This window comes from Plantactinospora mayteni (genome assembly GCF_016862935.1).
GTDB lineage: Bacteria > Actinomycetota > Actinomycetes > Mycobacteriales > Micromonosporaceae > Plantactinospora > Plantactinospora mayteni.
On sequence record NZ_BONX01000004.1, the window covers coordinates 287,137 to 402,479 of the forward strand.

The following is a 115,343-nucleotide window of genomic DNA, read 5'->3' on the forward strand; positions in this document are numbered from 1 at the left end:
GCCGGGTTCACGGCCGCGGTGCACGACCGCAGCCTGGACGCCCAGGATGCCGTCCGGCTGGCCGCGTTGGCCGCGCAGGCCCGCGCCGAGCAGGCACTACGGGCCAACGAGGTCCGCTTCCGGCATCTCGCCACCCACGACGCGTGGACCGACCTGCCCAACCGGACGCTGTTCGCGGAACGGCTGGACCGCGTCTTCGCCACCGGGCCGCCGTCGAGACGGGTGGGCATGTGCTGCATCAACCTGGACGAGTTCGCCACGGTCAACGACATCCTCGGTCACGACGTGGGCGACCGGCTGCTGGCGGCGACCGCCGACCGTCTGCGGGCGCTCGCCGAACCGTCGGGCCACCTGGTCGCCCGCTTCGACGGCGACCAGTTCGCGATCCTGATCGAGGGCACCACCTGCGCCGAGGACGCCGTCAAGGTCGCCGACCAGGCGCTGACCGCGCTGGCCGAACCGTTCCACATCGACAACACCGAGATACCCGTCACCGCCAGTGCCGGAGTCGCGGAGCGGTCCATCGGGTCCGGCGACACCGCCGAGCTGATCCGCGCCACCCAGATCGCGCTGCACTGGGCAAAGGCCGACGGCAAGGCCAGGTGGATGCTGTTCGCGCACGAGCGTAGCGCCGCCGACGCCGAGCGTTACCGACTCTCCGCGGCCATGCCGGCGGCGCTGCGCCACGGTGAGTTCACCCTCGCGTACCAGCCGTTGGTCGACCTACGCGACGGTCACATCGCCGGCGTCGAGGCGCTGGCCCGCTGGCACCACCCGCGCCTCGGCGTGCTGGGCGCCGGGCAGTTCATCGAACTGGCGGAGCACACCGGGCTGATCGTGCCGCTCGGGCGCCGCCTGCTGGAGCAGGCATGCCGGCAGGCAAGCGCCTGGCAGCAGGACGGGTACGGCCTCTACGTCAACGTCAACATCGCGGTCCGGCAACTCCACCAGACCGGGCTGGTGGCATCCGTCGCCCAGATCCTCGACCGCACCGGCCTGGCGCCGTACCGCCTCCAACTGGAGGTCACCGAGCACGCGGTCATCGAACTGACCGACCAGATCCGGGCCACCCTCGCCGCTCTGGTCGAACTCGGTGTGCGGATCGTGATCGACGACTTCGGCACCGGGTACGCCAACCTGGCCAACCTGCGCGCCCTGCCGTTGCGCGGGCTCAAACTCGATGCCAGCTTCGCCCGGCCCGCACCACGGATCGGGAAACCGCCACCGCCGGCCGTGCGCCGGCCGGACGACGCGGCCTTCCTGGCCACCGTCGTCGCCCTGGGTCACACCCTCGGGCTCACCGTCACCGCCGAAGGCATCGAGACCGCCAGTCAGGCCCGGCGGATGCGCGCCGCCGGCTGCGACACCGGCCAGGGCTGGTACTTCGGCCGACCCGTACCGCCGGGCGACATCACCCGACGCGTCGCCGGCCAGCGCCGCTGACCGCCAGCCCGGTGGCCCTGACTGAACCTTTTTCCACCTGAACCGCGCGGCGCTCACACACCGCCTCCGACCTTGCGCTCCGACGGACCGCAAGGGGAGGTTGAAAAAGGTTCACTGCCCGGACGATCGACAGCGAACCTTTTCCCACCTCCCATGGGCTCCGCCGGTGTCGGACACGGTGCCCGAGCGCCACGCGGTTCAGGTGGAAAAGGGTTCAGTGACTCACGCCATAGTCGGTCGGTGTCAGGAATCCGGGCGCTGTCTCGTTCAGGGGGCACGCGAACAGACGGGAGCAAGAACATGCGGCACCGCATAAGCGTCCTCGGGGCCGGATACGCCGGAGCGTGCGCAGCCGGGTACCTCGCTCGCCACCTCCACCCCGACGACTTCGAGATCACCGTGGTCAACGCCGAACCCGATTTCGTCGAGCGGATGCGCCTGCACCAGCTCGCCGCCGGACAGGAACTGCGCCGCATTGGATTGGCGGAGATGTTCGCGGGCACGGGCATCCGGCTGCGACTGGCACGCGTCACCGCCGTCGACGCCGGGCAGCGGACCGTCACTGTGACCGGCGGCGAGGGCAGCGACCGGATCGAGTACGACAGCCTTCTCTACACGCTCGGCAGCACTGTCGGCGACCACGGCGTTCCCGGGGTGGACGAGTACGCCTTCCACGTCACCGGCCGGCCAGCGGCGCTACGCCTGCGCCTGCGCCTGGACGAGTTGGGCGAGGACGGGACGGTGCTGGTCGTCGGCGGCAACCTGACCGCGATCGAGGCCGCAACCGAGATCGCCGAATCCCGGCCCGGCCTCCGGGTCACGCTCGCCACCAGCGGCGAGCTGGGCGGTTGGTTGGCTCCGAGGAGCCGCCGTCACCTGCTGCGCGCCTTCGACCGGTTCGGCATCGCCGTCCACGAGCACACCACCATCGCCCGCGTCGAAAAGGCCGGTGCCGTCGCCGCCGACGGCACCGCCTACGCCTCCGACGTGACCGTGTGGGCGGCCGGCTTCGCCGTCCACCCCATCGCCGCCGCCAGCGGACTCGGTGTCGAGGACGACGGCCGGATCACCGTCGACCGCATGATGCGCTCCGTCTCGCACCCGGAGGTCTACGCCGCCGGTGACAGCGCCTACGCCATCGGCGGGAACGGTCGGCCGCTGCCGATGTCGTGCGCTTCGGCGGGATTCACCAGGATTCAGGCGACGGCCGCGATCATCGGGGACCTCACCGGCCACAGGATCTCGAAGACCCCGCTCGCGTACCTCGGCAACTGCATCAGTCTCGGAGGAAAGGACGCGATCTTCCAGGTGGTCGACGGCGACGCGCGGTCGAGGTCCTGGTCCCTGCGCGGCCGTCCGGCCGCGCGCTTCAAGGCGTTCGTGCTCAGCGGCGCGGCATGGAGCATGAGCCACCCGACCTACGGACTGCCGACTCGCAAGCGCCGCCTGACAACCGCGCCACACCGCCTTGTTCAGGCGGTCGCGGGCTAGCGTGGCCCGCATGGACTCCGCCAACGTGGAGCGTTTCGAGGCCAACCGGGACCGGTTGGCCTCGCTCGCGTACCGTCTGCTCGGCTCGGCCGCCGAGGCCGAGGATGCGGTGCAAGACACGTTCCTGCGCTGGCATGCCGCCGACCGGGAACACATCGAGATACCCGAGGCGTGGCTGACCAAGGTAGTCACCAATCTCTCGCTCGACCGGCTCCGTTCGGCCAAGATGCGGCGCGAACGCGCGGTCGGCGACTGGCTGCCCGAACCGCTTCTCGACGGCGACCCGATGCTCGGTCCGGCCGACACCGTCGAGCAGCGCGAATCGGTGACCCTGGCGGTGCTGACGCTCATGGAACGCCTCACGCCGGTCGAGCGGGCCGTCTATGTGCTGCGTGAGGCATTCTCCTACAGCCACGCCGAGATCGCCGAGATCCTCGACATCACCGAGTCCGCGAGCCAGCAGCACGCCCACCGGGCCCGACGCCGGGTCGCCGTCGCGCACACCGTCAGTGAAGTCGACCGCTCCTCCGCACGCCGAATCGTCGAGGCGTTCGTCGACGCCGCTTCCTCGGGCCGCACCGAACGGTTGGTGGCGTTGCTCACCGACGACGCGACCGCGATCTCCGACGGCGCCGGGCAGACCAGGAAACTGCTGCGATACTCGGTCCCCGAGCAGATCGCCAGCGCCATGCGAGCCGCCTTCAAGCCGACTCCGGCGAAACGGAAACTGGTCGGCGGCTCCCCAGCGATGCACGCCGGCGTGATCAACGGCTGCCCCGCCATCATCGCCGCGATCGAGGAGCGGGTGGTGGGCGTGGTGGTCCTGGACGTCCGCGGCGGCAAGGTCGCGGCCGTGCGCGGCGTGGCCGATCCGGACCGCCTCGGCCGCGTCACCGAGAGATGGCGGCGACGCGAGCGAGACGACTCCTTCATCCAATCGTGGTGATCGAGGCCGCATCGGCCTCTTGTCGGCCCCGCCGGTGGCCATGATCCGGGGCGCGATCCGGCGTACAGGCAGCGCCGATCGACGGCGTGCGGCGCGCAACCGGAGGGCGGGAGGGGGGCCCGGCCACGGGCTGGCAACCGGGGCCGCCTGACCCACCAGCGCCTCGTAGGTGGTGATCTGCTCTCGGCGACGGTTCCGGTCAACGCGAGAATCAATCGATAGTCGTTGATACTTTGCCCGATAGATGTGATACTCGCTGGAAGCGCTCCCACCCTCGTCCCGGGGTGCCTCAGAACGGAGGATGCACAGTGCGTTCACACCAGAACCATCAATCCGGCCGGCAGTCCCGGTCGGCCGTCCGCCAGCCCCTTCGAGTGCTTGCCCTGGCACTCACCATGGTGGTCGGCATGCTGCCCTGGGCCGGACCCGCCCAGGCCCACGGCACCGTCATCAACCCGGCAACTCGCGCCTACCAATGCTGGCAAACCTGGGGTAGCAGGCACATGGACCCGGTCATGCAGACGCAGGACCCGATGTGCTACCGGGCGTTCCAGGCCAACCCCGACACCATGTGGAACTGGATGAGCCAGTTGCGGGACGGTCTGGCCGGTCAGTTCCAGGCCCGTACGCCCGACGGGCAGCTGTGCAGCAACGCCCTCTCCAGGAACGACTCCCTGAACCAGCCGGGAGCCTGGAAGGCGACCACCGTCAGCCGCAGCTTCACGCTCCAGTTCTACGACCAGGCCAGCCACGGCGCTGACTTCTTCCGGGTGTACCTCACCAGGCAAGGGTTCAACCCGACCACCCAGCGCGTCGGATGGGGAAACATCGACCTGATCACGACGACCGGGCGCTACGCGCCGACGCAGAACATCTCGTTCAACGTCTCGACCTCTGGACGCACCGGACAGCACGTCCTCTTCGTGATCTGGAAGGCGTCGCACATGGACCAGACCTACATGTGGTGCAGCGACATCAACATCGTCTGATCCGCAAGGCTGACAGCCACCGCACCACTCCGGCCCAGGACGATGTCCTGGGCCGGAGTATGGGGATCGCGGAGCCCTCGTCGCCGACGAATCGTCCAGAGCCGCGGACCACGTCAAGACCGGACGCGTCGAGCCAGCAGCCTGCCGCGAGCGGCCGTTGGCGCAGGCTGCCCGCGCAGCAGCAGGCGCTGATCGGGGAAGATCACTTCGTCGGAGCGATGGTCGGCCCGGCGGCGAGGATCTGGGCATTGATGGATGCCCGCTCGTCGTCGGTCACCCGATAATTCTGCATCGCAGTCACCATGGCGTCACCCGCGTCCGTGAGGCTGCGACTGGTTTCGTGCAAGATGTCAGCGAGCTCATCTGCGGCCTGGTTGAACAGCGGGATCGACCGTGGGAAGAACGTGCTCAGGGAGCCCGGGACCTGGCAACCATCCATGTACCTTGCCGACAGGCTGTATTGCTGCGCGGCAGTCGGCAGGTTATGGGTTCCGGCCTTGCCGAGTTCGACCAGGTTGGCGACGGTCTGATTCTTCCCGCCGGGGCGTTCTATGAGATCGAGCTGTTTGTATGTCCCTGCGCTGATGCGTGGCTTCGGCACCCTCAGCTCCGGGCTGTCGAACGCCTGAGCACTGGAGATATCTGCTTTCAGCCCTGCGGCCAGCAGCCCGTCCTGGTCGGCGATCCACTCCTCCAGGCTCTTCAGCGCGTTTTCCGCGCTAACTATGACGTTCATTGGCGAACTGTTCGGCTCCAGCGGCAAGATTTGCAGGTTTGGCTCCGTACCTCCGTGTTTCGCCACGCCGTAGAGGCCGCTGGCCAGGCCGGCAGCGCCGACGATGAGCGCCGTCCCACCGCTCGCGAACAGACCGATGACGCCCAAGACAATACCGACGGCCTCGACCACGGCCTTCCCCGGCATGTCCTTCGACGTATCGGCGAAGCCCAGCTCGGCCTTCGACTTCGATATCCCGTCCAATGCGGCCAGGCAGCTTTGGGCGACGAACGTGACCGATCTCCCGCTTCTGCTGGAGGCCACCTGGAAAGCTGCTGCCGCGGTCGCCATCTCTCTGGCGTAGAACCGCTGGCACTTCGACGCCCGATCGAACGGCGCGAGGAAGTTCTTCTCAAAGTTGGTGGCGGCATCGCCGAGCCACAGACCTTCGTTAATCATGTTGGCGACGGGCCTTACGTCTTCTTCGGCGGCGAAAACACTCCCGTCCACCGTCCCGCCGATGGGCCGGGCGTTCGGCCCGCCACCCCCGCTGGCGTCGGCCAACTGGTCGACGTTCACCTTGAAGTCGTGCGCGTCGAGAACGTAGTACCGGCGCAAACGGTTCAGGAGGTCATCGACTGAGCCGAAGAACTCGTTCGTTTCCTTCTGAGCGTTCGGGTCGACCGCGTTCGGAGCATCCGGTTCCGTGGCCTGGCCGGTTCGCATTCTAGACTGGATGTACTCCCTCCACTTCTGCTCGGCCTTACTTCTTATCTGGCCCAGAATCGGCTCAAGTTCATGCTGAAGCTTCACGCGTTCGTCTTCCTTCCGCTGCCGATGCGACTCCACGGCACAGTTTCTGTCCCGGCTCCTTGCCACATCCCTGCCAGTACGCTTGCCACGTCCCTACGGCACGGTTACGGCTATGACACAGACTGCGGTGGAACGTGTGATCCTCCGCCTTCATCTGACCGTCGGTAGTCTCCACGACCTGCCGCCCAGAATCCGCACACATTCCGCCCACGGGGTCACCGAAGGCGACCAGCGGCCGCACACCGGCTACCAGACCTGACGGCGTGGACCGGTCCTCCGACGAGGCGGACCACCGGGGATCGTTGCCAACGGGCGTCCGCCAGGGCGGACAGCGCTCTGCGCGTCACGTCAACGGCGGCCGCGCTCCCCTGCACGAGTTCGGGAAGGACAGGGGGTGGGTGGCCGGGACGCTCGCTCCGGCATCGCTCAGAGGTTCTGCGGGAAGCCCAGGTGGAGACCGCCACGGCTCGGGTCAAGCCAGCGCGAGATCACGACCTTGCCCCGGGTGAGAAGTGCACGCCTTCGGTGCCGTGGGCGTGCGTGTCGCCGAGGAGGCTCTGCTTCCAGCCGCCGAACAAGTAGTAGGAGACGGGGACCGGGATCGGCACGTTGATCCCGACCATGCCGACCTCCACCTCGCGCTGGAAGCGGCGGGCCGACGCCGACGACTCCGACGCGCGGCGGCGCCAGGTTCAGCGTTCCTCCTTCTCGGTGCGCGCCGCGGGACCGTCGCGTTGTCCGGTCTCGCCGCGCAGTTCGGCGCCGAGTTCCTCGAGTTCCTGACCGCCGGCCATCTCGGTGGTCAACCGCGCGAGCGTGAGCTCGTCGCGCCGGGCGTCGAGGGCCACCTGGCCGAGCTTGAGGATGACGAAGTGGTCGCCGACCAGGTACGCCTGCTGCGGGTTGTGCGTGATGAAGATGACGCCGAGGCCGGCGTCACGGGCCCGGAGGATGTACTTCAGGACGACGCCGGACTGCTTGACGCCGAGGGCGGCGGTGGGCTCATCGAGGATGATGACCTTGGCGCCGAAGTGGATGGCCCGGGCGATGGCGATGCACTGGCGTTGGCCACCGGAGAGCGAGGCCACCGGGCGGTCGAGGTCGGGCACGATGATCCCCATCCGCCGCAGCTCCTCGGCACAGATGCGCTTCATCCGCTTGATGTCGAGGGTGCGTAGCGGCCCTCTGCGGATCTCGTTGCCGAGGAAGAAGTTCCGCCACACCGACATCAGGGGCACGAGGGCGAGGTTCTGATAGACGGTGGCGATCCCGCTGCTCTGGGCGACTCGGGGCGAGGCGAACCGGCACGGCTGGCCGTCCAGCCGCATCGCCCCTTCCGTGTAGTCGTGCAGGCCGGAGATGATGCTGATCAGAGTGGACTTGCCGGCACCGTTGTCGCCCAGTACGCAGGTGACCTCGCCCTGGCGGACGTTGAGTGTCACGCCGCGCAGGGCATGCACGTTGCCGTAGCTCTTGCCGACGTTGTCGAGCTGTAGCAGGGGCGGTGCCGGGTCGGTGGCCTGCCGAGGTTCGATGGTCGTGGTCGTCACCGCAGGTCCGCCCTTCGCTTGACGTACAGGTTGACGATCGTCGCGAGCAGCAGCATCAGGCCGAGGAAGGCCCGGAACCAGTCGGGGTTCCACCCGGCGTAGGTGATGCCGAGCTGGGTCATCCCGAAGATCAACGCACCGATCGAGGCGCCGACGACCGAACCGTAGCCGCCGGTGAGCAGGCAGCCGCCGATCACCGCGGCGATGATGAAGATGAACTCCTTGCCGACACCCTCGCCGGACTGCACGGTGTTGAACTGGAACAGCAGATGCATGCCGGAGAGCCAGGCACAGAACCCCACGGCCATGAACAGTCCGATCTTCGTCGCCCGTACCGGCACACCGACGGCCCGCGCCGCTTCGGCGTCACCGCCGACCGCGAAGATCCAGTTCCCCACCTGGGTACGCAGCAGGAGGTACGCCGCGACGCCGGTCAGGACGATCCAGTAGAGGACGGTGACCTTCAGGTTCACCGGTCCGAGGCTGACCTCCGACCCGAAGATCTTCTGCGCGCTGTCGAAGCCGTCCATGTCGCTGATCGTGGAGCTGGCGACATTGCCGGTGAGCAGCCGGGTGACGCCGAGGTTGACGCCCTGCAAGATGAAGAACGTGCCCAGCGTGACGAGGAAGCTCGGCAGGCCGGTCTTGAGCAGCAGCCACCCGTTGAACGCGCCCACCGCCAGGGAGAGGGCCAGCGCCAGGAGGACACCCACCCAGACGTTGAGACCGAAGTTCCAGGCGAAGAGGGAGGCGGCGAGGCCGGAGGTGGTGACCGCGACGCCGGTGGAGAGGTCGAACTCACCGCCGATCATGAGCAGTGCCACCGGTACCGCCATGATGCCGATGGTCGAGGCGCCGTAGAGGATGGTCCCGACGTTGGCGACGTTGCGGAACGGCTCCGCCACCGCCATGAACAGCAGGAAGATCACTATTGCGCCGATGAGCGACCCGACCTCGGGCCGGCTGATCAGCCGGGCCAGCAGGGGGCGGGTGGCGACGCGGTCGTCTCGAGCCCCCGCCAGCCTGTCCGGTTCCATCGCGGTGGCAGTCACGTCCGATCACCTCGTGCCGTTCGCGGCGAACTTCTCGACCGCGGCGACGTTGGAGCTGTCGACGAATGCCGGGCCGGTCAGCGTCGCCTGGCCACCGCCGATGGTGTTGCCGTTGGTCCGGTAGAGCCACAGGCTGTCGACCGCGAGGTAGCCCTGTAGGTAGGGCTGCTGGTCGACGGCCCATTCGACCTGGCCGGTCTTGATGGCGCCGACCAGTTCCTGGTTGGTGTCGAAGGTGACCACCTTGGCGGAGCCGCTGGCCTCCTGGACCGACTTGACGGCGGTCAGCGCGAACGGCGCACCGAGGGTCAGTACCCGGTCGATGCTCTTGTCCTGCTGCAACTTGGCGGTGATGGCCGCCTGGACGCTCGGCATGTCGGTACCGGTGACGTAGATCTTCTCGGTGTTCGGGAAGGTGGACCTGGCGCCGTCGCAGCGCGCCTCCAGCCCGACGTGGCCCTGCTCCTGGATGACGCAGAGCGCCTTCTTGGCGCCGTCGCGGGTGAGCCGCTCGCCGGCCGCCTGGCCGGCGAGCTTCTCCTCCTGGCCGAAGTAGCCGAGGACGCCCATGCTCTTCCAGTCGCCGATGCCTCCGTTGAGCGCGACGACGGGGATGCCGCTCTGGACCGCCTTGGTGACGCCGGCCCGCATGGCGTCGGGCTTGGCGAGGGTCACCGCGATGCCGTCGACCTTCTTGTCGATCGCCGACTGGACCAGGTTGGCCTGGTTGGCGCCGTCCGGGTCGGCCTGGTATTGCAGGTCGACGTTGTCCTTCTGCGCCGCGGCCTCGGCACCCTTACGGACCAGGTCCCAGAAGGTGTCGCCGGGAGCCGCGTGCGTGATCAGGGCGATGGTCATCCGCGGGGTGTCGGCAGTCCTGCCGGTGCCATCGCCATCTCCCTCGGTGGACTGCCGACCGCCGGTGGAACTACAGGCGCCGACGGTGAGCGCCAGCGCGACGCCGGCTGCGATCACGGAGATGCGGAATGTACGGGAGGTGCGGATCATCGAACCTTTTTCCACCTCCCCTTGCGGTCCGTCGTGGTCGCAGGTGGAAGTCGGGGCGCACGCGCCGCGCGGCTCGGGTTGGAAACTGTTCATTGTGGCGTGACCACCTTTCGCGATCCGCCGCGCGGACGCGGACTGGGACGGGTTGGTGTGCTGCGGTGATGAGCGCTTGGTGTGGGTGGTGGGGGGATGTGCCGCCTCGCTGTCAGCGCAGCGGGCCGCAGGACCGGAGGTAGGCCAGGGTCCGGGTGGCGATGGGCAGGGGTTGGTCGGGCGGGCAGGGGTACATGTCCTGTTCGACGATCGCGAACATCTCGACGTCGAGCCGGGCAAGGACGTCGAGAATGGGAGACAGCTCGGGCAGCCCGTTGGGAGGCTCGCACATGACACCGAGTCGCACCGCCTCGCCGAACCCCGTACCCTCGGTCCGCACCGTGGCGAGGACCACCGGGTCGACCTGCTTGAGGTGTACGTAGCCGATCCGCTCCGGATAGTCGTGGATCAGCTTGAGGCTGTCCCCGCCGCAGTACGCGAGGTGCCCGGTGTCGAGGCACAGGCTCACCAGGTCGGGGTCCGTGGCGTGGAGGAACCGCTCGACGTTGCCGTGGGTGTCCACGTGCGTGTCGGCGTGCGGGTGGAACTGGATCCGCAGGCCGAACTCCTCCCGGAGCTGGCGGGCGAGCCGGTTCACCCGCGCGGCGTACGCCGGCCACTGCTCGTCGGTGAGCTGCGGGTCCTCGATGACCCTGCCGGTCTGCGGGTCGCGCCAGAAGTCGGGGATGACCACCAGGTGCTCGGCGCCCATCGCCGCGGTCAGCGACGCCGCCGCCGACACGTCCCGCCAGGTGGTGTCCCACGAGTCCGGCCGATGCAGGTGTTCGAAGATCGTGCCGGCGGTCATGGTCAGCCCGCGCCGGTCGAACTCCTCCCGCAGCCGCAGTGGGTCGGTCGGCAGGTAGCCGTACGGGCCCAGTTCGATCCGGGTGTAGCCGGCCGCCGCGACCTCGTCGAGAAAACGCGCCCACGGGGTCTGCCGGGAGTCGTCGGGAAACCACACCCCCCAACTGTCGGGGGCGCTGCCGATCATCGCCGGCTTGGTCATCGGGGTCTCCTCTCGGTCGGCGCCAGATGTGGACGCTGGGTGGCCCGGTGCGTGACGTAGGACTGGTACGCCCGCCGGGTGCTGTCGAGTTCGCTGACCTGGCTGACCGGCACGTCCCACCACGAGTCGCTGTCGGGGCCGTGGACCGTGGGGTCGGTCTCGACGTGGATGACGACGGGTCCGCCGGTCGCGGGGGCGGCCTTGGCGTCCTTGATCGCCTGGTCGAGTCCGTCCGGGCTCCGTACCTCGATGACGGTGGCGCCGAGGCTGCGTGCGTTGGCGGCGAGGTCGACCGGCAGCCTCCCGCCGTCGAGCCGGCCGGTGGCGTCGTCGCGGTAGCGGTAACTGGTGCCGAACCGCTGCGAGCCGAGCGATTCCGACAGCGAGCCGATGGAGTGGAAGCCATGGTTCTGGACCAGGACGACGATGACCTTGACGCGTTCCTGCACCGCGGTGACCAGCTCGGTCGGCATCATCAGGTACGAGCCGTCGCCCACCAGGACGAAGACATCCCGCTCGGGATCGGCCAGCCGCACCCCGATCCCGCCGGGGATCTCGTAGCCCATGCACGAGTAGCCGTACTCGACGTGGTACGCCCTGCGGTCCCGGACCCGCCACAGCTTGTGCAGGTCACCCGGCATGGAACCGGCGGCGCACACCACCACGTCCCGGGGGTCGGACAGCTCGTTGACCCGACCCAGCACCATGCCCTGGGTCAGCACGCCGGGGGCGAGGGCGTCCAGCACCTCGGGACCGGGGCGGTAGGTCGCCTCCACCCGCGCGTCCCAGTCCCGCCACAGGCTCGCCTGCCGCCGCCGGTGGTCGGGGGGCACCGCGTACCCGTCGAGGGCCGTGCCGAGCGCGGTCAACGCCTCGCGGGCGTCGGCCACCATCGACAGGCCGGCGTGCTTGCCGGCGTCGAAGCGGGCAACGTTGATGTTGACGAAGCGGACGGCCGGGTCCTGGAAGGCCGTCCGCGAGGCGGTGGTGAAGTCGCCGTACCGGGTGCCGATCCCGATGACGACGTCCGCCTCGCGGGCGAGCGCGTTGGCGGCGGTCGTACCGGTCGAGCCGACGGCACCCATCGCCTGCGGGTGACCGTACGGCAGCGAACCCCTGCCGGCCTGGCTCTCGCCGACCGGGATGCCGGTCGCCGCGGCGAACGCCGCCAGGGCGTCCTCGGCACCGGAGTAGTGCACCCCGCCACCGGCGACGACGAACGGCCGGCGGGCCGACCGGATGATCGCGGCGGCGTCGGCGACGTCGACCGCCTCCGCCGGCGGCCGGGCCACCCGCCAGACCCGCTCGACGAACAGCTCCACCGGCCAGTCGTACGCCTCGGCCTGCACGTCCTGCGGCAGCGCGATCGTCACCGCCCCGGTCTCCACCGGGTCGGTCAGCACCCGCATGGCGGCGAGCAGGGCCGAGGGCAGTTGCTCGGGCCGGTTGATCCGGTCGAAGAAGCGGGACAGCGGACGGAAGGCGTCGTTGACGGTGAGGTCGCCGGCGTACGGCACCTCGATCTCCTGGAGTACCGGCTCGGCCACCCGGGTGGCGAAGGTGTCGGAGGGGAGCAACAGCACCGGCAGGCGGTTGACCGTGGCCAGTGCGGCGCCGGTGAGCATGTTGGTGGAGCCGGGGCCGATCGACGCGGTGCAGGCCCAGGTCTGCAGGCGGTCCCGCTGTCGGGTGTAGGCGACCGCCAGGTGGACCATCGCCTGCTCGTTGCGGGCCAGCACGTAGGGCAGGTGCTCGGTGCCGCGGGCGAGTTCGTTCTGTAGCAGGGCCTGGCCCACCCCCGCGACGTTGCCGTGGCCGAGGATGCCGAGGCAGCCGGCGAAGAGCCTCCGGCGCTCGCCGTCGCGTTCGCTCCACTGGTTGGCGAGGAAACGTACAACGGCCTGGCCGACGGTCAGGCGAACGGTCGTGGCGCTCGCGGTCATCGATGCCCTCCCATCGGCAGTCTCGGGTCCACGGACTGCCCGGCCCATGCCTGGCGCACCCACCCGTGGGCCGGGTCGTCACAGATCAGCCAGGCCCGGGTGGCGCCGGGGCCGGCCATCACGTTGAGGTAGTAGAGGTCGTAGCCGGGCGGGGCCATCGCCGGGCCGTGCCAGCCGTGCGGTACGAGGACCACGTCACCGGAGCGGACCTCGGCGAGGACGTCGATTGGACGCTGCGGGGTGCCGTAGACCCGGTGGTAGGCGACCGGGTCGGCACCGTCGACCGGCGGGTCGCCGTCCTCGGCCCGGACCTCGAAGTAGTAGATCTCCTCCAGTTCGGTCTCCACACCCTCGCGCTCCTCGTCGTGCTTGTGCGGCGGATAGGAGCTCCAGTTGCCGGCGGGCGTGACGACCTCGCAGGCGATGATCGAATCGGCGTCCAGCACCGATGGGATGCCGAAGTTGCGTACCTCGCGCGAGGCAATGCCGGCACCGCGAAGCTCGACCGGCACGTCGGCGGCGGCCACCTGACACACCGGCAGGGGCGCGGCCCGCTTCGTCGCCCTCGCCCCCGCCAGCGCCACCACGGCCGGCACACCGCCCGGGTTGCGCACCGTGAGACGCGCCTCCCGGGGTACGTAACACACGTCGGTCGGGCCGGCGAAGACACTCTCCCGGCCGGCGAGCCGGACGTCGTGCCGTACCCCGGCATGGTCGACGATCTCGACGCCCGGGCCGCCGCGCAGCGGAACGACGATGATCTCGCTGGGGCCGGTGGCGAGGTCGACCTGACCGGCCGGCGGCAGCGTGGCCACCCGAAGGCTGGTGTGCTGCCACCCGTCCAGGGCATCCGTGATCGCCACCTGGAAGTCGCCCGCGCCGGCCGTGCCGTGGCGGTGGACCCAGCGGCTGGTCGTGCTCATGCCGGCTGCCGGTGGACGAGGCCCGCGGCGATGTCGACGGCGGTCGCCACGTCGCCGTCCGGTGGGAAGAGCAGCGCGCGCCCGACGACCAGCCCACGTACGGCGGGCAGGTCGAGCGCGGCGCCCCACCCGGCGTACATCTCGTCGGGTCGGCCGCTCGGGTCGCCGCCGAGCAGGAGTGTCGGCAGGGTGGTGGCGTCCATCACCCGGGCCAGGTCCTCGACGACCGGCAGCTTCAGCCAGGTGTGCTGGCTGGTCGCCCCGAGCGCCGAGCCGATGTGGATCGACGCGACGACCGACTCGGGGTCCAGCAGGTTGCGGACCCGGCCCTCGACGCGGACGGACAGGAAGGGCTCCACCATCGCCATCAGGCCGCGCCCGGCAAGTTCCGTGACCGCTCGGCCACTCGCCTCCAGGGTTGCCGGTGTCGCCGGATCGTCGAGGCAGATCCGGGTGAGCATCTTGCCCCCGTCGAGACCGCGGGCGGCGATCTCCGCGACGCTGTAGGCGGTGAAGCGGTCGTCGAACTCGAAGACCGAGCCCTGGAGACCGCCGCGATTCATCGAGCCGATGACGATCTTGTCGTCGAGCGCGCCGAGCAGCAGCAGATCGTCAAGGACGTCGGGGGTGCCGAGCACCCCGTCGACACCGGGCCGGGACAGCGCGGTGACCAGGCGTTCCAGCATCTCGCTGCGGGACGCCATGGCCTGCCGGTCGTCCCGTACGCCGAGCGCACCGCGGGCGGGGTGGTCCGCGGCCACGATGAGCAGGCGGCCGTCGGGGCCCACCAGGTGGCGACGCCTACGGACGGCCCACCCGGCGGCGATCCGCTGCGGCTCACGCACCCGCACCTCGGTCAGCGCACGGATACGCGGCAGGTTCGAAGTCGTGATCATCGTGGCACCTCCACTGAACCTTCTTCAACCTGAACCGCCCGGCGGGTACGCCCCGACTTCCACCTGCGACCACGACGGACCGCAAGGGGAGGTTGAAAAAGGTTCACTGTCCGGTCGCCGACGAGGACCTCGACCTCTAAACGCTTGACGTCCTCAAGCCCCACACCGTGCTCGAGCGGATAGATGTCGACCCCGGTCCGGCCCATGGCGACCAGGTCGTACGCCGTCACGGCAAGATCACCTGCCGGCATCGGTCCACCTCCCGACGAGGTCGCTTCGGTGCGAACAGTGGCCATAACCTCAATTCCCCTTGATCTGGGCGAGGGCGACGGGGCGGCGCTCGGCCCGGGACAGTTCGCACGCCTCGGCGACCCGGAATGCTTCGAGCGCGTCGTGCACGGTGCACGGCGAGGGGCGAACGCCGCGGGCGACATCCGCGAAGGCGATGAGTTCGGCCTCGTACGCCGGCCGGAAGCGCTCCAGGAAAGACCAGTTGCGCGGCCCTCGGGGAAAGTCGACGTCCGCCTCGGCGGAGTCCATCGCCAGCGAGTGGTCCAGCCCGACCGCGATCGTGGCCCGCTCACCGAAGATCTCCATCCGCACGTCATGGCCGCCGCCGTTGTACCGAGTCGTGGAGACCAGCACGATGGTGCCGTCGTCCATGGTCAGCAGCGCTCCGCCGGTGTCGACGTCGCCGGCGGCCGAGAAGAAGTCGGCGCCCTTGTTGCCGCCGGTCGCGTAGGCGGTGGCCACCTCCCGCCCGGTGACGAACCGCAGGATGTCGAAGTCGTGGACGCCGCAGTCGCGGAAGATTCCGCCGGAGGTCGGGATGTAGGACTCGTGCGGCGGCGCCTGATCATGGGTGTTGGCCCGGATCGTGTGGACGAAGCCGAGTTCGCCCGCCTGGACCGCCTGCCGGGCCCGCTGGTAGCCGTCGTCGAAGCGCCGCTGGAAGCCGACATGCACGGGAACCTCGCTGGCCGCGACGAGGTGGGCGAGCTCGATCGTCTCATCGAGGGTCGCCGCCACCGGCTTTTCGCAGAACGTGGGTACGCCCGCGGCGATGCTCTGCCGCAGCAGGGGGGCGTGGCCGGGGGTGGCCGTCGCGATCACGAAGCCGTCGACGCTCGAGGCGAGCAGCGCCCCGACGTCGCGGGCGACGCTCGCCCGAAGCTCGTCGGCGACGGCCCTGGCGGCCTCGACGTCGGCGTCCGTGACGACGAGGTCGTCGACGAAGTCCAGAGCAGCCAGTGTCCTGGCGTGAAAGGCGCCGATCCGTCCGACGCCCGCGAGCCCGATACGCATCCGTGTCCCCTCCCGTGCATGGAGGTATGCCCCGCTCGCTACGCGACCCCGGCAGGGCCGCCAACGTTGCCCGAGAGCCTGCCTGGGGGTAAAAGCTCTGTCAAGGATTTGTCCTGACATAGTCACGTGCTGTCTTACTATCAGAGCGGGTGCAGGGTTCGGCCGTGGCGATTCAGGTCGGCATGCTGATCGAACAGCGCTGACCAGGCCACACCTCGCCCATTTTCGGCGTACGAGTCTTGGTGCCCAGGTAGGTACGGCTGGACGTACGGTCGGATCGGCTCAACGCGGTCGCCGTCGGCAGAGACGGCTCGTGGTCATGCGCCGGCAACGGGGGGGTGCCGGCGCATGACCACGAGGTTCGAGGGGCGGTTACATGGCGCACATCCCGCCGCCTCGGTTGCACGTACGGCCGTCGCCGGTGGTGTACGTGTTGTTCGGGCCCGGCACCGACCGCTTCGGCGGCGGTGCCTGCGAGGCGCGCCGCTGGGGCGGGGTCCGGTGGTAGTCCGGCCAGGTCGGGGCGCGCACCGCGCGGACACCCTGCCCCGGGATCGGGCCGGTGAAGGTCGGTGGGTACACCTTGGCGCCCGGCGGTGGACTCCAGGCCAGGAGGCTGGGAAGCCACGACGGCTCCGCAGTCTTGGGCCCGGGGTCGCAGAGCTGGACGATGGACACACAACTTGCGCCAGGCTGCCCGGCCGCGGATCCCCCGCTGCCGTAGCAGTCCACTGTCTTGATGCCGCAGGTGGCGTAGTAGTACGTGCCGGCGAAATACCCGCCGGCCTCGATCAGCTCGCTGCGTTCGCCGATGGTCTCCCGGCTGAGCCACTGGGATGGCCGGCTACCCAGGTGCCCGACCTCGTCGCCGAGCTTGCCCATCTCGCGGAAGGTCCGGTACGAGCCCGTGCTCGACACACCGCTCGTGAGGCGCGAGGCGTTCAGCGCGTTGCCGGCGTACCTGGCCGCCCCCACCGCCAGTTTGCCGACACCGGGCGCCAACTCCAGGACATGGGCGGCGCATCCCAGGGCCTTCTTGTCCCCGAAGCAGCTACTGACCGTGTTGATGCCACCCGCGACGAGAGCCGCGACCGCCAAGGCACCGCCGATGGGCGTGGCCGCGAACGCCATGGCCGCTATCCCGACCACCGGTGCGGCGTGCTTGGCGACCGTCTTGATGCCGTTCCACACGCTCTTCGCCGCCTTCTTCAGCCAGCCCCAGAGCAGACCGGTGGGGTCGGAGAAGGTGACCGGGCTGTTGTTGCTGTAGGTGTAACCGTGCATCTGCTGCGGGTCGGACAGGTCCAGCACCGGGTCGACGGAGATGAACCTGCCCAGTTGCGGGTCGTACTGGCGGGCACCGAGGTTGGTCAGGCCGGTCGAGGAGTCCAACGTGCCGCCCACGAAGCCCTTGTCACCCGCCCACGGCACGGGCGTGCCACGCGGCGCACCGAACGGCGTCTGGCGGCGCTGACTAACCTTCTGGCTCTCGAAGTCGATCGCCACCTGGGCGGTGTCCTGGTGGTCACCGGCCTCCCAGCTCACGCCCGCCGCCGTTCGCGTCGCCACTGTGGAGTCGCCGTGCTGGTAGTAGCGGGTCGCGGTCAGCTTGCCGGTGGACTTGGTCAACTTGAGGTCCTGCCCGCCCAGGTACAGCGTGATGGTCGTCGGGTCCTCGCGAAGCAGCCGCTCGCCATCCGCGTCGTACACGAAGCGGGTTTTCTTGTCGCCCTCGCTGACCTGCTCCAGCTTGCCGAGCGGGTTCCAGTCCAGTTGCTGTCCGGGCCGGGTGGACATGTTGCCGATGCTGTCGTAGGTGAAACTCTCCGTCTTCGCCGCCGCGCCGGGCGCGGTCGTGGTCACCGACTCCACCTTGTGGGCGCCCGCCGCCGGGTACCCGTAGGTACGCACGGTGTCGCCCGCCGAGGCGTGCTGGGTCTCGGTGAGCCGGTTGCCGACCGCGTCGTACGTGTACGAGTGCCAGTACGGCGCGGCCCCGCCCAACGAACCCACGCCCGGCGCGGCGGCGCAGTCGCCGGTCGGGGTCCACGCCTCGGTCAGCCGCCGCAGGTGGTCGTATCGGAAGCACTGCGCGTCGTGCGGCAGGTCCTTCGGAGTATTGGCGATCGAGGTCACGTTGCCGGCCGGGTCGTAGGTGTAGTTGACGTCGGTCTGCATCGGGCGCGGCACCTCGGCGTCCACGATGGAGCGCGTGAGACGACGGGTGCTGTCCTCGTAGTAGTACGACAGCCACGCCCGCTTGCCGATCGGGCCCAGCTCCAGCCGGGCCGTCTCGCCGAACCGGGTGTACTCGCTGCTGGTGACGTACTCGAAGGTCGGTGACTCCGCCGGCCCGCCGGTGAGCGTGGTCGGGTTGCCGAGGTCGTCGTACTCCTGGGAGACGGTTTCCTTCTTCAGGTCACCGATCTCCGGCAGGGTCATGCCCTTCGGCGTGCCGTCCCAGTTGAGCGTGCTGTAGGTGGTGTAGGTGCCGGCGAGGGTCTGCGTCCGTGGGGACTGCGGGATCGTTACCTTCGTCTGGTACGGGTGGTACAGCTCGGTGTAGTAGTCGAAGGAGGTCGTGTACGCGGCGCCGTCGACGTACCGGGTGGCGGAGGCGAGCTGCCCCACCCCACCCGTGGCCGTGTCGTACGTCCATTCGGCCAACTGCGTGTCGCCGGCCTTGACGGTGCGCTTGCGCCCCAGCGGGTCGTAGCTGCTGGTGAGGGTGACGTCGCGGGCGTCCTTGACGGTCAGGAGCTGGCCGGCGTCGTCGTACGTCATCGTCGACACACCCCGGTCCGGGTCCTCGGACCGGATCTGGTTGCCCCGGATGTCGTACTCGTATCGCCAGACGTTGCCGCTCGGGTCCTTTACGGACTTCCGCTGGCCCGCCTCGGTGTGGGTGTACGTCGTGGAGTCGTACGCCCCGGTGGGCGTCGCACCACGGTACTGGCGCAGCTCGACCGTCTGGCCGCGTGCGTCGGAGATCACGGTGGTGGCCGTGCCGCCCCGGGGCGGCGTGACGTGCACCCGGTCGCCCCCGTAGGCCGTGCTCGTACGCCACCGCTCCTCCACGCCCGCCTTGTAGATCTCGGCGATCGGGCGGCCGGCGCCGTCGTGCGTCGTCAAGGTGTGGCCGGGGATCTGGGCGTCGCTGGCCACCCAGATGTTGTCGTCCAATGCCGCGTTGTTGAAGTACGGCTGGGTCGTCCGGTACGCCCGGCCCTGCGAGTCGTACCGGGTGTCCGTGAGCAGCCGTCCGCCACCCACCGCCGGCACCTGCTCCTGCCGCAACCGCAGCAGGCCGTCGTAGATCTCCTTCGTCGTGACGTAGTTGCCCTTCGCGTTGAGCACCTCGCTGGTGACCACGGTCGGCGCGTCGCCCCGGATGAGGTAGCTGAACCTGGCGCTCGCGTCGTCCTGGTACGTGGTCCGGGAGCGGTTGGGCAGCCACACCCGGGCGGTGCGGCCGAGCGGGTCGTACGCGGTCTCGGTCAGGCGCTGGTTGGCGTCCAGGACGGCGGTCGGCAGACCCCACGCGGGTGTCAGCGTCGTGCTGACCGTGTGCCCGAGCGGGCCCGTCACGGTCGTCCGCGTGACGGGGCCGCCGTTGGTTGGCGTGTAGGCGGTCCTGGTGAGCCGGCGGAGCGCGTCGCGCGACTCGGTGACCCGGCCATGCAGGTCATACGTGTTGGTGGCGGTGGTGTAGTACCCCGGTGCGCCGGACGACGGACGGGCCGACAGGCTCTTGCTGGTAATCAGGTTTCCCACGCCGTCGTACTCGGACAGCACGTCGCTGATCGCGTTGTCCGGGAAGACCGGGGTCGCGCCGCAGCGCACGGCTACCGTCTCGGCCCGGGACGGCAGGTTCATCAGCCAGGCGCCCTCGTTCCGGGCGTACCAGGTGCTCGTGCAGCGGTCGTCGGCGGCGGTGGAGGTGTCGCCGAGATCGCTGACCGTACGCACCAGGCCACGTTCGTCGAATGTGGACTCCGCTCGGGTGGTGCGCCAGTCGCCGCCCGCCAGCGCGGTCCACGACTCGGTCAAGCCGGCGCGAACGATGTACGACTTCAGCGCGTCACGGGTCGCGGTCGGCCCCTGCCAGGTGGGCGTGTTGATCTCGGTGGCGACAACCCGGTCGGTGTCGCCGTCGTAGGTGGTCGTCTCCAGCGGGGTGCCGTTGAGCCAGTCCTCGTCGTCGCGGGCCGGTCCACGGGTGCCCTGGACCTGAACGCCACGGGTGCCGGTCGGCAGCTTGTCGCCGTGCATGCCGCGGTAGAACCGCCGCTCCGTCATGCCGACCGGGCCGCTCGGGTCACCCGGCACGCCGGTACGGATCCGCACCTTGCCGTAGCCGCGGAACTCGTCCCAGGTCTTCTTCTCCGCCTTCGTGAACTCGGACCGGTCGTAATGCCAGGCCGCCCCGTCCAGGTACTCGTACGTGGTGACCTGCTGGATGTTCGCGGTGATCGGCACGGGTAGGCCGCTGAACCGGTCGGACTGGGTGACGCTCTCCACGACGTACTTGTGGAAGTAGTCGGTGCGCTCGGCGATGTTGTCCTTCTGCCAGCGCACCGGAAAGCACCGCAGCGTGTTGGTCTCCGGGTTGGCCGGCATCGAGCTGCCCTCGACGCAGTTCGCGCCGGCGTACTGGACGGCGATCGAGCCGCCGGCCTCGGACAGCACCCCGGTGACCCGGTACCGGTGCAACGGCGCGAGACCATCCACCTTGTACACCCGGTTCGGCAGCGCAATGCCCTCGAACGTCACCGCCGGCAGCCTGACCTCACCGCCCACGTGTCCGGTGTGGACGATGCCGCGCAGCCACAGCGTGGCCTTCTCGCTCTGGCCGTCGCCGGTTTTGGGGAACAGGTGCTCCAGCGTCCACGAGTCCACGTCGGTGAACCCGCCGCCGTTCCGCACCCGGGTGACCACCTTCGCGAGGCGCTTGGTCGACCAGAACGTCGGCGACGCCTTGCCGGAGCAGGTGGCCGTATCGCACTTCTCGTCCCACGGCACGTCCGGCCAGTTCTCCTTCTTGTCCGGGGTGCAGGTGCTGCCCGGCACGCAACGGTCCGCCACGACGAACTCGACCTGGCCGCTCGCCGGTTGACCGTCACGCATCCCGTACTCGACGGTCCGCAGGGTGCCGCCCCGCACGTACGAGACCGCCGCGTCCTTGCCGTTCAGCCCGTACGAGTTCGTCTCGGCGTCGTAGCCGTACAGCATCAGGTTGCCGTTGCGGTCGACGACCTTGTCGAGGTTCCACCGCCATGCCTGGGTGCAGTACGACGCACCAAAGCCCGCGGCGTTGTTGCAGGGCTCGTTCCGGTCGTCGCCGAACACCGGCACCGTCCACGTCGACTTCGCCTCGGGGCGGGAGCCGAAGAAGAGCTGTGTGCCGTCGACCGTGGTGATCTTCCAGTGCTCGCCGTCGTTGTCGCCGTTGCCGGCACCGGGCAGCCGCTCGATCCGCGAGCCGTCGTCGTTCTTGAGCCGCCACCGGTTCGCCCCGTCGCAGCAGACCAACTGCCCGCCGCCGCCGTTGAACGAGGCGACCGCGTTGTCGCTGCGCCAGCAGAGGTCACCGTTGTCGGCCGGCGGGGTGGTCCCGCCCATGGTGTCCTCCGAGCAGGCGCCGTAGACCCGCTCGATGAATCCCGGTGACAGCTCCCAGCCGTCGCCGACCCACGACGCCTGGTTGTTGGTCGCGCTGGTCCGTCCGTCCACAGCGGACGACGAGTACGAGAGGGCGAGTTCCGGCTCCAACCCACCCGGCGCCGGCGGCACCCGCAGCGGGTAGGACCAGGTGAAGTCTCCCATCTGCGCGGAGACCTCCCAGGTGGCCGACGGCGACAGCGACGTCGCCTTCGGCGTTCCGGCGCCCTTGGCCGGCGTGCCGCCGGGACGCTGGTCGCCGTTGAGCGCGTTGCTGCTGGCCTGGTCCTGGCCCCGACCCGTCACCGTCTCCCGAGTGACCGGGGTGGAGGGCGTGGTGGGCAGCGGCACGGAGGGCTCGATCGCGGCGAACGCCGGCTCCGGCGTGGTGACCGTGCTGATGAACGTGGTGGCGAGTACGGCCACCAGGGCGGCGGCCACCCGGCTGCGGAATGCGCTCATTCTGTCTCTCCCGTCTACCGGTTCTTCGGTGCCGCGGCCGGCGCCTGCAGGGCCGGATACGAGGTGTAGAGCGCCCAGACGCGGTCGCTGTCCAGCACTCCTGCGTAGAGGCGGACGTCGTCAGCTCGGCCCTTCCAGTACTCTCCGGCTCTCCCGTCCGGTCCGATGCCGCGGCCGATCCGCACCTCGCCCCTGGCCGGCCACGCGGCGTTCAGCGTCCCGCTGCCGATGCGGTTGCCGTTGACGTAGAGCCAGTACGTCTTGGACGGCGCGTCGTACACGCCGACCAGGTGCACCCACCTGTCGAGGTCGGCCGGCTCGGTGGTCACCGCCGCCTTGGTGGCCGGGGCGCCCCTGGTGTCCGACGCGGGCATCTCGAAGATCCACGCGCCCAGCTGGCTCTGTCCTTTGTCGACCACGTGGCCGAGCCGGAACTTGCTGGTGTTCGCGCCGTCGATCGAGACGAGGTCCACCTTGCACTCCGGCTGGACTTTGAGGTCGCAGTCCTTCGCGGTGAGATACGCCCACGCCGCCACCGTGAAGCTGGCGTCGGTGCGCAGGTCCACGCCCTGCGTGGACACGTCCCCCGTGCCGGGGAGCGTGACCCCGTTGCCCACCCGACCGGACGTGAACGCCGCGCCACCGGCGAGCGTGCCGGGACGGGCGCCGACCGAGTCCCCCGCGCTCGTACCGCTCGGCTCGTTCAGCGCCCAGTTGTGCACAAGAGACAGATCGCGGCCGGCCAGCACCCGGATCTCCTCGGCGAAGAGCGTCCGGCTGTAGAGCGCCACGTCGTCGATAACACCGGGGAAGTAGTCGAACATCGTGCCGGCCCACCTGCTCCGCCCGATCTGCACCCGCCCGGTCGGGTAGTCCCAGGCGTTGCTGTGCTGCTGTGTCGCCGCCAGCACGCCGTTGACGTACAGGTGCATCCGCCCGCCCTCGGCGTCGTAGACGGCGGCCAGGTGAGTCCAGACGCCGACCTGCGCGGCGCCGCCGATCGCCCGGCGAGCCTCACCGCCGCCCTCGACGTCCCGGGTGAACATCACGAACGACCACTGCTTGCCGGGCTCCGCCTCGATCCGGAACGACGAGACCGTCTGTCCGTCCTGGGAGACCACGCCGAGATGGTGGTCGCCCACCCGGTCCAGCCGCACCCAGGCGGTAGCCGAGAAGCTGCGGTTGGTCCCGACCGCGTGGGGTGCACTGGCGGCACCCGTCGCACCGTCGAGCCGGAGCGCCTTGTCGGACGGGTCCGGGTGGGTGCTCTGCCCGCCGACCAGCGTTACACCGCCCTCCACCTTGCCGGTGAGGCCGCGGCCGGACGAGTCGGGGATCTCGAGGCCAGCGCCGTCGATGCTGTCCAGCCGCCACTGGCCGGCGGTGACCGCGCTCTGGGTGACGATGCCCTGGATCTCGGCCGCCGACAGCACGCGGCTGTACGCCCGCAGTTCGTCCACCGCGCCGTTCCAGGTGTTGCCGACGGATCCGTTCATCCGCATCCGCCCGACGACGAGCTCGCCGGTGGCGTTGAACCCCGCGGCGCGCGTCGCGGACGCGGCGAGCCGGCCGTCGACGTAAAGCTCGATCCGTTTGCTCTCGGCGTCGTACACGCTCATGACGTGGGTCCACTGGCGCGGCTTGGCCGTACCGGCGGCACTGATGACCGCCGAGTCCGCCGGCCGCGTCACCGCGTCGGCCGACGGCAGGTAGAACTCCCACCGGCCGCCGTCCGAATGCCGATAACCAAGGTAGAAGCCGCCGTTGACCGCACCGTCCTGGGTCACCGCCGTCGAGGCGCCGCCCGCCACCGTGGGCACCTCGTCCAGCCACAGCCAACCCCCGACGGTGAAGCTGCGATCCGTCCGCAACACCGGCGTTCCGGTACCCACGTAGTCGTCGGCCCCGCCGAGCTTGACCGCCCCGTTGTTCGGGCTGGTGATGTAGCGGGCGCCGCCGTGCAGCACCGCCGAGGTCCCACCCGGCACCGCGTTCGGGGCGGCCCTGCCCCCGTCCCTCGGCGGGTCGAACTTCCAGTGTCCAAGCTGGACGTTGTCGCGGGTCACGTCGGCGTTCACCTCGGCCACGGAGAGGGGGCGGTCGTAGACCTTCACCTCGTCGATGCCGCCGGCCATGCCGGAGCCGATCTCCAGCCTGCCCTCGGTGTGCCACGGCGCGATGTGCGGGGTCGTGCCGGCCAGCCGGCCGTTCACGTAGAGCCTGATCTTCTGCTCCGCGGCGTCGTAGACCCCCGCCAGGTGTGTCCACTCCCCCGCGATCGCCGGCGCGGTCAGGAAGGACCACCCGGGTGGGCTCGCCTGGTCGGCGTGCGGCAGTGCGAACGTCCACCCACGATCCGGCATGTACTGGAGGCAGAACGCGCAGTTGTTGGCGCCGTGCTGGCTGACAAGCCCGTACGTGGCGCCGTCGGCCCGGTCGAGCCGTACCCACGCCGTCACCGAGAAACTGTCGTCGGTCCGGACAGTGCTCGGCGTGCCCACCTTGCCCGTACCGTCCAGCCGCAGGCCGGGCCCAACCGCGCCGTTCCCGTACGCGACCGGGCCGGTGGCGGTGCCGTCCCGGTCGCCGAGGAAGCCGGTGTCCCGGAGGTTGCCGTCCAGCGACCACTGCGCCAGCGGGCCGTTGCCGGCGCGCACGTAGAAGCGGTGCATCCGCGGGTCGCTGCGGTTACCGGCCCGGTCGACGCTGCGCACGAACAGGGTGCGCGCGCCGTCACCGATTGGCGCGATGCTCACGGTCGCCGGCCCGCCGAGCGAGGACGCGTCCACCTTGTTGACCGTCTGGTCGTCGAAGCCCCACTGGTAGTGGTCGATGTCGTTGACGTTGACCCCGGTCTCGCCCGGCGCCACCGGCAGGAACGTGAACCTCCCCGGCACCCCCACGCCGCCGTGCCATCGGTTGTCGTCCTGGTACAGCGCGGCGACGACCCCAGGTGCGGAGCCGGGCCGATCCAGGTCCACCACGAAGGGTTGCCCGCCGCCGGCAGCGCTTTCCAGGTAGCCGTCGTGGCCATGCATCCACCACTCGACCCGCTTGCCGTTGTAGCCGGCCAGCGAGATCGGGGTGCTGTGCCGGTCTCCGTTGGCCATCCAGCCGCCGTTCCAGGCGTTCTCCACCCCGCCGACCCGGGTACGCCAGGCCGCGTAGAGGTTGTCGCCGTCCTGATCGGTCAGCGTGGCCTCGAAGCGGACGTCCGGCTGAGCGACGTACGGGATGCCGCCACACCAGCGGCACGGCTGCGGCAGCGGCGGGTCCATCCCGAGGGCCCGCGGCAGGTCCGGCTGGCTGTTGTAGGTCACCCGCATCACCGAGGCCTCGGCCTTGTACCGCCGCCAGGCGTACTTGTCGGTTTCGTCGGCGGCTTTGAGGAAGTACGTCGTGATCCCGCCCGCGTTGACGTGCCCGCGCACGTCGAAGCCGACCGGCTTGTCTCCCGCGCAGCCCTCGTAGTTGCTCCCCACGTTCTGGGTGGCGATCACGTCACCCTGTGGCGCGTTGTTCCACGTCGTCCCGCCGTAGATGCCGCTGCGCGCCTTGAGCAGTTGGTGCGGGCGGGTGTTGCACGACGGCCCGTACCCGACGAGCGCGTCGAACGTGGCGTGCAGGATCTGCTTGCCGGCCAGGAAGTCGGTGAAGAACTGGAAGTAGGAGCGAGCTACCCCGACGTCGTTGCAGGCTGCCCAGTCGCATTTCCCGACCTTCGCCCACTGGTCGTCGGAGTTGCCGTTCCAGTACGCCATGTCCGGATAGCCGGTGAAGACCTTCGTCCAGCCGTCCCGCGGCGGGTCGCCCGGCCTCGGGTCGATGGTCACCGGAAACCGGGTCCTCGGGTCGCGCAGCAGCGCCTGGTCCGGCGTCAGGACCAGCGCGGAGCCGGCCAACGCGACGCCGACGCGCGCCACCTTCCCCGCGCTGTCCCACATCACCGACGGCGGCGCCGTGACGACGAGGGTGCCGCTGGCGTCCCGCGCCTCCAGCGCCCCCGCACGTGTCGCCGTCACCTTGAGGTCTTGCGTGGACAGTCCCAGGCGGATCCGCCGCAACGCCGGCTGCCTGGCCGCCACCGCGCTCTTGACCACCAGGTGCTGGCTGTACCCGTCGACCTCGGCCCGCATCACGAGGTCGACACCGGGGAGCACCTCGGGGTACGTGGCGACCGCGCCGGCCAGCACCGGCGCCGGCAGCGTGCCTGGCCAGGCCAGCGCCATCCACCGGCCATCCCGTCCGTACCGCACCAGTGGCGCCGTGCCACCGCCACCGGACAGGACCAGATCGGATCCCACCGCCCGTGGCCGCACCGTCTTGTCAGGATGCCGGACGAGCGCGGTGTCGAGATCGAGCCATCGTCCGTCGCGCGGCACTCGCTGTGGGTACGCGTGCAACGTCGCGGTCATCGTGCCGTCGGGCCGCGCGTCGACCACCCGGGTCGGGGTGGTCATGTTGGCCACCCGGACCGGGGTCCCTTGCGCGGCCGCGGCCCGAACCGCACTGCCCGGGTCGGGCGTCTCCCGCACCAGCGGCGCGCTCCCGCGATCCGTTTCCGGCGTGGACGTGACCGCCGAACCGGCCAGCGGCACCACGGCCGTCAGCAGCACGGCGACCGAAGCGACGAGACCCCGGCGTGAGAGGAACCGCAGGGACGATTGGCGCAACATGAACCCCCCGATCAAGGCTTGTGGGTCGCCAGTGTGCCGACAGGGTCCTTTCAGAATCCTTTCAGCGGACTGGCGGGTCAGCTTCCGGCGCTTTACATGACTGAGTCAGTCAATTAGCATCGGGGAATGGATGATCGGGACGTCAATCTCGTCGCCGCGCTCGTGCTCGGCCTGGCGGACGCGCTTGAGCGGGCCGCCGAAGAGGCCGGTGCACCGGGTTCGACCGTGGCGTCGGCGTTGACGACGATCCTGTTCAACCCTGGGGAGCGGATCGACGACCTGAGTCGTGTACTCGGGATCACCGGCTCCGGGACGGTCCGGCTGGTCGACCGGCTGGTTCGTGACGGGCTGGTGGAACGGCGGCACGGCACTGACCGGCGCAGCGTGGCGCTCTGGCTGACCGCCGCCGGCGAGACCTCGGCTTGGCAGATCGTCGCCGCCCGGCGCGAGGTGTTGCGGCGGGCACTCGCACCGGTAGACGAGGCACAACGGCAGACCCTTGCCGCAGCGGCCGAGTCGGTGCTGGCCGGCCTCGCCGTCGACCGGCAGCGCGCCGACCGGATCTGCCGGCTCTGCGACTACCTGGCCTGCCCGCAGGACCGCTGCCCAGTGGAACTGGCTGTCTCGTGATGGGAGCATGAACATGACCACCTACGGACTACTGCTGTTCGAAGCCGTCGAGGAGCTCGACTTCGTCGGCCCCTGGCAGGTATTCACGACCTCCTCGCTGCGCCGCAACCACGCGGACACGGTGGTAACGATCGCCGAGCACAGCGGCCCGGTCCGGTGCAACCGAGGCATGCGCGTGCTGCCCGACCACACCCTGGACGACCACCCCGCACTGGATGTCCTGCTCGTGCCCGGCGGTGGCCACAGCCGCATCGAAGCGGAAATGAAAAACCACACGCTCACCGACTGGATCCGCCGCACCGCAGCCGCGGCCAGCTGGGTGACCAGCGACTGCACCGGCGCGTTCCTGCTGCACGCCGCCGGCGTCACGCGCGGCCGCCGGGTGGCGACCGAGCGGGCCAACGAGGACGTCCTGGAAGCACTCGGCGACGTCACCGTGGTCCGCGACGCTCGCTACGTCGTCGACGGCAACCTGGTCACCAGCCAGGGCGTCTCGGCGGGCATCGACATGTCCCTGTGGCTGATCGGGAAGCTGCACGGCCGCGCACACGCACGTGACGTCATCCGCACGATCCAGTACGAGCCGGCACCGCCCTACCAGGCCGACGACGTGTGACGGCTGGCCGGGCGCGGGGATTTGTCGCCGGTTTTCGGCGTACGGGTCGGAGTACACGGCTAGCCCCGCGCCTGGATCCGGCGCCTTAGCGTGGCAGGGTGGCAGTCCCCCGCATGCCGCCGCCGTCGGAGATGAGCCGCCGGCTGACGTTCCTGTTCGCGTTGGCGGCGGGAGTGGCCGTCGCCAACCTGTACTGGGCGCAGCCGCTGCTCAACGTCATCGCAGGCGATCTACGCGCCGCGACCGCGACGGCCGGTTGGCTCGTCACCGCGACGCAGGTCGGGTACGCGGTCGGCGTGCTCCGGCTCGTGCCGCTCGGCGACGTCCTGGACCGCCGCCGGTTCATCCCGGTGATGCTGCTGACCTCGGCCGCCGCACTGCTGCTGTGCGCGCTGGCGCCGTCGATCGGCGTACTCCTCTTCGCGCTGGGTGTGCTCGGCGTGACGACGATTGCCGGGCAGGTCCTCACACCGCTCGCCGGGGACCTGGCCGGCGACGCCCACCGCGGTCGGATCGTCGGCGTTGTCGGGTCCGGGACCCTCACCGGTATCCTGGCCTCCCGCACGATCAGCGGGCTCGTCGCCGGCGCCGTCGGGTGGCGTGCGATCTTCGCCCTCGCCGCAGTTGTCGCCGTCCTGCTCGCGGTCCTGCTCTACCGCGCGATTCCACCGCTGGCACCGCGCACACGCATGCCATACCCGCAGCTCATCGCCTCGGTCGGCGCGGTGGTCATGCGCGAGCGTGCGGCCCGATGGACCCTGGTCCTGGCCGCCACCGGGTTCGCCGCGTTCTCGCTGTTCTGGACGGCGCTGACGTTCCTGCTCGGCGGCCCACCGTTCCGGTACCCGGTAGCGGTGATCGGGTTGTTCGGGTTGGCTGGCCTCGCTGGTGTCCTTTCCGGCCTGCACGGCGGTCGTCTGCACGACCGCGGTTGGTCGCTTCCGGCCACCGGCGCAGCCTGGGTACTGGCCCTCGGTGCCTTCGTCGTCGCGGCGTTCGCCGGCCGGTCCGTCGCACTTGTCATCATCGCGATCATCATGATCGATGTCACCCTCCAGACGCAGGCCCTCCTCAACCGGGCGCGGCTGTTCGCCCTCTCCCACGAGGCCCGCAGCCGGCTCAACACGGCGCTGGCTACCGGCAACTTCATCGGCGCTGCGCTCGGCTCCGCCGCCGCGACCACGCTCTGGTTCGCCGGCGGCTGGACGGCGGTCACGATCACGGGAACGGCGCTCTGCTGCTTCGCGCTCACCGTGTGGGCGCTGGGACGTCGTGGTCCACTCGTGATCCGCTTCGCCGTGCCGGACGGCGCTGCGCCGGACCGCAGGGAAACCTCCCTCAACCGCACGCCATCAATACGCAGTGCTCGTAGTGCTGCGGACAGGATTCGGCGGAGCAGGAGCGCGAAGCCGGCCGGCTGCTCTACGTCACCCCGGAACTCAGCGCCTCCCATACATTGATCGCGCCGGTGATCAGGGAGTGCCGGGCGGGCAGGTCGCATCCTTCCGCCCTCGGCGCGGTCAACCGCTGAGGTGTCGTTTGACCGACTTGCCTACGGTGTAGCTGTCCATCCGTGGACATCGCTATTTTGTCATCGCCTGATCCCGACAGGAGCCCCTGCAAGCCGGTGAATCCTGGCTGCCGGGCCGCCGTCGAGAACTCGACGGGAGAGAACCGATCACGTTGAGAGGAGCAGCCGTTGTTGACCGAGGCATTGGCGGTACTGGCCGCCAACGGCGGGGCGGCCCTGGTCGCGGCCATGGCCACCGACGCCTGGCAGGCCGCCCGCAACGGTACGGCCCGGCTGTTCGGGCGCCAGGGGTCCCAGCGTCAGGCCGCCATCGAAGCCCAGTTGGATGGCAACATCGTCTTGGTTGAGCGGGCCAGCGATCCCGCTCAGGCGCGGCATGGGCTGGCGCCGTTGTGGCAGATGGAGCTGATCCGGCTGCTGGAAGAGCACCCCGAGGCCGAAGCCGAACTGCGGGAACTCGTCACCCACATACGTGATGCGCTGCCCGCCGCGCAGCAGCAGTGGACGCAGGTGGTGATGACCAACATCGCCCGCGACAACTCCCGGCTGTTCGCCGCGCTGGGGGGCAACGTCATCTACCACGAGTACCCCTCGTCCACGGCCGGCGGAGAGCACCCCTCACCGCCGTCGGGTGCGGCAGTCGACAGCTCGGACTGACTGCCGTGGACGGCGTGTTCGGGCAGCTCGGGCGGGTACAGAGCGCCCATCAGCAGGTGTGGGTCGAGAATGGCTTCGGCTACGGGGTGATTGGCGCGGACCTGCACGTCTTCGGTGACGGCAGACCGGTGTACCTGCTCACCGAGGCCGGCGGGCGGGCGGACCTGAGGCTCGCGGTGGACGAGCACGGGTTGCCGGCTCAGCCGAGCCACCTGCTCAACGCCCGCCACGCCGTCGTGGACTTCACCGGCCGCAGCCGTGAGGTCGACGACCTAACCGCCTGGCGCGACGGCGGTGGCGACCACGCGGTCCGCTGGCTACACGCCCCGGGCGGCCAGGGCAAGACCCGCCTGGCCAACCACATCGCCGGGTTGGCCGCCCGCGAGGGGTGGAAGGTGATCGCCGCCGAACACACGCCAGCCCGGGTGGTCGACGCCGAGGATCAGACCAGCCACGACCTGCGCGTCGGACCCGCCCGCGGGCTGCTGATGCTCGTCGACTACGCCGATCGGTGGCCACTGACCCACCTGACATGGCTGTTCAGCAACAAGGTACTCAACCAGGACGTGCCGGTGCGGATACTGCTCCTCGCCCGCAACGAGCACGTCTGGCCCGCCCTGCGCCACGCCCTCGCCCAGGCCGGCTGGCCGCCCGATAGCTGCACCAGCCAGGCGTTGGGGGCCCTGCCACGGGTCCGGGACGCCCGCCGCAGCATGTTCGTCGCCGCCCGGGACTGCTTCGCCCGCCACTACGGCACGGCGAACACGACCGCGATCAGCGTGCCCGACTGGCTGGAGCGCGACGAGTTCGGCCTCACCCTCGCCGTGCACATGGCGGCGCTGGTCGCCGTCGACCGCCACGCCCGCCGCGCGCCCGAGCCGCAGGCGCCGCCCGAGGGCATGACGGCACTGACCGCCTACCTGCTGGAACGCGAGAGCCTCCACTGGTACGCCCTCCACGACACCGTCGACACCGTGGCGGGCGGGCGTACGGCGTTCCGCACCGACCCGCGCCAGATGCGCCGAGCCGTCTTCATCGCCGCCCTCACCGGGCCCCTGGGCTACCGGGACGCCAGGGCGGCGCTGGACAGAGTCGGTGTCGGCGGCGACGCCGACCAGGTGCTCACCGACCACACGTTCTGCTACCCGCCCACCGACCCCCGGACAGTCCTGGAGCCCCTCTACCCCGACCGTCTCGCCGAGGACTTCCTGGCCTTGTGCCTGCCCGGCCATGGCACACCCGGTCACGAGTCGGACGCCTGGACCCACGGCACACCCGAGGTGTTGCTCACCCCAGCAACCGGCGACAAGCCGCTACCGCCGTATGCCGCCCGTGCGATCACCTTCCTCACCGCCGCCAGCGAGCGCTGGCCCCACCTCATCGCCACCCTGGAAGGACTGGAACGCCTCCTACCACAGGACCCGAACGACGCGGCCGGTGACCTCACCGTCGCAGGGGCCGACCTCACCGACCGCCTCGCACGACACCGCCTGCCAACCCTCACCGATCCCGCCGTACGCGCCGAGTTGCACGATCTCCTGGGTCGCTGGCTCGACCGGGCCGACCGGGACGAAGAGGCGGCCACCGCGCTCGGCGAAGCCACCCGGCTCTACCGCCCACTGGCCGCGGTCGAACCGCAGGTTTTCGGGCCCAAGCTCGGCTGGTCAGCGCTGAACCTCGCCCAGGTTCTGGTCGGCCTGGGCATAGTGCCCAGCCCGGACGACGTCTGGCAGCTGTCGACCGGCGGTAACGCGATACGACCCCGCTCGGCCCGTCCAGACGAGGCGTTGGGAGCGCTCCGCGAGTCGGTCGAGATCTTCCGCCGACTGGCGCGCGACTACCCCGCCGAACACGAGGAAAATCTCGGCGCGGTGCTCTCCGCAGCAAGCGTCTACGTGCCGCATCTGGGCACGGCCGAGGAATCGCTGGCGTACGCCCGTGAGTGCGTCGACCTCGCCCGCCGGCTGGCGCGCAACTACCCAGAGAAGTACGCGGATGCCGTGCCACTTACGCTGGCGAATCTCGCGAGCAACCTGGTGTCCTCGGAACCGGAACAGGCCGTGGTTCTCGCCCGGGAGGCTGTCGACGGTGCCCGCCGGGTGGCCCGCGATGCTCCCGCCGAGCCCGAGCCAGAGGATGATCCTTACTTCCCGCTCTACTTCACGCTGGCCGTCCAGGCCGGAGTGCTGCTACGACTGGGCCGCGCCGAACCGGCCGTCGCCGTCCTCGACGAGGCTGTGCGGACCTGCCTGCTGACTCGGCGACAGGACGATCCGGACGGCTTCGATGCCTGGACTGAAACGGTCTTCCTGACGGTGGCTCTGATGTGGGTGCAAGGACCTGTGCACGACGACGCGGAGGTCGGCCTGGAGGCGGCTAGACAGGTAATTCGCCGGGAGGCGCAGGTCAACCCCACCGCCCACGGGGAAGGGCTGTATCGCGCCTTTCTCATGCTCGACTACAGGTCGCGCTGGCTGGAGCGATGGGAACTGTTCCTTGCCGTGCAACGCGACATGATCGACCTCCTGCGATCCTCCGACCACGCACTTCGATGCGACGCTCTCACCGGGGTGTTGGCCACCCACGGTTCCGTCCTGCTGATGCTGGGGCGGTGGGACGAGGCTCTGGACGTGATCGGCGAGATGGCCGAGGAACTCGTGTGGCAGGGCGTCGGTGGGCTCGAGTACTGCCTTGCGGGAGCGCTGACCGCGGTGGCCGCCGACGGCTCAGACCATTGGCGTGACAATCCCGGCTACGAAGGGGTGGCGCAGGACGAGGCCGTCGTCAGGATGAGCCAGATAGCGGCGGCGTACCGTCAGTCGCATCGCGGCGAACGACACGAGCGCGATCACGGCCTTGCCGTAACGCTGAAGCTGCTGGCCGAGGCACTGTGGATTATGGACCGGCCGTGGGAGTCCCTGACCGCGAGCGGGGAGGCTGTGGAGGCTCGCCGGCAGCTGGCACGTGGCGGATCCGCCGAACACCAGGAATATCTCGCGTTCGCGCTGCAATACCACGCCCGGAAGGCAGGGCGCCTCGGAGAGCGTCAAGAGGCGGCAGTCGCGGCGAAGGAGGCGGCGCACCTCTACGACCGACTCGCACGCGAGGACTTCGCCACGCATGCGCCGACCCTCGCCGCGACGCTGCACATCCTGGCAGTCAACCTGTCGTGGTTGCACCCGGCGGAGGCACTGGAACCGGAACGACGGGCGGTCGAGATCCTGGACCGGCTGGCCAGCAGCGAACCGGCCACGCACCAAGCCAATTTCGCCAACGCACTGGACGCGCTCGCCAGCCTCCTCCACCAGTTGGGGCGGGAGCAGGAAGCGCGCGCTGCGGAGAGCCGGGCAGCCGAGCTACATGGGCGCCTTGCCGCCGGTGGCAAGCCGCCCACCTGAGCCGCGAGAACCCAGAACCGGACGGCAGGAATCCGCCCCCACCGTGCAGCGGACGCGCCATGCTCCGATACATGGTCCGATCGGAGGCGGCTTCATCGGCCCCGCCACTTCGTTGTGCAGACCGTCAAGCGACAACGGTGCTCCCGGCAACCCGCTGGGGCAGCCGGCCCACGGCTGCGACGCTCCCGGTCACACAGCCGAGATTCCGTGTCAGGTTGGCCTGGCTGGTGGGCGGGTATGCCGCCCGACTTGACGCATGCCGTTATGGGTATACGATGGCCGCCATGGCACGAGCAGCGACGACGTCGGACGTCTTCAACGCGATCGCCGAGCCGCAGCGCCGGGAGATCCTGGTGCTGTTGCGGGCGGGTGAGCGGCCGGTGACCGAGTTGGCCCAGGAACTGGGGATGACCCAGCCGGGGGCGTCCAAACACCTGCGGGTGCTCCGGGAGGTCGGGCTGGTACGGGACCGCAAGGCAGGCAAGCAGCGCCTGTACGGGCTTGACGCCCGCGGGCTGCGACCGGTTCACGAGTGGACCGGCGGGTTCGAGCGGTTCTGGAACGAGAGCTTCGACCGGCTGGACGCGTACGTGCAGGACCTGAAGCAGGCAAGGCAGGAGGAGTAGCTGATGAGCGAGATGGGACGAGGAGCGCCGGCGCAGTCCGCGACGGCTGACCGCGAGATCGTGATCTCCCGGGTCATCGATGCCCCACGGGAGCTGGTGTTCGAGGCGTTCACCGAGGTGCGGCACCTGTCGCGGTGGTGGGGGCCGGAGGGGTTCACCACCACCACGCGGTCCTTCGAGTTCCGCGTCGGCGGTGAGTGGGACTTCGTGATGCACGGACCGGACGGGACGGACTACCAGGAATGGATCACCTGGACCAAGATCGTCCCGCCGGAGGGGATCGCGCTGCTCCATGGTGAGTCCCGCGACGACCCGAACGCCTTCGAGTCGGTCCTGACGTTCGCGCCCGACGGGGCGGCGACCCGGATCGAGATGCACACGGTGTTCCCCACCAGGGAGTTGCGCGACGAAGCGGTCGAGAAGTACCACGCGATCGAGGGCGGCCAGCAGACGCTGAGCAACCTGGCGGCCTACATCGCCGAGATCACCCAGAAGAAGGATGGCCGCTGATGGCCGGGAAAGTGTTCTTCAGTGTGTCGATGTCGCTGGACGGGTTCATCGCGCCCGAGTCGCTCGGGGAGTTGATGGGGCGGCAGTGGGTGGAACTCCAGGCGTGGGTCTTCCCGCAGCGGTTCTTCCGGGAGAACCTGAAGCTCGGCGGGGGCGGCGAGGAAGGGCGCGACAACGACATCGTGCGGGAGACGTTCGAGCGTACCGGCGCGAGCGTCATGGGCAAGCGCATGTTCGATGCCGGCGAGCAGATGTGGCCGGAGGAGGCACCGTTCCACACGCCGGTCTTCGTCGTGACGCACGAGAAGCGTGACCCCTGGGAGCGGCCGGGCGGGACCACCTTCCACTTCGTCAACGACGGCATCGAGACCGCGCTCGACCAGGCCCGCGAGGCCGCCGGTGATCGCGACGTCCGCATCGCGGGCGGCGGCGCGACGATCCTGGAGTACGTGAACGCCGGCCTGATCGACGAGTTCTCGATCGCGCTCTCGCCCGTGCTGTTCGGCGCCGGAATCCGCCTGTTCGAGGGCGTGGACGCCGGCCGCGTGGCCCTGGAGCCGGTCCGCACGGAATCCTCCCCGAGGGTGACGCACCTGACCTACGCAGTCCGGGAGCGGTAACTGTCTCGACCTCAGCGCTCCCCCGCCGAGGTCAGCAACGCCGTGAGATCCTCGACGCGCTGATCGGGCCGTCGAGAGCGAACGCCCGCTTGGCGAAGCGTTCCGCGATGCGGCGGTGGGTGCGGGCGTCGGGGTGGAGCTGGTCGGGCAGCGGCAGCTCGGCGAAGTCGACCTTGCCGTAGAGGTCGAGGCCGTCGAGGTGGTACAGGTGCGGATCGTCGGCCGCTCGCTGCGCGGTGATCCGGGCCAGCTCGTCCCGGATGACGACGAGGGTCAGCTTTCCGCTCGCCCGCTCCGCCGGATCGCCGGTAGCCCGGAACCGCAACTGTCCGGCGTCGAGGGCGGCGAGGTCGAACGTGCCGGGGCCGGGTGTGTCCTCGTGGATGGGGCAGTAGATGGGTGAGACGACCAGCAGTGGTGTGCTGGGGTGGCCGTCCCGGATGGTGTCGAGGAAGCCGTGCACGGCCGGGGTGAAGGCGCGGAGCCGCATCAGGTCGGTGTTGACCAGGTTGATGCCGATCTTCACGCTGATGATGTCGGCGGGGGTGTCCCGCAGGGTGCGGGCGGTGAACGGGTCGAGCAGGGCGCTGCCGCCGAGGCCGAGGTTGACCAGGTCGACGCCGCCGAGGGCGGCGGCGAGGGCCGGCCAGGTGGTGGCGGGGCTGGCGGCGTTGGAGCCCTGACTGATCGAGCTGCCGTGGTGCAGCCACACCCTTCGGCCCGGGTTGGTTGCGGGCGCGACGGGGGCGTCGGTGCGCAGGGCGACGAGTTCGGTGGCCTCGTTGTACGGCAGCCAGATCTCGAGGTCCTTCATCCGGTCGGGTAGGTCGGTGAAGCGGATGGTGCCGGGCGGACCAGTCCGATGCTCGGTGGTGCCGGTGGTCATGTCGATGGTCAGCGTGTCACCGCCGGTCACGCTGGCCTGGCCGGTCAGGTGACCGTCGACGAGCAGGTCGTACACGCCGACCGGGCGGGGCGGGAGGCCCTGGTAGATCCGCCTGGTGGGCAGCGCGTCCAGTTCGACCGCGGTGGCGCGGGTGCGGATGGCCAGCCGTACGCCGGCGGGTTGGGTCTCCACCATGGCGAGCTGTCCGTCGGTGTTCTGGGCGCGGGCCCAGGCGGGCAGCCGGTGCGGTAGCACTCCTCTGGTGGTGTGTTGCAGGTCGAGGGCGCCGTGCAGAAGGTCCGTGGTGATGGGGGTGGTGATCCAGGCGGGAGGCATGTTCTCGTTCCGTCGGTCGATGTCGGACAGTGCTGGAGGGCGGGAACCGTCCAAGCCACCGTTCACAGCCAGTCGTGTTCGCGGGCGTAGCGCGCCGCTTCGTGGCGGGTCCGCGTCTGGGTCTTGCGCATGGCGTTGGAGAGGTAGTTGCGTACGGTGCCCGGCGCGAGGTGGAGTCGGGCGGCGATGTCGGCGACCGAGTAGCCCTCGCCGGTGACCCGCAGCACGTCGGCTTCGCGGTCGGTGAGGGGGCAGTCCTCGGTGACGGCGAGCGCGGACACGTCCGGGTCGATCCAGCGTTTGCCGGTGTGCAGGGTGGCGATGACGGAGGTGATGTGGGCCGGTTCGGCGGATTTGCTGACGAAGCCCTGGACGCCGAGCTTCAGGGCCTTGCGGAGAACGCCGGGGCGGGCGTGCCGGGTCAGCATGAGGACCACCTGCTCCGGCAGCGTTCGGCGGATCTCCGCGACGGCGCCGAGTCCGTCCACGCCCGGCATCTCCAGGTCGATGACCAGTACGTCAGGGCGGTGCCGCAGGGTGGCTGCGATGGCCGTCTGGCCGTCCTGCGCCTCGGCCAGGACGGTGATGTCGCCCTCCAACGGCAACAGCGCGGCCAGGGCCGTGCGGAGCAGCACCTCGTCGTCGGCGAGCACGATGGTAGTCATCGGCCATGCTCCCCCGGGGTCGTCGGGGCCGCGTCGACACGAGCGGGTGGGAAGACCGCGGCCGTCAGGAACCGCTCGTCCTGCTGTTCCACGGTCAGCTCTCCTCCGTCGCCTGCCACCCGTTGCCTCAGCGCCGACAGCCCCCTGAGCTCGGGGAGCCTGTCGGCCGCCACTCCGTCGTTGACGATGGTGATGCCCGACCCGGACAGCGTGATCTGCACCTGGGTGGCTTGCGCGTGGCGGAGGATGTTGGTGGTCGTCTCGCGCAGTACCTGGCCGAGGAGTTCGCTGGTGCGGGCGTCGACCTCGGCCTCCCGGGTCACCCGAACCCGGATGCCGGCGGCCTCGAACAGGTTCTTCGCGTTCTCGATCTCCGCGGTCAGGTTGAGTCGCCGTTGGGCGTACGCGAGTTCCTTGGTCTGGGCGATGGTGTCGCTGACCAGGGCGTACGTCTCACGCAGCTCCTTCTCCGCCCGTCCGGTGTCGCGGAGCAGCAGTCTCTGCGCCAGCGCGATCTTCAGCTTCACCACGTGCAGGGTGTGGCCCTGGATGTCGTGCAGGTCGCTGGCGAACCGGACCCGTTCCCGGACGACGGCCAGCTCGGCTTCGCGCTCCCGGGTCTGTTCGAGCTCCCGGATGAGGTCGTAGAACCGCTCGCCCACCATCGTCATGACCGCCACCAGCACGGTAAGCCCCGTCGGGATGAGGACGTAGGCAACCAGGACGTCGCGGACGTCGTCCCGCTGCACCAGCAGCCGCACCGCGCCGACGACGGCGACGTAGGAGAACAGCCCGGCCACCACCAGAGCCCGACGCCGCCGTACCTGGCGCAGGGCGAGGGAACCCACGGCGCAGACACCCCAGTACGCGTTCGGGCTGCCCGTCAGCAGCACCCCCAGCGGCCACACCGCTCCCGCCACGATCACGCAGGGCAGCACGACCCGGGCCAGGTCGTTGGCCGTCCACCGCTCGAAGGCCACCAACGCCGCACCGACACCCGGCGCCAGGACGACGACGTGCCACCAGGTGTGCGTGTCGATGTACAGCAGAACCACCGCGGCGATCACGATCGGCGGCAGTGACGTCGCCAGATTGAGCCGGCGCAGCCGTCCCTGCGTCGTCTGAGTGAAGCGCGGCGATCTTGCGGTCACCATCCCAGTATCCGGCGGCAACCGGCCACGACCAGTGACACCACGTCACATGCGCTCGTGACACGGCGCCACTGACGGGTCGGCTGCGCCCGCGCTGTCATGGTGGCATGTCCACCACACCAGTCATCGAAGTCGAACGCCTGAACCTCAGCTACGGCGACTTCCACGCCGTGCAGAACCTCTCCTTCCAGGTACGGCCAGGCGAGCTCTACGCGCTGCTCGGCACCAACGGAGCCGGGAAGACCTCGACCCTGGAGACCATCGAGGGACACCGGACGCCGACCTCCGGCACCGTACGCGTCTTCGGGCACGGCCCGGACGACCGGCGCACAGTACGTCCCCGGATGGGCGTCATGCTCCAGGAGAGCGGATTCTCCCCGGACCTCACCGTCCGCGAGTCCGTCGACCTGATCGGCCGGCTCACCCGGCGGACCGACGACGTCGACCGCGTGCTCGACCTCGTCGGCCTCAGCGACCGGGCCGGCAGGAAGGTCGCCCAGCTCTCCGGCGGCGAGAAGCGTCGACTGGACTTCGCGACCGCCGCCTACGGAACGCCGGAGCTGCTCTTCCTGGACGAGCCGACCACCGGCCTGGACATCCAGTCCCGGGATGCACTCTGGGCCACAGTGGACCGGCTCCGCGAGGACGGCGCCACCATCGTGCTCACCACGCACTACCTGGAGGAGGCACAGCAGCGCGCCGACCGGATCGGGCTCATGCACCAGGGGACCCTCCACCGCGAGGGCACCGTCTCCGAACTGACCCGCACCCTGCCGGCGGTCATCCGCTTCTCCCTCCCCGCATCAGTGCCGGCGCTGCCGCTACAAGCCGTCGTCGACCGCGACGGCAAGGCCCTGGTCGAGACGTTCACCATGCAGAAGGATCTGCACCTCCTGCTCGGCTGGGCGCAGGACCACGCGGTGGAGCTGCGGGACCTGGAGGCCGGGCCGACCCGGCTCGACGACGTCTTCCGCGCCATCGGCAGTGCACCCAGCCACGCCAACTGACCCGTCCGTGAGAGGAACGTGACCGTGCTTTCCATCGCTTCCAGCGAACTGATCCAGATCTTCCGGAACCGGCTGGTGCTGATCACCAGCTTCATCATCCCGGTGGCCGTCTCTGCCCTCTTCGTCCGCCAACACGAGACCTTCGCGGCCATCGGCAGCCTCGGCTACATCGCGGCGATCGTGATGTTCACCGTTGCCGCGTTCGGGCTCTACGCCACCGCCGTCACCACCCTGGCATCGCGGCGGCAGAACCTCTTCCTGAAACGACTGCGGTCCACCGCCGCCGCCGACTCCACCATCCTCGCCGGCCTGCTGCTGCCCCCCACCGCGATCGCCGTGGTGCAGGTGGCCGCGATCCTGACCGCGCTGGCCATGGTCGCCGGTGAGCCGGACAACGTACCCCTGCTGGTGGTGGCGGTCCTCGCGACCCTGGCCATGATGATCGGCCTGGGCCTGGCCACCGCGGGACTGACCAACTCCCCCGAGCACGCCCAGGTCACCACCCTGCCCGTCACCCTCGGCGTGATCGCCGTGGCCAGCTGGGTGGGCATCAGCGGCACCGAGGACCTCACCCTGCTCAAGCGGCTGCTCCCCGGCGGCTCCGCCACCGAGCTGACCGTGAACGCCTGGAACGGCGGCATCGCCGTGACCGACTCCCTCCTGCTGCTGGCGCCGACGCTGGGCTGGGTCGTCGTCGCCGTCGTGCTCGCCACCCGACTCTTCCGCTGGGAGCCCCGCCGGTGACCGGTCCGACAGGTTCCACTCGACGAAAGGCACGACCGATGCCCGAACGACCCGCTGATTCCTTCGACCGCCGGGCCGAAACGTCCGGCGCGGCGGGCTGGTCGGACCCCCCGACCCTGGCGGAGGATCTCCTGCTCCTCCTGTTCCAGCCCCGTTCCGGCTCCATCGCGGGAGAGAACACCCTCTTCTACGTCCTCGGCGGTTCCGTGCTCGCGGACCTGGCCCTCGGCGGTCACCTGACCACGGCGACCCGGGGGCGGATCAGGAGCGTGGAGGGTCAGGCACCGTCGGATGACCTCCTCCGCTCGGCGTGGGGCTACCTCTCCATGAAGCCCCGGGGTGTGCAGACGGCCCTCGCGGCGATCGGCCCCCAACTGCGCGAGCCCGTGTTGGAGCGCCTCGTCGGACGGGGCGACATCGACCGAGAGAACCGCAAGGTGCTCGGCCTGTTCCGTACGACCGCCCTCCATGAGGGTGGAAGCGGACGCCGAGCCGGCCTCCTGGCGGAGGTCCGGCGGGTCCTCGTCGACGGCGCTGAACCCCTGGCCCGGATTGCCGCACTCGCGGCACTGCTCTCGGCGAGTGGGACCCTCCCACAGTTCCACCACGAGATCCCCTGGAAATCGTCCGTGATCACGCGGGCCAAGGAACTCGAGCGAGGCAACTGGGGCGCCGCAGCCGCAGCGGAAGCCGTGACCCGAACCGTGACCGCAACCGTCATCAACAACGTCGTCGCCGTCACCGTCCTTCCCCGAAGCTAGACCACCCCGCCCCCCGCGCTCAATGCCGAACTCGAACCGCCCGGACCCACACGTAGGCGACGGCGGTAGGCCCTGGGTCGTCGCCGGTGTCCTCGTCACCATCGTCACGGCACCTGCGCCGCCGCCGTCGGAATCCTGGACAAGGCCACGAGCGCCTTCCCGCTCACCGACGGTTGAGAAACCGTCGGCCCCGCGTGGCTCACTTCCCGTACGGCCACCATGAACTGGGAACGCGAGCCCGGCGAGAAGGTCGAGGAGTTCGTCGCCGCCCTGCTGCTAGTCACCCGCCCACGCGGGAAACCGCATCGCTCCCTCCCGCGGTAGTCGCATCCGGCGTCGCGTACCTCAACCTCGAGGCGCAGGGCTGGGCGGGCACCGCGTTGAGCCTCGACGTGAAGCTGAAGGTGTACGACCCGAGCGGCGCTGCCGGTGTCAACATCGACCTCGTCCGCATCGCCGCCAGCGCACGGCGCGCCGAGCGTGGCGGCTACGCCACCGAGGCGACCCCGCTGCTCAAGTCCCCGCCGGGCAAGGCCGTCTGACGCGCCACGGCACGATCCGGAGGGCCTCATACGTCGACAGCCGTCGACAATACGCCGTGTCGATGGCGGATCCTCGATGGAGATCGCTGCAGGCTCGTCGCCGCGAGACGGGCCCGTGGCCGATGATCCAGCCGTCACCCCCGTACCCGCGAATAGGTTGCCCTCGTGGCTGACCCGCGTCGAGAGGCTCAGCTCACCCGATGCGGCCGATGCCGCCGAAGAGGTAGACCTCCGGCTCGTCGGACTCCGGGTCGGGGCGCCAGCGCGAACACGTAACGACGCCGGGCTCCAGCAGATCCAACCCGTCGAAGAAGCGTTCGAGCTCCATCTTCGTCCTGGCTCGGATTGGCGTGCCGCCGCGCTCGGTGGTTTCCCGCATCACGCGCAGCATCGGCTCGCCGTGGATCTCCGCAGTGGAGTGGGTGAGCACCAGGTAGCTACCGGTGGGCATCGCCTGCACCAGCTGCGCGACGGAGCCGTACGCCACGTCGTCGTCCATGAGGTGGTTGACGACGCCGAGGAGCATGAGCCCGATCGGCTGCGAGAAGTCGAGCGTCTGCCGCGCGGCCGCGAGTATCGTGTCCGGCTGCCGCAGATCAGCTTCGACGTAGTCGCAGCTGCCTCCCGGCGCGCTGGTCAGGAGCGCACACGCATGCGCCATGACGAGCGGGTCGTTGTCGATGTAGACCACCCGGCAACGCGGGTCGAGGGACTGCGCGACCTCGTGGGTGTTGTCCGCCGAGGGGAGCCCGGTGCCGACGTCGAGGAACTGACGGATGTCGGCATCCTCGACGAGAAACCTGACCACGCGCTTGAGGAACGCGCGCTCGGACTTGGCCCCGATGGGGATGTCCGGGATGTGTGCGATCACCTCATCGCCGACGGCCCGGTCGACCGCGAAGTGATCCTTGCCGCCGAGCCAGTAGTTCCAGACCCGCGCCGAGTGCGGAACCGTGGTGTCCAGTTTGGAGTTTGAAGGGAACCCCCGGTCCTCGGTCATGAGGGCATTCTTCGCACCGAAGGGGCGGTGACGCAAGTCGGGCGGCGGTCCGACGGCAGCGTTACCACAGCCCTGACTGACCGCCGTCGTGTCTGCGGTGTCGTCGCAACACCGAGAGATGACTGACCGTGGCTATCGGACCCTGCCAGCGCTCCGCGGGGTGCGGTGCCGACCCCGGCGATAGCACCGGCCGCCGCGAACCCCGCGACGAGGAGCACGGCGACCACGACGGCCAGGTGCCGTACCACGATCACGGTGATCGGGATCCGGCCGGCCGCCAGCAGGTTCCAGCGGCCGGCGTCTTCCTCACCGCGGGTGATCCGGGTGGCGGCGAGCAGCCCTCATACCCTGGCGAGGACGGCGAGGATGGTGCCCGTTCGCCAGACAGTGAACCCACCCGGATCGTCCAGCGCGACCGGCTGGCCGAAGAGGGTACGGATAGCCGGGTTCTCGGCCAACGCGGCAAGCGCCGTCCGGTTCCTGGCCGGCTGTCGACGCCGGGCGGTGGTGTGCGAACGGCTGCTGCCGGTGGCTTTGGACGAGGCGGCATCCTACGGCACGCTCGGTGAACTGGAGCACCGGTTGCGGCGTCACGCCGAGCCGGAACCGGTGTGTCCGGTCGTGCTGCACCTGATCTGGACCGGCGCCCTGACGGCGGACCTTCACCGTGGACCGCTGAGTGTGAGCACGCCGCTGGCTGTCGGGACGCCGCGGTCGGTGTGGTGCTGGTCGGGCTGACTGCGAAACAGCGCGAACAGGTAGCGCAGCGGGGCAACCCGTCAGATCGGCGGCGCCGGTGGCTCGGGCGGCTTGCCCCACGCCCGCCGCGCATCGGCGAGGGCCACCCCGGCCAGCACGACCCCGGCTGCGACCAGCACGACCAGCGGCGGCGCCCAGAGCAGCGCTGGGAAGAGCAGGACCAGCGCACCGATGGCGACAAGCCGGGACGGGGATACTCGACCGAACACCTCGTGTTCGAAGCGGGACCGGCCCACCATGTACACGGCCGGCCCAGCGAGGATCGCCGCGATCCACACGGCCGGGGCATGCCCGAGCGGACGGGCGATCGCCAGCTCGTAGCCGATCGCCATGGTGATGACACCGGCGATCATGATCATGTGGGAATCGGCGGCAGACTGCCCGATGCGTGCCGGAGTCGGGCTCGCCTGGACCGCCTCGGCGAGGATCTGGCCGGCGCGGTAGAAGTAGATCCGCCAGATCAGGATCGACTTTCCCACGGCGATCGCGAAGGCCACCGTCGACGCCAGGGAACGCCCCTCGCTCACGTAGGTCAGCCCGGTGACCAACACCACCTCGCCGAGAGCCACGAGGAAGAACTGCTGGTACCGCTCGGCCAAATGCGCGCCGGCGATGGACCATTGGGCGGGAGCCGAACGCCCGAGGCCGGGCACCGGCCAACCGAACCGGTTGGCCAAATACTCGATGGCCAAGGCTGGTCCCCAGAAGAACAACCGAGCTCCGGACCGCGCGAACAGCACGCCTGAGATCCACAGAACCGCCGTCGCCGCGTAGGTGATCAACATCCGCACCTTGAGTCGCTGCCGCTCGTCGCCGCGGAGCGCTATGGCGAGCAGCAGCGGCCGGCTCACCTGAGCGATCACGTAACCAGCCACGAAGGTGGCCGCGGCGTTGCGAAAGGCATGCGGGATCCCCACTCCCATCACCATGCTGGCCACCAGCGCGATCAGCACGACGAGCTGGATCATCGGCTGGTACGGGTCGTACCGGCTGGTCGTCCAGGCGGTGCCCTGCCAGACCGCCCAGAGGACGAGCAGCAGGAAGATCGTTTTGACGGCGCTGACCACGTTCAGGCCGAAGTCGTGCAAGCCATGAGCCATCGTGAGGCTCTCCACGCCCCGGGACACCACCTGGGTCAGCGCGAAGACGAAGGCCAGGTCGAAGAAGAGCTCCAGGAACGAGGCGCGCCCCGTCGCCTCCTTGGGCAGCAGCTTCCTCGGATCTCCCAGCATGATCCACCCGTCCGCGGGGTGCCGTCCCGCTCAGGCAGTCGTAGCGCATCTGGGGAACGAGCGTCGCCACAACCCGCAAAGGCAAATGCGGCTGGCAAGGAAGTGGTAGGCGGTTCACCTGGAGCGCCCGGGCGGCTTACCCCACGTGCCGTACCTCAGCCCACCACGGTGACCGGCAGGCGAGATGGGGCGACGACCGGCCGTCCAAGATCGCCACATCCTCCTCGCCGCCGACCGGGCGCTCTGTCCGGATCCAGGTCCGGGCGGCTCCGTTCTGGTCAGGCGGCGTCGGCGCCGTTCGAGAGGGCCGCCGAGCGGGTTCAGCCCGAGCGCGTACGCTCCGACGCTCACAGCAGGGCGATGCCGGCGCCGTGCCCCCAGTCGCCGACCAATACCGGCGGATCGGACCACACGTCCAGCGACAGGCCGGCGAGCGCGACCGCAGTGCCCGCCTCGATCGGCCGAACGGCCCACAGCAACCAGGATGGGCCGGCGGACTCGTCGTCCTGGGCCAGCCCGACCTGCGGCGCCCCGAATCAGAACATCCCGAGCAAACCAGCAGCGCGCTGCCGCTGGCCGGCCCGGCAACCGGCAAGCTCGTGCAGGAGCACCCGGACCAGCACAGGGCCGTCGAATGCCGGGCCGACGCGGTAGCGGGCCTCCCGTGCCGTGGCGAGCGGATACGCCACCAGCACGCCCACCCGGTCAGCAGCACCCCGAGCGGAACCGCCGCCGCCAGTGCGATCGCCTGGCAGTGGCGGCGGACCAGGGCGGTACCGGCCAGCAGCTGTGCACCGAGGACCCGAGGTGTCGCTCGGGAATACAGCACCTCACCATGCCGTCCGACAGTGCCGTGCCGTAAGGCAGTTCGCCGAGTGTCCTGCCGGAACCGCTGGTGATCGTGATTCTCGGCGTGTCGAAGCCGAGTTCGCTGACGTCGAGATCCAGTGCGCGCAGCGCGTCGAGCGCGTTCACCGCGAGAGTCAGAAAGACGCCCGCGTTGTCCGCGGTTCGGTCGTATGCCTCGTAGACGACTGCTCTGATCCCCGCCTTGTGCAAGGCGATCGCGCTCGCCGATCCCGAGATGCCACCACCGACGATCATCGCTGTGTATGTCATGCACTGAGTGCATGACATACACTTGAGGGGAGTGCAAGCCGCTGCCCGAGCGCGAATAATGTGGGGGCGATGAACGACAAGCTGCCAGCTGGGCTCGATCTGCTCTGGGGGCGACTGGACGAGCCGGCGCCGGAACCCAGGCAGGGTTTGAGCCTGTCCCGCATCGTGCGCGCGGCGGTGGAGGTGGCCGACACCGGCGGCCTCGAGGCGGTGTCGATGGCCAGGATCGCCGAGCGGCTGGGCTTCACCACGATGGCGCTCTACAGGCACGTCAAGAGCAAGAACGAGATGCTGCTGCTGATGCTGGACTCGGTCGCGTCCGTGCCCGCCGAACTCGACGAGCCCTGCGACGACTGGCGACTCGGCCTACAGCGCTGGTGCCGGTCACAGTGGCTGATGCTGCACGCCCATTCCTGGATCGTGCAGCTGCCCGTCACCGGGCCGCCGATCACACCCAACCAGTTGACGTGGACCGACCGCGCCCTGCGCATGCTGCACGACACCGGACTCACCGAAGCCGACAAGGCCGGCGTGGTCCTGCTGGTCGCCAACTACATGCTCACCACCGCACGGCTGAGCACGGACCTCGGCCCAGCCGCTTCGGGAGAATCGGTCGCCGCCTACAGCACTCTGCTCGGTGGTCTTGTTGACGCGCAACGGTTTCCCGCACTGCGTACGGCCATCGACGCGGGCGCGTTCGACTATCCCCCGGACGCCACCGAGGAAGAGCGGCAGTTCGACTACTCGTTCGGCCTCGACCGCATCCTGGACGGCGTGGAAACGCTCATCCGACACCGTGCCGGATGAGCGCGGCAGCCCGGGGAAGAACCAGGTGGAGATGGCGCCAGAGCGCGGCGACTGCCGGGACCCGTGCCCAGGATCATCCCCGCGACGCCGCACCATTTGGCGGTGGACGAGCGCGAGGCATCTGAACAGCGACAGCCGGATGGCCCGTCGCCCTCGCCTTCACGCCGTGCGCGCACACCTGCTGGAGATGGCGGGCGACCATGCGGCCGCCCGCCGTTGCTACCTACCGGTCCCGCACCGTACGGCCGGCCTTCCCAAGCGGCGTCACCTCCAGAACCGGGCTTCCCGACCGCCGTCGGAAGGCCCGTGGCGGAAGGTTGTCACCTGCCCGCGCCCACGAGAGCGGGTTCGGGGTTGGACTCGCCGGTCGGCGGCTGGGGGTCGTCGTGGTGTTTGGACAGCTTGCTGGGCCACCACATCCATCGACCCGCATCCACAGTCAGGGCGGTGACCAGCACCGAGCGGACGATCATGGTGTCCAGCAGCACGCCGAACGCCACCGTGAACCCTAGCTGCGCCGCGAAGACCAACGGCAGTGATCCCAGCGCCGCGAAGGTACCGGCCAGTACCAGACCCGCCGAAGTGATCACACCGCCGGTGGCGGACAGTCCGGTCCGCGCGCCGTTCCGGGTGCCGTGCAGTTGCGCGTCTTCCCGTACCCGGGTGACCAGGAAGATGTTGTAGTCGATGCCCAGGGCGACCAGGAACACGAACACCAGGAGTGGGAAGTTCGCGTCCGCCCCGGCGAAGCCGAACACGTGGTTGAACATCAGAGCGCTCACGCCGAGGGCCGCTCCGAACGACAGCACCACCGTCGCCATGAGCAGCAGTGGTGCGACGATCGCCCGTAGCAGCAGCGTGAGGATGAGGAAGACAACGATCAGTACGACGGGGATGATCACCTTGGCGTCGCGGGCGGCCGACTGTTGTGTGTCGAGTGCGATCGCCGTGCTGCCGCCGAGCCGGGCATCCGCACCCTCGATCTTGTGGACTGCGGTTCTGGCCTGCTCGACGGTGTGCATCGCGGCCTTGCTGCCGGGAGCGTCCTCGAGCGTCCCGAGAACGAAGGCGTCACCATCCTTGATCATGGGCGTCGCGACGTCGGCGATCCCTGGTACGGCTGACAGCACGGTCTTGACCTGCTCCGCCGAGGCGGCCTTGGCCACGACGTAGATGGGGTCACCCGACCCGGCCGGGAAGTGCCTGGACTGGATCTCCTCGCCGACGACCGCCTGCGGCTCATTGGTGAACTGGCCCTTGCTCGGGATCCCATCGGCCTTGAGCCCCGTCACCCCGATCGTCATGACGCCGAGGACGAGCGCGGTGCCGACCCACACGATCCGCGGCCGGCGGGAGATGGCGGTGCCGATCCGCGTCCAGATGCTGTCCTTGGCCGTCCCGACGGAGCCGTACGACGGCTTCACCGGCCAGAAGATCCAGCGGCCGCAGATGACCAGCAGGGCCGGCATCAGGGTGACCATGGCGAGCAGCCCGACAAGGATACCGATGGCACAGGCCGGGCCGAGGCCCTTTGTGGAGTTGAGAGTGGCCAGCAGCAGCACCAGCAGGCTGACAGCGACGGTCGCGGCGCTGGCGATGATCGCGGGGCTGGAGCGGTACAGGGCCTCCGCCATCGCCTCGTGCCGGTCCTCGTGTCGCCGCAACTCCTCCCGGTACCGGGAGATGAGCAGTAGCGCGTAGTCGGTGGCGGCGCCGAACACCAGTACGGTCAAGATGAGGCTGGTCTGCGTGTTGACGGTTAGCCCGGCGTTCTTCGCCAGCAGGTAGATCACCGCTTCCGCCGTAACCAGGGCGCCGCCAGCGGTCAGCAGCGGCAGCAGTGGCAGCAACGGGCTGCGGTAGGTGAACAGCAGGATGACGACCACCACCAAGGCGGTGATCATCCCCAGGGCGCCTCCTCCGCTGAAGGCCGTTATGGAGTCGGATGCGTAACCGGCCGGTCCGGTGACGTGGAACCCGAGACCGTTGGCGTTCTGTTCGCCGATCTTGGTCATCGCGTCGACGACCTCGTGGGCCCCGTCCCAGCCCTCGTTACCGTCGTCAACCTGGACCACGGTCTGGATGGCCTTGCCGTCCTGGGACTTCAATGGGCCCTGTGGCTGCCCCACGACCTTGTCGATGCCCTTGAAGGCGTCAGCGTCGGCGTGGGCCTTGGCCATGTCGGCCGGGGTGACACCCTCGGGCCGGTCGTAGATCACGATCGCGGGCAGGGTCTCGGCGGGCTGGAACTTCTTGGCCTGGTCCAGGACCTTGGTCGCCTCCGCGTTGCTGGGCAGCCACGCCGAATTGTCGTTCTTCTCGACGTCGCCCAGGTTGCCGGCCAACATGAAGGCTGGCACCAGCAGGGCGATCCAGACGGCCACGATGGCCCATTTCGTGATCCTGCCACTGGGCAAGGTCATTACTTTTCGCAACATGGGGATTCCTCATTGTTCAGTCGACGTGGGAGAGCCTGTCGGGATCGATGGCGGCGTGGATTCCGCACACCTGGCTGTCACCCCGAAGTGAGGTCGGGGACGACGACGGCGAAGGGGGTGTCGTCGGCGGGCAGCAGCGCCGAAGGGTCGCCGTTGACGCTGCGGTAGACGACATCGAGAGCCTTGCCGAGGTGGGGGTGACACCGGCGAGTTCGGCCGTGCAGAACGTACGCGATGCTGACCTGGTTCGCGGTGGCTTGTCGGCTCCTTAGCGGCTGATCTGCCGCGGGACCGTCATCGCGGCGAGTTTGTCTGGGTTGCGGATGGCGTAGAAGTTGGTGATCTTTCCGTCGATGATCTCGATCAGGAGGACACCTTGAGGGTGGTCGCCGCCGAGGTGGGCGACCATCGCGGGCGCGTTGTTGCAGTTGGCCAGTTGGATCCGCATCCCCGGCACCTGCCGGCTTGCCCGAAAGAGGTCCATGAGGACGGCGGCCACCTTCTGCGCACCCACCACCGGCCGGCGCGCTGCGGTGGCCTTGCCGCCGCTGTCGGCGGTCCAGGTGACGTTCGGCGCGAGCAGAGAGAGCAGCCCTGCCATGTCACCGGTGGCCGCCGCAGTCATGAACTCCTCGGTGACCTGCGCGGTCTTCGCGGCGTCGGCGGGCTGGAATCGCCTGCGTCGCGCCCGCACGTGCTCGCGGGCGCGGTGCGCCATCTGGTGCACCGCCGTCACGGATTTGCCCACCGATGCGGCGATTTCGTCGTAGCCGAAGCCGAACACCTCGCGCAGCACGAACACCGCACGCTCATCCGGGCTGAGTGTTTCGAGCAGTACGAGCATCGCCATCGACACCGACTCGGCGAGCACCACATCGACCGACGGGTCGTTCTCGTCGAGCAGCAGTGGTTCGGGCAGCCACGGGCCGACGTAGTCCTCGCGACGGCGCGCACTCGCCCGCAACGCGTTGAGCGTCTGACGGGTCACCAGCCGTGCCAGGTACGACCTGGTGTCCCGCACCGTCGCGAGGTCCACCTCGGCCCACCGCAGATAGCTGTCCTGCAACACGTCGTCGGATTCGGTGGCCGAGCCGAGTATTTCGTAGACGATCGTAAACAGCAGCGGCCGCAACAGGGTGAACCGCTCGGCATGCTCGTCGGTGGTCACGGGGACGTGACCGCCCGCGCGGCCGAGGCCGACTGCTCCAGCCGCCGACCGCCCTTGACCCACGCCGTGGAACCCGGCTCGCGGGCCTCGCGACGGATCCTCGACACCGCGACCTTGCAGGTAAACTCCTTGATCGCGGCGCCCAGCCGGCCACCGATGTAGAGGTTCACCGCAGTGTCATCCTTGCGGGCGAGCTGTCGCATGGCGGTGTGCCGGCCGAGGCTGACGCACGACCCGGTGAGGGCCTGGTCAATCACCGCCGGTGCGGTCCCCGCGATGTGGCTCAGCACGGTGTTGGCGGCCTGGGCCCCCAGCGCCCCGGCGGCCTGGCAGCTCATCCGCAGCGGGTGGCCCGACGGTGCCGCAGCGTCGCCGGTGGCGACCACCCGGTCGTCGTCGACACTGGCCAACGTCTCGTCGGTGAGCAGTCGGCCGAGCGTGTCGGTGCGCAGCCCGCTCGCGACCGCCAGCCCCGGCACGCCGAAACCGGTCGCCCAGATGGTCAGTACGCTCGACCGCACCGTACCGTCGGCGAGGACGACCGCATCCGGCCCGACCTCGGTTACCACGTCAGCTTCGAGCACGGTGACACCGTGCCGGGACAGCCACCTGGCGGCGTATCGGCGACCGGGCGCACTCCAAGACGACACCATGGCTCCCCCACACACCAGGGTGACCGCGCGTCCCTGCTCGGCCAGCTCGGCCGCCGTCTCGACGCCGGTCAACCCGCCGCCGACCACGGTGACCGGAGCGTCGACGGGCAACTCCGCCAGCCTGGCGCGCAGCCGCCGCGCAGCCTCGAACTCCGCGACGGGGAAAGCGAACTCGGCCGCGCCAGGCACCGACGAGGGTACCGCCGCGGTGCTGCCGACCGCGTAGATGACGTAGTCGTAGCTCAGCGCGCGGCCCGACGCCAACCGCACCGCCCGGGCGGCGGTGTCGATGCGTGTGGCGCTGTCGACCACCAACTGGATGCCTTCGCCGAGCAGTGTGCCGTAGTCGATCGTGGCGTCGCCGGTGCCGGCCACGAACTGGTGCAGCCGCACCCGTTCGACGAAGTCCGGCCGGGGATTGACCAGCGTGATGTCGACGTCGGCGCGCATCCGCAGATGGTTAGCCGCGAGCGTTCCGGCATAACCACCGCCGATGACGACGACCTTGTGACGTGTGTCGTGCTCAGTCATGCCCCCAAGACACCGCGGAACGCCGACACCTGACACGACGTGATGCACGTCACCCCACCTCGATGACGCGGCAACACACCGTACCGGCCGCGCAGCGCCTTTCCCGGCACCAGCCGGGTGCCGACGGCCGCGAGCGTCCACTGACCCTCGGGCACGCAGGCCCGGCCGTCCGGCAAGCGCTGCTCGGGCGTACGCGATCCTTCGCCCGGTGCGGGGACCGGGCGCAGCCGCCAAGGGGTGTTTGCCTGCCAGCCGACGGTCGATTAGGGCGTTTGTCGACCTGGAGTCGATGTTGATCGGCTTCCTTCCCGAGCATTACCATGATCATGGTTTCGGGCCTGATCGACTACCGCCGGTACGTCGGGTCGCGGTTCACCGACAGGGGTGTGGTTCAGTGCCGGCAGGCCCGCAGCCCAGCCATGATGACCTCCACGAGCCGTGCCCTGGTGTCGGTGTCGATGGGCTCCGCCGGCTGCCACGGGGTTAGCGGGCGCAGGTAGGCCAGCCCTACCAGGCAGTCGGTGGCCAGGTCGACGTCGAGGTCGGCGGGCAGTTCGCCCCGCTGGACGGCGCGCTGGAGCAACCGGGCGGCTGCGGCACGTCGGGGTTGCTCGGCGATGGTGTGTATTGCTTCCGCGAACGGGCGATTGCGGGTGGCCTCGGCGGTCAGATCAGCGAGGATGCGGATGGCACCCAGGTCCGCCCGCAGAGCGGAGGCGTAGGCCACGAACCTGGTGACGTCCTCACGGAGCGTCCCCGTGTTCGGGAGTGGAACGGCCTGGTCCGCGAGACGGGTGAGGAGGTCGAGCACCAGGGGTTCCTTGGACGCCCAGCGGCGGTAGATAGCGGCCTTGCCGACGCCGGCACGGCGGGCGACGGCGTCCATGGACATCCGCGCGTACCCGCCCTCGGTCAGCTCGGTCAGAGCAGCCTGCACGATCGCGTCGGTGACCTCGGCACGCAGCCCGGCTGCGCCGGCTGCCCGGCGGGAAGGGCGGGTAGCAGCGTCAGCCATGCGCCATCCTCGGGAGACGGAACGGTTGCGTTCCATCGTATGCCGACCTAGTGTTGGCCGCCATGGAACGGAACCGTTCCGTTCCTCGCGTGACATGGGCGCTGGTGATGCAATGACCGGATCTGCTGACGTCCTGGTCGTCGGAGCGGGGCCTGCCGGCCTCGCGCTGGCCTGCGCCCTGCGGCTGCACGACGTGGATGTCCGGGTAATCGACCAGGCACCGGGGGCGGCCACCACCTCACGCGCCAACCTCCTGCACGCCCGAGGCGCCGAGGTGCTCGACCGGCTGGGCGCGCTGGGCGACCTGCCCGACCGGTCCGCCCCGGCGCTCGTTCTCACCACCTACATCAGCGGCCGACCAGCAATGACGATCCGCTTCGGCGACCCGGGCCTGGGCACCGCCCGCCCGGCACTGGTACTGCCCCAAGCCGACATCGAGGCCGCGCTGCGCGACCGTCTCGTCGAGTTGGGCGGCACGGTGGAATGGAGCAGCACGCTGGTCGACCTCAACCAGGACGCGGACGGCGTGACCGCCGTGCTTGACAGTGGGGAGACGATCCGGGCCGGTTGGTTGGCCGGTTGCGACGGCGCGCACAGCACGGTCCGCAAGCTGGCCGGCATCGGCTTCCCCGGCGCACCGCTGACCGACCAGTGGCTGCTGGCCGACGCACACGCCGACTTCGGCCTAGACCGCGCCGGCGGGCACGGCTGGGCCCACCAGGACGGGCCGCTGTTCATGATGCCGATGCCGTCGGTCGACGGCGCCGACAACGTGTGGCGGCTGATGGCCTACCTGCCGGGCTCCACCGACGAAAAGCTCCAGGAGCCGGAGATCATGGAGCGGTTCCGGCGACTGCTGCCCAAGCGTGCGGGCCTGGCCGGAGACCGGCTTCGGGACGCGATCTGGACCTCGGTCTACCGCGTCCACCGGCGCCTTGCCACGGACTATCGCCAGGGCCACATCCTCCTGGCCGGCGATGCCGCCCACATCCACAGCCCCTCCGGCGGTCAGGGCATGATCACCGGGATCGGCGACGCGGAGAACCTCGGGTGGAAGCTCGCGTTGGTGATCCACGGCCGCGCCAAGGCGGCACTGCTGGACACCTACGAGGCCGAGCGTCGCCCGCTCGCGACCGAGGTGTTGCGCACCACCAGCACCATCGCCCGGCTACAGATCGGCAACGGCCCGCTGGTTCGTCTGCTCACCAGATGGGTCCTGATGCCCATCTTCCGCCAGCCGGCAGTGCAACGCCAGGGAACCCTGGTCGCCTCACAGCTCAACGTGAACTACCGCCGAGGCCCGCTCGCCGGCCGTATCGCCCGGTTCAGCCGACACCCACGACCCGGTGACCGGGTAGCCGATCTTTCCTGCCAGCGTCACGACGGCACCACGACCCGGCTGCATGCCGAACTCGGTGGGCGCTGGGGGCTGCTCGCCGCCGGTAACCGCGCGCAGGCCTGGCACGAGGAGGTCAGCGCCCGGCTTGGCGACCGCGTCGTGCCGCTCGCGCCGATCGACCGGCAGGGCGGCCCCAACGACGAGGTCTGGCTGATCCGTCCCGACGCCCATCTGGCCTGGCGTGGCCAATCAGGCGCAGACGGACCGGGGCGCTGGCTAGATGCCGCGCTGCAACAGGGACGCGTCTGAGTTCGCAGCCGAGCCGCCTGAGACCTGAAACAGCGTGCGATCCGGCGTGATCGTAGTGATCACATCGTCCGGCCGGCCGTAGACGCACTCACCCACGCACCACCATGCGCTACGACCGCGCCCGCAAAAACCTCGACCGCCACCCCAACTACATCCTCGCCGCCTACATGGCCTCCGGAACCTCTTTCGTATCGGAGTTCCGCGTCCTTATGTGTTGATCTTTCCTAACATGGCGATTCCCACCAATCTCAACCGATTCCGGGCAGCACTCCTGGTGATTAGTGGTTTACCCGGAACGGTTCAGTCCCAGTTGTCGTGCCGGGTGCCGAAGGCGTCCCGCTCGGACTCGCTAATCTCCAGCGAACCATCGCGCAGCTTGAGGAGGGTTTCGAAGTACTCCTCTCGGGGCGCGCCCGGCGCGAACAGCAACAGCATCGACGCCGGCTCACCGGACTCGTTGCGGAACCCGTGTATCCCGCCAGGTGGTACGTGCAGGAAGTCTCCGGCGCCGGCGTCGACCCATCGGTCGCCGGAGTACAGCCGGATGTTTCCGTCAAGGACGAAGAACGACTCGGAAAGGCCGCGGTGGAAGTGCGGGCCGGGTCCGCTTAGCTCCGGGCTGAAGTCCCACCGGTAGAGGCCGAAGTCGCCGAACGTCTCCGTTCCGCGCGCGAGGTAGGTGACCTTCACCCCGTTTGGATAGGTGATGTCCGGTGGCTGGTCCGCTCTTCTGAGGTGCGTGCGGCTGTGACCGTGTTCTCCGTCGTAGCGCGAAGGTGGGTAGGCGGGTAGCGACAACGCGGTTCCTTCCCATTGTGTCTGAGCCAGGGTGCCGGTGACGGGTTCCGTCGCCGAGCCTAGAACCTCGACGAGTCGGCAACCGACCGGCCGGACAGGTCGCGGGCATAGGAAGTTGTACCGGGGGTGACCCGGGCGAGGCGTGGACGATCTTTGGTGCGTGGGGCGTGAGGTGAACGAGCGGGCGAGGGCAGGGAGTACACGTCGTGAGTGAGACACGAGACGGTCCGGCGGGGATGCCTACCGCGTACGCGATGAGCAAGGATCTGGGGAGTTGCTCGTTGATGCACGCGGTCGAGCGCAACGAACGACGGGGCGTCGCCGCCCTGCTGCCGGGTGACGCCGCCATCGACACGGTCAGCGCCGACGGCATGACCGCGCTGCAACTGCCGCGGCTGGCAGCGTGATTGGCGCTGGTACTCGAAGCGGCCACGCGATGACGCGAGGGCTGGTGTCGGGGTGGGCGGACATGCCGACGGTCGGATGGCCGTGCTGGACTTCATCGGGCGGGGGTGGTCAGGTGGTGCAGGAGTTTGCGTGCCAGGGCGTCCAGGGTGGTCAGTTCTCGGGGCGTGAGGTTGGCCAGCAGGGCGGTGACGTTGGCGGTGTGCTGCGTCATGGCGGCGTCGACGGTGTCGTAGCCCTGTTCGGTCAGGCGGATCTGGAAGCTGCGCCGGTCGGCGCGGTCCAGGGAGCGTTCGATCATTCCGGCGGACTCCAGCCGGTCCAGCCGGTTGGTCATCCCTGCTCGGGAGAGCATCAGCAGGTCGGACAGATGTGAAGGGCTGAGGGCGTACGGGGCCCCAGATCGGCGCAGCGCTGCCAGGACGTCGAACTCGCCGCGTTGCAGGCCGAACTTGGTGAACACCTGCTCCTGGGCGGGGCCGAGGAGCAGGTTCACGCGGCCCAGCCGGCCGACCACCGCGATCGCGGTGAGGTCCAGGTCCGGGCGTTCCCGCTGCCAGGCGGTGACCACCGCGTCCACCGCGTCCGGGGCGGCTGTCGGATTGTTCCCGCGCGTGGCGGGAGCAGTGTCGGGTGAGGTGGAAGCGGGGGTGTGGTCATACCTGTTTGCGGCGCTCATGCCCTCACTCTAGTTCGAGGTCAGATACAAGCGCCATCTTATAGTTTGACATCGTACTATCTGACGTGCAATCATCTCTGGCATGAGCGGAACGCACCCGCCGGGGACGCCTCCGGCCGAGCAGCCCGGGTTCAAGCCCCTGGTGGTACACGCGCAGGACGCTGAGTTCCTTGGCGCAGGGTCAGACACCATCGCGCTGCTGGCCGACGCGTCGGCCACCGGTGGCCTACTGGGAGCCAGTCGCACAACCTTGGGGCGAGGCAGGGACGGCGCGACCCCGCACTATCACCGTGGCTCGGCCGAGTTGTTCTTCGTCCTGGACGGGCGGCTGCAGGTCCTGGCGGGCGAGGAGGTGGTGGAGGTCGAGGCCGGCGGCACCCTCGTGGTCCCGCCGCACACCGTTCACGCCTTCGCGGCCGCTTCGGGGTCAGGTGCCGACGCGCTGATCGTGATCACCCCGGGTGTGGAGCGGTTCGCCTATTTCCGCCTGCTGGAACGCGTCCGCCACGGCCGCGCCGACCCCCAGGATCTGCTGGCGGTCCAAGACCGCTTCGACACCCACTTCGTCGACAGCACCCCTTGGCGACGAACTCGCGCAGCCGCCTGACCGCACCCTCAACCCGTATCAACACCTAGCTGCACACACTCCTAGGGAGACATCATGCGAAAGATCATCGCTTCCACCTACACCACCCTCGACGGCTTCATCGACGACCCGCACCTGTGGTCCATGCAGCACAACAGCGAGGACGCCATGGCGTACGCGCTGAACCTCACGCTCGGCTGCGACGCGCTCCTGCTCGGCCGCGCCACCTACGAAGGCATGGCCCAGGCATGGCCAGCCATGGGCGGCAACCCCTACGCCGACCACGTCAACAGCATCGCCAAATACGCCGTGTCCTCGACCCTCGAAAAGCCGGCCGAGTGGGACAACTCGCACCTCATCCCGGGCGACAAGCTCATCGAAGCCGTGACCGCGCTGAAATCCGAAGCCGGCAAGGACATCCTCATCTGGGGCAACGGCCGACTCACCGACGATCTGGCCAAGCACGGGCTCCTGGACGAATACAAAGTCTGGATCTACCCCGTCATCAAGGGCGGCGGCGAGGCCCTCTTCCGCCCCGAGAGCGTCACCACCGTCGAACTCGTCGACAGCACCACCTTCACCTCGGGCGTCGTCGTCCTGACCTACCGCCCCACGCGCCCCTGACCCGAGCCACCGCAAACCGACCGTGGCATAACTGAAGCATCCGAGGGCCGTGGGCCGCCAGCAATGGCGACTCACGGCCCATTCTTCTTCTCCGAGAAGGGCCAACCCGTGAATCCCAGCCTCGTACTCGCTGCTATCGTCTCCACGCTCGCTCCCACACCCGCACCGTCTCCCACCCCGTCGGCACCCCCCGTTGCCCGGACCTTCCGCTTCCTACGCCACGAGCACTACTTCGAAGACCTCAATGGCTTCGGAACGCGGATGACCGACCGCATGACCATCAGCGCACCCTTGGGGCCGTTGGGCGCGGTGGTGACCCGGGCACTGATCGCGCCGTACCAACGACGCCTGTTGAAGCGAAGGACAGCCCACATCAAGTGCCTGGCAGAAGCCCGCAACAGGACGTGACGATCCCGCGAGGCATCCGCAACTGCCGCCGCCCGTGCGGCGCCGCCCCAGCTAGAGCCGTCACCCTTCGCGACCGACCTGCTGCGAGATCGATGCCCAGACCCGCCGACGAGCGCGCACGGCCGGTCTCAGATCGGCTGGCGAAGCAGTTGCCATCCACGCGTCAGCCAGGGCCTGCATCACCTGACGAAGATCGAACCAGAAGACACCACCAGGACGTTTAATCTTGTGGAGACGCACAGCCTCCGTGGTCTCCCCGGCGCTCACACAAGCACCCTAGGCGAGAGCAAGTAGGTGCTTGGCCGCACCGGTCCGCTCGGCGGCGTTCAGCCGAGCTGTTCCGCCAGTCCGACGATGATGCCCTCGGCGCCAGCGGCACCGTCGTCCACCGCGCCTCGGGCATCGACCGGAGGCTGGCTGGGCGGCCGGTCCCCCTCTAAACTCCCGGACGATCAAGAGATTCGGGGAAAGCGAGCTGGAGTGGTCGAATCAGTACCAAACCAGGAAGCTATCGGATGCCCCCGCCCTAATCAGGCGACCACGCCGGAAGAATTCGTCGCGGCGCTGCGCGAACTTCGGGCGTGGGCCGGGATCACCTACCGCCAGCTCGCCGCCAAGGCACAGACGGCCGGTGACCTCTTGCCGGCCAGCACGATCGCGTCGACGTTGAGCCGCTCGACCGTGCCCCGGCCCAGGTTCGTCGAGGCGTTCGTCCGGGCGTGTGGCGGTGACGAGGCGACTGTGGCCAGTTGGGTAAGGGCACGAAACGCGGTGGCGGCCCGGACCGTCACGACTCCGGACACCGCAGCCACGGTGTCGAGCGCCGCACCGGTGACACCGGAGAACGTCTCCGTCGCTTCGCGTCCCGCGCCCGTACCGCCCGCTGCCGGATTGTGGCCGGCACCCGTCGAGTCGACGCCGGCGGAACCTCCGCCGCTCCGATCGACCTGGTCGGTGCCGGCGTCACTGCCCGGCGATATCGCCGACTTCACCGGCCGGGTCGCACACATCGATTACCTCCGCCGGCTGCTCACCACCGCCGAAGACGACGGCGAGGCGGCGACCGCGCCGGTCATCGCCGCGCTGTCCGGGATGGGCGGCGTCGGCAAGACCGCGCTCGCGGTACGCGTCGCGCACCTGGTCGCCGACGAGTTCCCGGACGGTCAGCTGTACGTCAACCTACGCGGCGCGGAGGCCGTGCCGCTGGACACCGGTCTCGTGCTGGCCCGCTTCCTACGGGCGCTCGGGGTGGACGGGCGGGCAGTGCCACACGACCCGGACGAACGGGCCGAGGTCTACCGCGACCGGCTGGCCGGCCGCAGGGTGCTCGTGGTCCTCGACAACACGCGGTCCGAGGAGCAGATCAGGCCGCTGCTGCCCGGCACGGGCAACTGCGCGGTCCTGGTGACGAGCCGCGCCCGACTGACCGGCATCGAGGGCGCCAGGTTCATCGACCTCGACATGTTCTCCGCCTCGGAGGCCACGCACCTGCTGTGTCAGATCGCCGGACCTGATCGCGTCGCCGCGCAGGCCGCCGACGCCCGGGAGATCGTCGACCTGTGCGCCGGGCTGCCGCTCGCGGTCCGGATCGCCGCGGCGCGGCTCGCCGCCCGGCGTTCCTGGCCACTGGCCACGGTCGCGATCATGCTGCGCGAGCAGAGCCGGCGACTCGATCGGCTGGCCACCGGGGATCTCGCGGTCCGCGCCTCACTCGAGTTGAGCTACCGAGGGCTGGATGTACCGCTGCGACGGCTGTTCCGCCGGCTCGGCCTCTTCGACATGCCGGACTTTCCGTACTGGCTTCCCGCGCTTGTGCTCGGCTGCCCGCCCGAGGAGGCGATCGAGTACGCCGAGGCGTTGGTCGACGCGCAACTGCTCGCCGTGGCCGTCCCCGACGTCGCCGGTCAGCTCCGTTACCGGTTCCACGACCTGGTCCGCCTGTACGCGCGGGAACGCGCGGTCATCGAGGAACCGGAGGAGGACCGACGACGGGTACTCGAACTCGGACTCGGCGGGTGGCTGGCCTTCGCCGAGCGGCTGGCGACCGGAATCCCCGGGCCGTCGTTCGCGGAGATCAGGGGTTCGGCGATCCGGCCGGCGATCGACTGGGCCGACGGCGTGCTGCGGTTGGTAGACCCGGTCCGCTGGTTCGACGCCGAGCGGGTGGCGCTGCTCGCCGCGGTACGCCAGGCGTGCCAGCTCGACCTCGACCCGCTCGCCTTCGACCTGGCCGGCTGCCTGGAGAAGTACTTCGACCTGCGCGGCCTGTACGCCGAATGGGCCAGCACGAACGACGCGGTGCTGGCCACGTGCCAGCGAGCCGGCAACCGGCTCGGCGAGGCCGTCATGCTTCGCGGGCTGATCGACGTGCTGACCTGGGCGCTCGGCGCCCGTGACGGGGTGGCGATGGCCCGGCTGCGCAGCGAGGCGTTCCGGCTGCTCGACATGTTCACCGAACTCCAGCACGAGGCGGGCAGCTCGGACGCCGCGGTGATGTGCTCGTGGGCGATGATCGCTGCGGGTGATTATCGGTCCGCGGTCTCGCTGGCGATCCGGGCGCTCCGCCTCGCCGAGTCGTCCGGGCATCTCGGCGGGCGGGTGCGTGCCTGTCTGGGGCTGGCCGTCGCGAATTTCGAGCAGGCCAGATACGAGCCGGCGGTCCAGTACGCCGCTGCCGCGCTGGAGCATGCCCGCGCGCTCGGGAACCCCCGGTCCGAGGCGACCGCCCTACAGTTCCTCGGAATCGGCTACCAGGGACTCGGCGACCTGGAAACCAGCGAACGGATGCTCGACGACTCGCTGGCGATCACGCGACGTTACCGTGACCACTACACGGAGGTGCTGACCATCCTCGGGCTGGCGCGCGTGTACCTCCGGCGCGGCAACTCACGAGCCCGCGCGGTCGCCGAGTCGGCGATGCTGTTGAGCCGCGAATACAACATGAGCCACCACCTCGCCGAGGCGCTGGAGATCCTGGGCGAGATCGAGTTGGCCGAGGGACATGTGCGGCGGGCGATCGGCCTTCTGGAGGAGTCGGTGGCGCTGTGGCGTACCCGCGGCTGGCACTCGTATCAGGCGAAGGCCCTCACCACCCTGGGACGGGCGTACGCGGGCGTGGACCCCGAGGCGGCACACACCGCGTTCGACGAGGCCCGCCGACTGTTCGCCCGGATGGGGGACGCCGAACGGGCAGCCGACCTGGCGCGGCTCGTCGAGCCGGGCACAATATCGGCGAACGCTCGTTCCGAGGCGGGGTGATTCTCATCTACGGGCGCGACCGCCGGGTGATCCCGCAGCCGGCCCTCGTCGAGAACCGGGCCAGCAGCTGGCCGCCGACGATGCCCTGCGGCACACCGGTCGTGCCGGACGTGGCAGCCAGGTAGATCGCGCTACCCGCTGGGCCGGCCGGTAGCCGTAAGGCGGGCGGCGGGTACCGCGTCGATCACCACGTCGAGCCCTTGTGGACAGATGTACCGCAGTGCGGCCGGGACGTCGCCGGCCGCGGGATCACGCACACCTGTCGCGGCGGTCGCCGACCGCCGCCGCTCGGCCGGCCGCTCGGCCGGATATCCGGCGTGGAGAACGGTAAATCGGCGCCGGCGCGTCTCCGCACCGTACCGTCCGACGTTGTTCGAGTCCGTTCCGAACAGTGCGAGTCGGTTGTTGGGCAGTCGCGCCGGTGATGTACTTCGCCATCGGCAGTTCTGACGACTACCGCCCCTACACATCCGGGTGGTGGCCGTGTATTCCGCTGCGCCGCGGTTAGCGCTGGCGCGCGGGAAAACACGTACCACGTTCGACACGCATGTGGAGCTCGACCGGCGTCGCCGCTCGTGGCTGCAAGCGGTTGAAGTGGCAACAACGACGGGGAAGGGGTTCAGATGATTACAGTGAGCGTTTTCGGCGCGTGCCCGATATATGTACACGGCTTGACCGTCACGTTGGGCGATAAAGGTTTCGCGGTACGTGACGTGACGCGCTCCCCGCTGAGTTCCCGATGGTTTACCGACGTCTTCCTGATCGACCTGGCCACGCTTCAGGACATGACATTGGACGATCTGTTGGCCATGGACGCACCGGCCGCACCCGTCACGGTCCTCGTCGACGACACCAGCGCCGAAAGCATCGACGGTTTCGTCCGGGCGGGCGTCGCCGGAGTCCTCGACCACTGTGCGCCGGTCAACATCGTCGCGGAGGGGCTGCGGGCGGTCGCCGGTGGAAAAAGCTTCATCGGCACCTCGGTCGCCGCTGACATCAGCGGCCGGCCCGGCCCCGGCCCGCAACCCGACGAGCCGGATGCGCTGTCACCAAGGGAGCTTCAGGTGCTCACCCAGATCGCGCGCGGCCTCACCCACCGGCAGGGCGCCCGCGCCCTCGGCATCAGCCAGCACACCTTCGACACGTACATCAAGCGCATCAGGTCGAAGCTCGGGGTCGGGAACAAGGCGGAGCTGACGCGCGCCGCCGTCATGCGCGACCTGGGCCGGGCGAGCTGAGGTGGCCGTTCCTCCCCGTGACACCCTCTCCCCCGACGAACTGCTGACCACCACCCGCAGCGTGCGGCGACGGCTGGATCTGACGCGCCCGGTTCCCGCGGCGCTGATCGACGAATGCATTGCGGTCGCGGTGCAGGCACCGACCGCGCAGAACGCCCAGAACTGGCACTGGATCGTCGTCACCGACGCCGATCTTCGGCGCCAGATCGGCCACTACTACCGGCGGGCATATTACGCGTACCTGGAGGAGGGGGTCCGGGAGCGCCTGGCTGCCGGTACCCACGGCGGCGGCGCCGGCCAGAGTCCCGCCGAGCAGCGGCAGGCACACAGTTCCCGCTACCTCGCCGACCACATGGGCGAAGTGCCGGTGCTGGTCATAGCGGCCATCGACGTCGGCCAGCCCACGCTGCCGCCGGGCAATCAAGCGGGGTTGTGGGGGTCGCTGCTGCCGGCCGCCTGGTCCTACGCGCTGGCGGCTCGGGCACGCGGTCTCGGTACCACGTGGACGATGCTGCACCTACGCCACGAACAGGAGATCGGCCACTTGCTGCGGCTGCCGGAGACCGTGTTCCAGGGCGTACTGCTGCCGACAGCGTATTTCCTCGGCGACACATTCCGGCCCGCCCGGCGCACACCACTCTCCACGGTGATACACCGCGACGGTTGGTGACCGCCTGGTGGCTTTCGGCGCTGCCGACCTGCACCGACCCGGTGTCGGTGCGTACTGCCGGTGGAACACACATGCCGGACACGATCGGTGCGGTGGCACGGGTACGCCGCCGCACCGTCATGGCCCGGCGGGACGGCTTCACCTGGACCCGCTTTCCTCCAGCGCCGGGTCGCGCACGCCGTCCAGTTCCGCCACCACGCCGGCAACCGTCGGACTACCCAGCATCCTCATCAGATCGAGGTCGACGCCGAGGGACGAGTTGATCCGGGCGACGAGGCGGGTTGCCAGGAGGGAATGCCCGCCCAGCTCGAAGAAGTCGTCGTCGAGGGAAACCGACGGGATCCCGAGGATCTCCGCGAAGAGGCTTCCGACAACCCTCTCCCGCAGTGTCGTCGGGGCCCGACCCGTCGACCGGGCGCCGTAGTCGGGGACCGGCAATGCCCGCCGGTCGAGCTTCGCGTTCGGGGTCAGCGGCAACGCGTCCAGCGCCACGAACGCGGCCGGCACCATGTAATCGGGCAACACCCGGGCCAGGTTCGACCGCAGTTGGCTGAGGTCGACGTCGACGCCGCCGACGGTCGCCAGGTATGCGACCAGGCGCTTGTCGCCCGGTGTGTCCTCCCGGACGATCACCGCCGCCTCCGTGACCGACGGATGGGTGCGGATGGCGTTTTCGATCTCCGCCGGTTCGATCCGGAAGCCGCGCAACTTCACCTGGTCGTCGGCGCGCCCGGCGAAGAGCAGGAATCCGTCGCTCGTCCACCGCGCCAGGTCTCCGCTGCGGTACATCCGCTCGCCCGGTGTTCCGAACGGGTTCGGCACGAACCGGGCCGCCGTCATTCCCGCACAGCCGAGGTAACCGCGGCCCAGGTTGGCACCGGCGAGATAGATCTCCCCCAGCATCCCGGGAGGAACCGGATTGAGGTACTCGTCCAGTACGTACACCCGGGAGTTGAACACCGGCCGGCCAATGGTGGGGCGGTCGTACTCGGCGAGCCGGCAGCCGGTCGCCTCCACGCCGAACTCGCTGGGGCCGTAGTAGTTGAACGCGGTGGTGCGCGGCGCCGCGCGGAGGTCGTTCCACAGGGCCTGACCGACCGCCTCGCCGCCGAGCATCAAGGTCCTGGGTGCGTTGTCACCGGCGACCACGCCATGCGCGACGAGCTGCTGCGCGAAGCTGGGTGTGACGTCGAGCTGCCCGACGCCGTGCGCCACGACGTACTCGACCATCCGTGCGGGATCACGTCGGTGCAGCTCATCCAAGAGATGCAACTCGTGTCCGGCGATCATCGCCAGCACGCCTTCCCACGAGGTGTCGAACGACAGCGAGGCCGAGAGCGCCACCCGGAGCCGGTGCCCGGACGTCGCGGGCGGTGGGAAGGTGACCTCGGCGTGGTAGTGCCACAGGTTCGCCACCGCCCGGTGCAGCACCGTCACCCCCTTCGGGCGCCCGGTCGAGCCGGAGGTGTAGATGACGTAGGCCGCGTGGTCCAACCGGAGCGGGGCGCGGTCGGCGTCCGTGGGGTCGTGTTCGGGGCGGGCTCGCTGGTCGTGGTCGGTGACCAGGACCGGGCTGGCCGCCACCCCGTCGACGGCCGCCGCGAGGGACTCGGTCGTCACCAACGCCACCGGCTGTGCGTCGGCAATGACGGCGCGGATGCGGTCGATCGGGAGGCACGGGTCGATCGGCGTGTAGACCCCGCCCGCCTTCCCGACCGCCAGCCAAGCGACGACGGCCTCCGCCGTCCTGGGCAGCGCGACGGTGACCAGCGAATCGGGGCGTACCCCGATGTCGATGAGGTGGTGGGCGAGCCGGTTGGCCCAGGCGTTGAGTTCGCGGTAGCGGAGCCGTACCGCTCCGCTGACCAGCGCGGTAGCGTCCGGAGTCGCCTCCACCCGCTCCTCGAAGATCCTGGTGATCGTCTTGTCGGGTAGCGCCACGCCGGTGTCGTTCCAGGCCCGCAGCAGTTCCTGTTCCGCCGGGGTCCGGACGTCCAGCGTCGTCAGTTCGCGGTCCGGCTCGGTGCCGAGCATGTCCAGCCAGTGGACGAACCGTTCCGCCAGTACCGCGGCCGTCTGCGTGTCGAAGAGGTCGATTGCGTACTCGACGGCTCCGCTGATCCCTTGTGCGGTCCCGTCCGGCGTCGTCCGCTGCCGCATCACGAGGCTCAGATCGGCACGCGCCGCGGTCATCGCGCGCAGCTCGACCTGCGTGTCGACGGCTGGCAGGTCCAGCGCCAGCTCAGCGTCGTGAACCTCGACACCGACCTGGGCCAGCGGGTAGAGGGAACGGGACCGGGCGGGCTTGAGGTCCTCGACAAGCCGCTCGAAGGGCACGTTCTGGTGCACGGCCGCGGCGAGGCTGAAGTCGCGGACCCGGCCGACGAGGTTCCGGAACGTCGGGTTGCCCGACACGTCCACCCGGAGGACCACCACATTGCCGACCAGGCCGACCAGGTCAGCCAGCGCCTCGTCGGTGCGGCCGGCGACCGGGACGCCGAGCGGGACATCCGTGCCGGCACCCAACCTCGACAGCATGGCCGCGACAGCCGCCTGTAGCACCACGGCCAGGGTCGTCCGAGCCTGCTCGCCGATGACCCGCAGCGCCGCGTGGGTACCCGGTGGGATGTCGAAGCGGATCTCCCCGCAACGGTTGTCGGAGGTCGCCGGTCGGGCACGATCGGATGGCAGCGCCAACTCCTCCGGCAGCCCGGCCAGCGTCTCCCGCCAGAAGCGCAGCCCGGCCGCCATCGGGCCGTCCTCGTCCTCGGTGCAATCCAGCAGGTGCCGTCGGCAGAGGCTGAACTGCGTGTACGGCACTGCCGGCGGTGGCAGGGCGGGCACTGCCCCGCGCAGCCGCGCCCGGTACGCCACGCCCAGGTCCCGCAGCAGCGGAGCGATCGACCAGCTGTCGGCGACGATGTGGTGCAGGACCAGCACCAGCACGTGTTCGTCCGGCGCCAGCCGCAGCAACGATGCCCGCACCGGCAGGTCTACGGCCAGGTCGAACGGGGGCGACGCCGCAGCGCGTACCTCGTCGTCGAGCTGCGGCGGAGCGCATTCCACCACTCGCAGCGACAGGGGCCGCTCGGCCGGCGGCAGCACCGTCTGGTGTGGCTCTCCCGCTGCTTCCGTGAACCTGGTCCGGAGGCTTTCGTGCCGGCCGACCACATCCGCCAGGGCCAGCTCCAGAATTGCCACCTCGACTGGCCCGCGCATTCGCACCACGACCGGTAGGTGGTGTGTGGCGCCCGGCCCAGACAGCCGATCCAGATACCACAGCCGCTCCTGGGCGGACGACAACGGGAACACCATCACCCTCCACCGCAGCTCGTGCCGTTCCGAAAGCCAGGCCGGACCAGGAACAAGATATCCAGCTCGATGATCCAGCGACCTGTCGCAGGTTTCTGGGACCCCTCCGGCCGGACACGGCGGCCCCGATCCGTGACAGCCTCTATCACTGAATCTCTTTCAACCTGAACCGCGCGGCGCGTGCGCCCGACTCCACCTGCGACCACGACGGACCGCAAGGGGAGGTTGAAAAGGTTCACCGGCTTCGTCGGTGTCGACCCGGCCCCGCACCGCTCCGCACGACCTGGCGCATCGACCCGAAGCCGTCCGATCCGAGATGCCTGCCACGGAGCTGACGCAGTGTCCGAGACGACAACCGCGCCGCAGCCGGAGATACTCTTCCAGCGCGCCCGGGTTACGCCCCACGACCAGCGGGTCTTCGTCGTCAAGCTCGTCGTCGCGCTGGCCATCACGTTCACCGGGATCGCCTTGGTGCTGGTCGGCAACGCCGTGACGATCGTCGTCGGCATCATCGTGCTGGGTGCCGTCTACACCCACATGGTCGAGCTACAGCATCAGTGCCTGCACCACTCCGCGTTCCTACGGCCCGCACCACACCGGGTGGTGGGCCTCCTCCTGGGGCTGCCGATGCTCGTCTCGTACAGCCATTACCGGGTGCGCCACCTCCAGCACCACCGACACCTCGGCACCGACAGGGACACCGAGTTCTTCGGCTTCGACAGCCGGGGGCCGCTCACCATGGCCACCCTCGTGCACGGGCTGTTCGACTACCGCCGGCTCGTCATCGTCATGGTCGCCAGTTGGCGGAGTTGGAGGGGCAACTGGCGGTACGAGGACGGGCAGATCTCGGAGCGGCTCCGCCGGGACTGCACGGTCGAGTACCGCCTGATCGGCGGCGCGATAGTCGGCGCTGTGCTGGCTCCGGTCGGCGGCCTCGGCGAACTCGTACTGCAACTGTGGGTCGCTCCGCTCCTGCTGGTGGCGGTCCCCCTCCACTTCGCCGTGGAACTCCCCGAACACGTCATGTGCGACGACACCCGGGACGTACTCCGGAACACCCGCTCGATCACCGGCAGTCGACTGAGCACCTGGTTCACCAACGGCAACAACCTGCACATCGAGCACCACGCCGCGATGACCGTGCCACTGCACCGGCTGCCGGAGCGGCACCCGCGGGTCAGGCAGATCGCCAAGTACGTCGAACGCAGCTACTGGTCGTTCTACCGGGAGGTGATCCGGGAGGTAGCCGGTACCCGGCGGCGCCACGCGCGCGAGATCCCCCCGTAGTGCCCGCACATCGCAGGGTCGGACCGACCCCACCGGGGGCTGCTCGCGCGCCCCGCTGACAGCCACGGGAGCAGGTCGCCACCGGATCGATCGTCCGGCGGACGGTCGTCGCGGTCGGAGGATCCTCGGTGCGAGCCGGCGTCATCGGCTCCGGTGCGTACCACGGGCAGCGAGACGGCGCTCCCGCAACGTGCCGATGTTCCGACCGGGCCGCCAGCCCGCCGTGCCGACGGACGCACCGGCCGTGAAGTGCTGGGCCAGCGCGCGCACCGTGGGGTGTTCGAAGAGCAGGGTGACCGGCACGCTGCGGCCGAGTCGCTCCTCCAACCCGACATGCAGGACCGCCATCAGCAGCGAACTGCCGCCCAGGTCGAAGAAGTTCACGGTCACCGCGACCTGGTCGACGCGGAGGACTTCGCACCAGAGCGCGGCGATGGTCCGTTCCATTTCGGACACCGGCGCGGTGTGGCCAGGGTGGCGGACCGGCGGCGGCTCGGGAAGCGCACCCCGATCGACCTTGCCATTGCCGCTCACCGGGATCGCGTCCACGACGACGATCCGCGCCGGCAACACCGGCTCGGGGAGCACCGTGCGGAGGAACGCACGGATCCCTGGTTCGTCCGGCTCCGCGCCTGGCGCCGCGACGACGCCCGCGATGACGACCGGTACGCCCGCCTGCCCGCTCCGGACCGCGGCGACGGCATCCGCCACCGCCGGATGCTCGCGTAGCCGGCGCTCGATCTCCGCCAGTTCGAATCGGACGCCGTTGATCTTCACCTGGTCGTCGGGTCGGCCCAACACGGTCACCGTGCCGTCGGTGCCGTACCGGCCCAGGTCGCCGGTGGCGAACCGACGGTGCCCGGGCACCGGGTCGCCGGTGAAACGGCCAGGATCCGGACCGCGCAGGTAGCCCTCGGCCAGGTATCGGCCGCGGATCACGATCTGCCCGCGCTCGCCGACCGCGGCCGGCCGACCGGCCCCGTCGACAACGAGCAACTGCGTGCCCGGGGCGCCCGCACCAACCGGCGCCGGACCGTCGACAGGCTCGCCGGAGCACCGCTGCGGGACCACGGCCAGCGCGGCGACCTGCGGCGTCTCGGTGGCTCCGTAGGCGTTGACCACGACGGCGTGCGGCGCCCACGAGCGCACCCGCTCGACATCGGATCGTCGCATCGTGTCACCGCCGAGCACGATCAGCCGGGCCGCCGACGTCGGCGCGCCCCGCGGCCGGGCCAGGAGTCTGGCCAGCGGTGGGGTCAGGTGCACTACGGTGACCCGCTGGTCGGCGAGCCACCGACGCAGGGCGGCCGGGGCCAGCAGGAGTTCTCCGGGAGGCACGCACGCGGTTCCCCCCACCCACAGCGGGGTCAACAGGTCACGCAGCAGTGGATCGTGGGCCAGACCGGACAGGACCGCGAACCGGTCGCCGGGTCCGAGGTCGAACCGGTCGACGTACCAGCGCAGGAAGTGGGCGACCGGGGTGGCGCCGCCGACGATGCCCTGCGGTACGCCGGTCGTGCCCGAGGTGAAGGCCACGTACATCGCCGGATCGGCGGGGGCCGGCCCCGGGCTGCCGTCGACCGGCGCCGCCCCGTCCGCCACGTCCAGCCACTGCGGGCAGACCCGCCGCACCGCCGACGGGAGGTCACCGGCCGCGGGATCACGCACACCGGTCCGGGCATCCACCTGCCGCAGCTGCTCGGCAAGCCGCTCGGCGGGGTACCCGGCGTCGAGAACGGTGAATGCGGCACCGGCGGCCATGATGCCCAGGAGCGCAGGAACCAACGCCGGCGTTCGGGCGGCGAACACCGGGACCACGTCGCCCGGTCCGACGCCGGCGGCGAGCAGCCTGCCGGCCAGCTCGACGGCACGGTCGTACACGTCGGCGTAGCTCAGGTCACCGCCACCACCGGTCACCGCCGTCCGGCCGGGACAGCGTTCCCGGACCGACCACAGGGTCGCCAGCAACGGCGGTGCCGGGTCGGGCGCCAGGTCCAGGGCCTCGTCGGGTAGCGCCCTCCGGCTCGCCGGTGTCCGCACGTCGTGCTGGCCGACGGGTACGTCCGGGTGGGTGCAGACCGCGTCGAGCAGCAACAGGTACTGGTCCGTTAGCTCGGCGGCGTGCCCCGCGTCGATCACACCGGTGTCGTGTACCAGCCGCAGCCGGTAGCCGTCCGGCTCCTCGGTGAGATAGACGTTCAGGTCGAAGAGGGCACCGGTTGCCGGCGGCTGCGCGAACTCGGTGTGCAGACCCGTCATCTCCGGCGCCGCTGTCGGCGAACCGAGCAGGTTGAACCAGGCCCGGAACAGCGGGCTGCGGCGCGGGTTCCCGCCGAGACCGAGATCCACGACGATCCGGTCGAACGGCGCCTCGGAGTGGGCCACCCCGGCCCCGACGGCCTGGCCGACCCGTCGCACCGCGCTGGTGAACGTCATCTCCCCGGGGATGCGGAGCCGCAACGGCAGCGTGGTGACGAAGAAGCCGACGACGAGGTCGAGCTCTTCGCGATCGCGGGCGGCGTGCGGCACGCCCACCACCAGGTCCGGCCGCCCCGACCAGCGACCGAGCAACGCGGCGAACGCGGTGAGCAGCACCGTGTACTCGGTTGTCCGGTGGCCGCTGGCAGTGGCCCGGATCCGTGCGGTCAGCGCCTCGGAGAGCCGCCGGGAAACCTCGCCCAGGGACCCGCCGCCCGGGCCCTCCGGGTCGGGCAGATCCAGCGGCGGCGGCAGGTCCGACAGGTGCTCACGCCAGTATTCAAGATCCGCGTCGACCGTCCCGTCGGCCAACCGTCGCGCCTGCCAGGCCGCGACGGCGGCGAAGCTGACCGGCAGTGCCGGCAGGTCCGGTGCCGCTCCGGCCACCAGTGCGGAGTACACCTGGCCCAGCTCGCGAACGAGGACGCGTTCGGACCAGCCGTCGAAGACGATGTGGTGCACGACGATCAGCAACTCGTGGCGATCGGGAGCGTGGCGCAGCAACGCCACCCGGATCGGCGGCCCGGCGGTGAGGTCGAAGGGTACTCGGATCCGTTCCTCGACGAGGTCGGCGGCGGATCGGTCGGCGACCTCGACCAGCTCGACCTGGAGCGGCCCGGACTGGACAGCGTGTTGCCGCGGAGCGCCGTCGCTGCCGGCGGTGATCCTCGTCCGCAGCGCGTCGTGGCGCTCGACCAGCAGGGCGAGGGCACGGTTGAGGAGGTCGCGGTCCAGAGAGCCGGTCAGGCGCACCAGGGCCGGAATGTGGTACGCCGGATTGTCGGGCTCAAGCCGGTGAAGAAGCCAGATCCGTCGCTGCAACGGGGAGAGCGGCGTCGCCCTGCCCGGAGGCCCGGCGGTTTCCTTCGGCACGGCGCTGGCGATTCCGCCGACGGTGGGCGCGGCGAACACCTCGGCGTCCGACACGTCGGTGCGCAGCGCCGCGCGGACGGCAGCCGCGAGCCGCGTCGCCGTGATCCAGCTGCCACCGGCGTCGAAGAGGTCCTCGTCGTCGGTACCGGGCGGCTGACCCAGCAGCTCTCCCCAGAGCGCCCCGATCACGGCGGCTGGGGAGGTGTCGCCCAGGTCCACGCTGGACTGTCGGACCAGCTCCTGTCGATCGAGCCCGCCGCCGGGGGTGGCCGGCAGCCGATCCCAGAGCCGCACCGCGACCGGCACCATCGCCGGGGGTAGCGTCGCCGCGGCGTGGTCCCGCAGCCGCTGTTCGAGCCCTTCCTTCGCGCCGACCGGAACGACGTGTGCGACCAGCACGGCGTCACCGGTTCGCCGCACCAACACCGTCGCGACGGACGAGACACCGCGATGGCGGGCCAAGGTCGCCTCCACCGCGCGCAGCGATCCTCGTACCCCGCGAATCTCGATCTCGTCGTCGGCGCGGCCGACAGAGACCAGGGCGCCGTCGGGCCGCTGCCGGACGAGGGCGCCGGTCCGGTACATCCGCTCGCCCGGCGGTCCTTCGGGGCACGGGACAAACCGCTCCGCCGTGGCGACCGGATGCCCGTGGTACCCGCGGGCGGCCGTCGGGCCGGCGAGATACAGCTCGCCGGTACGACCAGCGGGAACCGGCCGCAGATCCGCGTCGAGCACGAGGGCCCGGACGCCGGGGAACGGGCGGCCGATCGGCACTCGGTCGCCGTCAGGCTCGCCGGCCGTGACGTCATGGGACAGGTTCTCGACCGCCGTCTCGGCGGTGCCGTAGACGTTGTGCAGCCGAGCGTCGGGCGCCACCCGCAGCAGCCGCAACGACTGCGCCACCGGCCAGTCCTCGCCCCTCACCAGGATCTGCCGCAGCGGGATGGTGCGGCCGGTCCGCTCCGCGTGGTCGACCAGTGGGCGCAGCACGGTGGGGGTGAAGACGGCGTGCTGCGCGCCGGTCCGCTCGATCAGGTCGAGCAGCCGCGGCGGATCCAGCACCTGGTGGGTGTCACAGAGGACCAGCCGCCCACCGGATCCCAGCGCCCTCACCAGGTCGCCGACGTAGACCTCGAACGACGGCGTCGCCACGCAGAGGTAACCGCCCTCCCGGTGGCCGGGGTCGGACCGAAGGGCGACGGAGTCGACGGCGGCCAGGATCGCCCGGTGTGGCACGGCGACCGGTCTGGACTCCCCGGCCGTTCCGAGGGTCGGCACGAGATAGGCGAGGTGGTCCGGTGTCATCGGCACGGCTGGCGGGTGCACCGGTTCGGCCGCGAGTTCCGCCCGGTCGACATCCAGCAGCACCGTCGCCGCGCACCGGTCCGCGTACGGCAGCACCGCAGCGGCCGTCCCGACCAGGGCGCGGGCGCTGGCGGCGGCCAGCATCGCCGCTACCCGCACCGGCCGGGTCCGTGGGTCGATCGGTAGGTAGACCCCGCCCGCCGACCAGATGCCGAGGGCGGCGACCGGCCCGTCGGCGCTGTCCCGGTCGACGATCACGGCGACGACGTCCTCGGTACCGACGCCGAGGCGCCGCAGGCGGTGCGCCAACTGGTTCGCGCGGATCCCCAACTCGCGGTAGGCCAGTGCCCCGGCCGTGCCGACCACGGCCACGGCGTCGGGGCGCGCCACGGCGTGCTGCGCGATCCGTTGGTGGACCAGGTGCGCCACAGCCGGGTCCCAGGTCATCCGCGATGCTCCGCTCTCGATCACCGGCCCGTTCGGCACCGCCACCTCCCTGCCGACCACATCCTCCCGGTGCCTCCGATGCCGTACACGTCCCTGAAAACGAGTACCGCGCCGCGCCCCGAGCTGGCGGCGGGCCACCCCAGGGTGCGGCGGACCATCGCGGTGCTGGCGGGTTCATCACCGCCGTCCCGAGTTCTGGCGACAGGGGCGGGCGACGGCGCGGCCGTAGCATCCGGGAAGACGTAGGACACCGCGCCGCCGCGCGTTCATGGCACGTCTCCTGCCCGGGATCGTGCTCACCAGTCACAGACCTTGGAACGCGGCCTGGCCTCCGCCAACCGAGCGCCGACATGCCCGCCGGTTGGCGGCGCGGGGTCCCGGTGCTCTCCCGAGGAGTTGATTGTGTTCGACGACGAGGACCGCACGTTCCAGGTCGTGGTCAATGACGAGGAGCAGTACTCGATCTGGCCCGCCGACCGCGAGATACCGGCCGGTTGGCGGTCGTCCGGGCCGAGCGGGCCGAAGGCCGAGTGCTTGACGTACATCGACGAGGTGTGGACCGACCTGCGGCCACTGAGCCTGCGCGCCGGAATGGCTGCCGGAGACTGCGCCGCGGATTGAGCGCGTCGAGGGGCACCTCGACAGGACCGCGCCTACGCCACGGACGCGAGATCGGCCACCGCTAGCGGCCGTCGGTGCTGCCCACCGGCACGGACTCGGCGGCGGGCCCGCCCGCTGGGGTGGCAACGGACCGCAGCGACTCCGCGAGGCGCACCGCGATCTCCGCGTTCCGGATGTCCGCCTCCGCGCGTGGCGCCTGAAGGATCAGTGTGGTGATGCCCATGTCGAGGTAGCGGGCGAACGTCCGAGCCACCTCAGCATGGCTGCCGACGAGGTACGGGCAGTACTCCCGGCCCGACCGGAGTGGATACAGCCAGTAGCAGTCGTCCGTGCTGAGCCGGGTTTCGGCGTCCGCCTGGAGCCTCCGGTACCAGTGTGAATCGGTGGAGCGGGAGGCTATCCGCGCCAGCCGTTCGGCCACCGGATCCTTCGGGCAGCGTTCGTGGGCGACCCGCCACGCCTCCTCACCGGTGTCCCGGGCGATGATCCCCACCCGGATGCCGGCGCCGGCGAGCGCCGACGACCCGGGTTCGTACTCGCTCAACGCACGCGGATACGTGAGCCGCACGACGCCGAGTTCGCGGGCCGCCCGATGACATGCCTCCGACGCACCCGCCACGAAGATCCGGGGCATCAGGTCGGCCGGCAACGCGGGTCTCAGCAGGGCCTCCGGCATGTCGTAGTGGCGTCCGGCGTGGCTCATCGGCTCCTGGTCGACCAACAGTGCGGTGATGATCCTGCCGTACTCGACGAGCTGGTCGTACCGCTCGTCGTGGTCCAGCCGGCAGCCGAGGGCGCGCAGGTGATCCGGGTGGCCGCCGGTCACCAGGTTGAGGTCGACCGGCCGGCCGTACAGGAAGCTCATGGTGCTGACCAGGCGGGCGGCGGTGAACGGGTGCATGTACACCGGCTGTGCGGCCACCAACGGCACGAGCCGCTCGGTGCGTTCCAGGAGGAACTGGCCGAGGGCCCACGGATCGCCGGCATGGTGGTCGGTGAAGATCAGCAGGCCCCGGCACGCCGAGGCTTCCGCCCACCGCGCCACCTCCAGCGCCCGCTCCCGGTAATGCGTGGGGGACGGCTCGTCCGCCCGCGGGCTCGTCGCGTACAGCTCCAGCACTGAACCGCTACCTTCCCGGAGTCGGTGACGGCTGGCAGAAGTCGCCGAGTACGGCCGCACGGGTGAGGTCGGCCTTGTTGCCCAGCGCGAGCTTTGCCCGGATGCGCTTGACGTAGGTGTCGACGGTGTGGCCGCTGATCCCGAGCAACCGGGCGATCTGACTGTGGGTGAGGCCGCGGGCGATGTGACGTAGCACCTGTCGTTCCCTCGGGGACAGCGCCGGCCGTTCGGCGTCGGACGCGGTCCCGAAATGGTGACCGCCCTTGACGACGACCCGCGTCGCCTCGCGTACGGCGTCCGGGGCGGCGGCGCGACCCACGAATCCCGCGACACCCGCCCGCAGGTACCGTGCCACGTCCTCGTCGGCGGCGGCCGGAAGCGTCAGCAGCACTGGCGCCACCCGGGCCGACCGGTGGGTGAACTCCTCCACCGTGGTGCCCCGCAACGCCTGCGGGTCGGCCACCACCACGTCGGTACGCCACGAGGGCGCGTCGGTGGCGGTGCCCTGCGCGCCGGAAACGGTGAACCCGTCGCGGCTGAAGATGTCCACCAGGCCCGCGAGGAAAATGGGACTGCGTTCAACAACGTGAACTCGGATCACCATGGCCCCCGGTCGCTCACTTTCCTGGTGTTTCACTTTCCTGGTACTCACTTGACGCAGATGCGAAAACGAACGTAGGTCAACCCTCCGGGCCGTCGCTGCCGCCAGTTCTGGGGACAGCGACGCCGGTCGACGAAATGAGGTGACCTCGTCGACCGGGAAATCCCGTCGAAGGTTCATCCCTCCGATTCGGCCAGCATTGCCAGCAGCCCGCCGAACGTCCTCCGCTCCAGCAGCAGACCGATGCTGAGCCGCACCCCGAACACCGCCCGGATCTGGGCCATCAACTCGACCGCGGCGAGCGAGTTCCCACCGGCGTCGAAGAAATCCTCGTCGTCGCCGGTCGGCGGAGTACCGAGGATCTGCGCCCACAGATCGCGCAGTCGTACGTCGGGGTCGGCCTGGGACGCCGGGATGGCCGGGGAGGCGGTCACGCCCACCGTCGCCGGTGGCGCACTCACCGCCGACGGGAGGACTGATGGCTCCGCCACGGTCGGTTCCAGTACGGCGCCCAGCGGGACCGGTCGGCCATCCTCGTACGGCCGTACCAACACCACTCCGGAGGCGCGGGCGGAGAGCAACCGCCACAGCAGGCGTACGCCCTCGTCGGGGTCGAGCCCGCTGGCCGGTGCCGGCTCCTGGTGGCCCGGCGGCGCCGTGGCCGCGCCGGACGGCGGGGCCTGCCGGTCCCAGCCGTCGGTGAAGTCGGTACGCCGCATCGTGAAGCCCTGCACCGAAGCGAGGACGGTGCCGTCTTCGGCGATCAGGTCGACGTCGCCGAGCGCGGTGTCGGCATCGGCGGGCCGACGCCGCGCGTGTCCGTACAGCCGTCCGGGTAGGTTCCGGTAGAGCACCAGCCGCCGGTAGACGAAGGGTACGAACGACGTCTGCTCCGGGGTGCGGATCGCCGCGGTCGCGGTGTCCAACAGTGCGGGATGTAGCCGGTGCTCGGTCAGGTCGGACGCGAACGCCGGGGACAGCTCCAGCCGGAGAAGGTGTTCTTCGGTCGACCGCCACGCCTCGGCGGTGTTGTGCCAGCGCGGCCCGAGCTGGAACGGACGTGGGCCACCACCGGCGGAACCGCCGGCGGGTCCGGCTGCCTCGATGCGGTGCCGGATCGCGTCGACGTCGACCCGCCGGTCGTCGACCTGTTCGGCCTCGGTGCTGGTGGCGACCCGGCCGGTGACGTGCTCGGTCCACTCCCCTACCGGGTCGGCCACCGGACGTGACGCGACGGCGAAGTCGTGCGCGTCCGCGCCGTCGGGCGCGGGTTGCAGCGTGAGGCGTACCTCCCGCCGTTTCTGGTCGTACAGTGGTGCCCGGAAGACCACGTCGGTCAGTTCCACCACGCACGCCGGGTCGCCGGCGCGCTCGGTCACGACGGTGACGACCAGGTCGAGATATCCGGTCCCGGGCATGAGCGGTTTGCGCGCCACCCGGTGCTCGTCGAGGACCCAGTGGGTGGCCGCGCCGACCTCACCGGCCCAGACGATCTCGGCTGCCGGCGGCAACGGTGCGGCGTGCCGGGTACCGACGGTGGCACCGGCGGCCAGTGCGGCGACGGTACGTGACAGCCGCATCAGGTCCGGGCCGTCCGGATCGACCATGCCGGCGCCCTGCCAGACCGGCCAGTCGATGCTGAGCACCCGGCCGTCGGCGAGCGGCGAGACCGCCGCGGTCGCATCGAGGAAACAGTTCGCCGCGGCGTAGTCGGCGCCACCGACCAGGCCCTCCGCGCCGGCCCGGCTCGCGAAGAACACCGCGAAGTCCAGTGGTGGGCGGGTCGTGAAGACTTCGGTGAGGGCGACGGTGCCGAACGTCTTCGGCCGGAGTACGGCCACGGCGTCGGCCGGCTTCCGGAACGCGACCATCCGGTCGCCCGGTACGCCGGCGAGGTGGAACAGGCCGGCCACCGGACCGTACCGGGTGGTCACGGCGTCGACCACCGCGGCGAGGGCGGCGGCGTCGGAGACGTCGGCGCCCATCGTCAGCACCTCGGCGCCCTGCGCACGCAGCTCGGCCACGGCGTCGCGGGCCTGCCCGGTGGCCGGGTCGTCGACGGCTCCGGCGGTGGGGTCATGTCGTCCGACCAGCACGAGACGCGGGCGCAGACCGGTGCGGGCGAGGCCGAACGCCACCGCCGTGCCGAGACCACCGAAACCGCCGGTGATCAGGTACACGCCCTGTTCCCGGATGACCTCCCGGTCGGCCGTCGGCACGGTGAGCGGTCGTTCGACGGGCAGCCATCGCTGCCGGCCGCGCAGCGCCACCACCGGTGTGGCGCGGTCGACCCGCAGTTCCTCGGCCACCTCGGCGGCGGGTACCCGGGCACCGACGTCGATGACCCGTGCGGTCAGGCCGGGCGCCTCGCCACCGAGGGTACGCACCAACCCCAGCGCGGTCGCCTTCGCGGGAACGACCGGGTCGCTGCCGGACACGTCGACAGCCCCCGCCGTGATCACGACGAGACGTGGCGGTGTGCGCCCGGGCGGGTGGCGCAACGCGCCCTGAGCGAGTGCCAGCAGGCTGCTGAACGCGACGTCCAGCTGGCCCGGCAGGGTGCCGGACGTCGCTTCCGGCATCGGGTCGAGCGCCGCGGCGTGCACCAGGACGTCGGGGTACCCGCCCCGCTCGGCGAGCGTCGACAGCACCCGGTCCAGGTCGTCGTGCCGGCCGATGTCCACGGTGAACTCACCCGCCCGCTCGGCGTACCCGGTGCCGGGCCGTACCCGGACGACCCGCAGGCCGGCGCGTTGCGTGGCGAGCAGCACGGCCATGGCCGCGTCTCCGGAAGCGGGCAGGAGCACCAGGGCGGTACCGCCGGCCGGGAGCGGTGCCGCTGGCCGCTCCTGCGGACTCCACCCCAGCACGCTGAAGGGGACGGCCTCGGCGGTGGAGTGCGAGGACTCGGCCGCCGGCCCGTGCTCGACCGCCCCGACCGGCTCGGCTTCGACGACCGGGGCTGGCGGGGCCACCCGTGCACGCCGGTCGACCCAGTACCGCCTGCGTCGGTACGGGTAGCCGGGCAGGGCGGCGCGGCGCATCGGGCTCGGCTGCCCCGCGGCGGCCCAGTCGATCGGCACCCCGCGCACCCACAACCGGGTGGCTGCCGTCAACGCCCCCGCGACCGAGTCCTCGGACAGGGTCACCGCGACGGCCCGGCCCTGCCTGGCCAGCGCGGGATGGGTACGCGCCAGCCCGGTGAGGGTGTTGCCGTGCCCGGACTCCAGCAGGGTGTGTTCACCCTCGGCCAGCAACCGCTCCATCGCCGGCCAGAACCGGACCGGGTGGAGCAGTTGATCGGTCCAGAACGCCGGGTCGGTCGCCTCCTCGGCGGTGACCGAGCGACCGGTCCGCGCGCTGATCAGCCGCAGCCGGGGCGCGCGTGGCCGCACGTCGGCGAAGGCGGTACGCCACCGTGTGACGGCGGCGGCCCACCCCGGGTGGTGGAACGCGTGGGCGGTGGGAAGCATCCGGGACCGGATGTCCCGCCCCAGCAGCGCCGTACGGAGCTTCTCCAGCGCCTCGGTGGGTCCGGAGAGGACGGTCTGCCGTGGCCTGTTGATCGCGGCGACCACGACCTCACCGGACGCTCCGTCGGCCAGCAGCTCCGTCATGGCGTCGACCGGGGCGGCGACGGCGAGCATGCCACCTTCGCACGGGTGCGCGGCCATCGCCGCGGCGCGGGCGCCGACGATCCGTGCCGCGTCCGGCAGGTCGAACACGCCGGCGACGGTGGCCGCGACGAGTTCGCCGAGGCTGTGGCCCAGCACGGTGGCGGGTGCGGCACCCAGGCCGGTCCACATGGCCGCCATCGAGTATTCGACGGCGAACAGCAGCGGCTGGACGACGGTCGGATCCGGCGGCAACACCGCACCCGTGGTCCAGGTGTCGTACAGCTCGACGCCGTCCTTCTCGAACAGCTCCAGGCACTCGTCCATCGCCACGGTGAAGGCGCGTACCGTGCCGTACAGCCCCGTCGCCATCCCGGGCCGTTCACTGCCCTGGCCGGGGAACAGCAGTGTCGTCGCGGCGTCGTCGGCGACCTGCCCGGTCGCCACCCGACGACGGTCGCCGCGCAATCCGGCCGCGGCCTCGGCGGCGGTGGCGGCGACGAGGCCGGCACGTACCGGATGGTGGGTACGGCCGTGCTGCAAGGTCGCCGCCGCGTCGGCGAACCCGATCTCGCCGCACCTGTCGAGGTACCCGCCCAGCCGGTCGGCGAGTTCGGCGACACCTCCCTCGTCGCGCGCCGACCAGATCAGCGCTCGCGGCTCGCCGGTGACGGGCTGCTCCAGCGGCGCCGGGCCCTCCGCGAGCACCAGGTGGGCGTTCGTACCGCCGACGCCGAGGGAGCTGACCGCCGCGACCCGGGGCCGGTCGGGCCGGCGCGGCCACGGCCGCAGCGCGGTGGCCACCTCGAACGGCGTCTTGTCCAGCTCCAGCCGGGGGTTGACGGCCGCCACGTTGATGGTCGGCACGATCGCCCCGTGCTCCAGCATGAGGACCGTCTTGATCAACGACGCCACCCCGGCGGCGGCCGACAGGTGCCCGATGTTCGACTTCACCGACCCGATCGCGATGCTGGCCGGTGGCAGCGGCTCGGCCACCAGGGTGGTGTACGCGTCGGTGAGTGCCGCCACCTCGACCGGGTCACCGAGGGCGGTGCCGGTGGCGTGCGCCTCGACGTGCCCGATCTCGGACGGGTCGGTCGCCGCGAGCGCCATCGCCTCCACGATCGCGGCGGTCTGCCCGGTGACGCTGGGTGCGCTGTAGCTGACCTTGTCGGCGCCGTCGTTGTTGACCACGCTGGCCCGGATGACGGCGCGGATGTTGTCCCCGGCGGCGATCGCGTCGGTGAGGCGTTTGAGCGCCACCACACCGGCGCCGCTGCCGAAGATGGTGCCGTTGCCGGACGCGTCGAACGGTCGGCAGTGCCCGTCCGGGGTGTACACCCCGCCGGGTGTCCACACGTGACCGTGGCCGAGCGGCAGGTCGACCACCGCCCCACCGGCGATCGCCATGTCACACTCCCCGGACCGCAGCGACTCGCTCGCCAGATGTACCGCGACCAGCGAGCTGGAGCAGGCGGTGTGCACCGAGACGCCCGGCCCCCGCAGCGCCAGCTTGTGATTGACCCGGGTGGCGAAGTAGTCGATGAAGTTGAAGGTCGCGGCGAACAGTCCGGGGGCGCCGGGATAGCCGAGCAGATGGTGGTAGTAGTAGTCCGGCGGACCGGAGGTGCCGAACACGCCGACGCCTTCTTCGATGTGGAACGCGTCGTACCCGGCGTTCTCCAGCGCGGCGTGGCACAGTTCCAGGAACAGCCGGAGCTGCGGGTCGGCGATCTCGGCCTCGTTCGTGGACATCCCGAACAGGTCCGCGTCGAACAGGTCCGGGTCGTCGATCGCCGGTGCGGCGGCGACGTAGTCGGGGTTGGTCACGTCAGCTTCGGGGACCCCGGCGGCCCGGAGCTCGTCGGGGGTGAAGAAGGTGATCGACTCCCGGCCCTCGATCAGGTTGCGCCAGAACTGGTCGACGTCGCGTGCGCCGGGCAGGCGGCATGCCATGCCGACCACCGCGATCGGTTCGACGGAATGCGTTGGCGTGGAAGCTGCCACCACTGTCATCCTTTCCGCTCTCGGAGCCGGGACCTGAGGTCCCGCCGGTCCTGCACGGCGGAGCGGTGGGTCCGCCCCGCTGCCGTCGGCAGGGTCGTCGCCGGCAGCGCCGCCTGCCCGGCGAGGTGCCGGGCGAGCGACCGGCGGGTCGGGTACTTGAAGAACACCGTCACCGGCAGGCCCGGCGGGAGTCGGCCGGCGAGCCGCTCGAAGACGCCGACCAGCGTCGCGGAGGTGAGACCGGCCTCGAAGAAGCTGGCGTCGGCGGGCATCCGAAGCCCGCTGACCTCCAGGATCACCATGGCGAGCACGGTCTCCCAGGCGGTCGCGTCCAGGTCCGGCAGGTCCGGATCCACCGCTGCTGTCATCGGCCGGTCCCGCCGGTCTGGATCAGCGCGGCGAGCGCGGCCGGAGTCGGGGCCCGGAACACCATCGCCATCGTCACCGGTACGCCGAGCCGGCTGGTGACAGCGGTCGCCAGGCGCACTGCGACGAGCGAGTTGCCGCCGTTGAGGAACAGGTTGTCGAGCGGCCCCACCGCCGGGCGGGACAGCACCGACCGCCACAACTCCACGAGTACCGCCTCGGTCGTGTCGGCCGGTTCCCGGTCCCCGTCGGCGGGCACCGGCGCCCCGTCGACCGGTAGGTCACGCCCGGCGAGCGCCCGGTGGTCGGTCTTGCCGTTGTCGGTGGACGGCAGTTCCGGCAGTACGACGACCTGGGCGGGCATGCTGTAGGCGGGCAGCCGGCGGGCGGCGTACGACCAGATGTCGGCGGTCAGTCCGGGCCGCTCGGTGGCCGCGACGAACGCGACGAGCCGGCCGTCGGCGCTCGGGTCGCCGCGCAGCGCGACGCTGGCCGCGCGGACCTCGGGATGGTCCTCCAGAACGCTCTCCACCTCACCCAGCTCGATACGGTGGGCACGTAGCTTGACCTGGCGGTCCTCCCGGCCGAGCAGTTCCAGCTGGCCGTCCGGTCGCCAGCGAGCCACGTCACCGGTCCGGTAGCCACGCCCCACGGCCTCGGTGTCGCGGAACCGTTCCCCGGTCAGGTCCGGCTGGTTGTGGTATCGCACGGCAACGCCGTCGCCGCCGATGTACAGCTCGCCGGCCAGCCCCACCGGACGGGGCCGGCCGCGGGGGTCCAGCACCGCCACCCGGGTGTTGCTGATCGGGGTCCCGATGGTCACCGGCCCGGCGGGGCTGAGTTCGGCCGCAGTGGACCAGATCGTGGTCTCCGTCGGCCCGTACACGTTGAGCACCCGGGCACCGGTCGCGTGCAACTGTTCGGCGAGCGGGGCGGACAGCGGCTCACCGCCGCACAGGACGGTACGGCCGACGAGTCGCCCCTTCGCGGCGGGTGCGGCGAGCCGCCACGTCGTCGGCGTGGCCTGCACGGCGGACACGTCCGCGTCGTCGATCAGTTCGACCAGCGCGTCGGGGCTGGCCCGCAGCTCGTCCGCGGCGACCACGACCCGGCCGCCCACCGACAGCGGCAGGAACAACTCCAGCGCGGAGATGTCGAACGCGAACGTGGTGAGCCACATCATGCTGGTGGTGCTGTCCATGTCCAGCTCGGTGGCGAAGTGCCGGACAACGTTGGCGAGGTTCCGATGGGTCAGCACCACGCCCTTCGGTCGACCGGTCGAGCCCGACGTGTAGATGAGGTACGCCGGGGCTTCCGGGTCCAACCCGGAGAACGTGGGTAGCCGGTCGAGTGAGGTGAGTTTCCCGAACGCCGGTACCGGTAGCACGGTGCGACCGGCGGCGCAGCCTTCCGGCGGGTCGCCGATCACGACGCGGCAGTCCGCGTCGGTGAGCTGCTCGACGAGCCGGGCGGGCGGATGGTCGGGATCCAGTGGCAGGTACGCCGCGCCGGCCGCCCAGACCCCGAGCGCGGCAGCCGCCACCGGGGCACCGCGCGGCGCGGCGATCGCGACAACCGACCCTGGCCCGGCACCGAGGTCGGCCAACTTGCCGGCGGTCGCGGCGCCGGCCCGGAGGAGCTGGGCGTACGTCACCGGCCTGCCGCCCTCGACGACGGCCGTCGCGGCAGGGTGCCGGCGAGCCACCGCGTCCACCATGCCGAGCACCGTGCCCGGTTCCGGCCACGCCACGGCCGTGCGGTTGGCGTCGGCGACCAGCCGGCGGTCCGCGGCGGTACGCAGGTCGAAGTCGCCCAGCGGCCTCGTCGGGTCGGCTGCGGCCTGTGTCAGCACCACGTCGAGCCGCTCCAGGAACGTCCGCGCGAGGCTCGGGTCGTACGCCTCGGTGCTGGCCAGGAGATACGCGACGGTCTGCGCGCCGATCCGGGCCACCGTAAGCTCCAGGTCGAAGCGGCTGAGCCCGGTCGACACGTCCCGGATGCGCGACCCGGCACCGACCGGCTCCGGATCCGGCGCTCCCGGGCGGAAGTTGAACAGGCAGCGGACCAGCCGGTTGCGCCACCAACTCGGATCGGCGCCGGCCGTGCCGACGTGGCCCCGGGCGAGTACCTCGAACGGCACCGGCCCGTGCTCGATGGGGTCGACCATCAGCCGGGTCACCCGGGCCACCAACGTCTCGAACGGCATCGCGGCGGCGAGCGTCACCCGCAACGGAAGCGTCGCGACGTGGTAGCCGACCGCGCCACCCCCGGCGGCGGTACTTCCGGCACGGGTGTCCATCATGACCCCGACCAGCGCGTCGTCCGCCGCGCCATGCCCGCGCAGGGTGGCGTAGTAGGCGGACAGCAGCACGATCGCGTCGGTCGTGTGGCATCGGCGACGCAGCGTCGCCAGGGCCTGTACCGCCTCGTCGGCCATCGGCCGTTCCACGAGATGGCCGGCGAAGGTGGGTGGGCCGACCGGGTCCTGTGCACCCTCCAGGCGCATTCCCGCCGAGTCGTGGCCGGCGACGTGGTCCCGCCAGAACCGCAACGCCTGCGGTGGCACCGTCGCCGGTGGCAGCTCGATCGGTGGCGGCAGGGTGGGCGGTTCACCGTCGGCGGCGATCGCCTCGTACGCCTGCCCCAACTCGTCGACGAGCACCCGCAGGCTCGCCGCGTCGATCACGATGTGGTGGGCGACCAGGCAGACGATCTGCCGGTGGGGACCGACGGCGAACAGGCCGACCCGGAGCAGCGGGGGCTCGTCCAGGGTGAACGGGGCGGCGGCGTACGCCCGCAGGTCCGCCTCGACCGTCTCGGGTGTGCTGCCGTACACATCGAGTTCGAGCGGTACGTCGGCGTCGGTGGGTCGTCGCACCGGCACCCCGTCAACGGCCGAAAACGACGTACGCAGGCTCGCGTGCCGCCGCACCAACCAGTTCAGGGCTTCCCGCAGCGGCCACCAGCGGGGCGGGCGGTCGAACTCGATGGCCAGCGCCACGTTGGACACCGCCCGGTCCGGGACCAGTTGGTGCAGCAGCCACAGTGCTTCGGTCCCGGGGTCCAACGCGACGCCGTCGAGGGGCGGCGGCGCGCTGTCGGGGGCGGCGGTCACCGGACCGCCCGGGGCGCCGCCGGCAGGTCCCCCGACACCGCGGCGGCGACCTGCGCCGCCAGCGCGTCGCAGGCGTCGTCGAGGAGCCAGTGGCCGCCGTCGACCAGCCGGACGTCGAGCGGGTGGCTGGTGTGGCGGCGCCAGCCGAGGAACGCGCCGCGCGGACTGCCGTCGGCGCGGCCGAAGGACACGGTCACCGGGATCGGCAGGGGCAGGTCGGGCTGGTGCCGGTAGCCGGCGAGCCAGGTGAAATCGGCCCGTACGGCCGGCTCGGCGACCTTCTGTAGCCGGGGGTTGCGCCCGAGGCTCGCCGGTACGCCCCCGGACTCGACCAGTTCCGTCCAGAGCAGGTCGGCCGGCAGGTGGGCGATCCGCCTCGGCCGCCTGGCGATGTCCGGCGCCTCGTAGGAGACCACCACCAGCCGGAGCGGCAGCGTCGCCGACCGGGCCCGTAGCATCCGGGCCAGTCCGTAGGCGAGCAGTGCGCCGCCGCAGTAGCCGAGCAGTACGTACGGCTGGTCGAGCCGTCCGGTGATCTCGTCGACGAGTTCCTCGGCCAGGTCCTCGAAGCGAGTACGGGCCGGCTCGTCGAGCCGCGCCTGGCGGCCCGGCAGGTTCGCCGCCCACACGGACATCCCCTGTGCGGCGGCGGCGCGGCCGAACGGGGCGAGCTGCGCGCAGCCCGCCCCGGCGTGCGGGAACGCGAAGACCCGCAGGCCGGTGTCGTCGGCCACCGGCAGGAACCAGTCCCGGGCGTCGGTCACGCCTCCTCCTTCCCGGTCGCGGACGGCGGCGTACGGCCAGCCAGCCGCGCCGCCAGCAGTGCCGGGGTCGGCGCCTCGAAGATCAGCTCGAAATCGACCGGGTGGCCGAGCGTGGCGCCGAGCCGCTCGGCGAGCCGCATCGCCAGGAGGGAATGGCCGCCGCTGAGGAAGAAGTTGGACTCCACCGTCAGCCGCGGGTCGTCCAGGACCTCCCGCCACACCTCGACGAGCAGCCGCTCGGTCGGGTCGTCCGGCATCGGCGCCTCGGGCGCGGCGGCACCGGCCCGCGCCACGGCCGCCGCGACCGCTCGGTAGTCGACCTTGCCGTTGCCGGTGAGCGGCAGGTCGGGCAGCAGCACGAACCGGCTCGGCACCATCGCCGCCGGCAACCGGGCCGCAAGGTGGTCGTGCAGCCGGACGGTCAACGGCTGATCGGCGGAACCGCTGGCGGTGGGGTCGGTCGACACGATCGCCGCGACCAGCCGCTGGTGTCCCGCCGGGTCGGGTTCGGCGATCACGGCGGCGGCCCGCACCTCGGGATGCCGTTCCAACACCGATTCGACCTCGCCTGGTTCGACCCGGTGACCACGCACCTTGAGCTGCCGGTCGGCGCGGCCGAGATACTCCAGGATCCCGTCGGGGCGCTGCCGCACCCGGTCACCGGTGCGGTACAGCCGCCCGTGCCGCGGGTCGGTGACGAACCGCTCGGCGGTCAACGGCGGGTCGCCCCGGTAGCCGAGCGCCACCCCGGTACCGCCGATCCGCAACTCACCCGGCACCCCGACGGGCACGTCCGCGCCGGTGGAGTCGGTGACGTACCCGGTGGTGTTGGAGATCAGGGCACCGATCGGTACCGGCTCCGGCACCGGGGAGGTCAGCTCCGTCGCCGTCGACCAGATCGTCGTCTCCGTCGGCCCGTACACGTGGTACAGCCGGCACCCGGCCGCGAGCAGCTGTTCGGCGAGCGTCGGGGTGAGCGGCTCACCGCCGCTGAGCACCCGCCGGCCCCGCAACCGCTGCCCCAGCACGGGCGCGAGGTGGCGCCACAGCGTCGGCGTGGCCTGTAGCACGGTGACGTCACGGTCTACGACCAGGTCGAGCAGAGCCCCGGGATCGGCGCGGACCCGATCGGCCGCGACCACCACCTCGGCGCCGGTCACCAGCGGCAGGAACAACTCCAGCGCGGAGATGTCGAACGAGAAGGTGGTGCTCCACAGCACGCGGTCGGCCGTGGTCACCGCCAACTGCTCGCGGAAGTGGTGCACCACGTTGGCGAGGTTGGCGTGCGACACCACCACCCCCTTGGGGCGGCCGGTGGAGCCGGACGTGTAGCTGACGTACGCGGGATCGTCGCCGGTCGTCGACGACGCCGACAGGGTGCTCGCCAGCCCGGGGCGGGGTGCCGCCGGCAGGTCGACGACGGCCCGGTCGTGGTCGCGGCCCGCCGGCAGCGGCCGGTCGGCCAGCACCACCCGCACGCCGGAGTCGGCCAGTTGGAAGTCGATCCGCTGCGCCGGGTGCTCCGGCTCCAGCGGCAGGTACGCGGCGCCGACCGCCCAGCATCCCAGCGCGCCGGCCGCGAGCTGCTTGCCGCGTTCGCCGTACAGGCCGACGACGTCGCCGCGGCCGACCCCGTGCGCCGACAGGTCCGCGGCGACCGCCAGGGCCCCGCGACACAGGTCGTCGTAGGTCCAGTCGTCGATCGCGACCGCCTGCGGTGTCTCCGCCGCCTGCTCGCGGATCAGGGTGCCGAGGGTGGCGGCCGGCCAGGTACGCGCGGGCCCCCGGGATGCCGCGCGTTCCCGCTCCCCGTCGGCGTCGCAGTCGACCGATCCGACCGGCCGGCAGGCGCCGGTCTCGTCCAGCGACTCGTCCAGGGCGATCAGCAACCGCTCCAGCCGAGCCAGCAGGGTCGTCGCGAGCCCGCGGTCGTGGACCTCGGTGCTGTAGCGGAAGTCGACGGTGAGCCTGTCCGCCTGGAACGAGGCGAGCAGTTCCAGGTCGACCCGGCTCACCGCGGTGTACGCGTCGATGCCGCGCACCGGTGCGCCCGCCATCGTCTGGTCGCCGGTGCCGGTGGGCAGGTTGTTGAACGTGTGCCGGAACAGTGGCACCCGCCAGTCCGCCGACCGCACCGGCAGGGCCGGCTGGATCGCCTCGAACGACGCGTCGCCGTGTTCCAGACCGAGCAGGAACGCGTCGCGGGTGTGCCGGACGAGGGTGGTGAAGCCGGCGGCAAGGTCCACCGTGACCCGGATCGGCAGGGTGTTGGCGTGGTACCCGACGACGACTTCGGCGGCGGCGCCACGCCGTCCGTTGGCGAGCACCCCGACCACGAGGTCCGGGCCCGCTCCGTGCTTGACGAGCAGCAGATAGTACGCGGCGAGCAGGACGATGTTGTCGGTGCTGCGGGTGTGGCCGCGCAGTCGGGTGAGGGCCGCGCGGGCCCGCTCGGACATCTGCCGCTCGACCCGGTCACCGGCGAACGTCGGCCGCACCGGCACCGGCCGCGCGCCGGGCAGCGCGAAGGTGTCCGGGTCGACGCCGCGCAGGTGCGCGCACCAGTAGTCCACGGTGGAGTGTTGGGGAGGCGCTTCGAGGTGCACCGGTGCCGGCCCGGCAAGATGCGGTGGCGGGTCCCGGTCGGCGGCGAAGGCGTCGTAGAGCTGCGTCAGTTCCCGCAGCACGACGACGGCGGTCACCCCGTCGGCGACGATGTGGTGCAGCACCAGGCAGACGACGTCGCCGGTGGGCAGCACGAGGTGGTGGGCACGCAGCAGCAGCCCGCCCTCGATGTCGAACGGTTCGGCCATCAGCTCGGTGATCTGGGCCGCCAGTCCGTCGTCGGTGCCGGCGGCGGTGCGCATCGGGACCATGAGGTCGGTCGCCGGCAGGAAGCGCTTGTACAGGGCCGAGCCACTGGCGTGCAGGGTGGCCCGCAGCCCGGGGTGTCGCCACACGATGTGGTCGAGGGCAGCTTGCAGCGGTCCCCACCGCAGCCGCCGGTCGAGCCGCAACCCCGCACCGACGTTGCAGATCCCACGGCCCGGCGTCAGCCGGTGCAGCATCCACTGCGCGTGCTCCTTGCGGGTGGCGAGGACCTCCGATGGCACGGCGAGCGTCATGTCAGCGGCCCCTCCGCGATCAGGGCGTCCGCGAACGCCGCCAACGTGGGGTGGTCGAACAGCGTGATGACGCTCAACTGGACGCCGAACTCCGCCTTGACCCGCGACATCAGCTCGACCGCGGTGAGCGAGTTGCCACCCCGTTCGAAGAAGTCGTCGTCGACGGCCGGCGACGGCACCCCGAGCACGTCGGTCCAGAGCGCGGCCAGCCTCCCTCGCACCGGCTCCGCTCCGCTCGGGACAGATCCGGGCGAGACCGGGGTGTCGACCGGGGACGGCGGCACGGCGGGTAGCGGCACGGCGGGTAGCGGCATCGCGTGGTGCCGCAGGGCAGGTGCCACCGGCACCGGGGTGGACGGCGGTGGCGTACCGGGAATCGCGACCGGACGTCCGGCCTCGTACGGGCGTACCGCCACCTGGTACGGGTGGCGTCCGCCGAGCAGCGACAGCAGCAGCCGGCCCCCCACCGCCGGGTCGATGCCGTCGACGGCCGGTGGCCGGAGTCCCACTGCTGGATCGACGGCGAACTCGGCGGAGTCCACCTGCCGCATCGTGAACCCCTCGAGGTGCGCGAGCGGCTCCCCGTCCGTGCCGTAGATGTCGACGTCGGCGCGGATCAGTCCGGACGTGCCGGGACGGTGCCGCACGTGGCTGACGATCGCGGCCGGGAAACGCCGGAAGATCTCGCAGCGCTGGTAGCAGAAGGGCAGGTACGAGCTGCCCGGGTCGAAGGCCGTGACCACGGCGGTCGCGTTGTCCAACAGCGCCGGGTGCACCGCGAAGTCGGCGACGTCGTCGTGGAACGGCTCGGCGAGCGCCAACTCGACCAGCAACTCCCCGTCGCGCTCCGGGTCCGCCGTCGTACGTACGACGTTGTCCCACCGCGGTCCGAAGGTGACCACGCCGGTGGTGTCGACGTCTTCCGGGGCCGGCTTGCTCAGCCGGTCCCGCAGCGCCGTCAACCGTTCCGGTGGCCGCGGCGTGGCCCCGGTGAGCACGGCGACCGCGCCGGTGGCGTGCCGTACGGCGGCGCCGTCGGGCAGTTCGGTGGAGTGCACCGTGAACTGCCAGGCGGCATCGCCGGGCTGGAAGGCGACGGTGACCCGGCGCGGACGCGTCACCACCATCGGGCGCTCGAACGTCACGTCGGTGAGGACGACCCCGGCCGCCTCCTCCGAGGCGGTGAGTGCACCGAAGCCGCGGAGCACAAGGTCGAGGAACCCGGTGCCCGGCATGACCGCACGCTTGCCGATGCGGTGTTCGTCGACGACCGGCGAGTCCTGGGACACCTCCGTCGTCCAGTCCGTGCCGGTCACGGGTACCGGTGGCCGGGCCGCCATTCCGGCGGTGTGCCATGCCGGCCAGTTGACGCTCAGCGCGGGCACACCGGTGCGGGACAGCAGGCGGGACAGCGCGTCTGCGAACGCGTTGCCGGCGGCGTAGTCGCCGCTGCCGATCAGACCGCCCAGCGCCGCGCGGCTGGAGAACGTAACGACGAAGTCGACCGGCGGATGGCCGCGGAGCACCTCCGCCAGCACGAGCGTGCCGGCCACCTTGGGCCGCAGCACCGCGTCGGCGTCGGCGCGGTTCCGCACCAGCAGCATCCCGTCACCGGCGACTCCCGCGAGGTGGACGATCCCCTGTACCGGGCCGTGCTGGGCCCGGACAGTGTCGAACAGCCGGCGCGTCGCCCGCAGGTCGGCGATGTCGCACCGTTCGACTCGAACGGTCGCGCCCAGCCGTTCGCACTCGGCGATCGCCGCCCGCACCACTTCGGCGCCGGGGTCGCCAGCGTGCGGCAGGCCACGCCGCCCGGCCAGCACGAGGTGTGGTGCGAGTCCGGTGGCGGCCATCTCCCGGGCCACCGCGAGCCCCAGACCGCCCAGCCCGCCGGTGAGCAGGTAGACGCCCCGCCGGCGCAGCGCGGCGGCCGGCACGGACGGCTGGTACGGCTGCTCCACCCGTTCCCAGCGGGTCGGCCCGCGCAACGCGACGACGGGTTCTGCCGAACCGGAGACGATCTCGGCGGCCAGGTCTTCGTCGGCGAACGGGGTGGCGACGTCGATCAGCCGGCAGGTCAGCCCGGGCGACTCCCGAGCGAGAGTGCGGATCGCGCCGTGCAGCGTGGCTTTCATCGGATCGAGCGCCTCGACACCGGTGACGTCGACCGACCGGGTGGTGAGGACCAGCACTCCGGTGACGGTGCGGTGGCGCACGCCCCGCTGCACCAGTGCGGTGAGGCTGTGGAAGGACTCCGCCAGCCCGTCGTCGGCGCGGTCGGGTACCAGCGGTGGCGGCTCGGCGAGTCCCAGACCGTGTACCAGGAGGCGGGGCGACGCGGCGTGGGCAGCCATCGCCGCCAGGACCAGGTCGAGGTCGCCGAACTGGTCCGGCCGGACCTGGAACTCGCCACCGGTCTCGGCGTACCCGTTGCCGGTCCGGGCGATCGTGACGCGGTATCCGGCCTGCTGCAACGCCAGTACCGCCGGCCGGCCCACCGTCTCGTCGGCGGGCAGCAGCGCCAACGCCGACACCCCGCGACCATCGCCACCGGTACCGATGCGCGGCCGTTCCACCCAGGTCAGCCTGCTCAGCGGGGTGACCTGCGGTGCCGCCGGTTCAACGGCCTGCGGTGCCGCAGGTTCCGGCTGGTGGTCGATCCAGTGCCGGGTGCGTTGGTACCGGTAGGTCGGCAGCGGCAGGCGGCGCACCGGCACGTTCCCACGGACGGCGGACCATTCCACCGGGTGACCCTGCGTCCACAGCGTGGCCGCCGCGGCGAGCGCGGAGCGGTGGTCGGCAGTCGGGTCGTCGGTCCCGGCCGGGCCGACGGGCAGGGTCGCGACCGTGAGCAGGTCCGCGGCGCCGAGCTGCTGGTGTTGGCGGGCCGAGGTGACGAGGGTGTCGCCGGGCCCGACCTCCAGCAGCGTCCAGCCCGGTGTCGCGGCGAGGTGGTCGAGCGCCCGGTCGAACCGCACCGGCTGACGGACCTGGCCGGCCCAGAACAGCGGATCCCGGGCTTGCGCGCCGACCGGCTCGCCGGTCGCGGCCGAGATCATCGGTACCACCGGTTCGGCGAGCGTCACGTTGTCGAACGCGACTGCGAACCGGTCCACCGCGGGCGCCATGGCCGGGCTGTGGAACGCGTGCGAGGTACGCAACGGCCGGGATCTGATGCCGACCGCCCGCAACTCGTCGGCCACGGCACGCAGCTGGTCCGGGTCACCGGCGAGGACGGTCTGCCGGGCACCGTTGACCACCGCGACGACCACACCCTCCGGCAGCGACACCTCGGCAGGGCCGGCGGCCACCGCGAGCATCCCGCCGGGTGGCATCGCGGCCATCGCGGCGGCCCGGGCCGCCACCAGCCGGGTCGCGGCCGGCAGGTCGCACACTCCGGCGACGGCCGCAGCGGTCAACTCGCCCACGCTGTGTCCCAGGACGACGTCCGGGTGGATGCCCCACGACCGCCACATGGCGGCGAGGGCGTACTCCACGGCGAAGATCAGCGGCTGCGCGATCGCGGTGTCGGCCAGCTCGTCGTCGCCCGCCTCCCGCCACACGTCACGCAGGTCGACGCCCACGCGCGCGAACAACTCCAGGCAGCTCTCCATGGTGGCGGTGAACACCGGGTCCGCGTCGTACAGGCCGATCGCCATCCGGGTCCGCTGCGCGGCCTGGCCGGGGAACAGGAAGGCCACCTGCCGCGGCTCCTGCCTGCTGTGCCCCCGGACGAGCCGGCCGGTGTCCAGCGCCGCGACGGCGTCGGTGGCGTCGGCGACCACGGCCGCGCTCCGCACCGGATGAGCGGTGCGGCCGTCCTGGAGAGTGGCGACCGTGTCGGCGAACGCCGCGTCGCCGTGCCGACGCAGGTGGTCGGCGAGCTGCGGTTCGTAGTCGCGGACCGCGCCGTCGCCACTTCCGGACCAGACGATCACCTGCGGCCGGTCCGGTGCCAGGGTACGGACCGGCGCCGGTCCTTCGGCGACGACGAGGTGCACGTTCGTGCCGCCGATCCCGAGGGAGCTCAGACCGGCGACCCGGGGGCGACCCGCCACCCGCGGCCATGGTGTCGCCGCCGCCCGGATGACGAACGGGGTGTCGGCGAGCCGCAGCCGCGGGTTCGGGTCGGTGAAGTTGGCGGTACCGGCCCGCCGCTCGTGTGCCAGGCACAGCGCGACCTTGACCAGGGACGCGATGCCGGCGGCGTGCCCGAGGTGGCCGATGTTGCCTTTCACCGACGACAGCACGATCCCGTGGGGTGAGGTGCCGAGCGACCGGTACGCCTTCGCCAGCGCCGCCACCTCGATCGGGTCGCCGACCGGGGTGCCGGTGGCGTGGGCTTCCAGGTAGGAGACGTCGACCGGGTCGGTCGCCGCGACCCGCATCGCCTCGGTGACCACGGCGGCCTGCCCGGGGATGCCGGGTGCGGCGAAACCCGCCTTCACCGCACCGTCGTTGTTGACCGCCGAACCCCGGATCACCGCCCAGACATGGTCGCCGTCGGCGACCGCGTCGCCGAGCCGCTTCAGCACCACGGCGGCGGCGCCGCTGCCGAAGATGGTGCCGGCGGCGGCCTGGTCGAACGGGCGACAGTGCCCGTCTGGCGAGAACGGTCCGCCGGAATCCCACCGGTAGCCGTGGTGCACCGGCGCCTCCAGGTCGCTGCCGCCGGCGATCGCCACGTCGCATTCCCCGGTGCGCAACGCCTGGCACGCGAGGTGGGTCGCCAGCGCCGAACTGGAACAGGCGGTGGAGACCGTCATCGCCGGGCCGCGGAACCCGAACCGGTACGCCACGTGGGTGGCCAGGTAGTCCGGCATGCTGAGCACACCGTCGGCCATGCTGCTGGTCGGGATCACCCGGTCGTACCGCCGCCCCACGTGGGCGTCGAGGTAGGCGGTGGCCCCGGCCGCGCCGTAGACGCCGACGCTGCCGTCGATACGTGCCGGGTCGTAGCCGGCGTTCTCGATGGCGGTGTGGCTCGTCTCGAGGAACATCCGGATCTGCGGGTCCAGGACGGTGGCGTCGCGAGGGCTGAAGCGGAAGAACTCGGCGTCGAACAGTTCCAGGTCCGGTGGCTCGGCGACGGCTTTCACGTACTGCGGATCGGCGAGCGCGGCGGCCGACACCCCGACGGCGCGCAGTTCGTCGTCGCTGGGGAAGGTGACGGACTCCCGGCCCGTGGCAAGGTTCGACCAGTACCCGGCCGCGTCCCGGGCACCGGGCAGCCGGGCGGCCAGACCGATGATCGCGACCAGGTCGTCCGGATGCGGGTCGTCGTGCGGCACATCGTCACGGTGTCGTTCGGGCACCGGCGGCGCTCCTTTCTGCGTTCCTGGCGGCCGGCTCCGTCGCGGTGCCCCCGGCCAGGTACCGGGCGAGTACTCCGCACGGTGGCGTGGTCGAACCGGTCATCCGGGCACGCTGCCGGCGAGCCCGCCGTCCAGTCGCCACGACGGCGCCGGGCCCGCCACCGGATCGACCGCCACGAGCCGGAGTTCGCTGGTGTACGCCGTACCGTCGGGCAGCCGCAGCCACAGCTCGTCCGGGCCGGGCATCATCTCCACCACCGTGACCTCGCCGGCCGTCCCACCCTGGCCCGCAGCCCGGTGCAGCGCCTTGCGGAGGTTCTCCACCAGCACCGGAGCGGCGAAGTCGACGTAGAACGGCTTCGGCTCGCCGGGAACCCAGGCGAACACGTGCCGCGGCAGGCCCCGGGCCGCGGCCCAGCCCCGCAGCCGATCCTGGGCGGGGTCCCGGCTGTGCGGCGGCAGGACGCCGCATTCGGCCGGGTGGAACCGCCAGGTTCGGCGGCAGATCGTCACCGCGCCGAGGTCGACCCGTGGCGCGTACGGCCGGGGCGGGCGCACCTGGAACAGGTTCACCACCTGGGCGCTGAGGAACTCCCCGAAGCACTCCAGTACCGGCGCCGCCCAGCCGGCCTTCCGGCACGTCGCCACCAGCTCACCGGCGTGTTCCGTGACGACGAGCGCAGCCGCCGGGGTGCTGGCCGCCCCGCTGGGGTGCCCGTCGTTGGCACCGTACGACCAGTAGCGGTAGTGACCCGGCGGATCGAGCGCCAGCGGCGGATAGGACCGCGAGCTGACCGCGGTGGCCGAGCGGGGGTAGACCGGCACGACCCGGCCCTCGGCCACCGCCGACCGGGTCGCCGCGATCAGCTCGGCCGGGTCGTCGGCCTGGCCGAGGAAGAATCGGCTCTCCAGGGTGTTGAGGGCGACGTGCAGCTCACCGAGGACCCAGCGCAACCCACCGTCGCGGTCTCGGCGCAGCAGCAGGTCGGGGCTGTGCACCCGGCCCGCCGCCCACACCCGCCCGGTAGCCGGGAACAGCGCGTCGGCGAGCCGGCGCGCCTCGGCCACCGGCACCGTGCCCGGCTCCGCCGCCCCGTCGCCGGGCAGAATCTGCGCCCACCGCAGTTGGAAGTCGTCGACGACCTCGGCGAGCCAGCCGGCCTCCGGGCTCAGCACGTCGGCAGCCGCCAGTTGCAGCTCGGCCAGGGTCACGCGGTCGCGCCGCGCGGCCAGCCGCCGGTACCGCTCGGCCAGCCGGGTGGCGGCCCCCTCGCCCACCTGGCCGGCGAGCCAGCGAGCGCTGTCGAGCAGGATCGCCAGCGGCGCCGCCAGGTCGGTCAGCGCGTCGGTGCCGATGACGGCGTCGCGGTCCTCGCGGCAGTCGAGGTACACCGGGGTGCGCCCGCCCGGCGTGAGATCCGGACCGGGCCGAACGGGGTGTCCCGCAGCGGCGGTGAGCGCGGCGTCGATCGCGTCCAGGTGCCGCAGTACCCGCTCCGGATCGGTGACGTCCTCGGTCGCCACCGTGCGCGCCGCAGCGAGCGCGGTGAGCCGCTCGGTGAGCCGGTGCCGGATCGCCGGGTCGGGTATCGCGGCTACCTGGCGGGCGAGCTGCTGGTCGGGCTCGCCGCAGATCGGGACGCGGAACCCGAGCTGGACGACCGACTCGTCCCGCAACCGGTGCAGGACCGCCGCCACCTCCGGCGCGGCCAGCCCGCTGTCGGTGGCCAGCCGATCGACCGTCCACGGACCGTCGGCGGTGCCGTCGAGGAGCGCGACGACCCGCCGCTCGGCCGGCTTGAGCGCGACATCGGAGCGGTGCGGCCGGTGTACCGCGGTGTCCACGACCGTACACGTCGGGTTGAGGCGCACCGGGAGATGCGGCCAGACCAGTGGATCGGCGGCCCAGGCCCGCGCCACCGCCTGGATCGCCCACACCTCGTAGCGGACGTCATGGCGGCGCAGGTCGCCGGTACCGCGCAGGCTCGTCGGACCGTCGCCGAGGCGGGCCCACCCGACGGGGCCGAAGAAGCCGACCGTGTCGTTCTTGGCCGCGTACCGCTGGGCGTATCGGGCGATGACGGCCTGCCGTTGGCCGAGCCGGTGCAGCGCCGGCCGCGGCTCACCCTCGGCCACGCGCTCCCGGGCGGCGGCGTAGTCGGCCGCCCAGGTACGCAGCGCCTCCGGGTTCTGCCAGGTCAGGGCGGCGCGCAGCCGACGGTCGGCGAGCAGTTCGTCGAAGCCGCGCCGGGCGGCCCGGCGCAGCGCGTCGTCCCGGTCGGCGCCGGGCGGCATCGCCAGCTCCCGCTCGGCGACCAACGCCGCGAGTTGGGAGAACGGCAGACCGGCTGACCGGAGCGCCGCGAGCCGCCACAGCGACCAGCCGCGCTCACCGTCGACGAACAGCCGCGCCTCGTCGTACCCGCTGGCTGACGCGGCCGTCACGGGTCGCCGGTGCGTCTCGGCGGCCACCTGATGGCGCATGCTCGGCCTCCCTTGGGCATGTCGGCGCGGACCACCAACGGCTTTCCGTACTGGCGGCGGAGGCTCGGCGCTTCGCACCGTCCTGGTTCCCGGAACGTATCGGCGGGTCCGCCCCGGCACCCGTCGCCGGTTCCGGGGACTCCGGCGGGTACGGGCCGGCGGGTCACGACGCGGGTGGCGCGAAGGCACCGTTGAGGTAGATCCCGCCGTCGACGACCAGGTTCTGCCCGGTGATCCAGCTCGCGGCCGGCGAGCACAGGAACACCGCCGCGGCGGCGATGTCGGCCGGGGTGCCGAGCCGACCCAGCGGCATGCTGCCGGCGACCTGTTCGAAGGCCGGGGTCCGCTCGGCGTGCAGCATGTTCGCGGCCACGCCGTCGGTGGGTACCGGGCCGGGAGCGATCGCGTTGACCCTGATGCCGTGCCGCCCCCACTCGTACGCCCAGGTCGCGGTGAGCGAGACGATCGCGGCCTTGGCGGCGCCACAGTGCGCGAACCACGGGAAACCAAACTCCGGTCGCGGCAACGTGATGTTGAGAATCACGCCATGACCCGCTTCCAGCATGGCCGGCACGAAGCTGCGGGTGACGTGGAACGTGCCGAACAGGTCGGTGTTCACCACCGTGTCGAGCGCCCGGAACGTCATCCGCTCGGCCCGCATCCGAAAGTTCGCCGCCGCGTTGTTGACCACGATCGTGGCCTGGCCGTACCGAGCTGCCACGTAGTCGTGCAGCCGTTCGACGTCGGCTTCGTCGCGGACGTCGCACGGCACACTGCCACCCGACTGGCCGGTCTCGCTGGCCAGCCGTGCTTCGGCGACGGCGAGCCGGTCGGCGGACCGGGAGGTGATCACGACCTCGGCGCCGCAGGCGAGGAAGTCGCGGGCGATCGCGTATCCGATCCCGGAGCCGCCGCCGGTGACCACCGCCACCTCGCCGTGCAGCGCCTTCGGGTTGAACAACTGGCGGATATGCACGGTCACCCCTCCGGCCGCTGGTCGGTCGTCGGCGACGCGGTCCGGGGCGGTGCGGTCCCGAACCGGGTCGTCATGCGGCACCCAGGGCCTTCAACTCGGCCGCCAGCAGCCGCATCGTGCTGGCGTCGAAGAGCGCGCCGGCGCCGAGGCTGGTCCCGAAGTGCGCGTTGATCCGCGACGTCAGCTGCACCGCGGCCAGCGAGTTGCCACCGAGGTCGAAGAAGTCGTCGTCCGGACTCATGTCCGGCACCCCGAGCGAGGCGCTCCACAGTTGCCTCAGCGCCGCGAGGATGCGGTCGTCACCGGGTTCGGCGGGCGTCGCGGTGGCGGCGTTCGCCGCCGTCGTCCGCGCCGGCGCGACCGGCGCCACGGCAACCCGCGGGCTGGCGGTCGATGCCGGACCGCTCACCGTGCCGGCTGGTGCCGGCTGGTCGGCCCAGCCGATGCCGGGTACCTCCAGCCGTACGTCCCGCCAGTCGACGAGCACCACCGGTGGGTACGCCTGGTTGAGCAGGTCCAGGAAGATGGTCCCGCCCTCGTCGGGCAGCAGGGTGCTGGTAGGTGGTTCCGCTGCCGGTGGAGCCACCGGTGCACCGGTGACCGGTGGGGGCGGCGGGGCCGGCTGGCGGGACGCCGGCTTCGCGGCGAACTGGCCGGCGGTCACCTCGCGCATCGTGAAGGACTCCATCCGGGCCAGCAGGCGACCGCTGTCGGAGTCGTAGATGTCGAAGTCCACCGGCCGGCTGGCCCGGCCAGCCGGCCCGGCGAACCGGGCGTGGATCTGGACGTCGGCGGTCAGCGGCGCCAGCACGAGGACCTTGCGGTAGATGAACGGGGCGTACTGCCGTCCCGGTGTGAGATCGGTGAGGACACTGGTGGCCGCGTCCACGATCGCCGGGTGCACCGGGTGGTCGGTGAGGTCGGCGTGGTAGCTGGCCGGCAGTACCAGCCGGGCGAGCCGTTCCTCGCCGTCGCCGCGCACCGCGGTGATGATGTCCCAGCGCGGCCCGAAGTCGATCCATTCGGCCAGCGGGGACACCGTCGACGCGGGCAGCCGGTCCGCGATCGCGGCGACGTCGGGTTCGTCCGCCGGAGCGGGGTTACGGACCGTACCGGTGGCGTGCTCGGTCCACGGTTCGTCGGTGCCGGCGGCGCGGGACCGCACGATGACCCGGTGCGCGTCCCCGACCGGGCGGAGCAGGACGCGGAGCTGCCGTGGGCCGTCACCGACCACCGGAGCCAGGAACACCAGGTCGCCGATCTCCAACGGCCAGTCGCCACGGACCGCGCGTGCGCCGAGGACCGCCAACTCCAGCAGGCTGGTACCGGGCAGCACCGGTATCCCGTCGAACACGTGCTCGTCGAACTCCCAGTCCTGATCGGGAGCACGGACGACGTCCAGGCCGACGACGGCGCCGTCCTCGGTCGACGGGCCGGACGGCGGCGGGCCGGGCGGCGGGTCGCGGTGCTGCGCGAGCGCGACGTGGGCGTCGGCGGACCGCGCCAGCATTCCGACCTCGGCCCAACCCGGCCACTGCACCGAGACGGTACGGCACCGGTCCGCGACCCGGCTGTGGCTGTACGCGTCGAGGAACGCGTTCGCGGCGGCGTAGTCGGCGCTGCCGTACAGGCCGGACAGGCCCGCCACGCTGGAGAACAGCAGCAGGAAGTCGAGTGGGGCACGGTCGGCGAACACCTCTTCGATGGCGAGGGTCCCGGCCGCCTTCGGGTGCCACACCCGGCGCATCGCAGCGGCATCGCGGCGTTCCAGCAGCCCGCCTCCGGCGACCCCGGCGGAGTGCACGACACCGTTCACCGGGCCGAACCGCCGCTGGATGTCGTCGACCACGTTCCGCAACGCCGCCGCGTCACCGACGTCGCCGGTGAAGACCGCCACCTCGGCTCCCGCGTCGGCGATCGAGGCGAGTTCGGCTTCGACGGCGGCCCGGTCGGTCAGCTCCGCCAGCGGGGTACGACCGAGCAGCGCGATGTTCGGCTGGTACCCGGTTTCGGCCAGCGTCCTGGCGACGACGAGGCCGATCCCGCCCAACCCGCCGGTGACGAGGTACACGCCGCGGTGCCGCAGCCGGGTGTCGGACTCCCGCGCCGGCAGCGGCCTCAGTCGCGGCAGCCACCGCGTCGCGCCCCGCACCGCCACCAGCGGCGCCACGGGGCGGGCGATGGTGTCGCTGAGCACGTGCTCGGCCGCCGGTCCCGCGACGTCGACCGCGTGGCACGGTACGGCCGGATTCTCCTGCTCGGCGCTGCGCAGCAGGCCGAGCACCGCGGCGCTCGCGGGGTTGACGTTCCCGCCACCGGTGACGTCGACCATGCCGCTGCCCAGTACCAGGACCCGGACCGGGCTGCCGTGGCGGCGTTGGAAGACGGCAGCCGCCTTCAGCGCGCCGGTCACCGCCGCCAACCCGGACGCGAGCTGTTCGTCCAAGGTGGATAGTTCGACCCGGGCCGGCGCGGCGAGCAACGCGGCGTGCACGAGCATCACCGGCCCGGCGCCACGTCCGGCGGCCGTGTCGAGGGCCGCCAGCCACGCGTGCGGGTCGGTCGGGTCGATGCCGGTGCGGCCAGCGTCCTCGCCCAGGCGGCTGTCCCCCACCCGTACCGTCCGATAGCCGGCGCGTTGCAGTGCCGTCTGCGCGGCGCGGCCGGCGGCGGCGTCGCGGGGCAGCAACAGCACCGCGCTGCCCACCGGGGCGGCTGGTCGGTGCGGCACCGGCGTGGGGTCCCGCGACCATTCGAGTTCCGCCATGCGCCACCGGGTGGCCGGCTGCTGCGGTACCTCCGGCTCGGCGGCGGCCGATGGCGGTATGACCGTGGTCTCCGGGGCGGTCGCTTGCTCCGGTTCGTCGGATTCCGGGATCTCCAGCCAGTACCGGCGGCGCTGGTACGGGTAGCCGGGCGCGGCGACCCGCCGGTACCCCCGGCCCTCGTCGTGCCGCCAGTACGTCACGGGTGCCCCGTCGACCCACAGCCGCGCGAGCGTGTCGGCGAACGCCGACTCGTCGTCCGCGCGACCGACGGCCGGCAGCACCCGGCTCTCTGACTCCCGCAGGTCCGGCCGGCCACGCAGCAGCCTCGCCAGCGTGGTGCCGGGGCCGACCTCGACCATGGTCGTCGGGCCGTCGGCGAACACCGTGCCGACGGCGGCATGGAAGTTCACCGGCTCCACCAGCTGCCGGGCCCAGAACGCCGCAGCGGTGGCCTGGTCGTCGCTGATCACCTCACCGGTCGCCGCCGACACCACCGGGATCCGCGGCGGCGCCAGGGTCAGCTCGTTGAGTGCCTTCTCGAACTGCGTCGCGGCTTCCGTCATCGCCAGCGAGTGGAACGCGTGCGACGTGGTCAGCACCTTGCAGGCGACGGCCCGCGCGGCCAACGCCGCCGCGGCCTCGTCGATCGCGCTCTCCGGCCCGGCCAGCACCACCTGCCGCGGCCCGTTCACCGCGGCGAGCGCGACGTCACCGGTCACCAGATCTGCGACCGTCTCCCGGTCGGCGTCGACCGCCAGCATCCGGCCGCGCGGCATCCGCTGGATGGCCTGCGCCCGCACCGCGACCGCCCGCAACCCGTCCTCGAACCCGAACACGCCGCTGACCGCGCCGGCCACCAACTCGCCGAGGCTGTGGCCGATCAGCGTCCGCGGCGTCACACCCCAGTGGATGAGGCAGTGCGCGAGGGTGTACTCGAAGACGTACAGCAGCGGCTGCGTCACCTCGGTCTCCGCCAGCCGCGCCGGATCGTCGGCCGACAGCCACAACGCCCGCAGATCCCGATCCAGCAGCGGTTGCAGCACGTCGAAGGCGGCGTCGCAGCCCTGCCGGAACGCGGGCTCGTCGTCGTACAGCCGTCGGCACATTCCCGGGTACTGCGCACCCTGGCCCGGGAACGCGAACACGGTGTCCCGGTGTACGCCGTCCCACGTCCGTACCCGGGAGGCGTCGCGCAGCCCGGCCGCCGCGTCCGCCGCGCCGACGGCGGTGAGCGCCGCCCGCACCGGTTTGGGGGTACGCCCGACCCGCAGCGTGTACGCGGTGTCGGCGAACCGGTCCTCCGACACGCCCGCGAGGTGCCCGGCGAGCCGCTCCCGCAACGCCGTTTCGGCCGTCTGGTTCATCGCAGACCAGGTGAGGATCTCCGTCGCCCGACGGTATCCGGCGGTGGCCGGGAGCGCGGGTGCCTCCTCCACCACCACATGCGAGTTCGTGCCGCCGATCCCGAACGAGCTGACGCCGGCACGCCGCGGCCGTCCCGGCTCGGTCGACCACTCCCGCAGCGCGGTGTTGACGTAGAACGGCGAATTCGCCCAGTCGACCTCCGGGTTGGGGGTGGACATGTTGATGCTGGGCGGAATCTGCCGGTGGTTCAACGCGAGCGTCGTCTTGATGAGTGCCGCGACTCCGGCGGCCTGACCGAGGTGGCCGATGTTCGACTTCACCGACCCGATCGGGCAGTACTGCGCCGGAAGGGGTTCGCTGCTCGCCGCCTGGTAGGCGTCGATCAAACCCGACAGCTCGATCGGGTCTCCCACCCGGGTCGCGGTGCCGTGGGCCTCGACGTAGCTGATGTCACGGGGGCCGACACCGCTGCGGCGCAGCGCGGAGAGGATGCATTCACTCTGCCCCGCCACGCTGGGCGCGGTGTAGCCGACCTTGCGGGAGCCGTCGTTGTTGATGGCCGAACCGAGGATGGTGGCGTAGACGGTGTCGTTGTCCCGGATCGCCGCCGACAGCGGCTTGAGCAACACGACGCCCACCCCGTCGCCGAAGTTGGTGCCGGTGCTCTGGGCATCGAACGACCGGACCACCCCGTCCATCGCCGTCATCCAGCCCGGCATCGGCAGGTAGCCACGGTGGAACGGGAACTCGATGTCGACTCCGCCCGCCAACGCCATGTCGCAGTCACCGGCACGGATCGACGTCAGCGCCATGTGCACCGCCACCAGCGAACTCGAGCACGCCGTCAGCACCGTGGCGCTGGGCCCGCGCAACCCGAGCTTGTACGAGACGTACGTGCTCAGGTAGTCGGGATTGTTGTGGATGTCGACCGCCCCGTATCCCACGCTGTCGATGACATCCGGGTTGGCCTCGATGTAGTCGTACCGGTAGCGGTTGACGTTCGACGCCGCGAACAGCCCGATCTGGCCGGGATAGCTCGTCGAGTCGTAGCCGGCGTGTTCCAGCGTCCCGTACACCGTCTCAAGCATGATCCGGTACTGGGGGTCGCGCAGTTCCGCTTCCCGCGGCGTCATCCCGAACAGCTCGGCGTCCAGGCAGTCCGACTCGCTGAGGATGGGGCGCCGCCGCACGTAGTCGGGGTTGGCGATCCGGCCCGGACGCTCGTGGTTGCGAAGCAGTTCCTCGTCGGTCAGCTCCGTGGCGCTGTCGCGGCCCGCCACCAGGTTCGCCCAGAACTCGTCGATGTTGTCAGCACCCGGAAACCTGCTGGCCATACCGACGATCGCGATCGGTTCCGCCGCGGCCATCTGCAACCTCCGCTCGCGGGCATGGTCGCCCTGCCGGTGAATTCTGTTGACCGCTCCCCGTTACCTCACGTCCCGAAAACCGGCTACACGTGTGGCTCAGCCCGATGCGAGCCACGGAAGTGGGCTCGACGTCGCGGGCGTGGAGTCCGGGCGGGTGGCGGCGGTGAGCTGACGGACCGTTGGATAGCGATACAGGTCGATGAGTGTGCAGGTCAGGCCAAGTTGCCCGAGGTCGGTGAGGATCTCGGCGAGGGTTGCCGACGAGAGTCCGGCCTCGAAGAAGTTGGTGTCGAGGCCGACGGGGCGGCGTTGATCGAACACCGCGTGGATCCGGGCCATGATGTCGGTACCCGCTCGGCGATCAGCCTGGCCGCTCACCGTGCGCCCGTCGACTGCGACCCGCGTGCCGTGGTCTCGGCGGCAGCCAGCCGGGCGGCCGTGTCCCGGACCGCCTCGGCAACCGGCCGCAGGTCCCGGTCGAGCAGCCAGTGCCCGCCGGGTACCGCCACGGTGCGGAACTCTCGGGTGGTGTGGTCACGCCACCCCTCGACCACCGCTGCCGGCAGGGTGTGATCGGCGTCCCCGACGATCACGGTAACCGGAACGGCCAGCGGTGGCTCGTCGGTGTACTCGTACCCGGCGAACAGTTCGTGGTCGGCGCGTAGCGCCACCTCGAAGATCTCCCGGAAGTCGGGTTGCCCAGCGACCTCCGGCCGCACCCCGCCGTAGGAGAGGATCTCCCGCCAGAAGTCCGCACTCGGCAGCCGATGCAGGTCGGTACGCGGTTCCGCTTGGTGCGGAGCGGCGTACGACGCGACCACGAGTGCGGCGGGTGGCGCCAGCCCGCGCGCCCGCAGCCGCCGCGCCACCAGGAACGCGAGCAACGCACCCGAGCAGTATCCGAGGAGTATCGGACGGTGGTGGCGGGCCAGCGCGGTCGCGAGATCGTCGATCAGCGGTCCCAGTGCGATGCGCGGTGGTTCAGCGAACCGGGCCTGCCGGCCAGGCAGGTTGAGACCCCGGAAACCAAGGTCGGGGGCGAGTAGGTCGGCCAGTCCGGCGAAGGTGGCGCAGCCGCCACCCGCCTGTGGAAAGGCGTACACCTGGGTGGTGGCGGCCGGGTCGGACAGCGGGATGAACCAGTCGGTTACCTCGACGGTGGCTGGCTCACCGACCGTACCGTCCGCGATGCCCTCCGGGCCGTCCGACCATAGCGGGTTGGCATGCGTGCCTGTGTCCATGGGCCACCTGTCGTGCCGGGTTCGTCTCAGCGGTCACCATCGTCGCGCACGGTGTCGCTTCGGCGATGTCACCAATTAGCGCGACCCCGGCAGGCAGTTCCACCCGCGGAGGTTGTCACCGAATAAGGCGACAGCGCAGGTGGACGGCGCAGATCCTCGTCCCGATATCGTGAGCGGGGCGCTCGACGGCAGCAGCATTGAACCTTTTTCAACCTGAACCGCGCGGCGCTCACACACCGCCTCCGACCTTGCGCTCCGACGGACCGCAAGGGGAGGTTGAAAAAGGTTCATTCACCATGCCGGGAGCCCGGCGGGAGTGTGTCACGATGGTCGATGCAACGCTGACCCCCACCACGCGGCTGACGGTCCGATTCCACGGTGAGCGGTCTGGCTCGGCGGAACTCACCTGGGCCCAACGGCACATCTGGGAAAGGTGCCGAGCGATAGCGCCCCAGGAGGCTTACTTCAACCTGCACCGGGTCATCGAGCCGCCGGGCACCTGCGACGCGGCCCAGGTCGCGCGGGCGGTACGGCTGCTGGTCGAGCGGTACGAGGCGTTGCGGACCACGATCGGCCGTGCTCCGGATGGGCAGCCGCGACAGCAGGTGGCGGCCACGGGCGAGCTCGACATCGACGTACACGAAGTGGACGTTGCCGGTGACGTTACGAGCACGGTCGAACTGGCGAGCGTCGAACACGGCGGCCACCGCTTCACCGACGACGAGTGGCCGTTGCGAGTCGCGGTCGTCACCCGGTCCGGGAAGGTGCTCCGCGTCCTGCTGACCGCCTCCCATGTGGCGGTCGACTGGGTCGGCGTGAGACTGGTGTGCGGCGTCTTCGCGCAGTTGTTGGCCGGCGACAGTGCGGACCTTCCGCCAGCCACTCACCATCCGCTCGACGAGGCCATCGCGGAGACCTCGCCAGCGGGGCGGCAGCGCGCCGAACGGGCGGCGGAGTACTGGCGGCAGACGCTGCGCACGGTGCCGCACACCCTGGCCACCACGACAGGGGTCGCCGAGCCGACGGAGCGTCAACCGAGGCAGTGGTCCCCCGCCGGCCAGCTCCGGTCGTCCGCGGTGGCGATGGCCGCCAATCTCCTCGCCGAGCGGCACGACGCGACGCCGACCAGTGTGGTACTCGCCGCCTTCAGTGCGCTGCTGTGCGCGCGTTCCGGCATCGACCTCACGTCGCTGCAACTGTTCGTCGGCAACCGGTTCGCGCCACAGCACCGCGACATGGTCACCACCCGGGTCCAGCACGGCCTGTTCGCGGTCGACCTGCGCGAAGCCACGTTCGTTACCGCGGTCCGGCGCACCAAGGGGGCGGCGTTGTGCGCCTACCGACATGCCCAGTATCCGCCGGCGCTCATCCAGGAGGCCATCGACGACGTCAGTGTGCAGCGCGGACTGCGCATCGACCTGTCTTTCTTCTTCCACGACCGGACTCACGGCGTCTGGCCCGGCAACCACACCCGGGCTCTCGAACCCGAACCCGCCACAATCGCCGACGCGCTCAGCCGGAGCAGATACCGCCGGGACGTGCTCTGGGATCGCCACCAGCAGCTCCGCTTCGACCTACAGGCCCGAGACCCCTGGGTGATGCTGCGACTCGCCGCCGACCCGCGCTTCCTCTCGGCACAGGAGGTGGCGACCGTCCTGCACGGCATCGAGACATTGCTCGTGACGGCGGTACGCGGCGACTTCCCCCTCGCCGACGTCCCCGCACTGACCGGACTCGCATCTGTCTGCCACTCCCGCGAGGTGCGGTCCGACGGCTGCTGGATCGCTCCGGAAGTGGTACGCCTCCTCGTCAGCGACGTTCCCGATGTGACAGCCACCCACATCGACATCACCGGCCCACCGACCGATCATCGCCTCGTCGCACACGTGGCCACCAGGAACCCGTCCCTCAGCGCCGCAGACCTCCACGTCGCCTGCATGTACCGCGTCCGATCGCGCCCTGGTTCCAGCACCCCCCACCACTACGTCATCCACCCGCACACCCCGCACCTCGACCCTGCTCAACGGTGGTGGGAGTCCATTCCCATCCAGTCCCAGGGCACCGGTCGGCCACCTCTGGAGCCTGGAAAATAGGGGCTTCGGGCGAAGCGCTACGCCGAGTCGCGCAGCCGTTGCTGCACCTGCGTGGCGAACCGGGACCACTCGTCGGCGCAGCCGATGGCCACCTCCAGGACGACGTAGGCACAGTGCGGCGGCATCGAGTCGAGCACCTCCTCCCAGCCTTCGGGGCCCTTCGCCTTCGAAAACAGCCAATGGAGCAGACGGCGCCCGGACTCGGTGAAACGCAACGACGGATCCCGGCTGAGTCCATCCAGCATGGCGGACCGGCCGCGCTCCCGGGAGTACACCGCCCGGCCCATCGGCGCCCGTCCGGCGTTGGGCTGCGACTCGGCCCCGACACGCGCCGCCGGTCTGCTCCCGGCCTGCTGCCGCGGGCCGAGTTGGCGCCCCGGCAACGGGTCGTCGCCGCGCCGCAGCCGCTCCCGAACGTCACGAGCGGTGGCCAGCGAGACCCCGGCGCTCCGGGCGATCTCGCGCAGCGACGCCTCCGGTCGCTCGGCTATCGCCTCACTGGCCGCGCGCCGCCCCTCCGCAGGGTTGAGCGGACGGACCCGGCCGTCCCGACCGACCCTCGAGATAGTGGCGGCGACGTCACTGCCGAGACGTCGACGAATGTCGGCAACTGTTCGAGCAGCCAGACCGCTGATCGCCGCGATCGACCGGTCGGAGCGGTGCGGCTGCGCGCGTATGATCCGCTCTGCGGCTGCCTCGCGATCCGCGAGGGTGAGCGGGAGTCCGTGCGCACGGTTTGCGGCCACAGCGACGGCGAAGGCGTCCTCCTCGCTGCCGTCGAAGAACTTGACCTCGACCATGGACCGGCCCCGCAGTTGCGCGACCCGGAGCCGATGCATGCCGTCGATGACACGCATGGTTTGGCGATGAACGAGGATCGGCGGGAGGGAGGACTCGGACTCGGCAAGCACCTGCACATGCCCACTGTCCTCGCCCTGAAGTCGAGGTGAATCCGCAGGCAGTAGGTCGTCGACCCGAACCTCTGACGTTTCGCTGTTTATCACTACCACGCCAGAATCGACGGCATCGTCTTTTTCAGAACAGCTCTGTGCATGCATGCCGAACGTCAACCTCCATACTGCGCACTGCGCGTACACTGCGGCACGTTGTGACGAACGACCCGAGGCAGGCTCGGCCGACGCCCGCGTGAACAGCCGTAGCCCGTGGTCCTCCCCATAGGCTGGTACCAGTCCCGCGTCCGCACGGTGCTACCGTCCATCGCCGCCCATCTCCGGCGCTCGGGCCCTGGGCCTGGCACCCTCCCTGCTGCTGGCGGTCCCTGCACGGGAAAGTATCGACGGAAGCTACGCGCTTCATGTCGCGGTTTTCGGGGACCGAGCGCCCGGCGGGCGGGGGCGTCGACAGCCTGGCCGGACCGCCACGAACAACGTCACCGGGCACCGGCGTCCAGGGTTTCGACCTAGGTCTGCAACCGGATGCGGCTGTCCCGGCGCCACGGGCACGATCAGCGCGGGCCTACCAGCCGGCACTGTCACCGGATCTCGGGACATGCTGCCGCAGCGGTGAAGAGCCAGGCTGCAAGGGACGTAGCGGTTCGGATCAGGCGTCGTCAGAAGGGTGCGAGCGGTGAACGGCAGCAGGTGTCCCACCATCGTTGCTGGCCTGCCGGCCTCCTGTCCCGGAAAACCGGCTTGCTGAGCACGGCGTGGCTGCGGCGGTGTGGCGGCAGCGACCGGCCCGGCCTCAGACTGATCTGCCTGCCGTACGCGGGCGCGGGCGCGGCGGTCTTCCGCGAGTGGCGGTTGCCCGACGAACTCGGGGCCGACGTGTGGGCGGTACAGCTTCCCGGGCGCGAAAGCCGGTTCCGGGAACCAGCTCCACGCAGAGTCCAACCCGTGGTGGACGCGTTGGCGGGTGAGCTGCATCCGTTGCTGGACCGGCCGTACGCGCTGTTCGGGCACAGCATGGGCGCCCTGCTGGCATTCGAACTGTGTCGGCGACTGCGCCGGGACGGGGCACCGCAACCCGTACGGTTGCTGGTCTCGGCGTACCGGGCGCCGCACCTGCCGGCGTGGCGGCCCGCGGTGAGCACCCTGCCGCAGCCGCAGTTGCTGACCCGGCTCGCCGAGATGGCTGGCCAGTCCCGGTCCGCGGTAATGGATCCGGACCTGCTGACGGCGCTGACACCCATGCTGCGCGCCGACTTCGAGCTTTGCGAGACCTACCGATACGTCCCCGACGACCCGCTCGACATGCTGATCACCTGTTTCGCGGCCGTCGACGATCCAGAGGTACGGGTCGACGAAATGCTCGGCTGGCAGCGGCACTCCACCATGGACAGCCAACTGCATCCGTACTCGGGCGGTCACCTGTTCCTGCTGGACCACCGCGCCAGCGTTCTCTCCCGGATAGCGATGGAGTTGGCGCCGTTGTCTGGCGCTGGCCGACGAGGCACCACATGAGCGACGTCGGCGACGTGCCCTCCTACGCCCAGGAACGTCGGGTACGCACCGTCTGCGCCGCGCGGCAGCATGGACACCAGCCGTCCGGGAAGACGCTCGCCCTCGCCTGTGTGCTTCCCGAGCGCGCCGACATCGCCGCGTTGGAGGAGGCGGTCGCCGGCTTCGTCGCCCGGCACAGCGCGTTGCGGTACCGGTTCCGACACCGAGACGGAATGGTCACCGTCCGACGGGTCACACCCCGCCCGATCCGCTGTGCGGTCACCGAGGCCGAGTCACCGCCCAACAGCGTCGAAGCGGTGGAGCAACTCGTCCGCGCCGAGGTCGACCGGCCGTTCGACGTGCTCGGATGGCCGCTGCTGCGGGCCGGGGTGATCCAGTCCAGCCGGCCGGTGTTCCACCTGTCCATGGACCACCTGGTCGCCGACGGCTGGTCGCTGACCGTGGCGCACCGCGACATCGAAGCGCTCTACCGGGCCGCGGTCACCGGTAGCCCCGCCGACCTTCCCGAGCCCGGTGACTTCGCCGCGTTCGCCACGGCGCAGCGCCGCCGGTACACCGAGGGTCCGGCGCTGGACCAGCAGGTCACCGCGGTGCAACGACTGCTCGGCGGACGGCCGGTGGAGCCGGCGTTCCCGGTCGACGCCCGCCCCTGGGACCTGGCCGCCGGCCGGTACGTCCGGATCGACCTGCTGGATCGCGCCGAAGCCGAGGCGTTCACCCGGCGGTGCCGCACCGTGCGGGCCACCGCGTTCATGGGAGTGCTCGCCGCGGTCGGCACAGCCATGCACGAAGCCACCGGCCAGCAGGAGGTCGGCATGCTGGTGGCGATGCACAACCGCGACACCCCGCCGGTCGCGGGCAGCGTCGGCTGGTACGCGAACATGCTGCCGCTCTACTTCCCCGCCACCGCTCGGTTCGACCACACCCTGCGCTCCACCCGGGCCGCGCTGCTGGCGGCGATCGAACATCACGAACTGCCGATCGCCCGGGTGCTGGACACCACCCCGGCCGGACACTACAGCGGCGCCGGTGACCAGTACCCGCTGTGTTTCGTGTCCTTCAGCGACGACCGGACCATGGGCCCGACCGGGACGGCAGCCGGACCGCAGGGTGCGGGCGACGGCTGGCAACGCGTCCATCTGGCACCGGCCCACCGGCTCGGCTACGGCATCTGGATCTCGCTCACCGACACCGGGCTACTGGCCGTGGTCGCCTCGCCGCGGAGCCTGGCGAGCCGCGACCACCTGGCCGCGTTCGAAACCACCCTGGCCGACGTGCTGCGCCGGGTGGCCACCGAGGAGGTGCGATGAACACCCGGGTGGCCGTGGTGACCGGCGCGAACCGAGGTCTCGGCCTGGAGATCGTCCGTCAACTCGCCGCCCGGGACCTGCGGGTGGTGTTGGCGAGCCGCTCGGTCGAACGAGGGGAAGCGGCAGCCGCAGGGCTCGGCGACGTGGCCGACCGGGTCACCGTGGCGCCGCTGGACGTCGCCGATACCACCAGCGTCACCGATTTCGTCCACTGGCTGCATCGGCACTTCCGCCGCTGCGACGTCCTGGTCAACAATGCCGCCGTCGCCATCGACGGCGGGCAGGACGCCAGCACGGCCAACCTCGACGTGGTGCGGCGCACCCTGGAGACGAACCTGCTGGGCGCCTGGCTGCTGACCCAGGCCGTCGTGCCGGCAATGCGGGCCCGGCGGTACGGTCGCATCGTCAACCTCTCCAGCAGCGTCGGCCGGCTGACAACCATGGTCAGCGGCATCCCCGCGTACCGGGTCTCCAAGACCGCTCTGAACGCGTTGACCCGGATCTTCGCCGACGAACTCGCCCCCGACGGGATCCTGGTCAACGCCTGCTGCCCGGGCTGGGTACGGACCGACATGGGCGGCCCGGCGGCGACAGTCCCGGTCGCGGAGGCGAGTGACACCCCGACCTGGTTGGCCACGCTGCCGCCCGACGGGCCGACCGGAGGTCTCTACCGCGACCGCCGCCTGCTCGCCTGGTGAACCGGTCATCCCATCCCGACGACAAGCCGCATCGCCGACGACAAGGATCCGCTGATGTCACACCCTGACCCGGCACCACAGGTGTCCGCCGAGGTCGTCGACCACATCACCGAGCGCCTCGTGGCGATCTGGCGGGATCTCACCAAGGTGCCGGACATCGACGCCGATACCGACCTGTTCGACATCGGCGCCACCTCACTCACCGCGGTACGCATCAGATCCCGCGTCCGCGCCGAGCTCGGCAAGGAAATCGAGCTCGTCGACCTCCTCGAACACCCCACTCCCCGCGAACTCGCCGCAGTCGTCGCCACCGCCGAGATCTGGCATGGCCAGACCTGGCAGCAGCTGGACTGGTCTAGCGACTGACCGGACGGACAGCGAGCTCGGCCAGGCGTACCAGGGTCTCGGTGACCTGGTCGGGGCGGAGGCCGAAGTCGACGAGGCAGGCCACTTCGTCGACGCCGATGCCGGCGAGATGGTGGAGACGGTCCAGGACGGCCGCAGGGTCGCCGACGAGGCCGCGCTCGGTGGCATACTTGCGGGCCGCGTACCGGGCGAGGGTGGACTTCTCCTCCTCGGTGAGCGCCTCCTCACCACCCGAGTGCGGCCGGTCGGCCAGGTCGAGGAACTGGCTCTGGTAGGCGAGGAGCGGTTCTTCGACCGCGGCCATGGCCTCGCGGGTCGTCGCCGCCACGCAGGTGTGGACCATCAGCGTCACGTGCGGAGCACAACCTGGTTCCCGTGCGGAGTACGCCTCCCGGTAGATGCCGATGTTCTCCACCAGCTGGTCGGTCCGTTGCTGAAGGTAGGCGGTGAGGACGTTGCAGCCGCGGCGGCCGGCCTCACGGAAGGTCGCCGACCCGGACGTGGCGGTGAGCCACAGCGGAACGGCCGGCTGCAACGGCACCGGATAGGTCCGCACCCGTTCGGGCCGGTCCCCCACCGGAAACCGCACCTCCTCGCCCCGCCAGAGGGCCCGCAGCGTGTCGATGGTGTCGAGCAGGTGCTCCCGCCGGTCGTCGAAATCGCACTGGCCGAGCACAAAGTCACCCCGGTTCCAGCCACTGGCCAGCGATAGTCCGATCCGGCCGTTGGACAGCGAATCGACCAGCGCCCACTCTTCGGCGACCCGGGCGACGTGGTGCAACGGCAGCACCACGCTGCCCGCCCGGATCGCGATCCGGCTGGTGCGGGCCGCCAACGCCGCGGCCAGCACCGCGGGGTTCGGGAACAGCCCACCAAACGGGTGGAAGTGGCGTTCGGGAATCCAGACCGCCTCGAATCCCAGCCGCTCCGCCAGCGCGGTCGTGGTCAGAATCGACTCGTACCGATCCGGAACCGGCCCGGTGTCGGCACTGGAGAAAAAGAAGACACTCAAACGGGGAATCCCGGTCATCTGGACTCCTTCCGGCCGGATGCCCGGCCCGCCTGTGCTCGCACCGTCCATGGGTGCGATGTGGTTGCGCCAGTCGCCCGCGGATTGCTGTTCGGCCCGTGGGCTTCGGGAACGGTCCTATGACTCGTTTGAAGCGCCGACTTTCGTCAGCATGTCCCACCAGGCGCCGGGCGAGGCGAAGGACGTCAGCGTCAGCAACTCGTCGGGGATCGTCACGTCGAAAGTGTCCTCCAAATCCAGCAACAGGCTGACGGTTCCCAACGAGTCGAGCCCGTGCTCCGTAAGGCTGAGTTCGGGCGTCAACGGCGTGTCCGCGCCCAGCAGGGGCAGATAACGACGCAGCACGCGCTCGAAGTCAGCGGACCATTCGATACGACTCAAGTGCGCGACCCCTCGGTTTCATGGCTGAGGTAGCCGGTCGGGCCGGTCACCGCAGTACCGATCCGGGGTCGCCCGTCCGGATCACCTCGGCCATCTCCCCCGGCGTACGGCATTCGAAGAGTCTGCCGATCGCGATGTCGATCCCGACCGTGTCGCGCAGGTGCGTGGCGACTTTGACTAGATGAATGGAGCGGATGCCGAGCCGGAGCAGGTCGGTGTCGATGGCGATCGGGTCCGTCGGCAGCACCGCCCGCCAAGCTTGCACGACACTGTGGAGCAGTTCGTCATCCGTCACGCCAGCACACCCGAACAGCGTTTCCTGACCACGGTCGGATCCTCCCTTTCGAAGGCCCCGCAAGCGGCACCGCGAACGGCACCGGGGACGGCTGGCGCGTGCCCCGCCTTGGTGGTTGCGGGACCCGGCGATGAATTGCGCAACGACAACATAGCCGTCCCGTCACCGCGCCACCAGCGTGCGGGGACCGTGACCGGTCGGGTGCCCGCCGACCGCGCCCCGGAGCCGCAGGCCGCGAATATTGGCACGGACAATTGACCCTGCTAGGGTCACCCGGTGGTTAGCCGATCAATAACTGTTACCGAACGTATTGACAGATTAGCTGATCTGCATCCGAATAACGTGGCCGTCACCTTTGTCCGGCCGGATGGAACCGAGCGGTGTCTCACCTGGTCACAACTGACGCGCGAGGCCGATGTCGCCTATCGGGCACTGCTCGCACTGCGCCTCCGCCCGGGATCGCTGGTCTGCGTCCAGCTTCCTGCCGCTCCGGAGCATGTCGCGGTGACGCTCGGGGCGTGGCGCCTCGGGGCCACGATGTTGGCACTGGATCCGCGCATGCCTCAGGCCGAACTCGATCGACTGGTCGGCGTTGCCAAGCCGGCACTGCTCGTCGCGGCTCGGCCCTCCCCCGCCTGCCCGTCCGTCACCGTTGCCGAGTTGCTCGGTGGGAAGGAGCCCTCCCGGTCCCCGGAGGCTCCCGTCGGTGGGACAGGCACCGCTGCCCCTGCGCTGCCCCGCTCCGCACACACGACCGGAGGAACGACCGGACATCCCCGCGTCATCCTGCGCCAGCACCCCTGGGTGTACAGCTCGGACCTACGGTCCCTGCCGGACGATCGCGAATTCGGGGTGGGCCTCGGCGAACGTCAACTGGTGGCGGTCCCACTCCACCATGTGGGGTTCACCCGGCTCTACCACGGGCTGGCGCTCGACCACCACGTCGTCGTCATGGAAGCCTTCTCCCCCGGCCTGGCGCTCGAACTGATCCACCGGCACAGCATCAGCTACTTCCTGGTCGTCCCGGCGATGATGCGGCTCATCCTCGACTGCGTCGCCGACGCGGACCTCTCCAGCGTCCAGACCGTCCACATCTCGTCGGCCGGATGCCCGGAACCGGTGATCCGGGCGTGGATGCGCCGATTCCCGCCGGAGCGGGTGTGGTACACGTACGCCATGCAGGAGCGGCTGGGTTCGGTGTGGATCCGCGGTGACGAGTGGCTCGAACACCCGGGCTCGGTTGGTCGCCCCCGCACCTGTGAGGTGCGCATCGAACGCCCGTCCGGTGAACTCGCCCGTCCGAACGAGGTCGGTGAGATCTTCATCCGGGGCGAGTATTCGCGACAGCCGCGCTACCTCGGGTCCGGGCCGAGACTGAAGGAGCACGACGGGTTCCTCAGCGTTGGGGACTTCGGGCATCTGGACGAGGACGGTTATCTCTACGTGCTGGGGCGCCAGGCAGAGATGATCAACGTGGGCGGCGTCAAGGTCTTCCCTGCCGAGGTCGAGCAGATCCTGCTCCAACATCCCGGCGTGACGGACGCGGCGGTCGTCGGCCGGCCTGAACCGTACCTGGGCGAGGTCGTGCACGCCCTGGTGGTGCCACGGGCGCCCGCGACCAGCTCGCTCGAATCGAGTCTCATCACACTCTGCCGTGGACAGCTGGTCGAGGAGAAGGTACCGATGTCGGTGGAGGTGATGGCATCCATTCCCCGCACGTCAACCGGGAAACTGCGCCGACGCGATCTCGTGCCGGGGCGGGTCTTCAGTGAACCTCTTTCCACCTGAACCGCGCGGCGCGCACGCACCGCGTCCGACCTTTCGGTCCGCCGGACGGCAAGGGGAGGTTGAAAACCGTTCAGTGCCAACGTAACGGGCGCCCGTTCCGGAGAGCGGTCGCTGGACAACTGACGAAGCCGGTCGCGGTGGAAAGGAGAAGGGGTGAACGCCTACCTCAGCGTGCTCGGAGTATCCCTGGGTGTCCGGACGCCGATCACCGAGGTACCCGACATCGTGACCGCCGGACACCTTGATGTCCTCCACGCGGAAGGTCTGGCGTTCTGCCGGGTGACGAACCTGAACGCCATGGAACTCGCCGCCTCCGTCACGCCGGGCGCTCCCGGCGGCCCTCCGCAGGTCGCACCCGTGGACCTGGCGTTGGTGTGCACCGACTCGGCGGACCACCCGGACATGACGCGTTGGCTGGTCGACTACCAGTTGCTCACCGGGCTGGAATCCACGCGAACCATCCTGGTAAGCGGCTCGGCCTGTGCGAACACGATAACCGCCATGGATATGGCACGGGGGTTGCTCGCGTGCGGGAGCGCACGCCGGATCCTCGGGGTGACCGCGGACCGGGCAGCATCCAGCCGCTACCTGGCCAGCGGGCAGTCGGTGCTCAGCGACGGTGCGGCCTCCTGGCTGATGACGAGGACCCCGGGTCCGCGGTCCTTTGAGCTGTTGGGCGTCACCGGGGAGACCCGGTGCCTGCGGACGACGCATCCGCTGAGCCAGGCACGATCCCTGATCCGCGCCGTCCAACAGGGCTACGACCGGCTCCGGAACGACCTGGACCAGCCCTCCCGCTATCTGGTCCTTCCCCATCTCGGGAAGTCCTCGCGTGATCTGCTGACCATGGCGGTGGGGTCCGGACCGGACCGTCGGTACGACGCACCAGTCGCCGACCTGGGGCACTGCTTCGCCGCCGACCCCCTGCTCGACCTGGCCCAGATGCAGCAGGAGGGGGCACTCGACGACGGTGACCAGGTGCTCGTCGTCGCCTCGGCCGCGCACACCGCGTGGCTGGCCGCGCTCAGGTTTGCCGCCAACTGACGCCCGTCGGGTGGTTCGGTCAGTCCAGGGTCGGGTCCCGGACCGCCTCGAACAGCGTCCGACATTCTCCCGATTCGCTGCTCCCGCAGGGGCACGGTGGCATGGTGACCCCCGGTGCCACCCGGCGTAGCCCGGCGCGCCGGAGTTGCGCCTCGACCTGGTGGACGTCGAAGTGCCGAGCCGTCAGGTCCTGGGCCACCCGCCGCCAGCCAGCACCGTCCCGGAACGCGCCGCTGATGCGGCGCGTTCCCGCACCGGTCGTCTCGTCCCAGGCGCCCCGCTTCACCATGATCATGTCGTCCTCGTCCGCCACCGAGACGCGGTTCCAGTGTCGGAAGTGCGGCGCCTCGAACAGATCGAAGACGAATCGACCGCCGGGGCGCAGTGCGGCACCCACCCGCTCGAAGGCGATCAGCAGCTGCTCCATCGTCAGCAGATGGTTGAGCGCACCGTCGAGGCTCACGACAGCGTCGACCGGATCGCCGAGCGCCAACTGCACCGCATCGGACTGCACCAGACGGAGACGTCCGGACCGTAGCGCGGGCGCCAGTTTGGCCCGTGCGCGTGCGAGCATTGCGGCCGAGAGGTCGACCCCGACGAGCGTCCAGCCCGCACGCAGGAAGACGTCGAGCGTTTCTCCGGAACCACAGCAGAGATCGAGCAGTGAACCAGG

The 115,343-nt window shown here is 70.7% G+C and carries 81 protein-coding genes and 2 pseudogenes (2 of these 83 only partly in view); 35 read left to right on the forward strand and 48 right to left on the reverse strand.

Annotation, left to right across the window (positions count from 1 at the left end; genetic code table 11):
• From Pma05_RS04760 to Pma05_RS04775, 4 genes are all read left to right on the forward strand, one after another.
• Positions 1–1,443: the 3' portion of a putative bifunctional diguanylate cyclase/phosphodiesterase gene (locus Pma05_RS04760; protein WP_239311675.1), read on the forward strand. It extends 360 nt beyond the left edge of the window; only the last 1,443 of its 1,803 coding nucleotides appear in the window; its start codon lies beyond the left edge, outside the window; the stop codon is at positions 1,441–1,443.
• A 300-nt stretch (positions 1,444–1,743) separates the two neighbouring features.
• Positions 1,744–2,934 carry an NAD(P)/FAD-dependent oxidoreductase gene (locus Pma05_RS04765; RefSeq protein WP_203856150.1) on the forward strand — a complete coding sequence of 397 codons (1,191 nt, stop codon included), beginning with the start codon at positions 1,744–1,746 and terminating at the stop codon, positions 2,932–2,934.
• A 10-nt stretch (positions 2,935–2,944) separates the two neighbouring features.
• A complete protein-coding gene (gene sigJ, locus Pma05_RS04770) occupies positions 2,945–3,880 on the forward strand; it encodes an RNA polymerase sigma factor SigJ (RefSeq protein ID WP_203856036.1) in 936 nt (311 codons plus the stop codon).
• A 374-nt stretch (positions 3,881–4,254) separates the two neighbouring features.
• On the forward strand, positions 4,255–4,869 hold the full coding sequence (locus tag Pma05_RS04775; RefSeq protein WP_239311677.1) for a lytic polysaccharide monooxygenase auxiliary activity family 9 protein: 615 nt from the start codon (positions 4,255–4,257) through the stop codon (positions 4,867–4,869).
• Between the two features lie 202 nt (positions 4,870–5,071).
• Here Pma05_RS04775 and Pma05_RS04780 read toward each other — a convergent pair whose 3' ends face one another.
• The 13 genes and pseudogenes from Pma05_RS04780 to Pma05_RS04840 all read right to left on the reverse strand — a co-directional run bounded on the left by Pma05_RS04780 (position 5,072) and on the right by Pma05_RS04840 (position 26,915).
• Positions 5,072–6,397, reverse strand: coding sequence for a hypothetical protein (locus tag Pma05_RS04780; protein ID WP_203856038.1), 1,326 nt, complete (start codon positions 6,395–6,397; stop codon positions 5,072–5,074).
• A 426-nt stretch (positions 6,398–6,823) separates the two neighbouring features.
• Positions 6,824–7,056 (reverse strand): annotated as a pseudogene (locus Pma05_RS04785) (aldehyde dehydrogenase family protein); the annotation flags it as partial.
• 33 nt (positions 7,057–7,089) lie between these two features.
• The gene (locus Pma05_RS04790) at positions 7,090–7,947 is read right to left on the reverse strand and encodes an ATP-binding cassette domain-containing protein (RefSeq protein WP_239311679.1); all 858 of its coding nucleotides are present in this window, start codon (positions 7,945–7,947) and stop codon (positions 7,090–7,092) included.
• Positions 7,944–8,999, reverse strand: a complete 1,056-nt coding sequence (locus Pma05_RS04795; protein WP_239311681.1) for an ABC transporter permease — start codon at positions 8,997–8,999, stop codon at positions 7,944–7,946. Before Pma05_RS04795 ends, Pma05_RS04790 begins: the two co-directional genes overlap by 4 nt.
• A 6-nt stretch (positions 9,000–9,005) precedes the next feature.
• On the reverse strand, positions 9,006–9,974 hold the full coding sequence (locus Pma05_RS04800) for a substrate-binding domain-containing protein (protein ID WP_239311683.1): 969 nt from the start codon (positions 9,972–9,974) through the stop codon (positions 9,006–9,008).
• A gap of 238 nt (positions 9,975–10,212) precedes the next feature.
• On the reverse strand, positions 10,213–11,109 hold the full coding sequence (locus tag Pma05_RS04805; RefSeq protein ID WP_203856040.1) for a TIM barrel protein: 897 nt from the start codon (positions 11,107–11,109) through the stop codon (positions 10,213–10,215).
• Positions 11,106–13,052, reverse strand: a complete 1,947-nt coding sequence (gene iolD / locus Pma05_RS04810) for a 3D-(3,5/4)-trihydroxycyclohexane-1,2-dione acylhydrolase (decyclizing) (RefSeq protein ID WP_203856041.1) — start codon at positions 13,050–13,052, stop codon at positions 11,106–11,108. The genes Pma05_RS04805 and iolD overlap by 4 nt, the downstream gene beginning before the upstream one ends.
• Positions 13,049–13,975 carry a 5-deoxy-glucuronate isomerase gene (iolB, locus tag Pma05_RS04815; protein WP_203856042.1) on the reverse strand — a complete coding sequence of 309 codons (927 nt, stop codon included), beginning with the start codon at positions 13,973–13,975 and terminating at the stop codon, positions 13,049–13,051. Before iolB ends, iolD begins: the two co-directional genes overlap by 4 nt.
• Positions 13,972–14,871 (reverse strand): Cgl0159 family (beta/alpha)8-fold protein, encoded by a 900-nt coding sequence (locus Pma05_RS04820; protein ID WP_239311685.1) that lies wholly within the window; start codon positions 14,869–14,871, stop codon positions 13,972–13,974. The genes iolB and Pma05_RS04820 overlap by 4 nt, the downstream gene beginning before the upstream one ends.
• On the reverse strand, positions 14,868–15,122 hold the full coding sequence (locus tag Pma05_RS04825) for a hypothetical protein (RefSeq protein ID WP_203856043.1): 255 nt from the start codon (positions 15,120–15,122) through the stop codon (positions 14,868–14,870). Before Pma05_RS04825 ends, Pma05_RS04820 begins: the two co-directional genes overlap by 4 nt.
• 49 nt (positions 15,123–15,171) lie before the next feature.
• Positions 15,172–16,176 carry a Gfo/Idh/MocA family protein gene (locus Pma05_RS04830; RefSeq protein WP_203856044.1) on the reverse strand — a complete coding sequence of 335 codons (1,005 nt, stop codon included), beginning with the start codon at positions 16,174–16,176 and terminating at the stop codon, positions 15,172–15,174.
• A gap of 372 nt (positions 16,177–16,548) precedes the next feature.
• Positions 16,549–22,299 carry an RHS repeat-associated core domain-containing protein gene (locus Pma05_RS04835; protein ID WP_203856045.1) on the reverse strand — a complete coding sequence of 1,917 codons (5,751 nt, stop codon included), beginning with the start codon at positions 22,297–22,299 and terminating at the stop codon, positions 16,549–16,551.
• Positions 22,300–22,313: 14 nt separating this feature from the next.
• On the reverse strand, positions 22,314–26,915 hold the full coding sequence (locus Pma05_RS04840; RefSeq protein WP_203856046.1) for a LamG-like jellyroll fold domain-containing protein: 4,602 nt from the start codon (positions 26,913–26,915) through the stop codon (positions 22,314–22,316).
• 186 nt (positions 26,916–27,101) lie between these two features.
• Between Pma05_RS04840 and Pma05_RS04845 the strand changes: the two genes are divergently transcribed.
• The 8 genes from Pma05_RS04845 to Pma05_RS04880 all read left to right on the forward strand — a co-directional run bounded on the left by Pma05_RS04845 (position 27,102) and on the right by Pma05_RS04880 (position 35,563).
• Positions 27,102–27,605: a MarR family winged helix-turn-helix transcriptional regulator gene (locus Pma05_RS04845; protein ID WP_203856047.1), complete on the forward strand. Its 504-nt coding sequence runs from the start codon at positions 27,102–27,104 to the stop codon at positions 27,603–27,605.
• Between the two features lie 13 nt (positions 27,606–27,618).
• Complete coding sequence (locus Pma05_RS04850; RefSeq protein WP_203856048.1) at positions 27,619–28,221, forward strand: DJ-1/PfpI family protein; 603 nt, start codon at positions 27,619–27,621, stop codon at positions 28,219–28,221.
• A gap of 98 nt (positions 28,222–28,319) precedes the next feature.
• Positions 28,320–29,681 (forward strand): MFS transporter, encoded by a 1,362-nt coding sequence (locus Pma05_RS04855; protein ID WP_239311687.1) that lies wholly within the window; start codon positions 28,320–28,322, stop codon positions 29,679–29,681.
• A gap of 242 nt (positions 29,682–29,923) precedes the next feature.
• Entirely contained in the window at positions 29,924–30,409 is a 486-nt protein-coding gene (locus Pma05_RS04860; protein WP_203856049.1) for a hypothetical protein, read from the forward strand.
• Between the two features lie 395 nt (positions 30,410–30,804).
• On the forward strand, positions 30,805–33,807 hold the full coding sequence (locus tag Pma05_RS04865) for a hypothetical protein (RefSeq protein ID WP_203856050.1): 3,003 nt from the start codon (positions 30,805–30,807) through the stop codon (positions 33,805–33,807).
• A gap of 284 nt (positions 33,808–34,091) precedes the next feature.
• Positions 34,092–34,433 (forward strand): ArsR/SmtB family transcription factor, encoded by a 342-nt coding sequence (locus tag Pma05_RS04870; RefSeq protein WP_075033765.1) that lies wholly within the window; start codon positions 34,092–34,094, stop codon positions 34,431–34,433.
• Between the two features lie 3 nt (positions 34,434–34,436).
• Positions 34,437–34,943, forward strand: coding sequence for an SRPBCC family protein (locus tag Pma05_RS04875; protein WP_239311689.1), 507 nt, complete (start codon positions 34,437–34,439; stop codon positions 34,941–34,943).
• Entirely contained in the window at positions 34,943–35,563 is a 621-nt protein-coding gene (locus Pma05_RS04880) for a dihydrofolate reductase family protein (protein ID WP_203856051.1), read from the forward strand. Before Pma05_RS04875 ends, Pma05_RS04880 begins: the two co-directional genes overlap by 1 nt.
• Positions 35,564–35,594: 31 nt before the next feature.
• On the opposite strand, the gene Pma05_RS04885 is transcribed toward Pma05_RS04880, so the two are convergent.
• From Pma05_RS04885 to Pma05_RS04895, 3 genes are all read right to left on the reverse strand, one after another.
• Positions 35,595–36,785 carry an SGNH/GDSL hydrolase family protein gene (locus tag Pma05_RS04885; protein ID WP_203856052.1) on the reverse strand — a complete coding sequence of 397 codons (1,191 nt, stop codon included), beginning with the start codon at positions 36,783–36,785 and terminating at the stop codon, positions 35,595–35,597.
• A gap of 62 nt (positions 36,786–36,847) precedes the next feature.
• A complete protein-coding gene (locus Pma05_RS04890) occupies positions 36,848–37,450 on the reverse strand; it encodes a response regulator transcription factor (protein WP_203856053.1) in 603 nt (200 codons plus the stop codon).
• Positions 37,447–38,601, reverse strand: a complete 1,155-nt coding sequence (locus Pma05_RS04895) for a sensor histidine kinase (protein WP_203856054.1) — start codon at positions 38,599–38,601, stop codon at positions 37,447–37,449. Before Pma05_RS04895 ends, Pma05_RS04890 begins: the two co-directional genes overlap by 4 nt.
• Before the next feature lie 107 nt (positions 38,602–38,708).
• Between Pma05_RS04895 and Pma05_RS04900 the strand changes: the two genes are divergently transcribed.
• The 4 genes from Pma05_RS04900 to Pma05_RS04915 all read left to right on the forward strand — a co-directional run bounded on the left by Pma05_RS04900 (position 38,709) and on the right by Pma05_RS04915 (position 41,655).
• The gene (locus tag Pma05_RS04900) at positions 38,709–39,608 is read left to right on the forward strand and encodes an ABC transporter ATP-binding protein (RefSeq protein WP_203856055.1); all 900 of its coding nucleotides are present in this window, start codon (positions 38,709–38,711) and stop codon (positions 39,606–39,608) included.
• Between the two features lie 24 nt (positions 39,609–39,632).
• Positions 39,633–40,352 carry an ABC transporter permease gene (locus Pma05_RS04905; protein ID WP_203856056.1) on the forward strand — a complete coding sequence of 240 codons (720 nt, stop codon included), beginning with the start codon at positions 39,633–39,635 and terminating at the stop codon, positions 40,350–40,352.
• Positions 40,353–40,390: 38 nt separating this feature from the next.
• Complete coding sequence (locus Pma05_RS04910) at positions 40,391–41,113, forward strand: GOLPH3/VPS74 family protein (RefSeq protein WP_203856057.1); 723 nt, start codon at positions 40,391–40,393, stop codon at positions 41,111–41,113.
• Between the two features lie 392 nt (positions 41,114–41,505).
• The gene (locus Pma05_RS04915; protein ID WP_239311692.1) at positions 41,506–41,655 is read left to right on the forward strand and encodes a hypothetical protein; all 150 of its coding nucleotides are present in this window, start codon (positions 41,506–41,508) and stop codon (positions 41,653–41,655) included.
• 193 nt (positions 41,656–41,848) lie between these two features.
• Here Pma05_RS04915 and Pma05_RS04920 read toward each other — a convergent pair whose 3' ends face one another.
• Entirely contained in the window at positions 41,849–42,655 is an 807-nt protein-coding gene (locus tag Pma05_RS04920) for an SAM-dependent methyltransferase (RefSeq protein ID WP_203856058.1), read from the reverse strand.
• A gap of 507 nt (positions 42,656–43,162) precedes the next feature.
• Here Pma05_RS04920 and Pma05_RS04925 point away from each other — a divergent pair.
• A complete protein-coding gene (locus tag Pma05_RS04925) occupies positions 43,163–43,393 on the forward strand; it encodes a hypothetical protein (RefSeq protein WP_203856059.1) in 231 nt (76 codons plus the stop codon).
• 41 nt (positions 43,394–43,434) lie between these two features.
• Here Pma05_RS04925 and Pma05_RS04930 read toward each other — a convergent pair whose 3' ends face one another.
• From Pma05_RS04930 to Pma05_RS04940, 4 genes are all read right to left on the reverse strand, one after another.
• Complete coding sequence (locus tag Pma05_RS04930; RefSeq protein ID WP_203856060.1) at positions 43,435–44,646, reverse strand: low temperature requirement protein A; 1,212 nt, start codon at positions 44,644–44,646, stop codon at positions 43,435–43,437.
• Positions 44,647–44,993: 347 nt separating this feature from the next.
• A complete protein-coding gene (locus Pma05_RS43390; protein WP_275414646.1) occupies positions 44,994–45,125 on the reverse strand; it encodes a hypothetical protein in 132 nt (43 codons plus the stop codon).
• A 57-nt stretch (positions 45,126–45,182) separates the two neighbouring features.
• Positions 45,183–45,347, reverse strand: a complete 165-nt coding sequence (locus Pma05_RS04935) for a hypothetical protein (protein WP_203856061.1) — start codon at positions 45,345–45,347, stop codon at positions 45,183–45,185.
• Positions 45,348–45,351: 4 nt separating this feature from the next.
• Entirely contained in the window at positions 45,352–45,750 is a 399-nt protein-coding gene (locus Pma05_RS04940; protein ID WP_203856062.1) for an FAD-dependent oxidoreductase, read from the reverse strand.
• A gap of 84 nt (positions 45,751–45,834) precedes the next feature.
• Here Pma05_RS04940 and Pma05_RS04945 point away from each other — a divergent pair, with 84 nt between their 5' ends.
• Complete coding sequence (locus tag Pma05_RS04945) at positions 45,835–46,572, forward strand: TetR/AcrR family transcriptional regulator (protein WP_239311708.1); 738 nt, start codon at positions 45,835–45,837, stop codon at positions 46,570–46,572.
• 320 nt (positions 46,573–46,892) lie between these two features.
• Here Pma05_RS04945 and Pma05_RS04950 read toward each other — a convergent pair whose 3' ends face one another.
• From Pma05_RS04950 to Pma05_RS04965, 4 genes are all read right to left on the reverse strand, one after another.
• Entirely contained in the window at positions 46,893–49,010 is a 2,118-nt protein-coding gene (locus Pma05_RS04950) for an MMPL family transporter (RefSeq protein WP_239311694.1), read from the reverse strand.
• A gap of 268 nt (positions 49,011–49,278) precedes the next feature.
• The gene (gene sigJ, locus Pma05_RS04955) at positions 49,279–50,178 is read right to left on the reverse strand and encodes an RNA polymerase sigma factor SigJ (protein ID WP_203856064.1); all 900 of its coding nucleotides are present in this window, start codon (positions 50,176–50,178) and stop codon (positions 49,279–49,281) included.
• The gene (locus Pma05_RS04960; RefSeq protein WP_203856065.1) at positions 50,175–51,362 is read right to left on the reverse strand and encodes an NAD(P)/FAD-dependent oxidoreductase; all 1,188 of its coding nucleotides are present in this window, start codon (positions 51,360–51,362) and stop codon (positions 50,175–50,177) included. The genes sigJ (Pma05_RS04955) and Pma05_RS04960 overlap by 4 nt, the downstream gene beginning before the upstream one ends.
• A gap of 391 nt (positions 51,363–51,753) precedes the next feature.
• A complete protein-coding gene (locus Pma05_RS04965) occupies positions 51,754–52,377 on the reverse strand; it encodes a TetR/AcrR family transcriptional regulator (RefSeq protein WP_203856066.1) in 624 nt (207 codons plus the stop codon).
• Here Pma05_RS04965 and Pma05_RS04970 point away from each other — a divergent pair.
• The gene (locus tag Pma05_RS04970; RefSeq protein ID WP_203856067.1) at positions 52,376–54,025 is read left to right on the forward strand and encodes an FAD-dependent monooxygenase; all 1,650 of its coding nucleotides are present in this window, start codon (positions 52,376–52,378) and stop codon (positions 54,023–54,025) included. The genes Pma05_RS04965 and Pma05_RS04970 overlap by 2 nt on opposite strands.
• Before the next feature lie 300 nt (positions 54,026–54,325).
• On the opposite strand, the gene Pma05_RS04975 is transcribed toward Pma05_RS04970, so the two are convergent.
• Positions 54,326–54,715 (reverse strand): cupin domain-containing protein, encoded by a 390-nt coding sequence (locus tag Pma05_RS04975; RefSeq protein WP_239311698.1) that lies wholly within the window; start codon positions 54,713–54,715, stop codon positions 54,326–54,328.
• A 314-nt stretch (positions 54,716–55,029) separates the two neighbouring features.
• On the opposite strand from Pma05_RS04975, the gene Pma05_RS04980 reads away from it, so the two are divergent.
• Positions 55,030–55,230 carry a hypothetical protein gene (locus tag Pma05_RS04980; protein WP_203856068.1) on the forward strand — a complete coding sequence of 67 codons (201 nt, stop codon included), beginning with the start codon at positions 55,030–55,032 and terminating at the stop codon, positions 55,228–55,230.
• Between the two features lie 92 nt (positions 55,231–55,322).
• On the opposite strand, the gene Pma05_RS04985 is transcribed toward Pma05_RS04980, so the two are convergent.
• Entirely contained in the window at positions 55,323–55,907 is a 585-nt protein-coding gene (locus Pma05_RS04985; protein ID WP_203856069.1) for a MarR family winged helix-turn-helix transcriptional regulator, read from the reverse strand.
• An 82-nt stretch (positions 55,908–55,989) separates the two neighbouring features.
• Between Pma05_RS04985 and Pma05_RS04990 the strand changes: the two genes are divergently transcribed.
• The 3 genes and pseudogenes from Pma05_RS04990 to Pma05_RS43910 form a co-directional block, all read left to right on the forward strand.
• Positions 55,990–56,514 carry a cupin domain-containing protein gene (locus Pma05_RS04990; RefSeq protein ID WP_203856070.1) on the forward strand — a complete coding sequence of 175 codons (525 nt, stop codon included), beginning with the start codon at positions 55,990–55,992 and terminating at the stop codon, positions 56,512–56,514.
• Between the two features lie 54 nt (positions 56,515–56,568).
• A complete protein-coding gene (locus Pma05_RS04995) occupies positions 56,569–57,117 on the forward strand; it encodes a dihydrofolate reductase family protein (protein WP_203856071.1) in 549 nt (182 codons plus the stop codon).
• 765 nt (positions 57,118–57,882) lie between these two features.
• Positions 57,883–58,218 (forward strand): annotated as a pseudogene (locus Pma05_RS43910) (hypothetical protein); the annotation flags it as partial.
• Here the strand turns inward: Pma05_RS43910 and Pma05_RS05000 are convergent.
• Entirely contained in the window at positions 58,122–58,328 is a 207-nt protein-coding gene (locus Pma05_RS05000; protein WP_203856072.1) for a hypothetical protein, read from the reverse strand. The pseudogene Pma05_RS43910 and the gene Pma05_RS05000 sit on opposite strands and share 97 nt — an antisense overlap.
• Positions 58,329–58,479: 151 nt before the next feature.
• On the opposite strand from Pma05_RS05000, the gene Pma05_RS05005 reads away from it, so the two are divergent.
• From Pma05_RS05005 to Pma05_RS05015, 3 genes are all read left to right on the forward strand, one after another.
• Positions 58,480–60,783: a tetratricopeptide repeat protein gene (locus tag Pma05_RS05005; RefSeq protein ID WP_203856073.1), complete on the forward strand. Its 2,304-nt coding sequence runs from the start codon at positions 58,480–58,482 to the stop codon at positions 60,781–60,783.
• Between the two features lie 632 nt (positions 60,784–61,415).
• On the forward strand, positions 61,416–62,021 hold the full coding sequence (locus Pma05_RS05010) for a response regulator transcription factor (protein WP_203856074.1): 606 nt from the start codon (positions 61,416–61,418) through the stop codon (positions 62,019–62,021).
• A 61-nt stretch (positions 62,022–62,082) separates the two neighbouring features.
• Positions 62,083–62,691 (forward strand): nitroreductase family protein, encoded by a 609-nt coding sequence (locus tag Pma05_RS05015; RefSeq protein ID WP_239311700.1) that lies wholly within the window; start codon positions 62,083–62,085, stop codon positions 62,689–62,691.
• A 138-nt stretch (positions 62,692–62,829) separates the two neighbouring features.
• Here the strand turns inward: Pma05_RS05015 and Pma05_RS05020 are convergent, their stop codons facing one another.
• Complete coding sequence (locus Pma05_RS05020; protein WP_203856076.1) at positions 62,830–66,006, reverse strand: non-ribosomal peptide synthetase; 3,177 nt, start codon at positions 66,004–66,006, stop codon at positions 62,830–62,832.
• A 336-nt stretch (positions 66,007–66,342) separates the two neighbouring features.
• Between Pma05_RS05020 and Pma05_RS05025 the strand changes: the two genes are divergently transcribed.
• Positions 66,343–67,290 (forward strand): fatty acid desaturase family protein, encoded by a 948-nt coding sequence (locus Pma05_RS05025; RefSeq protein WP_203856077.1) that lies wholly within the window; start codon positions 66,343–66,345, stop codon positions 67,288–67,290.
• A gap of 141 nt (positions 67,291–67,431) precedes the next feature.
• Here the strand turns inward: Pma05_RS05025 and Pma05_RS05030 are convergent, their stop codons facing one another.
• Positions 67,432–72,432: an AMP-binding protein gene (locus Pma05_RS05030; RefSeq protein WP_203856078.1), complete on the reverse strand. Its 5,001-nt coding sequence runs from the start codon at positions 72,430–72,432 to the stop codon at positions 67,432–67,434.
• A 363-nt stretch (positions 72,433–72,795) separates the two neighbouring features.
• Between Pma05_RS05030 and Pma05_RS05035 the strand changes: the two genes are divergently transcribed.
• Positions 72,796–73,014, forward strand: coding sequence for an MbtH family protein (locus Pma05_RS05035; protein WP_203856079.1), 219 nt, complete (start codon positions 72,796–72,798; stop codon positions 73,012–73,014).
• A 61-nt stretch (positions 73,015–73,075) separates the two neighbouring features.
• Here the strand turns inward: Pma05_RS05035 and Pma05_RS05040 are convergent, their stop codons facing one another.
• The 13 genes from Pma05_RS05040 to Pma05_RS05100 all read right to left on the reverse strand — a co-directional run bounded on the left by Pma05_RS05040 (position 73,076) and on the right by Pma05_RS05100 (position 103,242).
• Positions 73,076–74,134, reverse strand: a complete 1,059-nt coding sequence (locus Pma05_RS05040) for an LLM class flavin-dependent oxidoreductase (RefSeq protein WP_203856080.1) — start codon at positions 74,132–74,134, stop codon at positions 73,076–73,078.
• Positions 74,135–74,141: 7 nt separating this feature from the next.
• Complete coding sequence (locus Pma05_RS05045) at positions 74,142–74,684, reverse strand: helix-turn-helix transcriptional regulator (protein ID WP_203856081.1); 543 nt, start codon at positions 74,682–74,684, stop codon at positions 74,142–74,144.
• A gap of 227 nt (positions 74,685–74,911) precedes the next feature.
• Entirely contained in the window at positions 74,912–80,356 is a 5,445-nt protein-coding gene (locus Pma05_RS05050) for a type I polyketide synthase (protein ID WP_203856082.1), read from the reverse strand.
• A 5-nt stretch (positions 80,357–80,361) separates the two neighbouring features.
• The gene (locus Pma05_RS05055; RefSeq protein ID WP_203856083.1) at positions 80,362–80,724 is read right to left on the reverse strand and encodes an acyl carrier protein; all 363 of its coding nucleotides are present in this window, start codon (positions 80,722–80,724) and stop codon (positions 80,362–80,364) included.
• Positions 80,721–83,837: a non-ribosomal peptide synthetase gene (locus Pma05_RS05060; protein WP_203856084.1), complete on the reverse strand. Its 3,117-nt coding sequence runs from the start codon at positions 83,835–83,837 to the stop codon at positions 80,721–80,723. Before Pma05_RS05060 ends, Pma05_RS05055 begins: the two co-directional genes overlap by 4 nt.
• Entirely contained in the window at positions 83,834–84,601 is a 768-nt protein-coding gene (locus Pma05_RS05065) for a thioesterase II family protein (protein WP_203856085.1), read from the reverse strand. The genes Pma05_RS05060 and Pma05_RS05065 overlap by 4 nt, the downstream gene beginning before the upstream one ends.
• Complete coding sequence (locus Pma05_RS05070) at positions 84,598–87,726, reverse strand: non-ribosomal peptide synthetase (protein WP_203856086.1); 3,129 nt, start codon at positions 87,724–87,726, stop codon at positions 84,598–84,600. The genes Pma05_RS05065 and Pma05_RS05070 overlap by 4 nt, the downstream gene beginning before the upstream one ends.
• Complete coding sequence (locus Pma05_RS05075; RefSeq protein ID WP_203856087.1) at positions 87,723–93,041, reverse strand: type I polyketide synthase; 5,319 nt, start codon at positions 93,039–93,041, stop codon at positions 87,723–87,725. Before Pma05_RS05075 ends, Pma05_RS05070 begins: the two co-directional genes overlap by 4 nt.
• A gap of 99 nt (positions 93,042–93,140) precedes the next feature.
• Positions 93,141–95,525, reverse strand: a complete 2,385-nt coding sequence (locus Pma05_RS05080) for a lantibiotic dehydratase (RefSeq protein ID WP_203856088.1) — start codon at positions 95,523–95,525, stop codon at positions 93,141–93,143.
• Positions 95,526–95,688: 163 nt separating this feature from the next.
• Entirely contained in the window at positions 95,689–96,582 is an 894-nt protein-coding gene (locus tag Pma05_RS05085) for an SDR family oxidoreductase (RefSeq protein WP_203856089.1), read from the reverse strand.
• The gene (locus tag Pma05_RS05090; RefSeq protein WP_203856090.1) at positions 96,572–102,001 is read right to left on the reverse strand and encodes an SDR family NAD(P)-dependent oxidoreductase; all 5,430 of its coding nucleotides are present in this window, start codon (positions 101,999–102,001) and stop codon (positions 96,572–96,574) included. The genes Pma05_RS05085 and Pma05_RS05090 overlap by 11 nt, the downstream gene beginning before the upstream one ends.
• Before the next feature lie 96 nt (positions 102,002–102,097).
• Positions 102,098–102,379: an acyl carrier protein gene (locus Pma05_RS05095; protein ID WP_203856091.1), complete on the reverse strand. Its 282-nt coding sequence runs from the start codon at positions 102,377–102,379 to the stop codon at positions 102,098–102,100.
• Positions 102,376–103,242, reverse strand: coding sequence for a thioesterase II family protein (locus tag Pma05_RS05100; RefSeq protein WP_203856092.1), 867 nt, complete (start codon positions 103,240–103,242; stop codon positions 102,376–102,378). Before Pma05_RS05100 ends, Pma05_RS05095 begins: the two co-directional genes overlap by 4 nt.
• A 326-nt stretch (positions 103,243–103,568) precedes the next feature.
• Between Pma05_RS05100 and Pma05_RS05105 the strand changes: the two genes are divergently transcribed.
• Entirely contained in the window at positions 103,569–105,335 is a 1,767-nt protein-coding gene (locus Pma05_RS05105; protein WP_203856093.1) for a condensation domain-containing protein, read from the forward strand.
• 17 nt (positions 105,336–105,352) lie between these two features.
• On the opposite strand, the gene Pma05_RS05110 is transcribed toward Pma05_RS05105, so the two are convergent.
• Positions 105,353–106,393, reverse strand: a complete 1,041-nt coding sequence (locus Pma05_RS05110) for a ParB/RepB/Spo0J family partition protein (RefSeq protein WP_203856094.1) — start codon at positions 106,391–106,393, stop codon at positions 105,353–105,355.
• A 594-nt stretch (positions 106,394–106,987) separates the two neighbouring features.
• Between Pma05_RS05110 and Pma05_RS05115 the strand changes: the two genes are divergently transcribed.
• The 4 genes from Pma05_RS05115 (at position 106,988) to Pma05_RS05130 (ending at position 110,132) form a co-directional block, all read left to right on the forward strand.
• The gene (locus Pma05_RS05115) at positions 106,988–107,758 is read left to right on the forward strand and encodes a thioesterase II family protein (RefSeq protein ID WP_203856095.1); all 771 of its coding nucleotides are present in this window, start codon (positions 106,988–106,990) and stop codon (positions 107,756–107,758) included.
• Positions 107,755–109,068, forward strand: coding sequence for a condensation domain-containing protein (locus Pma05_RS05120; RefSeq protein WP_203856096.1), 1,314 nt, complete (start codon positions 107,755–107,757; stop codon positions 109,066–109,068). The genes Pma05_RS05115 and Pma05_RS05120 overlap by 4 nt, the downstream gene beginning before the upstream one ends.
• On the forward strand, positions 109,065–109,766 hold the full coding sequence (locus Pma05_RS05125; protein ID WP_203856097.1) for an SDR family oxidoreductase: 702 nt from the start codon (positions 109,065–109,067) through the stop codon (positions 109,764–109,766). Before Pma05_RS05120 ends, Pma05_RS05125 begins: the two co-directional genes overlap by 4 nt.
• Positions 109,767–109,847: 81 nt before the next feature.
• On the forward strand, positions 109,848–110,132 hold the full coding sequence (locus tag Pma05_RS05130) for an acyl carrier protein (protein WP_203856098.1): 285 nt from the start codon (positions 109,848–109,850) through the stop codon (positions 110,130–110,132).
• Here Pma05_RS05130 and Pma05_RS05135 read toward each other — a convergent pair.
• The 3 genes from Pma05_RS05135 to Pma05_RS05145 form a co-directional block, all read right to left on the reverse strand.
• The gene (locus Pma05_RS05135) at positions 110,122–111,162 is read right to left on the reverse strand and encodes a MupA/Atu3671 family FMN-dependent luciferase-like monooxygenase (RefSeq protein WP_203856099.1); all 1,041 of its coding nucleotides are present in this window, start codon (positions 111,160–111,162) and stop codon (positions 110,122–110,124) included. The genes Pma05_RS05130 and Pma05_RS05135 overlap by 11 nt on opposite strands.
• Positions 111,163–111,279: 117 nt before the next feature.
• On the reverse strand, positions 111,280–111,543 hold the full coding sequence (locus Pma05_RS05140) for a phosphopantetheine-binding protein (protein ID WP_239311702.1): 264 nt from the start codon (positions 111,541–111,543) through the stop codon (positions 111,280–111,282).
• Between the two features lie 46 nt (positions 111,544–111,589).
• Complete coding sequence (locus tag Pma05_RS05145) at positions 111,590–111,838, reverse strand: acyl carrier protein (RefSeq protein WP_203856100.1); 249 nt, start codon at positions 111,836–111,838, stop codon at positions 111,590–111,592.
• 276 nt (positions 111,839–112,114) lie between these two features.
• Here Pma05_RS05145 and Pma05_RS05150 point away from each other — a divergent pair, with 276 nt between their 5' ends.
• A complete protein-coding gene (locus tag Pma05_RS05150) occupies positions 112,115–113,626 on the forward strand; it encodes a class I adenylate-forming enzyme family protein (protein WP_203856101.1) in 1,512 nt (503 codons plus the stop codon).
• A gap of 153 nt (positions 113,627–113,779) precedes the next feature.
• A complete protein-coding gene (locus Pma05_RS05155; protein ID WP_203856102.1) occupies positions 113,780–114,670 on the forward strand; it encodes a beta-ketoacyl-[acyl-carrier-protein] synthase family protein in 891 nt (296 codons plus the stop codon).
• A gap of 19 nt (positions 114,671–114,689) precedes the next feature.
• Here Pma05_RS05155 and Pma05_RS05160 read toward each other — a convergent pair whose 3' ends face one another.
• Positions 114,690–115,343 carry the 3' portion of a class I SAM-dependent methyltransferase gene (locus Pma05_RS05160; protein WP_203856103.1) on the reverse strand. The gene runs 129 nt beyond the window's last position, so 654 of the gene's 783 nt are visible here — the last part of the coding sequence; the start codon falls outside the window, past its right edge; the stop codon is at positions 114,690–114,692.

Bases quoted from the DNA above. Each gene is read 5' to 3' on its own strand.
- Pma05_RS04765 (WP_203856150.1), top strand. From the start codon at position 1,744: ATGCGGCACCGCATAAGCGTCCTCGGGGCCGGATACGCCGGAGCGTGC.
- sigJ (WP_203856036.1), top strand. From the start codon at position 2,945: ATGGACTCCGCCAACGTGGAGCGTTTCGAGGCCAACCGGGACCGGTTG.
- Pma05_RS04805 (WP_203856040.1), bottom strand. From the start codon at position 11,109: ATGACCAAGCCGGCGATGATCGGCAGCGCCCCCGACAGTTGGGGGGTG.
- iolD (WP_203856041.1), bottom strand. From the start codon at position 13,052: ATGACCGCGAGCGCCACGACCGTTCGCCTGACCGTCGGCCAGGCCGTT.
- iolB (WP_203856042.1), bottom strand. From the start codon at position 13,975: ATGAGCACGACCAGCCGCTGGGTCCACCGCCACGGCACGGCCGGCGCG.
- Pma05_RS04820 (WP_239311685.1), bottom strand. From the start codon at position 14,871: ATGATCACGACTTCGAACCTGCCGCGTATCCGTGCGCTGACCGAGGTG.
- Pma05_RS04825 (WP_203856043.1), bottom strand. From the start codon at position 15,122: ATGCCGGCAGGTGATCTTGCCGTGACGGCGTACGACCTGGTCGCCATG.
- Pma05_RS04830 (WP_203856044.1), bottom strand. From the start codon at position 16,176: ATGCGTATCGGGCTCGCGGGCGTCGGACGGATCGGCGCCTTTCACGCC.
- Pma05_RS04835 (WP_203856045.1), bottom strand. From the start codon at position 22,299: ATGAGCGCATTCCGCAGCCGGGTGGCCGCCGCCCTGGTGGCCGTACTC.
- Pma05_RS04845 (WP_203856047.1), top strand. From the start codon at position 27,102: ATGGATGATCGGGACGTCAATCTCGTCGCCGCGCTCGTGCTCGGCCTG.
- Pma05_RS04850 (WP_203856048.1), top strand. From the start codon at position 27,619: ATGACCACCTACGGACTACTGCTGTTCGAAGCCGTCGAGGAGCTCGAC.
- Pma05_RS04870 (WP_075033765.1), top strand. From the start codon at position 34,092: ATGGCACGAGCAGCGACGACGTCGGACGTCTTCAACGCGATCGCCGAG.
- Pma05_RS04875 (WP_239311689.1), top strand. From the start codon at position 34,437: ATGAGCGAGATGGGACGAGGAGCGCCGGCGCAGTCCGCGACGGCTGAC.
- Pma05_RS04880 (WP_203856051.1), top strand. From the start codon at position 34,943: ATGGCCGGGAAAGTGTTCTTCAGTGTGTCGATGTCGCTGGACGGGTTC.
- Pma05_RS04885 (WP_203856052.1), bottom strand. From the start codon at position 36,785: ATGCCTCCCGCCTGGATCACCACCCCCATCACCACGGACCTTCTGCAC.
- Pma05_RS04890 (WP_203856053.1), bottom strand. From the start codon at position 37,450: ATGACTACCATCGTGCTCGCCGACGACGAGGTGCTGCTCCGCACGGCC.
- Pma05_RS04900 (WP_203856055.1), top strand. From the start codon at position 38,709: ATGTCCACCACACCAGTCATCGAAGTCGAACGCCTGAACCTCAGCTAC.
- Pma05_RS04910 (WP_203856057.1), top strand. From the start codon at position 40,391: ATGCCCGAACGACCCGCTGATTCCTTCGACCGCCGGGCCGAAACGTCC.
- Pma05_RS04920 (WP_203856058.1), bottom strand. From the start codon at position 42,655: ATGACCGAGGACCGGGGGTTCCCTTCAAACTCCAAACTGGACACCACG.
- Pma05_RS04930 (WP_203856060.1), bottom strand. From the start codon at position 44,646: ATGCTGGGAGATCCGAGGAAGCTGCTGCCCAAGGAGGCGACGGGGCGC.
- Pma05_RS04940 (WP_203856062.1), bottom strand. From the start codon at position 45,750: ATGATCGTCGGTGGTGGCATCTCGGGATCGGCGAGCGCGATCGCCTTG.
- Pma05_RS04945 (WP_239311708.1), top strand. From the start codon at position 45,835: ATGAACGACAAGCTGCCAGCTGGGCTCGATCTGCTCTGGGGGCGACTG.
- Pma05_RS04950 (WP_239311694.1), bottom strand. From the start codon at position 49,010: ATGTTGCGAAAAGTAATGACCTTGCCCAGTGGCAGGATCACGAAATGG.
- Pma05_RS04960 (WP_203856065.1), bottom strand. From the start codon at position 51,362: ATGACTGAGCACGACACACGTCACAAGGTCGTCGTCATCGGCGGTGGT.
- Pma05_RS04970 (WP_203856067.1), top strand. From the start codon at position 52,376: ATGCGCCATCCTCGGGAGACGGAACGGTTGCGTTCCATCGTATGCCGA.
- Pma05_RS04965 (WP_203856066.1), bottom strand. From the start codon at position 52,377: ATGGCTGACGCTGCTACCCGCCCTTCCCGCCGGGCAGCCGGCGCAGCC.
- Pma05_RS04985 (WP_203856069.1), bottom strand. From the start codon at position 55,907: ATGAGCGCCGCAAACAGGTATGACCACACCCCCGCTTCCACCTCACCC.
- Pma05_RS04990 (WP_203856070.1), top strand. From the start codon at position 55,990: ATGAGCGGAACGCACCCGCCGGGGACGCCTCCGGCCGAGCAGCCCGGG.
- Pma05_RS04995 (WP_203856071.1), top strand. From the start codon at position 56,569: ATGCGAAAGATCATCGCTTCCACCTACACCACCCTCGACGGCTTCATC.
- Pma05_RS05020 (WP_203856076.1), bottom strand. From the start codon at position 66,006: ATGGTGTTCCCGTTGTCGTCCGCCCAGGAGCGGCTGTGGTATCTGGAT.
- Pma05_RS05055 (WP_203856083.1), bottom strand. From the start codon at position 80,724: ATGACAGCAGCGGTGGATCCGGACCTGCCGGACCTGGACGCGACCGCC.
- Pma05_RS05070 (WP_203856086.1), bottom strand. From the start codon at position 87,726: ATGACGCTCGCCGTGCCATCGGAGGTCCTCGCCACCCGCAAGGAGCAC.
- Pma05_RS05080 (WP_203856088.1), bottom strand. From the start codon at position 95,525: ATGCGCCATCAGGTGGCCGCCGAGACGCACCGGCGACCCGTGACGGCC.
- Pma05_RS05090 (WP_203856090.1), bottom strand. From the start codon at position 102,001: ATGGCCGCGGCGGAACCGATCGCGATCGTCGGTATGGCCAGCAGGTTT.
- Pma05_RS05100 (WP_203856092.1), bottom strand. From the start codon at position 103,242: ATGGACACAGGCACGCATGCCAACCCGCTATGGTCGGACGGCCCGGAG.
- Pma05_RS05105 (WP_203856093.1), top strand. From the start codon at position 103,569: ATGGTCGATGCAACGCTGACCCCCACCACGCGGCTGACGGTCCGATTC.
- Pma05_RS05110 (WP_203856094.1), bottom strand. From the start codon at position 106,393: ATGCATGCACAGAGCTGTTCTGAAAAAGACGATGCCGTCGATTCTGGC.
- Pma05_RS05120 (WP_203856096.1), top strand. From the start codon at position 107,755: ATGAGCGACGTCGGCGACGTGCCCTCCTACGCCCAGGAACGTCGGGTA.
- Pma05_RS05125 (WP_203856097.1), top strand. From the start codon at position 109,065: ATGAACACCCGGGTGGCCGTGGTGACCGGCGCGAACCGAGGTCTCGGC.
- Pma05_RS05135 (WP_203856099.1), bottom strand. From the start codon at position 111,162: ATGACCGGGATTCCCCGTTTGAGTGTCTTCTTTTTCTCCAGTGCCGAC.